This window comes from Oryzisolibacter sp. LB2S (genome assembly GCF_040732315.1).
GTDB classification, from domain to species: domain Bacteria; phylum Pseudomonadota; class Gammaproteobacteria; order Burkholderiales; family Burkholderiaceae_C; genus Alicycliphilus; species Alicycliphilus soli.
This window is the reverse complement of the sequence record NZ_CP160388.1, coordinates 1440401-1552014: the sequence shown is the minus strand read 5'-3', so window position 1 is coordinate 1552014 and position 111614 is coordinate 1440401. Positions and strand designations below refer to the sequence as shown.

Sequence of the window (111614 nt, the reverse complement as noted above, 5' to 3'; positions counted from 1 at the left end):
GGCCCTTGGCATCGAGGCTTGCGCCGAGGAAGTTCAGCTCTGGCCCGAGCGCGGCATTGAGCTGCAGGTGGTAGGTCATCTCCACCATGCAGGCCGCGCCCAGCAGGGCCGTGAGGCCCGTGCCAGCAAGTGCCAGATAGGACACCCACAGGCGCCCAAACTTGCCGTACTTGGCCAGACGCAGATTCATCATGATCAGGCTGGCCACACCGCCCGGCGCATACATGACCATGAACAGAAACACCAGGCCCAGGTACAGCAGCCAGGCCTTGGAGAGCTCGGACAGCAGCACCGAGGCCAGCACCAGCAGCACGGCGCCGATGATGGGCCCGAAGTAGAACGTCGCCCCGCCCAGAAAGGTGAACAGCAGATAGCCGCCCGAGCGCACCATGCTGACGCTGTCGGCGCCCGTGACGATCTCGAAATTGATGGCTGCCAGCGCCCCACCCACGCCCGCAAAAAAGCCTGCGATGCAAAACGCCCGGTAGCGCACCTGCTGCGTGTCGTAGCCCATGAACTCCACGCGCTCGGGGTTGTCGCGCACGGCGTTGAGGATGCGCCCGAGCGGCGTGCCCGTGAAGGCGAACATGGCGGCCGTGCAGACAAAGCAATAGACCGCGATCAGGTAGTAGACCTCGATGGCCGGCCCGAAGGTGATGCCGAGAAACGGTCGGCCATAGACACGATCCGTGGTCACGCCACCCTCGCCACCGAAGAACTCGGGAAACATCAGCGCCATGGCGGCGATCAGCTCGCCTATGCCCAGCGTGATCATGGCGAAGGTGGTGCCGGACTTCTTGGTCGTCACATAGCCCAGCAGCACGGCAAAGAACAGGCCGGCGAGCCCGCCCACCAGGGGCATGAGCACCAGCGGCACGGGCAGCTCGCCGCGCCCGGCCATGTTGATGGCGTGGATGGTGATGAACGAACCGAGCCCGGTGTAAACCGCATGGCCGAAGCTGAGCATGCCGCCCTGCCCCAGCAGCATGTTGTAGGACAGGCAGATGATGATGAGGTAGCCCATCTGCGAGAGCATGGTCAGCGCCAGGCTGCTGGCAAACACATGCGGGGCGGCAATGAGCAGCAGCGCGAACAGCGTCCAGACGATGAAGCGCCCGACGTTCCAGGGCTTGAAGCGGTAATGCGTGGCGGGCATGAATCAATCCTCGCGCGTGCCCAGCAGCCCCTTGGGCCGGAAGATGAGTATCAACACCAACAGCAGGTAGGGCAGCATGGGCGCCACCTGCGAAATGGTGAGCTTCAGAACCGGCCAGCCCACGCTGCCCTCGCCCACCTGAACGCCGAAATGCGCGAGCAGCCCCGCGAGCGAGTAATCCAGCGCCACCGCAAAGGTCTGCACGATGCCAATCAGCAGCGAGGCGAGGAAGGCCCCGGCCAGCGACCCCATGCCGCCGACCACCACGACCACGAAGATGATGGAGCCCACGGATGCGGCCATGGCGGGCTCGGTGATGTAGGTGTTGCCGCCAATCACACCCGCGAGGCCCGCGAGCGCGCAGCCGCCGCCAAACACCAGCATGAACACGCGCGGCACGTTGTGGCCCAGGGCCTCGACCATCTGCGGGTATTTCAGCGCCGCCTGTATCACCAGGCCGATGCGCGTGCGCTGAAGCACCAGCCACACGGCCAGCAGCATCAAGAGGGCCACGAGCATGATGAAGGAGCGCGAGCGCGGAAACTGCGTGCCGTAGAGCGTGAACAACGGCCCCTGCAACAGCGGCGGCAGGCCATAGGGCACGGTGGAGCGGCCCCACACGAGCTGCACGACCTCCAGCACCAGGTAGGACAGGCCGAAGGTGACGAGCAACTCGGGCACATGGCCGAACCTGTGCACGCGGCGCAGGCAGTAGCGCTCGAAGAGCGCGCCCAGTACGCCGACGAGCGGCGGCGCAAGCAGCAGCGCGGGCCAGAAGCCGATGCTGCCCGACAGGCTGTAGGCGAAGTAGGCGCCCAGCATGTAGAAGCTGGTGTGGGCGAAGTTGAGCACGCCCATCATGCTGAAGATCAGCGTCAGCCCCGAGCTCAGCATGAACAGCAGCAGCCCGTAGCTGATGCCGTTGAGCAGCGATATCACGAAAAACTCAGGATTCATTCGGCGACGGATGATGAACCAGGAAAATTGCGGTCCAGACGGCTAGCCGCCGTCGTTCCCGCGCAAGCGGGAATCCAGGCTCGCGCCATGGCAAACGCGGGTAATGGATGCCCGCCTGCGCGGGCATGACGGCAGATGTTTCTGTGCGGTGATCAGGTCAGGGCAGCCCCGACCGATTGCGCATCACGAGGGCCGCTTCATCTGGCAGGACGTGGGCGTGCTGGCGACATAGGGCTCGAAGTATTTCACGGGCACGAAGGTGTGGCCGGTGTTCTCCGAGTCCAGCGGGTACTTGTCGCTCGCCTTCTCCCAGCGCGTGATGTACAGGCCCTGCTGCAGCTGGTGGTCGGCCTTGCGCATCTCCACCTCGCCGTTGAAGCTCTTGAACTTCATGCCCTCCATGACGGCCGCCACCTTTACCGGGTCGGTGCTCTTGGCGCGCTGGAAGGCCTCGGTCAGCATGGCCAGGCCGTGATAGACCGAGCCCGTGTACATGTCGTCGTTGAACCTGGCCTTGAAGCCGCGCACGATGGCGTTGATGGGCCCCTCGTGGTTGGGGTGGCCATAGCCCACCATGTAGACCTTGCCCGCGGCCGGCGCGCCCAGCGCCGTGGGTGCACCCGTGGCGACGGCGTAATAGGTGTAGAACTTAACGTTGGACAGACCCGCATCATTGGCGGCCTTGATGAGCAGGGCCAAGTCCGAGCCCCAGTTGCCCGTGATCACGCTGTCTGCGCCCGACTGCTTGATCTTTGCGACATAGGGCGCAAAGTCGCGCACCTGTGCCAGCGGCGCCAGGTCGTCGCCGACGATCTCCACGTCGGCGCGCTTTCTCTTGAGCATTTCCTTGGCGTACTTGCTGACCTGCTGGCCATGCGAGTAGTTCTGGTTGATGAGGTAGACCTTCTTGACCTCGGGCAGATCCTTCATGTAGGTGGTCAGCGCCTCCATCTTCATGGAGGTGTCGGCGTCGAGGCGGAAATGCCAGTAGCTGCACTTGCTGTTGGTGAGGTCCGGATCGACGGCCGCGTAGTTCAGGTACACGACCTCCTTGCCCTTGTTGCGCGCGTTGTGCTTGTCCAGCGCATCCATGATGGCTAGCGCGGGGCCCGAGCCATTGCCCTGCACCACGTAGCGCACGCCCTGGTCCATGGCCGAGCGCAGCGCGGCCGTGGTCTCCTGCGGGCTGAGCTTGTTGTCTATGGGGACGATTTCAAACTTCACGCCGGCCGCGTTGTTCTTGCTGAACTCCTCGGCCAGGTACTGCCAGCTCTTCATCTGGTTGGTACCCAGCGCGGCCATGAGGCCCGACAGCGGGTCGAGCCAGGCGATCCTGACGATCTCGCCCTTTTGGGCAAAAGCGCTTGTTGCCGCCGCCAGCATTGCGCCAACAGCTACCGTTTTAATAGTACGTCGCATGCCATGTCTCCTCGGTCAGAATGAACAGGCAGCAGCCTAAGCGCTGGCAACAAAAGGATTCTTCAGGGATAGCCCGTAGCAGCTATCGCGCAGGTGACCGGTGCGCGACCGCACCGGTCCCTGGCGATCACAGACCCGGCAGCTTGTAGCCCGCCAGCTGCTCGCGCAGGCGCGTCTTGAGCATCTTGCCCGTAGCACCCAGCGGAATGGCATCGACGAACACCACGTCGTCCGGAATCTGCCACTTGGCCGTCTTGCCCTCATAGAAGGCGAGCAGTTCCTCGCGCGTGAGCTCGGCGCCGGGACGCCTGGCGACGACCACGATGGGACGCTCGTCCCACTTCGGGTGCGGCATGCCGATGCAGGCCGCCATGGCCACGGCCGGATGCGCCATGGCGATGTTCTCAATGTCGATGGAGCTGATCCACTCGCCGCCGGACTTGATCACGTCCTTGCTGCGGTCGGTGATGTGCATGTAGCCATCGGCATCGATGGTGGCCACGTCGCCCGTGGGGAACCAGCCCACGCCATGCTCGTCCTTGACGAGCGGGCACTCGCCCTTGTAGTAGCTGTCGATGATCCACGGGCCGCGCACCAACAGGTCGCCATAGGTCTTGCCGTCCCAGGGCTGTTCCTTGCCGTCGCCGCCGACGATCTTCATCTCCACGCCATACACGGCACGGCCCTGCTTCTCCAGGATATGCATCTGCTCCTCCTTGCCGAGCGCCAGATGCTTGTTCTTGAGCGTGCACACCGTGCCCAGCGGGCTCATCTCCGTCATGCCCCAGGCGTGCAGCACCGAGACGCCGTAGCCCTCCTGGAAGGCCGAGATCATTGCCGGCGGGCAGGCAGAGCCGCCGATGACCGTGCGCTTGAGGCTGCTGAACCTGAGGCCTGCCGACTTCACGTGCGTCAGCAGCATCTGCCAGACCGTCGGCACGCCGGCCGCAAAGGTCACCCCCTCGGACTCGATCAGCTCGTACACCGACTTGCCGTCGAGCGCGGGGCCTGGGAAGACCACCTTGCACCCCGTGAGCGCCGCCGAATACGGTATGCCCCAGGCGTTGACGTGGAACATGGGCACCACCGGCAGCACGCTGTCGCGCGCCGACACATCCATCACATCGGGCAGGGCCGCCGCATAGGCGTGCAGCGTGGTGGAGCGGTGGCTGTACAGCGCCGCCTTGGGATTGCCCGTGGTGCCGCTCGTGTAGCACATGCTGGATGCCGTGTTCTCGTCGAACGTGGGCCACTGGTAGTCGCTGGAGGCGGCGCCGATCCAGGCCTCGTAGCTCACCAGGCCCGGGATGCCCGAGTCCGCAGGCAGCCTGTCCGCGTCGCACAGCGCCACCCATTGCCTGACCGTCGGGCATTTGGCATGGACGGCCTGCACGATGGGCAGGAAGCTCATGTCGAAGCACAGCACCTGGTCCTCGGCGTGGTTCACGATCCAGGCGATCTGCTCCGGGTGCAGGCGCGGGTTGATGGTGTGCAGCACGCGACCCGAGCCCGAGACGCCGAAGTACATCTCCATGTGGCGGTAGCCGTTCCAGGCGAGCGAGGCCACGCGGTCGCTGAACTGCAGGCCCAGGCCATCGAGCGCATTGGCCAGCTGGCGCGCGCGCCGGGCCAGGTCGCGGTAGGTGTAGCGGTGGATGTCGCCCTCCACCCGGCGCGAGACGATCTCACCGTCGCCATGGTTGCGTTCGGCAAACGTGATCAGCGAGGAAATCAACAGGGGTTGGCTCTGCATCAGGCCCAGCATGGAAGCTCCTTGTGAGTTACGGGTGAACGGGGGAACGGGGGGAACCGCAGCATCCTAGCGACGAACCAGGCGCCGGCGCCACGCATTGCATCAGGAAAAACCCAGCACCCGCGCGGCCAGCCCATGGCCTTTGTCCACTGCGGGACATCGGCCTGCACGCACAATCGCGCGCATGCCTGCATCCACGGTCTGCCCCCCGCCCGCGCCCACATCCAGCGTCCCCCTGCTGCAAGGCTGGCGCAACGGCTTTGCCGCGCTGGGCCCGGCGTTCTTTACCGAACTCGCTCCCACGCCCCTGCCCGCCCCCCACTGGGTGGGCCCAAGTGCCGAAGTGGCCGCGCTGCTGGGCCTGCCCGCCGACTGGCAGAAGCGCGGCGATGCGCTCGAGGTCTTTGCCGGCAACGCCCTGCCCGCCGGCAGCCGGCCGCTGGCCAGCGTCTACAGCGGCCACCAGTTCGGCGTCTGGGCCGGCCAGCTCGGAGATGGGCGCGCCATCCTGCTCGGGGAGACCGCCTCGGGCCAGGAGGTGCAGCTCAAGGGCTGCGGGCGCACGCCCTACTCGCGCATGGGCGACGGGCGCGCCGTGCTGCGCTCCTCCATCCGCGAGTTTTTGTGCAGCGAGGCCATGGCGGCGCTCGGCATCCCCACCACGCGCGCGCTGTGCATCACCGGCTCGCCCCAGCCGGTGCAGCGCGAGGAGCTGGAGACCGCCGCCGTGGTCACGCGCGTGGCGCCGAGCTTCATCCGCTTCGGCCATTTCGAGCATTTCGCGGCGCGCGGCCAGCATGCCGAGCTGCGCCAGCTGGCCGACTACGTGATCGCGCGCTACTACCCCGACTGCCGCGGCCAGGCCAGCGCCTATGCCGCCCTGCTGCGCGCCGTGAGCGAGCGCACCGCCCACCTCATGGCCCAGTGGCAGGCCGTGGGTTTTTGCCACGGCGTGATGAACACCGACAACATGAGCATCCTGGGGCTGACCATCGACTACGGGCCGTTCCAGTTCCTCGACGCCTTCGACCCCGGCCACATCTGCAACCACAGCGACACGCAGGGCCGCTACGCCTACGACCGCCAGCCCGGCGTGGCCTACTGGAACCTGCTGTGCCTGGCGCGCGCGCTGCTGCCGCTGATAGAGGATGTGGAGCAGGCCCAGGCGGCCCTCGACAGCTTCGAGCCCGTGTTCGTGGACGCCTTCATGCAACGCCTGCGCGCCAAGCTGGGCCTGCGTGAAGCGCGCCCGGGCGACGAGGCGCTGGTCGACGGCCTGCAGCGCCTGCTCTCCGCGGGCCGGGTGGACTACCCCATCTTCTGGCGCCGGCTCTCGCACGCCGTGGCGGCCAATGCCTTCGAGCCCGTGCGCGACCTGTTTGCCGACCGCGCGGGACTGGACGCCTGGTTGCTACAATATAAAGAGCTGCTCGCACTTGATTACAGGGCGCAATCGGCCGATTTGATGCTGAAAACCAACCCCTGCTACGTGCTGCGCAACCACCTCGCAGAGGAAGCCATCGGCGCCGCGAAACTTGGCGACTTCTCCAAGATCCAAACGCTGCAGGGCCTGCTGGCGAGCCCCTTTGAGGAACGCGCCGGCCACGAGGCCTATGCCGACTTCCCGCCCGACTGGGCGTCCCACATCACCATCAGCTGCTCCTCATGACCTATCCCGTCCAGAAAACCGACGCCCAGTGGCAAGAGCTGCTGGCCGCCAAGGGCGCCGAACCCGCGGCCTTCGAGGTCACGCGCCATGCCGCCACCGAGCGGCCATTCACCGGCAAATACGAGGGCCATTGGGCCGACGGCAGCTACCACTGCATCTGCTGCGGCGCGAAGCTGTTCGACTCCGGCACCAAGTTCGACGCCGGCTGCGGCTGGCCCAGCTTCTGGCGCGCCGTGCCCGGCGCCATTGCCGAAAAGGTGGACCGCAGCCATGGCATGCTGCGCACCGAGACCGTGTGTGCACAATGCGGGGCGCATCTGGGCCATGTCTTTCCCGACGGCCCGGCCCCCACGGGCCTGCGCTACTGCATGAACTCCGCCTCGCTCGCCTTTGAACCCCCGGTGCCATGAAACTGCTGCTCGACTTCTTTCCCATCATTCTGTTCTTCGTCGCGTTCAAGACCTGGGGCATCTACGTGGCCACGGCGGTGGCCATAGCCGCCACCATCGTGCAGATCGCCTACCTGCATTTCAGGCATGGCAAGGTCGAGCCCATGCAATGGCTCAGCCTGGGCGTGATCGTGCTCTTCGGCGGCGCCACGCTGCTCGCGCAGAGCGAAACCTTCATCAAGTGGAAGCCCACGGTGCTGTACTGGCTCATGGGCGGGGCGCTGCTCGTCGGCCAGCTGGTGTTTCGCAAGAACTTCATCCAGTCGCTCATGGGCGCACAGGTCGATCTGCCCGCGCCCGTGTGGCGCAACCTCAACTGGGCCTGGACGGCCTTTTTTGCCGCCATGGGCGTGCTCAACCTCTGGGTGGCCTACCGCTTCGATACCGACACCTGGGTCAACTTCAAGCTGTTCGGCGGCATCGGCCTGATGCTGGCCTTCGTCGTCGCCCAGGCGCTGTACCTGAGTCGCCACATCAAGGATGGCGACCCCACCCCCAAGGACGCACAACCATGACCACCGCCCCCATTGCCGTCACCGCCGAAGCCATGGCCGAGCGCCTGCGCGAGCGCCTGCAGCCCACCGAGCTCGAGGTGCTGGACGAAAGCTGGAAGCATGAAGGCCACGCCGGTGCCAACGGCACGGGCTTTGGCACGCACTTTCGCGTGCGCATTGCCTCCCCGCTGTTTGCCGGCCAGCGCAAGGTGGCACAGCACAGGCTTGTGTATGATGCGCTGCAGATTTTTATTGACCATGGCGCCCATGCCATCGCCATTGAAACTCTCTGACAGCGACCCCATCTAAGGGGCAGCGGGCCAGTCGTCCGCGCACTCGTATCTATCCGTGGATTCCCAATGAAGAAACAGCTCTTGTCCGGCCTCGTGGCCGCAGCCGTGCTGGGCACGATGGCCTTGCCCGTGGCCGCGCAAAACCTCGCCATCGTCAATGGCAAGGCCGTTCCCAAGGAACGCGCCGAAACCCTGAAGCAGCAAGTGGAGCGCTCGGGCCGCCCCGTCTCGCCCGAGATGGAAGGCCAGATCAAGGAAGAAGTCATCGCCCGTGAGATCTTCATGCAGGAGGCGCAAAAGCGCGGCCTGGAAGCCACGGCTGACTACCAGGCCCAGATGGAACTGGCGCGCCAGACGATTCTGATCCGCGAACTGTTCGTGGACTTCCAGAAGAACAACCCCGTCACCGACGCCGAGATTCAAGCCGAATACGACAAGTTCGTGGCCGCCAACGCCGGCAAGGAATACAAGGCCCGCCACATCCTGGTGGCCAAGGAAGACGAAGCCAAGGCCATCATCGCCTCCATCAAGAAGGGCGGCAAGTTCGAGGAAATCGCCAAGAAGCAGTCCAAGGATCCCGGATCGGGTGCCCGCGGTGGCGACCTGGACTGGGCCAACCCGAGCAGCTACGTGCCCGAGTTCACCGAAGCCCTGGTCAAGCTCGAAAAGGGCAAGATGACCCAGACCCCGGTGAAGAGCCAGTTCGGCTGGCACATCATTCGCCTCGACGACGTGCGCGAGGCGCAACTGCCCAAGCTCGACGAGGTCAAGCCCCAGATCGCCCAGCAGCTGCAGCAGCAAAAGCTCGCGAAGTTCCAGGAAGATCTGCGCGCCAAGGCCAAGGTGGAGTAATCCACTCGCTGATGCGCCACCAACGCGGCTTCGGCCGCGTTTTTCATGCGCGCACGAGCCGGCCCCACAGCATCAGCATCCCCAGCATCACGGGCTGGTGCAACATGTAAAAGCTCAGGCTGTAGCGGCCCAGAACCACCAGTGGTGCCGCAACGTCCGCCAATGGCCGGGCCAGCCACTGCGCATGACGGGCCATCAGCCGCTGCCCACCGGCCACGCCCCACCACATCACGCCCAACCATGGCAGGATCGGCACATAGTCTTCGGTGAAGGGCTTGCGCGTGACCCAGCCCAGCCAGTTCAGCGCCCTGCTGTTGAAGAGCGGCGCCAAATCGGCAAACGGCCCCTGCAACAGCCATGCGGCCAGCCACGGCGAGAGCAGCGCCAGCGCCCCCGCAGGCCACAGCCATGCGCCCCAGCCGGCCGTCAAGCGTGCGATCAGCAGCATCAGCGCCATGCCATGCAGCACACCAAAGTAGATGAAGCTGCGCGGAAACATGAAATAGGAGCCCACCGTCACCAGCAGCGCGCAGGCGGCAACCTGCGCCCATCGGTGCCAGAACCGTGACCAAGCGATCGCCCTCTGCCAGGCCACGGCCTGCCCCATGCCCGCGCACAGCAGAAACAGGCTGACGATCAGGGTACGCTGGGTCGTCCAGAACGGATCGCCCAGAAAATCCTGAGGCCAGTAGCCGAAGTGGCTCAGGTCAAAGCAGAAGTGAAACGCGGCCATCCATACCATGGCCAGACCGCGCAATGCGTCGACACGGTCGTAGCGCCGCACAGGTTCGCACATGCGAGCGTCGGCGGTGGTCAGGTGGCGAGACTTGCTCACAAGGAATCCGGACAAAACAAAAGGGCCTGCATCACGGTGATGCAGGCCCTTGATTTCATTGGTCGGAGCGGCGGGATTCGAACTCGCGACCCTCTGCTCCCAAAGCAGATGCGCTACCAGGCTGCGCTACGCTCCGACAACGCGCATTCTACCCTGCCAGATTGCACCTCTCCCTCAGGACAGGCGCAATATTTGCCGGGTTCAGCGGCTGCCCGTCGTGCCGCCCGGGCCGGGGCCACGGCCAGCCAGATGGCGGAAGGTGATGCGACCCTTGGTCAGGTCGTAGGGCGACATCTCCAGCGACACCTTGTCGCCGGCCAGAATGCGGATATGGTGCTTGCGCATCTTGCCGCCGGTGTAGGCAATGAGCTGGTGCCCATTGTCCAGAGTCACGCGAAAGCGCGAATCCGGCAGGACTTCGGTGACGCTGCCCTGCATCTCAATCAGTTCTTCTTTGGCCATGTGTGGTCAGTAATGCGATAACGGATATCTATGACGCCGTCTGCGCTGTGTGAAGCCAGTGCGTCCGCCACCGCATCCTCTTCGCCCCTTGATGGGGCCGAACCAGAGAGCAGGTGCAGGCACGGGACCCTTCCGGCCAGGGACCCTGGGGGCTGGCGGATAGGCGTGGCGCTGCGTATAGAGCCTGAGATTGTACTGCGACGCGCGCTTTCCCAGCTATGGCCGCGCGACGGCCGCGGCCAGCGCCTTGACCAGATCGGTCTGCGTGATGATGCCCACGAGCCGCTGCGCGTCGTCGACCACCGGAATGTGGTGATGGCCGACCTCGGAGAACAGCGGCACCAGATCCATCACATGCCGGTCTGCGGCCACCTGCTGCACGGGCGCTGTCATGAGTTGCTGCACCTGCTCCGGACGCTTGGGACCTCCCATGATGAGCGAGCGCAACCTGCGCCCTATGCCCTCGTGCATTTCAAGATTGGCCAGACGCATGAAATCCGCGACGGTGATGATGCCGACCACCACCTGCTGCCCATCCACCACCGGCAGCGCCTTGATCGCATGCTTGCGCATCAGCGCCCAGGCCTCCTTGAGCGGCGTGTCGGCCGCGACGGCATGCACGGGGGCGGACATGATTTGCTGGCAGCGCAACTCGCCGAGCGTGCGCTGAAACGCCGCCTTGCCCGCCAGGTGCAGCAGGCCCTCCAGATCATCGCGACTCACGTCGAGCACCTGGTTGTAGTGCGAAAGTGCGGCATCGAGATCGGCCGCGGTAAATGCGCTGGGCGCCTGGGACGCACCCGACGCACTCATCTGGGCATGGGGGTAGACCCGCCCCGTGATGCGGTTGAAGGCCACCCCCACAAGAATCAGCACCAGCACATCGAACATGATGGGCAGAGCCGCCGCGACGGAACTCTCGTGCGGATGCAGCACGGCGTACAGCGCCATGCCCGCTCCCGGAGGGTGCAGGCAGCGCAATGCCAGCATGAGCGCCACGGCCAGTCCGACGGCCAACCCGCTGGCCAGGGGCGGATACGGCACCCCTGCCACACAGGCCACGCCGACCAGATAGGACAGCACACAGCCTGCAAGCACCGCCCAGGGCTGGGCCAGCGGGCTCGACGGCAGGGCGATGATGAGTACCGCACTGGCGCCGAGCGAGGCCACCATCGCAGGCGTGGCAGACATACCCAGAGCATGCGAGCACAGCGCCACCACGGTCACGCACAACAGGATGCCCAGCACCATGCGCAGGCGCTCGCGCTGGTTGATGCGGACTCGGGCGGGCTTGAACAAGCGCAGCCAGACGCGAAGGCGCGAAGGCGCGCCGGCGGTGCTGCTGCTGTCGGATGAAGGCTGGTGCATGGCGGGGCGATGCGCGCGGCAAGGGGACGCGCCGCGGGAGGCCGCGCATTATGCGTGCGCCCCATGGGCCATGGGCGCACAGGGTTATGACGCGCCATGCATGCCATGCCAAGCGCCGGCCGGCGTCTCTATAGAATGGCGCGGCTTTTTTGCCAGGATTGCCCCTCAGTGTCTGACCGCCTTGCCGTACTGCCGCAGTATCTGCTGCCCCAACAACTGTTGACCCGCCTTGCCGGCCGCGTGGCGTCCGCCCAGGCCGGAGGCCTGACCACCGCACTCATCCGCCGCTTCGTGGCGCGCTACGGCGTGGACATGAGCGAGGCCGCCGACCCGGACATTGCGAGCTATGCGAGCTTCAACGAATTCTTCACGCGCGCCCTGCGGCCCGGCCTGCGCCCGCTTGCCAAGGCGGCCGCGACATGCCCTGTCGACGGTGCGGTGAGCCAGCTCGGCGCGATCGAGCACGACCAAATCTTTCAGGCCAAGGGTCACCACTACTCGACCACGGCGCTGCTGGGGGGCGATGCGCAACTGGCGGCGCAGTTTCAGGACGGGCAGTTCGCCACCATCTACCTGAGCCCGCGCGACTACCACCGCATCCACATGCCTTGTGACGGCCGCCTGCTGCGCATGGAGCATGTGCCCGGTGCGCTGTTCTCGGTCAACCCGACGACGGCGCGCGGCGTGCCCGGGCTGTTTGCGCGCAACGAGCGCGTGGTCTGCCTGTTCGATACCCCACTCGGCCCCATGGCCCTGGTGCTCGTGGGTGCGACCATCGTGGGCAGCATGGCCACCGTCTGGCATGGCCAGGTGAACCCGCCGCGCACGGGACAGCCACGGCGCTGGGACTATGCCGAACAGAAGATCGCGCTGCGCCAGGGTGAGGAGATGGGGCGCTTTCTGCTCGGCTCGACCGTGGTGTTGCTGTTTGCCCGGGGCGCCATACGCTTCGAGCCCGGTTGGGCGGCGGCACGCGCCGTGCGCATGGGCGAGGCCATGGCGCAGCAGCCCGGCGTCTGACGAAGCGGATTCGGCCCGACGCCCCGGACGGGGTCAATGCGGCTCGGGTACGCGCCGCGTGGTGAAGATCGTGGGCTCGAGCTCGAGCTCGACCGGGTCCACGGGCTCCGCGACGCCCACCAGATAGACGGACAGGTCGTTGCGGCGCAGCGTAATGTGGCTCACCGTCTCCCAGTTGCCGCCACGCCTGACACGCGTGCCGGGCTTGTAGACGGCCATGCGAAACTCCTTCGACCACCCCCAGGGGGGATCGGCGTCTTCAATTGTCGCGACGGGAAGGTGGCTGCTTTCCATGGTGGCAAATCCGGGTCCTACCGTCACGTTTTCGGCCGCGGCGCCGGCTTCTTTAGAGTGGCGCGGGGCCTACAGCAGCACGATGTCGTACTGCTCCTGCCCCATGGAGGTCTCGGCCTGCAGCGATATCGGCTTGCCGATGAAGTCCGACAGTCCGGCCAGATGCTGGCTCTCCTCATCGAGAAACAGGTCCACCACCTGGGGCGCGGCGATGATGCGGAACTCGCGCGGGTTGAACTGGCGGGCTTCCCGCAGCACCTCGCGCAGGATTTCATAGCACAGAGTGCGCGCCGTCTTGACCTCGCCGACCCCATGGCAGGTGGGGCATGGCTCGCACAGCATGTGGGCCAGCGACTCGCGCGTGCGCTTTCGGGTCATCTCCACCAGGCCGAGCTGCGAGAAGCCGCCGACCATGGTCTTGACCCGGTCGCGCGCGAGCTGCTTCTTGAACTCCGCCAGCACGGCCGCCTGGTGCTCCTCGCGCAGCATGTCGATGAAGTCGGCAATCACGATGCCGCCGAGGTTGCGCAGGCGCAGCTGGCGTGCAATCGCCCCCGCCGCCTCCAGGTTGGTCTTGAAGATGGTGTCGTCGAAGTTGCGCGCACCCACATAGCCACCGGTGTTCACGTCGATGGTGGTGAGCGCCTCGGTCTGATCGACGATGAGATAGCCGCCGGACTTCAGGTCCACGCGCCGGCCGAGCGCGCGCGCGATCTCCTCGTCGATCGCGTAGAGATCGAAGATCGGCCGCTCGCCCTTGTACAGCTGCAGCTTGGCCACCGCGGCCGGCATGAACTCGCGCCCGAACTGCTGCAGCAGGGCGAACTGCTCGCGCGAATCGAGGCGTATGGTCTGCGTCTGCTCGCCCACCAGATCGCGCAGCACGCGCTGCAGCAGGCTCAGGTCCTGGTAGAGCAGCGAGGTCGGGGGCTGGCTCAGCGCCGCCTGGCGTATGCCAGCCCAGGTCTTGCGCAGGTAGGCAATGTCCTCGGCCAGTTCCTCGTCGCTCGCGTCCTCGCCATTGGTGCGCAGGATGAAGCCCCCGCCGCCGCCCGTGGACTTGTCACCCACCAGCGCCTGCAGACGCGAGCGCAGCGCGTCGCGCTCCTCCTGCGGGATCTTCTGCGACACGCCGATATGGTCGTCCTGCGGCAGGAAGACCAGCAGCCGCCCGGCGATGCTGATCTGCGTGGACAGGCGCGCACCCTTGCTGCCTATGGGATCCTTGATGACCTGCACCATGAGCGACTGGCCCTCGAAGACCTGCTTCTCGATGGGCACGGGCGGCTCGTTCTTGCGCGCGAACATGGGCGCCTCGCCGCCCTCCTGGCGCTGCCAGACATCGGCCACGTGCAGGAACGCGGCGCGCTCCAGGCCGATGTCGATGAAGGCCGACTGCATGCCGGGCAGCACGCGCGAGACCTTGCCCAGATAGACGTTGCCGACGAGGCCCCGCTCGAGTGCACGCTCCACGTGCAGTTCCTGCACGGCGCCGTTTTCGACCACCGCGACGCGTGTCTCCTGCGGTGACCAGTTGATGAGAATGTCTTGTTGCATGGGCTTTGTCTGATGAGGCGCCCATGATGCCTGAAACCGGCCCTTCCCCGGGCCGGCCCTGTCACATGACCACGGCCTGCATGCCCCGCATCAACTGCGGCTGCAAGGCCACCACCTCGCCCACCACGATGAGGGCCGGAGGCCGGACGCGGTGCTGCTGCGCCAGCCGCGGCAGCTCCTCGAGCGTGCCGGTGATGCAGCGCTGAGTCGGCAGCGTCGCCTGCTCCACCAGCGCCGCGGGCATGCTGGCTGGCACGCCGTGGCGCATGAGCTGCTCGCAGATCACGGGCAGCGTGCCCATGCCCATGTAGATCACCACGGTCTGGCGCGGGCGCGCCAGCGCCTCCCAGTCCAGCGCCACCTCGTTGTCCCCACGCAGGTGGCCCGTGGCAAAGACCAGCGTCGCCGCATGGTCGCGGTGAGTCAGCGGAATGCCGGCGCAGGCACCCGCTCCCTGGGCCGCCGTGATGCCCGGCACCACGTCGAAGGCGATGCCGGCCTCGACCAGGGCCTGCGCCTCCTCGCCACCGCGGCCGAAGATGAAGCCATCGCCGCCCTTGAGGCGCACCAGGTTGCGCCCGCTGCGCGCCAGGCGCACCATGAGATCGATGATGGCGTCCTGCGGCAACGTGTGGTGCGAGGACTCCTTGCCCACGTAGATCAGATCCGCGTCGTCGGGCACATAGCGCAGCACCTCCTTTCCCACCAGATGGTCATAGAGAACCAGGCGAGCGCCGCGCAAGGCCTTCACGGCGCGCAAGGTCAGCAGTTCCGGGTCGCCGGGGCCGGCGCCGACAAGCGTCACACGCCCCGGCGTGGTCGGCTCCTCACCCTCGCCCGCCCTGGGCATGGTGGTGAACCAGCGTGCGTCTTCAATGAAGCTCATGGCGGCCTTTCAAATATGGCGGATGATGGTGCGGGCTCCATTGTTCAAAGACCATAAGCCGCCCGTCCTTGAGGTAAGTCAAGGACATCAGGGAATACCCGCAGCACGATGCACCCACTCGCACATTGAGGCGGGAAAGGCCGCCGTCACGCAGGTCATCCCGATTCATCGGCTCCACCAATGGCATGGCATCGGGGATGCCGCCATCTGAGGCTCGTCATGGCACGCAACGCATTTCTGTCACTTACCCTGGCGCTCGCCGCCACGGCAACATGGGCACAGGCGCCGGCCGCGCCCTCGCCCGAGCGCGCCACGCAACTGATCCGCATGGTGCGACAGGACTGTGGCTCCTGCCATGGCATGCGCCTGACCGGTGGCCTGGGCCCGGCGCTGACACGTGAGGCCCTGGCGGCCAAGCCCGCCGACTATCTGGCCGCTGTCATCATCCACGGCATTCCAGGCACGCCCATGCCGCCCTGGAGTGCCATGCTGAGCGATGCCGAGGCCCTCTGGATTGCCCAGCAGCTGAGCACAGGCTTCCCCGAAGAACGCAAGAACCCCGCACCATGAAAAGACGATCCCTTCTCTCGCTTGCCGCCGGCACCTCGCTGCTGGCCGGCGGCTGCGCCAGCACGCAGCCGGCCGCATCCGGTGACGCCGCCCCCATCCTGCAGGGCACGGGTGACCTCGGAGTGGTCATCGAGCGCGCGCGCGGCGCGCTGACCCTGGTCAACACCAGCCGCCGCGAGGTCACGGGCCGCATCGAAGGCCTTGGCGATCTGTCGCACGCCTCGGTGGTGTTCTCGCGCGATGCGCGCTTTGCCTATGTCTTCGGGCGCGATGGCGGTCTGACCCGCGTGGACCTGCTGACGCAGCGCATCACGCACCGTGCGATGCAGGCCGGCAACTCCATTGGCGGCGCCATCAGTGCCGACGGCAGCCTGGTGGTGGCGCAGAACTACACACCGGGCGGCATCAAGGTGTTCGACGCCGCCACGCTGGAGCTGCTGGCCGACGTGCCCGCCACCATGGCGGGTGGCCAACGCTCGCGCGTCGTGGGCCTGGCCGACCTGCCGCAGCGACGCTTTGTCTACAGCCTGTTCGACGCCGCGGCCATCTGCATTGCCGATTGCAGCAACCCGCGCCAGCCCCGGGTCACCACCTTCGAGAACATCGGCCAGCAGCCCTACGACGCCCTGCTCTCGCCCAACGGCCGCACCTACATCGCGGGGCTGTTCGGCGAGGACGGCCTGGCCATGCTCGACCTCTGGGACGACAAGCCCCAGGTGCGCCGCATCCTCTCCGGCTACGGACGCGGCGAGAAGCCCCTGCCCGTGTACAAGATGCCGCACCTGCGCGGCTGGGCGATTGCCGGGCGCCATGCCTACCTGCCGGCCATAGGCCGCCATGAGGTGCTGATCGTCGATACCGGCAGCTGGCAGGAAGTGGGCCGCATTCCCGTGGCCGGCCAGCCTGTCTTCGTCATGGCGCGGCCCGATGGGCGCCAGGTGTGGGTCAACTTCTCCGTGCCCGACTACAACCGCGTGCAGGTCATAGACACGCCGAGCCAGCGCGTGGTGCAGACCCTGGAGCCGGGCAAGGCCGTGCTGCACATGGAATTCACGCCGCGCGGCGAGTCCGTATGGATCAGCTGCCGCGACGACAACCGCGTGCAGGTCTACGACACGCACACGCGCGAGCTGCAGGGCACGCTCCATGTCGATGCGCCGAGCGGCATCTTCTTCACGGCACGCGCACAACGCATGGGGTTCTGAGCCATGGCGCTTTCGCCCCCCGACCTGAGCCTGCTCAACGCCTGGCAGCGCGACTTTCCTCTCGTGCGCACGCCCTTCGCGCAGATCGGCACCAGCCTGAGCCTCACCGCGGCCGAGGTGCTCGAGCGCTACCACTCTCTGCACGCGGCGGGCATGCTGAGCCGCATTGGCGCCGTGTTTGCGCCGGGCGCGGGCGGCGCGTCGCTGCTGGCCGCCATGGCCGTGCCACCCGCGCGGCTCGAGGCCGTGGCCGCCTGCGTCTCCGCCCACCCGGGCGTGAACCACAACTACGAGCGCGAGCATGAGGTCAACCTCTGGTTCGTCGCCACCGGCCGGGATGCTGCGTCCGTGGAGCGGCTGCTGCGCGCCATAGAGACCGACACCGGCCTGCCCGTGCTGCGCCTGCCCATGCTCAGGCCCTATCGCATCGACACCGGCTTCGACCTGCGCGGTGCGCAGTCGCAGGGCAGCGGCGCCACCCATTGGGCACACAGCAGCCTGCAGGCGCAGGACGAACCCCTGGCGGCGCTCGCCGAGCGCGGCCTGCCGTTGGTCGAGCAACCATTCGATGCCTGGGCCGCCGAGCTCGCCATGCCTGCCGAAGCCGTGCTGGGCCGGCTGGCGCAATGGCTTGCGACCGGAACGCTGAGCCGCTTTGGCGTCGTCGTGCGCCACCACGAGCTTGGCTTTTGCGCCAACGCCATGACCGTGTTCGACGTGCCCGATGGCAGCGTCGATGCCTGTGGCGAGGCACTGGCGCAGATACCGGGCATCACCCTGGCCTACCAGCGCGCACGCGCGCCGGGCTGGCCCTACAACCTGTACTGCATGGTCCATGGCAGGGACCGCGACAGCGTGCGCGCCACGGTCGATGCGGCCATCGCCCGGGCAGGCCTGCACGACAGGCCGCGCGCCACCCTGTTCTCGCTGCGCCGCTTCAAGCAGACCGGCGCGCGCCGTTTCGGCCACCACGGCCCGACCCACATGGGAGCAGCCCATGCTCACGCCTGACGACGCGCGCCTGATCGATCACCTGCATGGCGGGTTTCCGCTCGTCGACCGCCCGTTTGCGGCCGTGGCCGAGCAACTGGGCTGGAGCGAGGAGCGCGTCATCGCGCGCCTGCAGGCCCTGCTCGACCAGGGCGTGCTCACGCGCTTTGGCCCGCTGTTCCAGATCGAGCGCGCGGGCGGCCAGTTCGTGCTCGCGGCCATTGCCGTGCCCGAGGAACGCTTCGACGCCGTGAACCTCATCGTCAACAGCTTCCCCGAGGTGGCGCACAACTACCGGCGCACGCACACGCTCAACATGTGGTTTGTGGTCGCGGCCGAATCCCCGGCGCAGGCCACGGACGCCATTGCGCGCATCGAGGAGGCCGTGGGCCTGCCGGTGCTGGCCTTCCCCAAGGAAGAGGAATATTTCGTCGAGCTGCGCCTGCCGGCCCTGACGCACAGCGGAGACGGCCATGGCGCTTGACGCATTCGACCGCGCCCTGATCGCAGCCACCCAGGGCGGCCTGCCCCTGGTGGCGCGCCCCTACGAGGCCGTGGGCGCCATGCTGGGCGTGAGCGGCGAGCGGGTGCGCGAGCGCCTGGGGCAGATGCTGGACCAGGGCCTGGTCCGCCGCATAGGCGCCGTGCCCAACCATTACCGCCTGGGCTACACCGCCAACGGCATGAGCGTGTGGGACGTGGACGATGCACGCATCGCCGAGCTGGGCCCGCGCGTGGCCGAGCTCGCCGGCGTGAGCCACTGCTACCGCCGCCCGCGTCACCTGCCCGGCTGGCCCTACAACCTGTTTGCCATGCTGCATGGCACGAGCCGCGAGGCCGTCGAGCGGCAGGCCCAGGACATCGTGGCCCTGCTGGGCGAGGCCTGCCGCGGCCACGACATCCTGTACTCCACGGCCATCCTGAAAAAGACCGGCCTGCGTTTGAAGGACTGAAACCATGTTTCGCATCAGCCAGTACATGCGCGAGCTCGCGCAGGCACAAGCCAGCGGCACCTACCCTACGGTGAAGGACCGCAAGGCCCGCGGCCCGGTCGTGATCTGGAACCTGATCCGCCGCTGCAACCTCACCTGCAAGCATTGCTACGCACTCTCTGCCGACCACGACTACGTGGGAGAGCTGTCGCTGCCCGAGGTCTTCACGGTCATGGACGACCTCAAGGCCTTTGGCGTGCCCGCGCTCATCCTCTCGGGCGGCGAGCCGCTCATGCGGGCCGACATCTTCGAGATCTCGGCGCGCGCGCGCGAGATGGGCTTCTACACCGGGCTCTCGACCAATGGCACGCTGATCGACGCGCCCATGGCCCGGCGCATTGCCGACGCGGGCTTCGACTACGTGGGCATCAGCCTCGACGGCCTCAAGCCCACGCACGACAAGTTCCGCCGCCTCGAAGGCGCGTTCGACCGCAGCCTGGCCGCCATAGGCCACCTCGACAAGGTGGGGGTCAAGGTGGGCCTGCGCTACACCATGACGGCGATGAACGCGCACGACCTGCCGGCGCTGCTGGACCTGATGCAGGAGGTCGGGGCGCACAAGTTCTACTTCTCGCACCTGAACTACGCCGGACGCGGCAACATCCACCGCGACAAGGACGCACACCACCAGGCCACGCGCGCGGCCATGGACATGCTGTTTGCGCGCGCCTGGGCCGCGGCCCAGGCCGGCCGCATGGACGACTACGTGAGCGGCAACAACGACGCCGACGGGCCCTACCTGCTGCAATGGGTGCAGCAGCACCTGCCGCAATGGCACGACGCGCTGCGCGCGCGCCTGGTCGCCTGGGGCGGCAACGCCAGCGGGCAGATGATTGCCAACATCGACAACCTGGGCCATGTGCACCCCGACACCATGTGGTGGCACCACGACCTGGGCTGCGTGAGGGACCGGCCCTTCTCCGAGATCTGGAACGACGTGAGCGACCCGCTGATGGCCGGCCTCAAGCAGCGCCCGCGCCCGGTCGAGGGCCGCTGCGGCGGCTGCCGGCACCTGGCCATCTGCAACGGCAACACGCGCGTGCGCGCCCAGCAGCTCACGGGCAACTTCTGGTTCGAGGACCCCGGCTGCTACCTCACGGACGCCGAAGTCGGCGCGGCCAGCACCCCGTTTGTGCCCACCCCTGCCAAGAAACGCCGCATCGAGATCGCCCATGCCTGAACTTCGCCCCGCCCTGCTCGCCCTGGCCCTGGCCTTTGCCGCCCCGCTGCAGGCCCAGACCAGCCCGTCCACCCCGGTCATCAACGCGCCGGCCCTCTACCAGCAGCATTGCGCAAGCTGCCACGGCGAGCAGCGCACCGGCCTCATGGGCCCGGCCCTGCTGCCCGAGAGCCTGGAGCGCACGCGCCCGGCCGAGGTGCTGCGCGTGATACGCCATGGCCGCGAGGCGACCCAGATGCCCGGTTTTGCAGAGCAGCTCTCCGGCCCCGAGATCCAGGCCCTGGCCGACTGGGTGCGTACCCCGGTCGTGCCCGCGCCGCGCTGGAGCGAGGCCGACATTCGCGCCTCGCGCATCGCCACGCCCTTGCCGCAGGACGAGCCCGTCAAGCCCAAGTGGGACGCCGACCCGATGAACCTCTTCGTCGTGGTCGAGGGCGGGGACCACCATGTCTCGCTGCTCGACGGCGACCGCTTCGAGGTCATCGCCCGCTTTGCGAGCCGCTACGCGCTGCACGGCGGGCCGAAGTTCACGCCCGACGGGCGCTACGTGTTCTTCGGCTCGCGCGACGGCTGGATCACCAAGTACGACCTGTGGCGCCTGGCCGTGGTCGCCGAGGTGCGCGCCGGCCTGAACATGCGCAACGTGGCCGTGAGCGGCGACGGCCGCTGGGTCATGGCCGCCAACTACCTGCCGCACAGCCTGGCGCTGTTCGACGCCGACCTCAACCTCGTCAAGACCTACGAGGCCAAAACGCTAGACGGCAAGGCCAGCTCGCGCGTCTCGGCCGTGTACGACGCCACGCCCCGGAACAGCTTCGTCGTCGCACTCAAGGACATTCCCGAGCTCTGGGAAATCTCCTACGACAAGAAGGCCGAGCCCATCCACGACGGCCTGGTGCACGACTACAAGATGGCCGAGGCCATCGCCAAGCCCGGCTACCTGGGCGTGCGCCGCACGCCGCTGTCCGAGCCGCTCGATGACTTCTTCTTCGACCAGAGCTACCAGCACGCCCTGGGCGCCACACGCCCGCGCAAGGGCACGGACGACAAGCCGAGCGCGCAGGTGGTGAACCTCAACGCCCGCGTCAAGGTGGCGGACCTGCCGATTGCCGGCATGCCGCACCTGGGCTCGGGCATCACCTTCGCCTGGAACGGCACGACGGTGCTCGCCAGCCCCAACCTGGGCGGCGGCGTGGTGGACGTGATCGACATGAAGACCTGGAAGACCGTGCGCACGATCAAGACGCCGGGGCCGGGCTTCTTCATGCGCAGCCACGAGAACACGCCCTACGCCTGGACCGACTCCATGATGAGCAAGGAGGGCAAGGACCGCCTGACCATCATCGACAAGCGCACGCTGGAGCCCGTGGCCGAGGTGCGCGAGCCCGGCAAGACGCTGGCGCACATCGAGTTCACGCGCGACGGCCGCTTCGCGCTGGCCAGCGTGTGGGAGATGGACGGCGCCCTCGTGGTCTACGACGCCGCCACCTTCAAGGAGGTCAAGCGCCTGCCCATGAAGAAGCCCGTGGGCAAGTACAACGTCTGGAACAAGATCACGCGCAGCGAGGGCACGTCGCACTGAGCGCCCGCACCGGCGCCGCTGGATATCAGTCGCGCAGCACGCCCGCCGCGCGCAGCAGCTGCGCCGTCTCGAACAGCGGCAGGCCCATGATGCCGGTGTAGCTGCCGTTGATGTTCTGCACATACTGCGCCACCGGCCCCTGTATGGCGTAGGCGCCTGCCTTGCCCATGGGCTCGCCGCTGGTCACATAGGCGGCAATCTGCGTGGGCGTCATGGCGGCAAAGCGCACCTCGGAGACCGACAGCGCGGCCAGGCGCCGTTCACCTGCCTGCAGCGCCACGGCGGTGAGCACCTGGTGCGTGTGACCCGAAAGTTCGCCCAGCATGCGCGCGGCGTCCTGGGCGTCGGCCGGCTTGCCATAAATGGTCATGCCCAGCGCCACCGTGGTGTCCGAGCACAGAATGGGCGCGGGGGCCAGGCCACGGCGTGCATGGCGCGCGACGGCGGCGTCGAGCTTGCGCGCCGTGACGCGCTGCACATAGGCCGCAGGCGCCTCGCCCGGCAGCACGGCTTCGAGCGCCTCGGCATCCTCGTCGGCGTCGGGCAGCAGCAGCTCGTGGCGCACGCCCAGCTGCTCGAGCAGCTGGCGCCGGCGCGGGCTCTGCGAGGCAAGGTAGATGAAGTCAGACATTCTGATAAAAATAGGGCTCCAGCGCCCGCCCATCAAGCGCTGGCAGCTATCAAAAACATATCATTCGCGGTGATACGGGTGGCCCGCATTTACCGACCAGGCACGGTACAACTGCTCGATGAGCAGCACGCGCACCATGGCGTGCGGCAGCGTCAGGTCCGACAGGCGTATGCGCTCGTGTGCGCCCTGCCTGAATGCCGGGTCCAGCCCGTCGGGCCCGCCTATGACCAGGGCCACGTCGTCACCGCCGAGCTGCCAGTCCTTCAGGCGCTGGGCCAGCGCACGGGTGGTGAGGCTGGTGCCGCGCTCGTCGAGCGCCACCACGCGCGTGCCGCGCGGGATGGCGGCCTCTATGCGTTCGCGCTCGGCGGCGTACAGGGTCTCGAGCGTCTTGGAGCCGCGCGGCTCGGTCTTGACGGCCTTGAGCTCGACCTTGAGCTCGGGCGGAAAGCGCTTGGCGTAGTCGTCATAGGCCGTCTGCGCCCAATCGGGCACGCGCTGGCCCACGGCGACGATGAGCAGCTTCATGCGTCAGAGCGGGATCAGGCCTTCTTGCGCGCGGGGGCCTTCCTGGCCGCCGGCTTGGCTGCCGCCTTGGCCACCGTCTTGCGCGCCGCGGGCTTGGATGCTGCCTTGGCCGGCGCCTTCTTGGCGGCGGGCTTGTTCACCACCACGGTCTTGGTTGGCGCCTTGGCGGCAGGCTTCTTGGCGGCCACAGACTTGGCTGCGGGCTTTGCGGCCGACTTGGGCGACGACTTGGGTGACGACTTGGACAGCGCCTTGCCCGTGGTCTTGGCCGCGGGTTTGGCGGCCGCCGACTTGGCAGCCGTCTTGGCAGGGGCCTTGGCCGCAGCCTTCTTCACCGCGGGCTTGGCCGCCGCCTTCTTCGCGGCCGGCTGGCGCAGGGGCGCGCCGCTCGCGTCCTCGGAGGCCGTGATTCTGCGCGGCTTGTCGGCGCCGAGCTTCATGCGCACGGGCTTCTCGCCCCAGATTTCCTCGAGGCGGTAGTACTGGCGGATGGCGGGCTGCATCACATGGACCACGGCCTGGCCGCAGTCCACGATGATCCATTCGCCGTTCTCCTCGCCCTCGGTGCGCGGCTTTGCAAAGCCGGCCTCGCGCACGGCATCGCGCACGCTCGCGGCCAGGGCCTTGGTCTGGCGGTTGGAGCTGCCGGTGGCGACGATGACGCGCTCGAACAGCGGCGACAAGTGCTCGGTGTTGAAGACCTGGATGTCTTGCGCCTTGACGTCCTCCAGTCCATCGACGATGGCGCGCTGGAGCTTGGTGACGTCTTTCTTGGCGGCGGTTTCCGATCGGGGGGAAGTGGTCATCAGGGTGGTCTTCAAGGAAAAGAGGGGGGTCAATATAGGCCGTCGGGGCTCAGAGCCAGTCACGGCGTTGCAGAAAGTGGGTGATGAGTTCGGCCTCGGGCGTGCCCGGTGCGTCCTCGCGCTGGTAAACCCAAGCTGCCAGCGGCGGCATGGACAGCAGGATGGACTCGGTGCGCCCGCCCGACTGCAGGCCGAAATGCGTGCCCCGGTCCCAGACCAGGTTGAACTCCACATAGCGCCCGCGGCGGTAGAGCTGGAATGCGCGCTCGCGCTCGCCATACGCCATGTCCATGCGCCGCTGCACGATGGGCAGGTAGGCGTTCAGGAAGGCGTCGCCCACGCTTTGCGTCATGGCCAGGCTTTGCTCGAAGCCGAGCTCGGAGAAGTCGTCGAAGAAGATGCCGCCCACGCCGCGCTGCTCGCCCCGGTGCTTGAGGCAGAAATAGTCGTCGCACCAGGTCTTGAAGCGCGGGTACAGGTCCGCACCAAACGGCGCCAGCGCATCGCGGCAGCTGCGGTGAAAGTGCACCGCGTCTTCCTCGAAGCCGTAGTAGGGCGTCAGGTCCATGCCACCGCCGAACCAGCAGACGGGCTCCTGCCCCGGCTGGCCCGCGGCGATCATGCGCACGTTCATGTGTACCGTGGGCACATAGGGGCTCCGCGGGTGAAAGACGAGCGACACGCCCATGGCCTCGAACGGCGCGCCGGCAAGCTCGGGCCGGTGCTGCGTGGCCGATGGCGGCAGCTGCGGCCCGCGCACATGCGAGAAACCGCAGCCGGCGCGCTCGAACACGCGCCCGCCCTCGAGGATGCGCGTGATGCCATCGCCCTGCAGCGGCGAGCCGCTCTCGCGCCGCCAGGCGTCGGAGCGAAAGCGCGCCCCGCCCTGCTCCGTGGGGCCTTCCACATCCTCCAGCGCCGCGGTGATGCGCGACTGCAGGCCTTCGAGGTAGTTTCGAAAATCACCCATGCTTCAATTGTCAGTGATCAGTGGCGCTGCGCAAAAAACGGGCGCAACCGGGGCGAGGGCAGCCGCGCAAGGGCCGCCCCGCCGCGCTGGCTGCGTCCCCCTTCCCACGCGCAGCGTGAGAGAAGGGGGAAGCCGCGAAGCGGCTCAGGGGGTTGTCGCCTCATTTGACCGCGCGGTGGCCGATGTCGCGGCGATACTGCGCGCCGTCGAAGTAGATGCCGCGCGCCACGTCGTAGGCGCGCTGCTGCGCCTGCTTGACGTTGTCGGCCAGGGCCGTCACGCACAGCACGCGCCCGCCGCTGGTGCGCAGCACGCCGTCGGCGTCAAGCGCGGTGCCCGCATGGAACACCATGGCGTCGTCCACATCGTCGGCCTCCGGCGGCAGGCCTGTGATGGCGTCGCCCTTGCGCGGTGCCTCGGGGTAGCCATGCGCGGCCATCACCACGCCCAGCGCCGTGCGCCTGTCCCATTGCAGCTCGACCTGGTCGAGCCTGCCGTCGACGGCCGCGCCCAGCACCTCCACCAGATCGCTCTTGAGGCGCATCAGAATGGGCTGGGTCTCGGGGTCGCCCATGCGGCAGTTGAACTCCAGCGTCTTGGGGTGACCCTTGGCATCGATCATCAGGCCGGCGTACAGAAAGCCCGTGTAGGGGATGCCGTCCTTCTCCATGCCGCGGATGGTGGGCAGGATGACCTCGCGCATGGCGCGGGCGTGCACATCGGCCGTGACTATCGGAGCAGGCGAGTACGCGCCCATGCCGCCGGTGTTCGGCCCTTGGTCGCCGTCCTTCAGGCGCTTGTGGTCCTGGCTCGTGGCCAGGGCGGCGACGTTCTTGCCGTCGCACAGCACGATGAAGCTGGCCTCCTCGCCCTCGAGGAATTCCTCGATCACCACGCGCGCGCCGCCTTCGTTGTGCGCCACGCCGTATTTGTTGTCCACCAGCATGAAGTCCACGGCGTCGTGGGCCTCCTGCACCGTGGTGGCCACGACCACGCCCTTGCCCGCGGCCAGGCCGTCGGCCTTGATGACGATGGGTGCGCCCAGGCGGTCGATGTAGGCGTGCGCGGCCTGCGGGTCGGTGAACGTGTCGTACTCGGCCGTGGGGATGCCGTGGCGCTTCATGAAGGCCTTGGAGAAGGCCTTGGAGCTCTCGAGCTGCGCGGCCGCGCGGGTGGGCCCGAAGATGCGCAGGCCGTGCGCGCGGAACTCATCGACCACGCCGGCGGCCAGCGGCGCCTCGGGGCCGACGACGGTGAGCGCGATCTTCTGCGCCTGCGCCCATTCGCGCAGCGCCACCGGGTCGGTGATGGGCAGGTTCTCGTAGCGGGGCGACAGGGCCGTGCCGCCGTTGCCCGGCGCCACGTAGACCTTGGTCGTCCTGGGGGACTGGCTCAGCTTCCAGGCCAGTGCGTGTTCCCGGCCGCCGCCGCCAATGACTAGGATTTTCATAGTGGGTGTGGTCAGAGCTCCTAGAGCTCTGCGTTGTGGTAGACCTCTTGCACATCGTCGAGGTCTTCGATCATGTCCAGCAGCTTTTGCATGCGCGCGGCGTCGTCGCCCTCGAGGGCGATGGTGTTCTCGGGGCGCATGGTGACCTCGGCCACCTCGGGCGTGAGGCCCGCGGCCTCGAGCGCGTCGCGCACGGCCTCGAAGTCGCCGGGGGCCGTCAGCACCTCGATGGCACCCTCGTCGTCGGTGATCACGTCCTCGGCGCCGGCCTCCAGCGCCACTTCCATGACCTTGTCCTCGCTCGTGCCGGGGGCAAAGATCAGCTGACCCACATGCTTGAACTGGAAGGCCACCGAGCCCTCGGTGCCCATGTTGCCGCCGTACTTGGAGAAGGCGTGGCGCACCTCGGCCACGGTGCGCACGCGGTTGTCGGTCATGGTGTCGACGATGATGGCCGCGCCGCCGATGCCATAGCCCTCGTAGCGGATTTCCTCGTAGCTCACGCCCTCGAGGTTGCCCGTGGCCTTGTCGATGTTGCGCTTGATGTTGTCGGCCGGCATGTTGGCCGCCTTGGCCTTATCCACGGCCAGGCGCAGGCGCGGGTTGGCCGAAAGGTCACCGCCGCCCTGGCGTGCTGCCACCATGATTTCACGAATGATGCGGGTCCAGATCTTGCCGCGCTTCTCATCCTGGCGCCCCTTGCGGTGCTGGATGTTGGCCCATTTACTGTGTCCTGCCACTGCAGAGTCCTTTGATTGATTTAATCTTGCGGCCGGGATTTTACTTTTGACTCTCACTCTCTCCAGACCGCCATGGCCGAACCCCTATTGATTGCACAGCGCGACTCCACCCAATGCCACCTGCTGCCGGGCCTGGCCAACCGCCATGGCCTGATCACGGGCGCCACGGGCACGGGCAAGACGGTGACGCTGCAGCAGCTTGCCGAACAGTTCTCGCGCATCGGCGTGCCCGTGTTCATGGCCGACGTCAAGGGCGACCTCACGGGCATCAGCCAGAAGGGCAGCGTGGGCGACAAGCTGGCCAAGGTGCTGACCGAGCGCGGCCTGCCCCTGCCCGAACCCATTGCCTGCCCCACGACGCTGTGGGACGTGTTCGGAAGCCAGGGCCACCCGGTGCGCGCCACCATCTCGGACATGGGGCCGCTCTTGCTCGGGCGCATGCTCAATCTGAACGAGACGCAGCTCGGCGTGCTCAACCTGGTGTTCAAGATCGCCGACGACAACGGCCTGCTGCTGCTCGATCTCAAGGACCTGCGCGCCATGCTCACCTACGTGGGCGACAACGCCAAGGAGTTCACCACCGAGTACGGCAACATCAGCAGCGCCAGCGTGGGCGCCATACAGCGCGGCCTGCTGGCCATCGAGTCCCAGGGCGGCGACCAGTTCTTCGGCGAGCCCATGCTCAACATCGAGGACTTCATGCAGACCGTGGACGGCCGTGGCGTGATCAACATCCTCGCGGCCGACAGACTCATGAATTCGCCGCGCCTGTATGCCACCTTTCTGCTGTGGATGCTGTCCGAGCTGTTCGAGCAGCTGCCCGAGATCGGCGACCCCGAGCAGCCCAAGCTCGTGTTCTTCTTCGACGAGGCCCACCTCTTGTTCAACGAGGCGCCCAAGGTGCTCGTCGAGCGCATCGAGCTCGTCGTGCGCCTGGTGCGCTCCAAGGGCGTGGGCGTGTACTTCGTGACGCAGAACCCGCTCGACATCCCCGACAGCGTGCTGGCCCAGCTGGGCAACCGCGTGCAGCACGCGCTGCGCGCCTTCACCCCGCGCGACCAGAAGGCCGTGAAGGCCACGGCCACCACCATGCGCCCGAAGGCGGGCCTGGACATCGAGGCCGCCATCACCGAGCTGGCCGTGGGCGAGGCGCTCGTGAGCTTTCTCGACGCCAAGGGGCGCCCGAGCGAGACCGAGCGCGTCTACGTGCTGCCCCCGGGCAGCCAGATCGGCCCGATCACGGATGGCGAGCGGCGCGCCCTGCTCGCGGGCTCGCTCGTCGCCGGCACCTACGACCAGCCCGTGGACCGCGAGTCTGCCTACGAGAAGCTGCGCGGCCGCGCCGACGAGGCGGCCGGCAACGCCGCGGCCCGCCAGGGCCAGGCCCAGCCCGAGGGCGGCGGGCTGATGGACGGCCTGAACGACGTACTGTTCGGCAGCACCGGCCCGCGCGGCGGCAAGAAGGACGGCCTGGTGCAGACCATGGCCAAGTCCGCCGTGCGCACCATGGGCACCAGCCTGGGCAGGGAGATTCTGCGCGGCGTGCTCGGCGGCATCTTCGGCGGCAAGAGGCGCTGAGCAATTTCAAGCAAAAAGTGGCCCCAGCGCCCGTCCCGCAAGCGCTGGCAGCTATGGTTTTTGTGAGTTTCTCATGATCGACCTGTACTACTGGACCACGCCCAACGGCCACAAGATCACGCTGTTCCTGGAGGAGTCGGGCCTGCCCTACCGCATCCACCCGGTGAACATCGGACGGGGCGAGCAGTTCGCACCCGACTTCCTGCGCATCGCACCGAACAACCGCATCCCGGCCATCGTCGACCAGGCGCCGGCCGATGGCGGCTCACCACTGTCGGTGTTCGAATCGGGCGCCATCCTGCTGTACCTGGCCGACAAGACCGGCCGCTTCATCCCGCAGGACCTGCGCGGGCGCAACGAGGCGCTGCAATGGCTGTTCTGGCAGATGGGAGGCCTGGGCCCCATGGCCGGGCAGAACCACCATTTCGTGCAGTACGCGCCCGAGCCCATCGCCTACGCCATCGAGCGCTATGTGAAGGAAACCGCGCGCCTGTACGGCGTGCTCGACCGGCATCTGGCCGACGGGCGCGCCTTCATTGCGGGCGACTATTCCATCGCCGACATGGCCTGCTACCCCTGGATCGTGCCGCACGAGCGCCAGCGCCAGAGCCTGGCGGACTTCCCGCATCTGGCCGCCTGGTTCGAGCGCATCCGCAGCCGCCCCGCGACCGAACGCGCCTATGCCCTGGCCCAGTCCATCCACAGCGCCCCGACCGTGGACAAAGCCGCCAGGAAACACCTGTTCGGCCAGGATGCGAGCACGGTACGGCCGCGCACCTGACAACCCACCACCCCATCACCCGCCACCGCACAGAAAAGAGGCCCCCGCCCATGAGCAACGTCCACGTCATCACCCACCCGCTGGTGCAGCACAAGCTGACGCTGATGCGCAAGAAGGACGCCAGCACCAACAGCTTTCGCCGCCTGCTCGGCGAGCTGTCCACCCTCATGGCCTACGAGGTCACGCGCGACATGCCGCTGCAGGACGTGCAGATCGAAACCCCGCTCGAGACCATGACCGCCAAGGTCATCGACGGCAAGAAGCTGGTGCTGGTCTCCATACTGCGCGCGGGCAACGGCTTTCTCGACGGCATGCTCAACGTCGTGCCCGGCGCGCGCATAGGCCATATCGGCCTGTACCGCGACCCGGCGACGCTGCAGCCCGTGGAGTACTACTTCAAGATGCCGTCCGAGATGAGCGAGCGCGACGTGATCGTGGTCGACCCCATGCTCGCCACCGGCAACTCGGCCGCTGCCGCCGTCGAGCGCATCAAGCAGCTCAAGCCGCGCTCGGTCAAGTTCGTCTGCCTGCTGGCCGCGCCCGAGGGCGTGGCCACCATGCAGCAGGCCCACCCCGACGTGCCCATCTACACCGCCGCCATCGACCGCGAGCTCAACGACCACGGCTACATACTGCCGGGCCTGGGTGACGCGGGCGACCGCATCTTCGGCACCAAGTGAGCCACCGCACGCGCGGCCCCTGCGCCCGGCTGCGCGGGGTCGGCGCCGCGCGCCGGCATCAGAAATCCACCACCAGCGACACCCGCGCATTGCGCCCGGGCTGGGTGTAGGCGTCGAGCACGGGGTCGGTGACGGCCTTGCCGTACACGTCCGGCCACATCCAGTACTTGCGGTCGGTCAGGTTGTTCAGCGCCACATTCAGGCGCACGCCGCGCGTGATGCGCCACTGCGCGCCCAGGTCCAGCGTGGTGACTGCGGAGGGCGCGAACTGCACGATCTTCTTGCCGTTGTCGTAGTTGCCTATGGAGTCGCGGTCGATGTCGCCCTCGCGCTTGGCCGCGTAGTGGCGCAGGTCGGCATACAGGCTCCAGGGCGCGGTGTCGTAGCGCAGGCCCAGGGACAGCTGCGCCGGCGTGACCGAGTTCAGCGGCCGCCCGCTCGTCCTGTCGGTGCCGCGCGTCAGGCCATAGGCCAGCGTGGTGCGCAGGCGCCCCTCGCCCACGCTGCCCCAGTCGTAGCCGCCCTTGAACTCCAGGCCGTAGATGCGCGCCCGCGCAATGTTCACGGTCTGGAACGTGTTCTGCGTGAGCAGCGCTCCGGTGTAGGTCTGCCCGATCAGGCGCGCATCCTCGATCAGGTTGGAGTAGCGCGTATCGAACGCCACCAGATCCAGGTTCAGCCGCTCCATGCGGCCGCGCAGGCCCAGCTCCAGCCCTCGGCTGCGCTCGGGCCTGAGGTCGGGGTTGGGGATGACCACGTTGTTCAGCGGCCCCACCTTGAGCTGGAAGCGGTCGTTGAGCTGGCCCGGCTCGGGCGCGCGGTAGCCCGTGGCGTACTGGCCGAACACGCTCCACACCGGCGTGGCGCGGTAGAGCACGCCCAGCTTGGGCAGCACGGCCTGGCCCGACAGCGAGCGCGCCGGCTGCGGAAACAGCGGCGTCTGGCCCGTCGCGTCGATGGAGAAATGGTCGATGCGCAGGCCCGGCGTGATGGTCCAGTCGCCGACCACGGTCTCGTCCTGCAGGTACAGGCCCGCCATGGTCTCGCGCGTGTCCGGAAAGCGCTTGAGCGGGAAGGTCTCGGCCGGGTCCACCACGCCCTGGCCGTCATACAGGTTGGTGATGCGGCTGCGCACATAGTCCAGGCCATAGACCAGGCGATGCGCCCAGTCGCCCGAGCGCAGCACCTTGTCCGCCTGCAGGCCGAGCTGCCAGGTTCTTTCGTCGTAGCGGTTGTCACGGACGCGGTGCACGACCGGGCCTGGCGTTGGCGTGACCCTCTGCACATGGCTGTTGCCCAGGCGGTGCGACGAGGCCTTCTGCGCCGACACCACGGTGCGCAGGTGATCGGCCCAGTCCGAGGTGACGCCGAAGCGCGCGTCCCAGGCCACGCGCGTGCGCTGCACCGTGAGGTCGGTGTCCTCGCCCAGGATGGTGTTGCCCGTGCGGCCATCGAGGCCACGGCTCGAGAGCATCTGCACCTCGCTGTCCTTCTGCGTGTGCTCCAGGGTGAACACATGGCGCTGGCGCGCCTCGGGCTTCCAGACGATCTTGCCCAGCACGGCCGCGTCGCGGTTGTCGGTCGGGTCGGGGCGCGTGCGCCGGTTGTCGTCGGCCGCGTTGCTGCCCATGTTGTCGAGGGCATGGGACTGGCGCGCCGTGGCCGTCAGCATCCATTGCAGGCGGTCGCTGGCCCGGCCGGCGACGCTGCCGGTTTCAACAAAGCCACGGTCGTCCTGGCTCCAGCCCAGGGCCACGCGCCCGCCCACGGCCCTGGGCGCGGCGCCCTCCTCGGCCTTGAGGAAGTCCTGCGGGTCATGGGTGATGAAGTTCACCACGCCGGCCATGCCATCGCCGCCATACTGCGCGGCGGCCGGGCCGCGGATCAGCTCCACGCGCTTGAACAGCTCGAGCGACAGGTATTCGCGGTCGAACATCGCGGAGCGCGACACATAGCTGCGCGGCATGCGGATGCCATCCACCGTCATCAGCACGCGGTTGCCGCCCAGTCCGCGGATGTTGATGCCCATGTTGCCGTCGCGCGCAAAGGCATTGCCCGCCGCGCCCACGCCCACGCGCGCCGGCGTGCTGCGCACCGCCACGTTGGGCAGGTCCTGCAGGGCCTGGCGCAGCGTGTGCGTCTGCTGCTCGCCCAGCTTGTCGCCCTCGATCACATCGGCCGTCAGCGGCAGGTCCTCGGCCAGCAGATTGTTCTGCCCGGAGCTGACAACCACGGTCGGCAGGCTCGCGTGCGCACGGCCGGCCGTCTGCGCATGGATGCCGAAATGGGCACAAGCGAGAGCCATGCCAAGAATGCACAAGGGCCCCGGTGCAGGCACGCGCTTGTTGCCCTGGGTCAAAAAATACATGGGTAGAACCGCCTATGGATATACATTGATCACTGACGGGAATTGTCAGATGTTGCGCTAAGAAGAACGCGCCATACATATTTGCTGCAGATCAAACAATGCCCACAATCACCCTATGTATAGTATGGAAAACCCGCTGAGCCATGCGTCGCAGCCCGCAGCGGGGTAAGCCTGAGACCCAGGCGGCAGAACGACCCGGGCGGCGACATGTAAGGAGTCTTCCCATGAGAACCCGCAAGCTGGCGAGCCTGGTGGCCTTGGCCGTTTCCTCCATGGCGCTTTCGGCCATCGCACAAGAACCGGCCAAGCCGGGCGGTCCCACGACCGATGTCAAGAGCCCACAGGCGCAGTACGAATCCGCCCCCTATGCCACCACTGGCGCGGAAATGCACAAGAGCAGCATTGCCAAGGCGCCCCCGATGACCGAGGCCGAATTCCAGAAGGCGCGCCAGATCTACTTCGAGCGCTGCGCCGGCTGCCACGGCGTGCTGCGCAAGGGCGCCACCGGCAAGCCCCTGACGCCCGACATCACGAACGAGCGCGGCATCGACTATGTGAAGACCTTCATCGCCTACGGCTCGCCGGCCGGCATGCCCAACTGGCTGACCTCGGGCGACTTCGACGAGGCCACGGTGGACCTGATGGCGCGCTACGTCATGCACGAGCCGCCCACGCCGCCCGAGTTCTCTCTGGCGGACATGGAGGCCACGCGCAAGGAATACATCCCGGTGAGCCAGCGCCCCACCAAGAAGATGAACAAGTACAACATCGAGAACATCTTCTCGGTGACCCTGCGTGACGACGGCACGATCGCCCTGATCGACGGCGACACCAAGGAAATCATCAACATCGTCAAGACCGGCTACGCGGTGCACATCTCGCGCCTGTCGGCATCGGGCCGCTACCTCTATGTGATCGGCCGTGACGCGCGCGTCAACCTGATCGACCTGTGGATGGAAAAGCCCGACAACGTGGCCGAGATCAAGGTAGGCCTGGAGGCGCGTTCGGTGGAAACCTCCAAGTTCAAGGGCTGGGAGGACAAGATCGCCATCGCCGGCACCTACTGGCCGCCCCAGTTCGTGCTGATGGACGGTGACACGCTCAAGCCGCGCAAGATCGTCGGCACGCGTGGCATGGACATCAACAACGAGTACCACCCCGAGCCGCGCGTGGCCGCCATCGTCTCCAGCCACAAGAAGCCCGAGTTCCTGGTCAACGCCAAGGAAACCGGCAAGATCTGGATGGTGGACTACACCGATCTGACCAACCTCAAGACCAAGCAGATCGACACCGCCAAGTTCCTGCACGACGGTGGCTTCGACGCCTCGGGCCGCTACTTCCTGACCGCTGCCAACGCCTCGAACAAGATCGTCGTGGTCGACACCCAGGAGAGCAAGCTCGAAGCCATCGTGGACGTGGGCAAGACACCCCACCCCGGCCGTGGCGCGAACTTCAAGCATCCCAAGTTCGGTCCCGTGTGGGCCACCTCGGGCCTGGGTGACGAGAGCATCTCGCTCATCGGCACCGATCCCAAGGGCCACAAGGCCAACGCCTGGAAGGTCGTGCAGACGCTCGAAGGCCAGGGCGGCGGCTCGCTGTTCATCAAGACCCACCCCAAGTCCAACAACCTGTGGGTGGACACGACGCTGAACCCCGACCCCAAGCTGAGCCAGAGCGTGGCCGTGTTCGACATCCGTGATCTGAGCAAGAAGCCCGAGATCATCGACATCGCCGCCTGCGCCAACATCCAGGACGACGGCGCCAAGCGCGTGGTGCAGCCCGAGTACAACAAGGCCGGCACCGAGGTCTGGTTCTCCGTCTGGAGCGCCAAGAACAAGAAGTCCGCCATCGTGGTGGTGGACGACAAGACCCGCAAGTGCAAGACGGTGATCGACGATCCGCGCCTGATCACCCCCACCGGCAAGTTCAACGTCTACAACACCCAGCACGACGTGTACTGATAGACGCCGCCCCGGCACCCGCGTCATGCGGGTGCATGGATGACCAACCGCCGCACGGCTGCGCCTGCGGCGGTTTTTTCATGAGGCCGCAGGTCACGACCCCTGAAGCGCCTGCGTCACGGCCTGCAGGGCCGCGCCCACATCCAGCTCCACCTTCAGGGCCAACAGATCGTCGGCGCGCGTGCGCCCCTGGTTCACGGCCGCCACGGGCAGGCCCCGCCGCACCGCCTCGAGCACGAAGCGGTAGCCCGAAAACACCATGAGCGATGAGCCGGCCACGAGCATGGCATCGGAGCGCGCCAGCGCCGCATGGGCGGCGTCCACGCGCGCGCGGGGCACGCTTTCGCCGAAGAACACCACGTCCGGCTTGAGCGGACCGCGCCCGCATTGCGCGCAGGCCGGCACGTCGAAGCCGGAGAAATCGCGCCCCTCGAGGTCCGCGTCCCCATCGGGGGCCGCGCCCGCCCGCAGCCCGGCCCAGCCGGGATTGCGCCGCAGCAGCTCGGCCTGCAGCTGCGCGCGCGGGCTGCGTGCCTCGCAGTGCATGCAGCGCACGGTGTCTATGCAGCCGTGCAGGTCCAGCGTCTGCCGGTTGCCGGCGGCGCGGTGCAGCCCGTCCACGTTCTGCGTGAGCAGCAGCGCAATGCGGCCCGCCTGCTCGAGCCGCGCAAGTGCGTGATGCGCGGCGCCGGGCCTTGCCCGCGCCATCACCGGCCAGCCCAGCATGCTGCGCGCCCAGTAGCGCCGGCGCGTGGCCTCGTCGCCCATGAAGGCCTGGTAGGTCACGGGCTGCGGACGCTTCCAGTGGCCGTTCTGGTCACGGTAGTCGGGTATGCCCGCCGCCGTGCTGCAGCCCGCGCCGGTGAGGACGAACAGGCGCGCATGCGTGCGCACAAAGGCCGAAAGTGCCTCCTGCGCCTCCTGCGCGTCCTGCGTCGCCTGCGCGCCCGCGCGGTCACTCCATGCCGGGGGCGATGCTTTCTGCATAGTCGTACACGGCGCCAAGAATCTCCTGGCTGCGCTCGTCCTCGGCCTCGGCGCCCAGGGTGTCGAGCTGCTCGAACAGTGCGTCGAAGCTCAGGCCCCCGCCCTGCCCCTCGACCAGCATGGCCGTGCGGTGCGCCTCCCAGCGCTCCTGCTCCTCGGGCGACAGGGTCTGTGGGAAGTTGCGCGCGCGGTAGCGCCAGACCAGCTCGGCCAGGCGCGGGTCGTCAAAGCCCGGACGCTCGTGGGCCAGCTCCTCCCCCGACAGGGCGCGCAGGCGGTTCAGGCGCCGGCGGTCCTCGTTGCCCAGAAAGCCGCCATAGAGGTCCTGATCCACGTCCAGCGGCTCTTCCTGCGGCCGCTGGAACACCTTGGCCCAGATCGCGCTCATGTCGGGCAGGGCGCGCGCGGCCTCGGCATGGCGCGCGGCCTGCGCCAGGTCCAGGCCCCAGCGCTGGGCCAGGGCGGGCGTGAGCGTGTTCACATTGCCCACCACCATGGGCGACTTGTTCAGGTGCACGGTCTTGAGCGGCAGGCGCGTCACGCCCTCGGGCAGATCGGCCGCGCGCGTGAACAGGCGCTGGCGGATCTCGTCGGCCGACAGCGCTGTGAGCTCGGCCGGGTCATGCGCCAGGTCCCAGGCCAGCAGTTCGTTCTTGTTCCGGGGGTGGCTGGCCAGCGGCCACATCACGGCAAGACAGCCGCGCTCGGCCGCAAACATGCCCGAGACATGCAGGAACGGCCGCGCCGTCTGCGCCGTGGCCGGCAGGCGCAGCTCGGCGGCCACGCGCTCCTTCCTGTGCAGGGACAGGGCAAAGTCGAACAGCCTGGGCTGGCGGCTGCGTATCAGACGCGCGAGCGCAATCGTGGCGCGCACGTCGGACAGCGCGTCGTGCGCGGCCTCGTGCGCCAGGCCGTTGGCGCGCGTCAGATGCTCAAGGCGAAAGCTCGGCTTGCCATCCACCACGGGCCACTCGATGCCGTCGGGGCGCAGTGCGTGGCACATGCGCGCCACGTCGAGCAGATCCCAGCGGCCGCATTCGTTCTGCCATTCGCGCGCATAGGGGTCGATGAGGTTGCGCCAGAACATGAAGCGCGTGATCTCGTCGTCGAAGCGTATGGTGTTGTAGCCCACGCCAATCGTGCCGGGCAGCGCCAGCTCGGCCTCTATGCGCGCGGCGAAGGCATGCTCGGGCAGGCCCTGCTCCAGGCACAGCTGGGGCGTGATGCCGGTGATCAGACAGGACTCGGGGTTGGGCAGATAGTCGTTGGCCGGCCGGCAATACATCATCAGCGGCGTGCCGATCTCGTTGAGCTCGGCATCGGTGCGTATGGCGGCAAACTGCGCCGGGCGATCGCGGCGCGTGTCGGCGCCAAAGGTTTCGTAGTCGTGCCAGAGAAAGGTGTGCATGGGCGGGTCGGTTGCAGCCGGAAACAGGGCCAGACGCGAGTATGCATGCACGCTGCCGGCACAATTGCGGTCATGCGTTTCCCGATTCCTGCCGCGGCCCTGGTGCTCGCAACCCTGGGCGGCTGCGCCGCCACCAACACCCCGACCAACACCCCGACCGCTACCCCAACTTCCGCCCCAACCGCCACCACGGCGGCCCGCACACCGCCCCCCGCCGCGGCCCCCGCCACATCCCTGCCCGCGCAAGCACCCGAGCCCCAGCCTGCCGGCGCGAGCGAGCTGGCGCGCACCATCGCGGGCTTTCACGCCTGGCTGCGGGGCTTTGCGAGGGAGGCCGTGGCCGCCGGCATTCGTCAGCAGACCGTGGACAGCCTGCTGGAGCGGGCACAGTGGCAGCCGCGCGTGCTGGAGGCCGACCGCGCCCAGCCGGAGTTCACGCGCACCCCCTGGGCCTATCTGGACAGCGCCGTATCGCCCCAACGCGTGGCCCAGGGCAGCGAGCAGCTGCGCCTGCACGCGGCGGCCCTGGAGGCGGCCGAGCGGCGCTACGGCGTACCGGCCAGCATCATCACGGCCATCTGGGGCATGGAGAGCAACTACGGCCAGAACTTCGGCAGCTTCGGCACCATCGATGCGCTGGCCACGCTGGCCTATGACGGGCGCCGCCGGGACTGGGCGCGCGGCGAGCTGCTGGCGGCGCTGCGCATCGTCGACAGCGGGGAGATCGCCGCCGACGCGCTCGTGGGCTCCTGGGCCGGTGCCATGGGGCACACGCAGTTTCTGCCCTCCGTCTACCTGGCCCATGCCGTCGATGCGGACGGCGACGGCCGGCGCGACATCTGGGGCAGCGTGCCCGACGTGATCGCGTCCACGGCCAACTTCCTCGCGCATTCGGGCTGGCATGGCGGCGAGCCCTGGGGCGTGGAGGTGCGGCTGCCTGCGGGCTTCGACTACGCCCAGGCCGAGCTTGCCGCGCGCAAGGACGCGGCGGCCTGGGCCGCAGAGGGCGTGCGCGCCATCCATGGCGATGCGCTGCCGCCGCTGCAGGGCGCCTCCATCCTCACGCCCGCCGGCGCGCGTGGCCCGGCCATTCTGGTGGGGCGCAACTTCCGCGCCCTGCTGCGCTACAACAACTCGGTCAACTACGCGCTGGCCGTGGGCGTGCTGGCGCGCCAGATCGACGGCGGCCAGGGCCTGGTGACGCCCTGGCCGCGCACGCTCCAGGCCCTGTCGCGCACGGAGACGCTGGCCCTGCAGCAACGGCTCAACGCCCTGGGCTTCGACAGCGGCAGCGCCGACGGCGTGGCCGGCCCGGCCACGCGCGCGGCGCTGCGCCGCTACCAGCAAAGCCTGGGCCTGCCGGCCGACGGCTACGCCACGCGCGAGCTGCTCGAGCGGCTGCTGCAAGGCCGGCCCGACTGACCCATTGACTTCATTTTGATAGCTGCCGACGCCCTGTGGATGGGCGCTGGAGGCCAATTTGGCTCAAACTTCTTGAGCCTCCACATCCCACAAAAAAAGACACCCCGGCATGGCCGGGGTGACGGAGAGGAGTGGCGCCAGATGCCGCGCCGGGCTCACGGCCCTCAATCGGCCGTGGCCTCCTCGGGCTCGGCGGGTTCGGACTTCGGCCCGCGGTCCTTCTTGGGCAGGGGCTGAATGTCGAGCAGCACCTCCGAGGTCTCGGCGCCCTGCTCGTCCTTCCTGTGCTCGATGTCCACGCTGAGGCGCCCGCCCTCGGTGAGGCGGCCGAACAGCAGCTCGTCGGCCAGCGCCTTGCGGATCGTGTCCTGGATCAGGCGCTGCATGGGGCGTGCGCCCATGAGCGGGTCGAAGCCCTTCTTCGCCAGATGCTTGCGCAGCGCATCGGTGAAGGTGACCTCGACCTTCTTCTCGGCGAGCTGGGTTTCGAGCTGCAGCAGGAACTTGTCCACCACGCGCAGGATGATCTGCTCGTCAAGCGGCTTGAAGCTCACGATGGCGTCCAGGCGGTTGCGGAACTCCGGCGTGAACAGGCGCTTGATGTCGCCCATCTCGTCGCCCGCCTGACGCTGCGTGGTAAAGCCGATGGTGGCCTTGTTCATGGTCTCGGCGCCCGCGTTCGTCGTCATGATGATGATGACGTTGCGGAAGTCGGCCTTGCGCCCGTTGTTGTCCGTCAGCGTGCCATGGTCCATGACCTGCAGCAGCACGTTGAAGATGTCCGGGTGCGCCTTCTCGATCTCGTCGAGCAGCAGCACGGCATGGGGCTTCTTGGTGATGGCCTCGGTGAGCAGCCCTCCCTGGTCGAAGCCCACGTAGCCCGGAGGCGCGCCGATCAGGCGGCTCACGGCGTGGCGCTCCATGTACTCGGACATGTCGAAGCGGATCAGGTCCACGCCCATGATGTAGGCGAGCTGCTTGGCGGCCTCGGTCTTGCCCACGCCCGTGGGGCCGCTGAACAGGAAGGAGCCGATGGGCTTGTCGCCCTTGCCCAGGCCCGAGCGGGCCATCTTCACGCTCGACGCGAGCACCTCCAGCGCGTTGTCCTGGCCGAAGACCACGCTCTTGAGGTCACGCTCGAGCGTCTGCAGCTTGCTGCGGTCGTCGTTGCTGACGTTGGCGGGCGGAATGCGGGCAATCTTGGCGACGATCTCCTCGATCTCCGTCTTGCCCACGGTCTTCTTGCGCTTGGAGGGCGCGAGGATGCGCTGTGCGGCGCCGGCCTCGTCGATGACGTCGATGGCCTTGTCGGGCAGGTGCCGGTCGTTGATGTACTTGGCCGACAGCTCGGCGGCCGCCTGCAGCGCGGCGGTGGCGTACTTCACGCCGTGGTGCTCCTCGAAGCGGCTCTTGAGCCCCTTGAGGATCTCGATCGTCTCGGGCACGGTGGGCTCGACCACGTCCACCTTCTGGAAGCGCCGCGACAGCGCAGCGTCCTTCTCGAAGATGCCTCGGTACTCGGTGAAGGTGGTCGCACCGATGCACTTGAGCGCGCCCGAGCTCAAGGCGGGCTTGAGCAGGTTGGAGGCGTCGAGCGTGCCACCCGAGGCCGCACCGGCACCGATGAGGGTGTGGATCTCGTCGATGAACAGGATGGCGTTGGGCTTGTCCTTGAGGCTCTTGAGCACGCCCTTGAGGCGCTGCTCGAAGTCGCCCCGGTACTTGGTGCCGGCCAAGAGCGCGCCCATGTCCAGCGCGTAGACCGTGGCCTCGGCCAGGATCTCGGGCACCTCGCCCTGGGTGACGCGCCAGGCCAGGCCCTCGGCGATGGCGGTCTTGCCCACGCCGGCCTCGCCCACCAGCAGCGGGTTGTTCTTGCGCCGGCGGCACAGGATCTGGATGGTGCGCTCGACCTCGTAGTCGCGCCCGATGAGCGGGTCGATCTTGCCGTCCTTGGCGGCCTGGTTGAGGTTCTGCGTGTACTGCTCGAGCGGCGAGGCCTTTTCGTTGCGCTCGCCCTGCGCACCCTCCTCGGCCTCGGGCTGGCCCTCTGGCTTGGGCTGCTCCGGCGGCTCGCCCTTCTTGATGCCATGGGCGATGTAGTTGACAACGTCCAGGCGCGTCACGCCCTGCTGGTGCAGGTAGTAGACGGCATGCGAATCCTTTTCGCCGAAGATGGCCACGAGCACGTTGGCACCCGTGACTTCCTTCTTGCCGTTGCCGGTGGACTGCACATGCATGATGGCGCGCTGGATGACGCGCTGAAAGCCCAGCGTGGGCTGCGTGTCCACCTCGTCGGTTCCCGCCACCTGGGGCGTGTTGTCCTTGATGAAATTGGTCAGCGACGCGCGCAGATCGTCGATGTTGGCGGCGCAGGCGCGCAACACCTCGGCGGCGCTCGGGTTGTCCAGCAATGCCAGCAGCAGATGCTCCACGGTGATGAACTCGTGGCGCTGCTGGCGGGCCTCGACAAAGGCCATGTGCAAGCTGACTTCCAGTTCCTGGGCGATCATGTGAGAACTCCTATGTGCTTGCGTGTAAAGGATGACTGTAGTTCGGGGGCAAAGGCCATTAATTCAACAGGCTATTGCACCGGCTCACTGACGCATTGCAGCGGATGGCCGGCCTTGTGCGCTGCGTCGAGCACCTGCTCGACCTTGGTGGCGGCCACATCCCGCGTGTACACGCCACAGACGCCTCTGCCGTCCAGATGGATCTTGAGCATGATCTGCGTGGCGGTCTCCCGGTCCTTGTTGAAGAATTCCTGCAGCACCACGACCACGAACTCCATGGGCGTGTAGTCGTCATTGAGCATGACCACCTGATACATCTGCGGCGGCTTGGTTCTCTGTGTCCGCCGCTCGAGCACGACCGCGCCGCCCTCGTCCCGGGAGGGAGTGCCAGGCGCCGAAGTCGGCTTGGGAGGTTTGGTTGCCATATGTTTCATTCTAGTGCGCTCAAACCGCAGCTGCAGTGGCTGTAGCTGGCATCCGATCCGCCTTTTTCAAGCCGTTTCATAGACCACCTTCACCTGGTCGCTGCCGACCTCCACGCCCCATGCGGCTAGCGCCGCATCGCTGGGGAAGAAGCGGCTGGCCTCGCCCAGCTGCAGCTCCACGACGGCCGACCCGGCATCGGCCTGGCAGCGCAGCCCCATGCGCACGCGCAGCCCCTGGGACAGCACCTCGCCATCGCCCGCCTCCTGCCTGCGCGGCGGAAACTCCTGCACGATGCCCGCGACGTCGGGGCGCGCCTGTCCCTTGGGCCCCACCAGCAGATAGCGGCCAAAGCGTGCGCGGGCGGCGGGCAGGTCCAGGATCTGCTGGGCCTTCACGCGCAGCCCGCCGCTGAAGTGGTCGAGCTGCAGGCGCCCGCTCACCACCACGAACTCGTCGTCCTTGAGGGCGCCGGCCGCGGCCGCCATCACCTCCTCATCGGCCGATGCCTCGATGACGGCCGACTTGTCGTCGAGCTTGAACAGGGTGAGCCTGCCCCGCTGGCCGTTGATCACGCGCGCCTCGCTCACGATGCCGGCCAGCACCTGGGTGTCGCGGCTGTCGGCCAGCTCGGCGATGGGCGTGCGCACAAAGCGGCGCACCTCCTGCTCCACCTCGTCGAACAGATGGCCCGACAGGTAGAAGCCCACGGCGGTCTTCTCCTGCATCAGGCGCTCCCTGATGCCCCAGGGCGCGACCTGGGCCAGCTCGGGCTCCTGCGTGCTCGAGCCGATGGCGTCCTCGCCCATCATGTCGAACAGCCCGCCCTGGTTGGCATTGGCGAGCTGCGCCGCGGCAAAGTCGAAGGCCCGGTCGAGGGAGGCCACGAGCGCCGCGCGGTCCAGGTGCAGGGCATCGAAGGCGCCGGCCTTGATGAGGGCCTCCACCGTGCGCTTGTTGATGCGCGTGCGGTCCACGCGCACGCAGAAGTCGAACAGGCTCTTGAACGGGCCTCGGTCGCCGCCGCGCGGCCCCTCGCCACGGCCCTCGCGCGCGGCGATGATGGCCTCGATGGCCTGCTGGCCCGTACCCTTGACGGCGCCCAGGCCGTAGCGGATGACCTTGTCGGTCACGGGCTCGAAGCGGTAGTTGCCGCGGTTGATGTCCGGCGGCTCGAAGCTCATGCCGAAATGCTTGGTCGCGTCCTCGTACAGCACCTTGAGCTTGTCGGTGTCGTCCATTTCCACCGTCATGTTGGCGCAGTAGAACTCGGCCGTGTAGTGCACCTTGAGCCAGCCCGTGTGGTAGGCCAGGAGCGAGTAGGCGGCGGCGTGCGACTTGTTGAAACCGTAGCCGGCGAACTTCTCCATCAGGTCGAAGACCTCGTCGGCCTTGTCCTGGTCGATGCCCTTCTCTGCCGCACCCTTGCGAAAGATGTCGCGGTGCTTGGCCATCTCCTCGGCCTTTTTCTTGCCCATGGCGCGGCGCAGCATGTCGGCGCCGCCCAGCGAGTAGCCGCCCAGCACCTGCGCGGTCTGCATCACCTGCTCCTGGTAGACCATGATGCCGTAGGTCTCGGCCAGCACGGGTTCGACCAGCGGGTGCGGGTATTCCACCACCTCCTTGCCATGCTTGCGGTTCACGAAGCTCGGGATCAGGTCCATGGGGCCCGGGCGGTACAGGGCGTTGAGGGCGATCAGGTCTTCGAGGCGGCTCGGGCGGGCCTCCTTGAGCATGCCCTGCATGCCGCGGCTTTCAAACTGGAACACGGCCTCGGTCCTGCCGTCCGAGAACAGCCTGTAGGTGGCAGCATCGTCGAGCGGAATGTTCTCGAAGGCGAAGTTCTCCTGCCCCTTGTGGCGCTTCATGATGAATTCGCGCGCGATCTCCAGGATGGTCAGCGTGGCCAGGCCCAGAAAGTCGAACTTCACGAGGCCAATGGCCTCCACGTCATCCTTGTCGTACTGGCTCACGGCCGATTCGCTGCCGGGCTGCTGGTACAGCGGGCAGAAGTCGGTGAGCTTGCCCGGCGCGATCAGGACGCCGCCGGCGTGCATGCCGATGTTGCGCGTCATGCCCTCGAGCTGCTGCGCCATCTCGATGATGGTGCGCACGTCCTCCTCGTTCCTCACACGCTCGTAGAGCTGGGGCTCGAGCTCGAGGGCGTAGTTGTTCTTGTCGCCCTCCTTCTTCGGCTCGGGCGGATAGGCCAGGGTGTAGGTCTGGCCCGGCTTGGCCGGCACCAGCTTGGAGATGCCGTCGCAGAACGTGTAGCTCATGTCCATGACGCGGCCCACGTCGCGGATCGCCGCCTTGGCCGCCATGGTGCCGAAGGTGGCGATCTGGCTCACGGCATCCTTGCCGTATTTTTCCTTCACGTAGTCGATCACGCGGTCGCGGTTGGACTGGCAGAAGTCGATGTCGAAGTCGGGCATGGACACCCGCTCGGGGTTCAGGAAGCGCTCGAACAGCAGGTTGTACTGCAGCGGATCGAGGTCCGTGATCTTGAGCGCGTAGGCCACGAGCGAGCCCGCACCCGACCCCCGGCCCGGCCCCACCGGGCAGCCGTTGTTCTTGGCCCACTGGATGAAGTCACCCACGATGAGGAAGTAGCCCGGAAAGCCCATCTTCAGGATGGTGCCGAGCTCGAACTCGAGCCGCTCCTCGTAGCGCGGGCGCTGCTTCTCGCGCTCGGCCTCGTTCGGGAACAGGTGCGCGAGGCGCATTGCCAGGCCCTCGTAGGAGGCATAGCGGAAGTACTCCTCGATGGGCATGCCGTTGGGCGTTGGGAAGTCCGGCAGCCGCGGCTTGCCCAGCACCAGCGTCAGATTGCAGCGCTTGGCGATCTCCAGCGTGTTGGTAATCGCCGTGGGCACATCGGCGAACAGCGCCTGCATGTCGGCGCTGCTTCGGAAATGCTGCTCGCGCGTGAAGCGGCGCACGCGCCGCGGATTCGCGAGGATCTCCCCCTCGGCGATGCACACGCGCGCCTCGTGCGCCTCGTAGCCGTCGGGCGTGGCGAACTGCACTGGGTGCGTGGCCACCACGGGCAGCTGCAGCCGCGCGGCCAGCTGCACCGCCGCCGTGACATGGGCCTCGTCGTCGGCCCGGCCGGCACGCTGTATCTCCATGTAAAAGCGATGGGGAAACACTCCCGCGAGCCGCAGGGCCAAATCTGCCGCGCCGCTCTCATCGCCCCTCATGAGGGCCTGGCCGACGGGGCCGGCCTGCGCACCGGCGAGCGCGATCAGCCCCTCGTTGAGCTCCTGCAGCCATTCCCAGGTGCACAGTGGCAGGTTCTTGACCACGTTGCGCGTCCAGGCGCGCGCGAGCAGCTCGCACAGGTTCAGATAGCCCTGGCGGTTCTGCACCAGTAGCAGCATGCGCGCGGGAGCTGCGCCGGCACCGCCCTCGAGGCAGATCTCCGCGCCCACGATGGGCTTGACGCCCTTGCCCCGCCCTTCCTTGTAGAACTTGACGGCGCCAAAGAGGTTGTTCAGGTCGGTGATGGCGAGGGCCGGCTGGCCGTCGCGGGCCGCTGCCTTGATGGCCTCGTCGATGCGGGTGGTTCCGTCGATGACGGAAAATTCGGTGTGCAGGCGCAGGTGGACAAACATCGCGGCATTGTAGGAACGCCGGCTTGGCCCCACCGGACAGTCGGTCTGCCCGCTCGCTTAACTACAATGGCGCGTTGCGCCGATGGCCAGCCCCGGCTGCACGCGCCATCCGCCGCCCGCTTTCATCCAGACCAAGACCCCTTGCCATGCCGCGTATTCCTTTGTCTCTGATTCCCGCCTTGCTGGCTGCCGGCCTGCTGGCCGCCTGCGCCAGTTCCAATGTCGACCAGACCGCCGGCTGGAGCACCGACAGGCTCTACTCCGAGGCGCGCGACGAACTCAATGGCGGCGCCTATGACAAGGCCGTGCCGCTGCTGGAAAAGCTCGAAGGCCGCGCGGCCGGCACACCGCTGGCCCAGCAGGCGCAGCTGGAGAAGGCCTACGCCCAGTACAAGGCCGGCGACAAGGCCCAGGCCGTCGCCACGCTGGACCGTTTCATGAAGCTGCACCCGGCCAGCCCGGCGTTCGACTACGCGCTCTACCTCAAGGGGCTGGTCAACTTCAATGACAACCTGGGTCTGTTCTCCTGGATTTCGCGCCAGGACCTGTCCGAGCGTGACCAGAAGGCCGCCAAGGACTCCTTCGAGTCCTTCCGCGAGCTGGTGACGCGCTTTCCCGATTCGCGCTACACGCCCGACGCGCGCCTGCGCATGACCTACATCGTGAACTCGCTGGCGCAATACGAGGTCCATGTGGCACGCTACTACTACGAGCGCGGCGCCTATGTGGCGGCCGTGGCCCGCGCGCAGAGCGCCATCGCCGACTACAAGGACGTGCCCGCCACCGAGGAGGCGCTGTACATCCTGGTGCGCTCCTATGACGCGCTGGGCATGACGCAGCTGCGCGACGATGCGCAGCGCGTGCTGCTGGCCTCCTACCCCAACAGCACCCTGCTCAAGACCGGTCTCAAGACCCAGGAAAATCCCTGGTGGAAGTTCTGGTGAGCGCGTCGAGCGCCGCCTCGAACTCCTGCTGCGTGGCCAGCTGACGCATGGGCGGCAGCGCCCGCAGCAGCCGCTTGCCATAGCCCATGCGCAGCAGGCGCTGATCGGCCACGACCAGCACACCCCTATCCGTCTCGCTGCGTATCAGACGTCCGACGCCCTGCCTGAGCGCCACCGCCGCGGCGGGCAGGGCCAGGTCACGAAAGGCGCTGCGCCCCTGCTGCTGCAGCCGCCTGCCCCGGGCCTCGACCAGCGGATCACCCGGCGACGGGAATGGCAGCCTGTCGATGACGAGCAGCTGCAGCGCATCGCCCGGCACGTCAAAGCCCTCCCAGAAGCTGGCCGAACCCACGAGCACATGGCCAGTGGCCGCCGCGGGCGCACGAAACCGCTCCATGATGTGGCGCCGGGGCGCCTGGCCCTGTACCAGCACCTCGATGCCGCCCGTGGCCGCAAGGCGGCGCTGCAAGACCTGACCAATGATCTGCAATGCGCGCAGACTGGTCGTCAGCACCAGGGTGCGCCCGCCCAGGCGCTCGGCAGCATCCGCCACCCAATGAGCCAGCTGCTCGCTGTGCCCCGCATCGCCGACGGCAGGCAGGTGCTGGGGCACATGGAGCGCCGCCTGGCGCGCATGGTCGAACGGGCTGTCCAGGCACAGGGTGCGCGCATCCTCGAGCGCACAGGCGTCGGTGAACCAGCCCAGCGCGCTGTCCGCGCCCAGCGTGGCCGAGGTGAACACCCAGCCGCGCCCGGACAAGGCTGGCGACCGTTCCGGTGATTCGCCCTCCTCGTCCCAGGCCTCCGCATCGGGGTCGGGCCTGCCCCACAGGGGGCGCAGCGCCGGCGCCAGGTCGAGCGGCGATTCGTGCATGCGCGGCATGCCACCCCGCTCCAGCCAGCGCACGCAATCGGCCGACCCCGCCTCGGAGAAATGCTGAAGGCGCTGCAGAAGCGCCACGGTGCGTGCATGCAGGTGGGCCAGCTCGGGCGCCTGGCAGGTCAGGCCATCGAGGGCGGCCAGGGCGCGGCGCAGCGCATCGACGACGGTCTGCTGTGCGGCCTGCCAGCGCGCGACATCCACACCGTCTGGCGCCTCGCCGGCCCAGGCCAGCTGCACGGTCTCATCATCCTGCGCCTGTGTATCTGCCGGCCCGGCGGCCCGCCGCAGCGCGCGGGCCGCGCCGCGCAGGGCTTCGCGCAGCGCCTGCCAGTCGGCCAGCCCGCGCGCATGACGCAGGCCGGCGGCAAACAGGTCCTGGCCCAGCTCCAGCAACTCGCTCCCGCTCCAGTGCACGCCCAGGAACTGCGCCGCCGTGTCCATGAGCCGGTGCGCCTCGTCGAAGACCACGAGGCCCGCGTCGGGCAGCCATGGCCCCATGCCCGAGCGGCGCAACGCCAGATCGGCAAAGAACAGGTGGTGGTTGATGACCACCACATCGGCCGACATGGCCGCGCGCCGGGCCTGGTACACATGGCATTGCGCAAAGCGCGGACAGGCATGGCCCAGGCAGTTGTCGCTGGTGGAAGTCACCCGCGCAATGGTGGGCGAGCGTTCGTCGAGCCCGGAGAGCTCGGCCAGGTCACCGGTCTGCGTGGCTTGGGCCCAGCGCTCCACGTGCTCTAGGAGGCTGTCAGACTTGGAAATCGCCGGCTGCAAATCGACCGCAGCGGCCCATTTTTCACCGGCTTTTTGCCCAATAGCTCGGCTATTGGGCTGCAAATCCGGCAAAAACTGGTCTCGCTGGGGCCGATTTTCGCTTTCGGCGCTCCAAGCCCGACAGCCTCCTAGCTCTGCAGCCAGAGCGTCCGAGGGTGAAGCCTGGGGCCCCAGGCGCGCCAGATCCAGGCGATGCAGGCACAGGTAGCTGCCTCGCCCCTTGAGCATGGTCGTGCGCAGCGGCAATGCCAGCGCCCGCAGCAGCAGGGGAAGGTCGCGCCCATGCAGCTGGTCCTGCAGGGCACGGGTGGCGGTGGAGATGAGCACGCGCTCGCCGCTGAGCAATGCCGGCACCAAATAGGCGAAGGTCTTGCCCACACCCGTGCCCGCCTCCACCACCAGCGGAGTGCGCGTGCGGATGGCGTCGGCCACGGCCTGTGCCATGGCCTGCTGCTGGGGCCGTGGTCGGTAACGCGACTGCACGCGGGCCAGGGCCCCGCCGGGCGCAAACACCCCGGCAACGAGATCGTTCAAGGTCATGGAAGCGATGAAATCACCGGGCATGGCGCTTGTTCACGGCTCGGCCCGACGGCGGGCTGCCGACGGCGGCAGCGGTTGACGATAATACGTGCCACACGACTGCAGCAGCCCGCCAGGGCCGCGTCCGCACCCGGCATCTTCCATGACCCAAGCGTTTCGCCTCATCGCCTCGACCGGCATCCACAAGGGTGACCGAGACTACCAGCAGGATCAGGTCATCCTGCTGCCCCACCCGCGCGTCAACGGCTGCGTGCTCGGCGTGGTGGCCGATGGCATGGGCGGTCGCAGCGGCGGTCGCAAGGCCTCGGACCAGGTGATGATGACCTCGCGCCAGCTGTTCGACAGTTACGCACCCGACACCGACGACGGCGCGACGCTGCTGCGGCACATCGTGCAGGAATCCCATATCGTGATCCGCCTGACGGCCATCTCGGCCGAGCAGGAGCCGCACAGCACCATTGCCGCCTTTCTCATCAACCCGCGGGGCGACTGCCACTGGGTCCATGCCGGGGATTCGCGCATCTACCACTTTCAGGACGGCCGGCTGCTGCACCGCACGGCGGACCATTCCTATGTCCAGGCCCTGGTCGATCGCGGCGAACTGACCGAGGCCGAGGCCAACGACCACCCCCATGCCAACATCCTGATCGGCTGCCTGGGCGCGGAGAGCGACCCGCCGGTCGCCGCCCACCATATCCCGCAGCTGCGGCCCGGCGATGTGCTGCTGGCCTGCAGCGACGGGGTGTGGCACTACTTCACACCGGCGGAGCTGGCGTCGGTGCTCGATTCGCTCAGCCCGCGCGAGGCCACCGAGTTCCTCATCGACAAGGCGCGCACGCGCGCTCGCGGCGGCGGGGACAACCTGTCGCTGGTAGTCGTGAAAATCGAGGCGCCGAAAGAGGAAAAGCGCCCGCCCATGTTTGCACAGCAGCCGCAGTTCTCGCTCTCGAACTGATCAGGGCGCGGGCTCGGGCAGCGGCGCGGCCGGTTTGCGGCCCGAGGCCGCCTCCTGCTCCTTTTCGCGCTCGCGCTGCGCCCGGCGCTCGCGCGCCTTCTGCTGCTTGGCGTCGTAGCGCTGACGCGCCTCGGGCACCTGCTGCCGCAGCTGTTGCTCGCGTTGTTGCAGGTCGGCCGCATGGCCGGCGTTGTGGCGCTGCTGCTGCTGGGCACGCTCACGCGCCTGCTGCGCACGGGTCTGCGCATCGCCGCGCTCGGTGGCCTGCATGGGCGGCGGTCTGCTGCCCGATTGCAGATCCTGCTGCTGCTCGCGCTCGCGCTGCTCGATCGCGCGCAGGCGCTCGGCGGCCTTTTCACGGCGCTCGTCCTCATCGAGCCGCAGTTCCTCGCGGCGCAGCTGGTTCTCGGCCGTGCGCGCCTTGGTGCGCGCCGCGCGCAGGCAGTCGTGCACGGCGAACTGCTGGTAGCAGGCCTGCTCGTCCCTGCCCAGCTGCGTCTGCAGCGTCTGGCGCTCGGCCGCGATCTGCGCGCGGCGCGCCTGGCGTTGCTGCTGCGCCTCCTGCGAGACAGGGTCGGGCGTGGGCGCGGGTGTCTGCGCCCAGGCCTGCTGCCACAGTCCGCAGGCCAGGCCCAGGGCCAAGGCCCAGCAACGAAATCGTTGGCGAGAATGCGCTGACATCAGGTCAACCCCGTATCCACGACACGCCGCTCGAGCTGCAGGTATTCCTTGGATTGCATCTCCTGCAGGCGCGAGACAGTGCGTGGGAATTCATGGGCCAGAGGCCCTTCGGTGTAGAGCTCCTCGGGCGGCACGGCCGCCGAGACGATGAGCTTGACGCGCCGGTCGTAGAGCACGTCCACGAGCCAGGTGAAGCGCCGCGCGGGCGATGCCATGTTGACCGGCATATAGGGTACGCCCGAGAGCAGCACGGTGTGGAACTGCGTGGCGATCTCGAGATAGTCGTTCTGCGAGCGCGGGCCCATGCAGAGCTCGCGAAAGTCGAACCACACCACGCCGCCTGCGCGCCGCAGGGCGCGGATCTCGCGGTTCTCGATGTGCAGCACCGGGTCTTCGTCATGCACCTCGGCGAGCTGATCGAAGGTCTGCGCCAGGGCGGCGTCGGCCTCGGGGCCCAGCGGGCAGTGGTAGAGCTTGGCGTTTTCCAGCGTGCGGCGACGGTAGTCGGTGCCGTTGTCCACGTTGACCACCTCCATGCGCTCGTTCAGCAGCGCAATGGCGGGCAGGATGCGGTCGCGGTGCAGGCCGTCGGGGTAGAGCTCGTCGGGCCTGAAGTTGCTGGTGGTGACGAAGCCCACGCCGTTGTCGAACAGCGCCACGAGCAGGCGGTGCAGGATCATGGCGTCGGTCACGTCCGCCACGTGGAACTCGTCGAAGCAGATCAGCTTGTAGCGCTTGGCGATGTTGGCGCCCAGGGCGTCGAGCGGGTTCTGCGTGCCCTGCAGGCCGGCGAGCTCGCGGTGCACCTCGCGCATGAATTCGTGAAAGTGCAGTCGCACCTTGCGCTTCAGGGGCACGGCGTTGAAGAAGCAGTCCATGAGAAAGCTCTTGCCCCGCCCCACCCCGCCGTACATGTAGACGCCGCGGGGGATCTCGGGATGGTTGATGAGCTTCTTGAGCGCGTTGGAGCGTCGGCTCTTGTAGTGGCTCCACTCCTGGGCGCAGCGCTCCAGCGCATCGACCGCGCGCAGCTGCGCCGGGTCGCTCTTGAAACCCTTGGCGGCGAGCTCCGCCTCGTAGGCCTGCCTGACGTTCACCGGATATCCTTGATATAAAAACAATAGCTACCAGCGCTTGACACACAAGCGCTGGCAGCCATTTTTACCTCAATTCATCAGAAGTTGAGGGTGCGCTTGTCCACGGCCAGTGCCGCTTCCTTGGTCGCCTCAGACAGAGACGGATGGGCGTGGCAGATGCGCGCGATGTCTTCGGCGCTGGCCTTGAACTCCATGGCCACAACGGCCTCGGAGATCAACTCGCTGGCCATGGGGCCGACGATGTGCACGCCGAGGATCTCGTCGGTCGCGGCATCGGCCAGGAACTTGACGAAGCCCGTGGTGTCGCCGAGCGCGCGTGCGCGGCCGTTGGCCATGAAGGGGAAGCTGCCGGCCTTGTACTTGACACCGTCGGCCTTGAGCTGCTGCTCGGTCTTGCCGACCCAGGCGATCTCGGGGCTGGTGTAGATGACCCAGGGGATGGTGTTGAAGTTCACATGACCATGCTGGCCCGCGATGCGCTCGGCCACGGCCACGCCCTCTTCCTCGGCCTTGTGCGCCAGCATGGGGCCGCGCACCACGTCGCCCACGGCCCAGACACCGGGCAGGTTGGTCTTGCAGTCACCATCGACCACGATGGCGCCGCGCTCGTCGAGCTTGAGGCCGACGGCCTCAGGATTCAGGCCAATGGTGTTGGGCACGCGGCCGATGGAGACGATGAGCTTGTCCACGTCGAGCTTCTGCGCCTCGCCCTTGGCGTTGGTGTAGGCCACCGAGACGCCCTTCTTGCCGCTCTTGACCTCGTCGATCTTCACGCCGAGTTCGATCTTCAGGCCCTGCTTGTCAAAGGCCTTCTTGGCCTCCTTGGCCACCTGCTCGTCCACGGCGCCGAGGAAGGTCGGCAGGCCCTCGAGCACCGTCACGTCGGCGCCCAGACGGCGCCAGACGCTGCCCATCTCCAGGCCGATCACGCCCGAGCCGATCACGCCCAGTTTCTTGGGCACGGCACCGATCTGCAGCGCGCCGTCGTTGGACAGCACGTTGACCTCGTCGAAGTCCACGCCCGGCAGCGCACGGGCGTTGGAGCCCGTGGCGACGATGATCTGCTTGCCCACCAGGGTCTCGTCCTTGGCGCCCTTGACGGCGATCTCGTAGCCGCCTTCCACGGCTTTCACGAACGAGCCGCGGCCATGGAAGAAGCTGACCTTGTTCTTCTTGAACAGGTACAGGATGCCGTCGTTGTTCTGCTTCACCACGGTGTCCTTGCGGCCGATCATGGTGGCCACGTCCATGCTGACCTTGCCGGTGCTGATGCCATGCTCGGCGAAGTGCTTGGTGGCGTGCTCGAAATGCTCGGACGACTGCAAGAGTGCCTTGGAGGGAATGCAGCCCACGTTGGTGCAGGTGCCGCCGGGCGCGGCGCCGCCCTTGTCGTTGGTCCAGGCGTCGATGCAGGCCACGTTCATGCCCAGCTGGGCGGCACGGATGGCAGCGATGTAGCCGCCGGGGCCGGCACCGATCACGACGACGTCAAATTGTTGGCTCATGGTGTAAATGCTTGTGTTGGGTTGAAAAAACCCACCGCAGGGCCATGCCGAGGGTGGGTCTTGAAGGATTGGTAAACCCGGTCGGGATTACAGGTCGAACAGCAGGCGCGAGGGATCCTCCAGCGCGTCCTTCATGGCCACCAGACCCAGCACGGCCTCGCGGCCGTCGATGATGCGGTGGTCGTAGCTCATGGCCAGGTAGTTCATGGGGCGCACCACGACCTGGCCGTTCTCGACCACGGCACGGTCCTTGGTGGCGTGCACGCCCAGAATGGCCGACTGCGGCGGGTTGATGATGGGGGTGGACATCATCGAACCGAAGGTGCCGCCGTTGGAGATCGAGAAGGTGCCGCCGGTCATCTCCTCGATGCCCAGCTTGCCTTCCGCGGCCTTCTTGCCGAACTCGGCGATCTTCTTCTCGATGTCGGCAAAGCTCATCTGATCGGCATTGCGCAGAATCGGCACGACCAGACCGCGCGGCGAGCCCACGGCGATGCCGATGTCGAAGTAGCCGTGGTAGACGATGTCGTTGCCGTCGACCGAGGCGTTGAGCACCGGATACTTCTTGAGGGCGTGCACGGCGGCCTTCACGAAGAAGGACATGAAGCCGAGCTTGACGCCATGCTCCTTGGTGAAGGCGTCCTGGAACTTCTTGCGCAGGTCCATCACAGGCGCCATGTTGACCTCGTTGAAGGTGGTCAGGATGGCGTTGGTGGACTGCGACTGCAGCAGGCGCTCGGCAATACGCGCACGCAGGCGGCTCATGGGCACGCGCTGCTCGGGGCGATCGCCCAGGTCCAGCGCCGCCGGTACGGCCACCTGCGGCAGCGCCTTGGTCGGCACGCCCGTGGGGATGACGGCGGCGGTGGACTTCACGCCACCGGCCACGGCAGCCAGGGCGTCGCCCTTGGTCACGCGGCCATCCTTGCCGGTGCCGGCCACGGCGCCGGCGGACAGGTTGTTCTCGGCCAGGATCTTGGCGGCCGCGGGCATGGCCACGCCAGCCTTGTTGCCACCGGCCGCGGGCGCTGCGGCGGCCACGGGGGCTGCGGCAGCGGCTGCGGGCGCGGGGGCCGCCGCCGGGGCGGCCGCGCCGGCCACGGCCTCGGTGTCGATCTTGGCGATGAGCTGCTCGGCGACCACGGTGCCACCGTCGCCCACCACGATCTCGGCGAGCACGCCGCCCGCGGGGGCGGGCACCTCGAGCACGACCTTGTCGGTCTCGATCTCGATCAGGATTTCATCGGCGGCGACGGCCTCGCCGGCCTTCTTCTTCCAGCTCAGCAGCGTGGCCTCGGCCACGGACTCGGACAGCTGCGGAACCTTGACTTCTACGATTGCCATTTTGTGATCTTTCCAAAAAGTGTTCTGTTCTGAATGAGCGCGTGGGTGGCCTTACTTGGTCAGGACAAAACCCTTGAGCTTGGCGAAGGCGGCCTCGATCAAGGCCTTCTGCTGGTCCTGGTGCAGGTGGGCGTAGCCGACGGCGGGCGATGCCGATGCGGCGCGGCCCGCGTAGCCCAGCTTCTGGCCATCGAGCATGTTCTCGTGGATGTTGTGCTGGATGAAGAACCAGGCGCCCTGGTTCTGCGGCTCGTCCTGGCACCACACGATGTCGGTGGCATTCGGGTACTTCTTGAGCTCGGCCGCAAAGGCCTTGTGCGGGAACGGGTAGAGCTGCTCGACGCGGACGATGGCCACGTCGCTGCGCTCGGCCTCGGTGCGCTTCTTCACGAGGTCGTAGTACACCTTGCCCGAGCAGGCGATGACGCGCTTGACCTTGGCGGCGTTCTTGACAATCGCCTCGTCGCGCTCGCCCAGCACGGTCTGGAAGCCCCCCTTGGTGAACTCGGACAGTGGCGAGGTCGCGTCCTTGTTGCGCAGCAGGCTCTTGGGCGTGAAGATGACCAGGGGCTTGCGCAGGTTGCGCACCATCTGACGACGCAGCACGTGGAAGATCTGGCTCGCCGTGGTCGGCTGCACGATCTGCATGTTGGCGTCGGCCGCCAGCTGCATGAAGCGCTCCAGGCGCGCCGAGCTGTGCTCGGGGCCCTGGCCCTCGTAGCCGTGCGGCAGCATCAGCGTGATGCCGTTCACACGGCCCCACTTGACCTCGCCCGAGGCGATGAACTGGTCGATCACCACCTGCGCGCCGTTGGCGAAGTCACCGAACTGCGCCTCCCAGATCACGAGGGTGTTGGGGTCGTTGGAGGCGTAGCCATATTCGTAGGCCAGCACGGCCTCCTCGGACAGGATGGAGTCGATGACGGTGAACGGAGCCTGGTTCTCGGCCACATTCGACAGCGGCACGTAGGTGCCCTCGTCCCACTTCTCGCGCTTCTGGTCGTGGATCACGGCATGGCGGTGCGTGAACGTGCCGCGACCGCTGTCCTCGCCCGACAGGCGCACGGGGTAGCCGCTGGCCACCAGCGATGCAAAGGCCATGTGCTCGCCCATGCCCCAGTCCACGTTGTGCTCACCGCGGCCCATGGCGGCGCGGTCGTCGAGCACCTTCTTGACCAGCATGTGCGGCGTGACGCTCTCGGGAATGGTGGTGATGCGCTCGGCCAGGCGCTTCCACTCGGTCAGCGGGATGGCGGTGTCGCCCGCATCGGTCCAGGTCTTGCCCAGGAACGGGCTCCAGTCCACGGCGTACTTGCTCTTGAAATTGGTCAGCACCGGGTCGATGGTGTGCTTGCCCTCGTCCATGGCCGCGCGATAGGCCTTGGCCATGTCGTCGCCCAGCGTCGCGCCCAGACCTTGCGCTGCCAACTTGTCGGCGTAGAGCTTGCGCGTGCCGGGGTGGGCCGCGATTTTCTTGTACATCAGCGGCTGGGTGAGCATGGGGGTGTCCTGCTCGTTGTGGCCCAGCTTGCGATAGCAGATGATGTCCACCACCACGTCGTTGGAGAACTCCATGCGGTACTCCAGCGCCAGCTGCATGCACAGCGCGACGGCCTCGGGGTCGTCGCCGTTCACGTGCAGCACGGGCGCCTCGATCATCTTCACGATGTCGGTGCAGTACAGCGTGGAGCGCAGGTCGCGCGGGTCGCTGGTGGTAAAGCCGATCTGGTTGTTGATGATGATGTGCACCGTGCCGCCCGTGGTGTAGCCACGGGTCTGCGACAGCGCCAGCGTTTCCTGGTTCACGCCCTGGCCGCCGAAGGCCGAGTCGCCGTGCACCAGCACCGGCAGCACCTGCTTGCCCTTGGGGTCGGCGCGGCGGTCCATGCGCGAGCGTACCGAGCCCTCGACCACGGGGTTGACGATCTCCAGGTGCGAGGGGTTGAAGGCCAGCGACAGGTGCACCGGGCCGCCGGGGGTGGAGACATCCGACGAGAAGCCCTGGTGGTACTTCACGTCACCCGCGGGCAGATCCTCGGGGGCCGTGTGGTCGAACTCGGCAAACAGCTCCTTGGGCATCTTGCCCAGGGTGTTGACCAGCACGTTCAGGCGACCGCGGTGGGCCATGCCGATGACGATTTCCTGCACGCCCTTGCCGCCCGCGGCCTGGATCAGCTCGTCCATGGCGGCGATGAAGGACTCGCCCCCTTCGAGCGAGAAGCGCTTCTGGCCCACGTACTTGGTGTGCAGATAGCGCTCCAGCCCCTCGGCGGCCGTGAGACGGTCAAGGATGCGCTTCTTCTTCTCGGCATCGAACTGCGGCTTGGTGCGGATGCTTTCGAGCTTTTGCTGCCACCAGCGCTTCTTCACCTGGTCGGTGGCGTACATGTATTCGGCGCCGACGGTGCCGCAATAGGTCTCGCGCAGGGCATTGAGCAGCTCGCGCAGCGGCATCTTGTCCTTGCCGAAGAAGGTGTTGCTGGTGTCGAACACCGTCTCCTGATCGGCATCGGCAAAGCCGTAGAAGGACGGCTCGAGCTCGGGAATCTGGGGACGCTCGGCGCGCTTCAAGGGGTCGAGATCGGCCCAGCGTGCGCCGACGTTGCGGTAGGCGGCGATGAGCTGCTGCACGGCCGTGCGCTTGCGGCCCATTTCAGCGTCGGTGCTGGCGACGACGACCTTGGTGCCGCCGGCCTTGGCGCGCTCGGCAAAGGCATTGATGACGGGCATGTGCGGCACGTCGCGCGCGTCGCTACCGTCGACGGCGGGCACATGTTGAAGTGCGTCAAAGTACTCGCGCCAGGAATCGGGCACGCTACCGGGGTTGGCCAGGTAGTTCTCGTACATCTCCTCGACATAGGGCGCATTGCCGCCGAAGAGGTAAGTGTTGCCTTGGTAGGCTTGGTAAACGGACGATGTCTCGCTCATGCTTCGCTGACCTCTGCTTCCCTGAGGGAAGCTTTAGTTGGTTGACAAACCTTCCGCGACACGGCTGAACCGTTTTGCGGATGCGACTGTGGCTGGGAAGGGGCCTGGGTGCGGGCGGTATTGTGCCACTGAACGCACAGGAAGTATCGGCCGCGGGCCGGTAACGTCGCTTACAGTCGGGGGCCCTGCCCGCCCTGGCCCCGACATGCATCCGCTACCGCTCCAAAACCGCACCCTGCTGCTGCTGCTCGCAGCCGTGACCCTGGCCTTTGGGGCCATCCTGTGGCCGCTGCATGGCGCCGTGTTCTGGGGGGTGGTGCTGGCCATACTGTTCATGCCGCTGCATCGCCGGCTGCTGCTGCGCATGCCGCGCCGGCGCAACCTCGCGGCGTTCATCACACTGTGCATCTGCCTGGTGATCGTCATCCTGCCCATGGCGCTCATCGGCATCTCGCTGGTGCAGGAGGCCAGCGTGGCCTACGAGCGCGTGCGCTCGGGTCAGCTGAACTTCGGCGCCTACCTGCAGCAGGTGCTGGCCGCCCTGCCCGACTGGGTGCTGGATCTGCTCGACCGCTTTCACCTGACCTCCATGGCCGAGCTGCAGGAGCGCCTGACGGCCGTGGGCGCCCAGGCCAGCCAGTTCCTGGCCACCAAGGCGCTCGATGTCGGGCAGAACACGCTGCAGTTCATCGTGAGCTTCGGCGTGATGCTGTATCTGCTGTTCTTCCTGCTGCGCGACGGACGCCAGCTGGCCGCGCGCATCCGCCAGGCGATACCGCTGGACGCCGAGCACAAGAACCAGCTCGCGCGCAAGTTCACCACCGTGATCCGCGCCACCGTCAAGGGCAACATCGTCGTCGCGGCGTCGCAGGGCGCTTTGGGCGGACTCATCTTCTGGATCCTGGACATCCAGGGGCCGGTGATGTGGGGCGTGCTCATGGCCTTTCTGTCGCTGCTGCCGGCCGTGGGCGCGAGCCTGATCTGGGGCCCCGTGGCCATTTACTTCTTGGCCACCGGCGCCATCGGCCAGGCCACCATCCTGACGGCCTACGGCGTCGGCGTCATCGGCCTGGTGGACAACCTGCTGCGCCCGCTGCTGGTGGGCAAGGACACGAAGATGCCCGACTACGTGGTGCTGATCTCCACGCTCGGCGGCATGGCGCTGTTCGGCCTTACGGGCTTCGTCATCGGCCCAGCCATCGCGGCGCTGTTCATGGCCACCTGGGACCTGTTCGCGCCCGCTGGCGAGACGCACGACTCCTGAAATCAGAGCTGCTCACGCTTGTCCAGCGGGCGCTGGAGGCCGATTTGACTCAAACTCCAGAGCCGACGCTCATTCAGGTTCAATGCCCGCGGCCTTGATGACCTTGCCCCATTTCTGGGTCTCGGCGGCCTGGAACCTGGCGAGCTCTTCGGGCGTGCTGGTCCAGGCCTCGGAGCCCGCGTTGTCGAAGAACGACTTGGCCGCGGCGCTCTTGGTGGCATGGGCCAGCAGCTCGTTCAGGCGCGCCACCACGGGGGCCGGCGTGCCGGCGGGCACGTAGGCTGCGAACCAGTAGCCCATGTCATAGCCCTTGACGCCGGCCTCGGCGATGGTGGGCACGTCCGGCAGCTGGGCGCCGCGCTTTTGCGTGGAGTAGCCGAGCGCACGCAGCTTGCCGGCCTTGATCTGCGGCACGCCCGTGGAGGTGTCGGTGATCATCATGTCGATCTGCCCGCCGAGCAGATCGGTGATGGCCAGCGGATTGCTCTTGTAGGGCACATGCAGGATGTCCACATGGGCGAGCTGCTTGAGCATCTCGCCGGCCATGCGGCTCGACGAGCTGCCGCTGCCGAAGCTGAGCTTGCCGGGCTCCTTCTTCGCGGCGGCCAGCAGCTCGCCCAGGTTCTTGTAGGGCGCGCTGGCATTGACGACCAGCACCTGCCCGCCCTTGCCCAGGCCGGTGACGGGGGCAAAGTCCTTCACCGGGTCGTAGGACAGCTTCTTGTACAGATGGACGTTGGCCGCATGCGTGGTGTTGGTGGTGATGAGCACGGTGTAGCCATCGGGCGCGGCCTTGGCCGCGGCCTGCGCGGCGATCATGCCGCTGGCGCCGGCCTTGTTGTCCACCACCACGGGCTGCTTGGTGTCGGTGGTGACGGACTGGCCCAGGGCGCGCGCGAGCTGGTCGGTGGCGCTGCCCGCGGCAAACGGCACGATGAAGGTGATGGCCTTGGCCGGATAGGCGGGCGCCTGGGCGCTGGCCGTGCCGGCCAGGGCCAGGGCGAGCGTGGCGGCGGCGCCAGCCAGGGCACGGCGGCGATCGATGGATGCGGTCATGTTGTCTCCTTGGTTGGATGTGGTGAATGAAACAGGGGAATTGCGCGCCCCGCGTCAGCCGGGGCCGGCCAGGTGCTGCGCGAGCGCCGCGGGCACCTGCACGGTCAGGTCCAGCAGCAGAAAGGACAGGGCCTTGCCGTGGCTGTCGAGGTTGAGCGCGTCGTTCACGCCCCCGTCGAGCACGCCGTCGAGCACGAAGTTCATGGCCTGGAGTTCGGGCAGCAGATAGCGCGTGACGCGGCTGGGCCGGCGCAGCGCGAACTGCTGGGCCACGGCCTCCTCGGTGACCTGATCCACAAGCAGATCCCAGAGCGCGGGATGCCAGGCGATCACGCTGATGTTGGAGCGGTTGCCCTTGTCGCCCGTGCGGCCATGGGCCAGGCGGTACAGGGGGACGGTCAGAACGGTATCGGTCATGGTGGCTATGCCTTTCAATCGAGCAGCGTGAAGCCCGTGGAAACCGCCGCGCGCGGCACCAGGCAGGAGACGGTGCCCAGGCGCGGCCGCATGGCGGTGCGCACGCCGCCGCCGCCGGCCGGGCCGGCGCAGTACAGCGCCGTCACCTCGCGCACCAGGCGCTGGGCGCTGGCATGGTCCTGGTGCTGCAGGGCCACGCGCAGGCGCACGTCGCGCGCGTCGCCGGGGGCATGGGCCTCGCGCCAGCGCCCGGCATCGTCGGCAAACACGCTGGAGACGCCGATCAGGTCGATGCGCAGCGGCGCCACGCCCGCCAGGCGCTCGCGCAGCACCTCGCCGGCCAGGCGGGCACGCGCCTCGGCGCGGGCGCCCGCATACGATATTTCGCCCTCGGCGAACCAGCCCGATTCGAAGCACACGTTGACCTTGAGCGACGGCGGCCGCTCGTGGCCGCGCACGCCGTCGAGGCGCACGCGATCGGCGCCGGCCTGGGCGACACGTGCCTGCGTGATGTCGGCCACCACGTCGGGGGTGAGGTAGGCGGCCGGGTCATGCAGCTCGTACAACAGCTGCTCCTTGACGGTGCGCTCGTCCACGCGCCCCCCCGTGCCCGCGGGCTTGGTGATGGTGCAGTGGCCGTCCGCATCGATCTCGGCGATGGGGTAGCCCAGGCGCGCCAGGCTAGGCACGTCCTTGTAGCCGGGGTCGGCAAAGTAGCCGCCCGTGACCTGCGAGCCGCATTCGAGCAGGTGGCCGGCCATGGTGGCGCGCGCCAGCCGGTCCCAGTCGTCCATGCTCCAGCCGAAATGCGCCAGCGCCGGGCCCAGCACCAGCGAGGGATCGGCCACGCGGCCGCAGACCACCACGTCGGCGCCCGCGCGCAGAGCCTGGGCGATGGGCTCTGCGCCGATGTAGGCGTTGGCGCTGGCGATGGGCTGGGTGGGCATGTCCTGGCCCAGGGCCTGGGCCAGCAGCGCGCGGTGCTCCGGGCTGCTCAGGTCGTCGCCATGCACCACGGCCACGCGCGGGCGGCGCGCGCCCAGCTCCTGCGCCAGGCGCTGGATGTGCTGCGCCGCCCCGCGCGGGTTGGCCGCACCGAAGTTGCTCACGATGCGCACGCCATGCCGCAGGCATTGGGCGAGCACCGGGCGCAGCAGGTCGTCGAGCAGCGGCTCGTAGCCCGCGTCCGGGTTGGCGCGGCGCGCGAGCTGGGCCAGCGCCAGCGTGCGCTCGGCCAGGGTCTCGAAGATCAGCACCGCGGGGCGGCCACTGTCGACCAGGGCCTGCACGACGGGCGCGGCGGCATCGACTCGGTCGCCGGAGAAGCCGGCCGCGCAGCCTATGAGCAAGGGAGAAGGGTTGGCCATGGCGTGTCCTTGGTGTGTCTCTTGAGGCGCACTGTAGGCGCGTCGGGTTATTCTGTGAAATAGATTGTCAGGATCAATTCATCGAATATTCAAATGAATATCTCCTCGCGCCAGATCGACGCCTTTCTCGCCCTGGCCGCGCAGCGCAGCTTCACGCGCGCCGCGGCGCAATGCCATCTGTCGCAGCCGGCGTTCAGCGCTCTGATCCGCGCGCTGGAGGACGACCTGGGCCTGCGCCTGTTCGACCGCAGCACACGCCACGTGGGCCTGACGGCCGAGGGCGAGAACTTCCACGCCTCGGCGCTGCGCATCCGCGCCGAGGTGGACGCGGCCCTGGCCGCCATGCGCGACGCGGCCCAGCTGCGCCGCGGGCGCGTGGCCATCGCGCTGCTGCCCTCACTCGCCGCGGGCTGGCTGCCGGGCGTGCTCGCGGGCTTTCACGCCAGGCACCCGGGCGTGGAGCTGGACATCTCCGACGTGCTGTCCGAGCCCTGCATCGACCTCGTGTCCACCGGTCGTGCCGACTTCGCGCTGGCCGCGATACGCGCCGACACGCCCGAGCTGCAGGCCGAGCCCTTTTGCCAGGACGGCTTTCACCTCGTATGCAGGGCCGACCACCCGCTGGCCACCCAGCCCCTGCCCGGCGGCGCCGCGCAGCTGCGCATGCTGGCGCAATGGCCGTTCATCCACCTGGCGCGGCACAGCAGCGTGCGCCAGTATCTGGAGGCGAGCTTTCACCCCCATGTGATGCGCACGCTGATGGAGGTCGAGCAGCTGGCCACCGTCACGGGCATGGTGCGCGCGGGGCTGGGCATCAGCGTGGTGCCCACGTTCACGCTGTTTCACTTCCAGTACCCCGACCTCGTGACGCGGCCGCTGACATTGCCCGGCCTCACGCGCCACATCTACCTGGTGCGCCGGCGCGACCGCGGGCTGTCGGTGGCGGCGCAGGCGCTGTACGAGGCGATGCGGGAACAACACCCTCGCCAGAATCAGCAAAAACAGTAGCTGCCAGCGCTTTCCCAGCAAGGTCTGGAGCAACTTTTTGCCAAGATCCAGTGGAACCATGGTGATCCCTGACTGGCAGGCACGCCGCGACGATGCCACACTCAAACCATGACCCAGCGTGAAGGAGCGACTCCATGAGCCACCATGACACCGTGTACGCCTGCCTCGACGGTCTGGCGACCACTCATGCCGTGGTGGACGGCGCCTTCTGGGCCGCGCAGCGCGTGCAGGCGCCCATGGCTCTGCTGCACGCGCTCGAGCGGCCCGAACCCATGCCGCCCGTGGGCGACTACAGCGGCGTGATCGGCATGGGTGCGCAGGACGTGCTGCTGCAGCGCCTGAACACCCTGGACGAGGAGCGCGTGCAGGTCGCGCAGGAGGCCGCGCGCCGCATGCTCGATGAGGCCCGGACGCGCGTGGACACCAGCAGCATCCCCTCGCTGCAGGTGCTGCTGCGCCATGGCGATCTGACCGATGTGCTGCTCGAGCACGAGCCGCAGGCACGGCTGTTCGTCCTCGGGCGCCGTCACCGCGCCAGCGCGGCGCGCAGGCTGCGCCTGGACCACCGCGTGGAGAGCGTGATCCGCAACGTGCGCCAGCCCGTGATGGTGATGACCACGCCCGAGTTCATCCCGCCCCAGGGCTTCGTCGTCGCCTTCGACGCCAGCGCCACCGCGCTGCGCGCCGTGGACGCCGTGGCGCGCAGCCCGCTGCTGCGCGGCATGCCGGGCCTGCTGGCCATGGCGGGCGAGCCCTCGGCCGATGCCCTGCAGCAGATGCAGGCGGCCCAGGCCCAGCTGCAGCAGGCGGGCTTTGCGATCGACACCCAGGTCGTGCCCGGCCTGCCCGAGGAGGCCCTGCCCGCCCTGCTTCAGGCGCGCGGCAACTGGCTGCTGGTGCTGGGCGCCTACGGCCATTCGCGCATACGCCAGCTCATCGTGGGCAGCACCACCACGGCCCTGCTGCGACTGTGCACGGTGCCGGTCGTGGTGCTGCGCTGAAAGCTACAACTTAGATAGTGGGTCGCGCTTTGTACAAGGGCGCTGCGCGGCGATTTCGCCCTTGAAACGGGAAATAACAAGGCGCCCCTGAGGGCGCCCTGGACTGGAGCCTGGGCGGCCGGTAGGGCCGCCCCGTTGCGCGTCGGATCAGTGGAACTGCTCTTCCTCGGTGGAGCCGGTCAGGGCCTTCACGGAAGACGAACCGCCCTGGATCACGGTGGTCACGTCGTCGAAGTAACCCGCGCCCACTTCCTGCTGGTGCGACACGAAGGTGTAGCCCTGCTCGCGAGCGGCGAATTCCGGCTCCTGGATCATCTCCACGTAGTGCTTCATGCCTTCGCCGCGGGCGTAGGCGTGGGCGAACTTGAAGGTGTTGTACCAGTTGCTGTGGATGCCGGCCAGCGTGATGAACTGGTACTTGTAGCCCAGCGCGGACAGCTCGTCCTGGAACTTGGCGATGGTCGCGTCGTCCAGGTTCTTCTTCCAGTTGAAGGAAGGCGAGCAGTTGTAGGACAGCAGCTTGCCGGGGCAGGCGGCGTGCACGGCCTGTGCGAACTCGCGGGCAAAGCCGAGGTCGGGCGTGCCGGTCTCGCACCACACCAGGTCGGCATAGGGCGCGTAGGCCACGCCACGGCTGATGGCCTGCTCGAGGCCGTTGCGCACACGGTAGAAGCCTTCTTGCGTGCGCTCGCCCGTCAGGAAGGGCTTGTCGTTGGCGTCATGGTCGCTGGTGATCAGGTTGGCGGCCTCGGCGTCGGTACGCGCCAGGATCAGCGTGGGCACGCCCATCACGTCGGCGGCAAAGCGCGCGGCGATCAGCTTCTCGATGGCCTCCTGCGTGGGCACGAGCACCTTGCCGCCCATGTGGCCGCACTTCTTCACGGCAGCGAGCTGGTCCTCGAAGTGCACGCCGGCTGCGCCCGCGGCAATCATGTTCTTCATGAGCTCGAAGGCGTTGAGCACGCCGCCGAAGCCGGCCTCTGCGTCGGCCACGATGGGCAGGAAGTAGTCGATGAACTCCTTGTCGCCGGGGTTGATGCCGCGGCCCCACTGGATTTCGTCGGCGCGCTTGAAGGTGTTGTTGATGCGGCGCACCATCGTGGGCACCGAGTCATAGGCGTACAGCGACTGGTCGGGGTACATGGTCTCGGACGTGTTGCCGTCGGCGGCGACCTGCCAGCCCGACAGGTACACGGCCTCCAGGCCCGCCTTGGCCTGCTGCATGGCCTGGCCGGCGGTGATGGCGCCGAAGGCGTTCACATAGCCCTTCTTGGCACCGCCGTTGACCTTCTCCCACAGCTTGGCGGCGCCGCGCTGGGCCAGCGTGTACTCGGGCTGCAGGCTGCCGCGCAGGCGCACCACGTCAGCCGCGGAGTAGCCGCGCTTGACGGACTTCCAACGGGGGTTCTGTGCCCAGTCCTTCTCCAGGGCTGCGACTTGTTGCTCACGGCTCAGTTGTGCGTTCAGCGTGTTCGACATGGTGACTCTCCATGAAAGGTTGAGGGATCGGCGGACACCGTATCCGGCGTCCTTGGGCATTACTTTAAGTCTTCTATAAGACTGCGCCAAGCTCTTATGTCTTATATAAGAGATAAATTTTTTCCTTGCATATCAATGTGTTATGCATCAATTCCTGCATTGCAAAAATTGGCTTCTCATATTGAGAAAAATCACCGCCGCTCTCACGGCCTTCAAGTTCACCATGAGAAATGACACTTTCACAAAGCGAAAAAATTCACCGTCGTGCGCTGCGCATGACCCACAGACCACACAGGCCCTCGTCTGACGGCATGATGTGCGGCTTTGAGCGCCCCTCGTGAACATTCCCAGCCGCCCCATTGCCTATCTGTGCCTGGCCCTCAGCATGTCGCTGGTGGGCAGCTATGTGGCGCTCTCCAAGCCTCTGGCCGCCACTTTCCCGGTGCTGCTGCTGGCCTGGATGCGCTTTGGCATCGGCGGCGTGGCCATGCTGGGCTGGCTCAGAAAGCCCGCCGACGAGCCCGCGCTGGCGCCGCAGACGCGCGCGCTGCTGTTCCTGCAGTCGCTGCTGGGCAACTTTCTGTTCACCGTCTGCATGATCTATGGCGTCAGCCTCACCAGCGCCACCTCGGCCGGGGTGATCATGGCCTGCATTCCCGCCTGCGTGGCCGTGATGAGCTGGCTGTTCCTGCGTGAGCGCGTGAACGCGCGCACCTGGGTGGCCGTGGCCTGCGCGGTGTTGGGCATTGCGCTGTTCGCACTCGCCAAACCTGAGCAGGCCGCGCACGCGGCGGCGTCCTCGGCCTCCGCTCAGGCGAATCTGCAGTGGCTCGGATACCTGCTGCTGCTGTGCGCCTCGGTGTGCGAGGCGGCCTACTCGGTCATCGGCAAGAAGCTCACCGCCAGCCTGGGCCCCAAGCGCATCACCTCGCTCATCAACCTCTGGGGCTTTGCGCTGTCCACGCCGTTCGGCCTGTATCTGATGCGGGACTTCGACTTTGCCACCGTGCCCTGGGGCATGTGGCTGCTGCTGGTGCTGTACGCACTGGCGGCATGCATGTGGACGGTGTGGCTGTGGATGACCGGGCTGCGCGCCGTGCCGGCCGCGCAGGGAGGCGTGTTCACCGTGCTGCTGCCCGTGAGCGCCGCCCTGGTGGGGGTGCTGGCGCTCGGCGAGCGCTTCACGCCGCTGCAGCTGCTGGCGTTTGGCCTGGCGCTGGCCAGCGTGGTGCTGGCCACCCTGCCCTCACGGCTGGCGCTGCGCGTGGGGCGCTGACCGGCGCGCGGCCGTCAGGGCAGCTCGCGCGAGCTGACCACGATGCCGTCGGCATCGGCATAGAGCCAGTCGCCCGGCCGCACCCACACGCCCTGGATCTGCACTGCGACCTCGCTCAGACCCTCGCCGCGCTTCTCGGTGGGCAGAGGCATGAGCGCCAGCGCGCGTATGCCAATCTGCTCGACCGCAAGCTCGGCCACGTCACGCACACAGCCGTTGACGACGATGCCTGCCCAGCCATTGCGTGCGGCGCTGGCCGCGAGGTTGCCGCCCACGAGGGCGCGGCGCAGCGAGGCGCCACCGTCGACCACCAGCACCCGGCCCTGGCCCGGCTGCTCCACGGCGGCCTTGACCAGGGTGTTGTCCTCGAAACACTTGACGGTGCTCACCGGCCCATGAAAGGCCGTGACCGCGCCGTAGCACTGAAACACAGGGGGGAGCACCCAGAAGGTGCCGCTGTCGTCGCCCTTGTGGGCATCGCACAGGTCACAGGTACTGATGGGCGCAGTGTTTGTCATGGGTGAGTCTCGTTGGTAACAGACAGAGGGGAGAGGCTGTCGCGGCCACCGCGGCGCGACGGCGCATTATGTGCGCGCCGACAGCGCATTCCGCAGCCCCGGGGCGGCCGCGCGGCACGACCCAGCACCGAGGATGGCGCAGCAAAAAAGTAACGCCTTCCCTTGGAATGGCGTTTTTTTCACAGTAGCATCGCCCGAACCAGTGAAGCAGCTGATTTCTCGCTGGCATCATCTTTCACTTCCGCAAGGATCAAACAACATGGCAACTGCTAAGACCGCGCCCGCAGCTCCGGCGAAGAAGCGCACCCCCAATGCCGCCTTCATGAAGCCCCTGACCCCCAGCCCCGCCCTGGCTGCCGTGGTGGGCGCCACCCCGCTGCCGCGCACGGAAATCATCAGCAAGCTGTGGGTCTACATCAAGGCCCACAATCTGCAGGACGCGGCCAACAAGCGCATGATCAACGCCGACGCCAAGCTCAAGGAAGTGTTTGGCAAGCCGCAGGTCTCGATGTTCGAGATGGCCGGCCTGATCGGCAAGCATGTCAAGTAAGCACCCCTCGCGGATGCTTCGGGTCACGCCGAGGCAGTGACTCGCAGAAAGAACCGGCACCTGGTGCCGGTTTTTTTTTGGCCGTTGCGGCGGTTTCCTACTCAACAGCAGGGATACAGATCGCAAATGCGATGGATTCTCATTTATACTGTGAGCACTATTTCAACAGCCTGTCCGCCCCGCACCATGATCGTCTGTGTCTGCCGCCGTGTTTCCGACCGCGAGATTGCACGCCATGCGCGCGCGGGAATGAGCTTTGATGAAATCCAGTTCGAGCTTGGCGTGGCAACCCAATGCGGACGCTGTGAGGATTGCGCGCGCGACGTCGTCGCGCAATGCTGCTCCAGCGCGCCGATGGCGGCCCTGCGCAAGGAAGGCACATCTGACGGCGCGGCTGCGTCCATGGCTTCACCCCAAGGTGTGTCATGCTCCTGCTCGCAAGCCTCGCTGCAAGCCTGATCGTCGTTCTGTGTTCGGCCTGGTGGATCCTGCGTAAGTAGAGCCAGGATTTCACTGCTTTTTTGGCCTTTACCCCAGGCTGCACAAGCGCTGGGAGCTATCAATTTATGTCTTTCTCCGATCGCTATGACGCACCGCGCGGCCTGAGCCGCAATTCCGTGATCGTGTTGTCCGTCATAGCGCTGCATGTGGCGGTAGGCTGGGCCCTGCAGTCTGGTCTGGCGCGCAAGGCCGTGGAGGTCATCATCCCGGCACAGGTCCTGAGCGAATTTCTCACGCCCGAGCCACCGGCGCCGCCCGCGCCCCCCGCTCCACCGGCTCCGCCGCCCCCGAAGCCCACTCCGCCCACACCGCGGCCGGCGCCGCCCAAGCCCGCACCCAAGAAGCCCACGCCGGCGCCCTTGCCCGCGGCGATCGCGGATCCCACACCCGCGCCCGCCGCGCCCCTGGGCGCCATCGAGCCGCAGCCGGCTGCCAAGCCCGTGGAAAGCGCACCCGTCATCGCTGCCGCACCCGCGGCGCCACCGGCACCCGCCATCGTCCAGCCCAGCAGCGACGCCAGCCACCTGAACAACCCCAAGCCCGTCTATCCGGCCGTCAGCAAGCGCCTGGGCGAACAGGGCAAGGTCGTGCTGCGCGTGCTCATCGGCACCGACGGGTTGCCGCAAAAGGTCGAGATCAAACAGTCCAGTGGCTTCGAGCGCCTGGATCGTCAGGCGGTCGATACCGTCTCGCGCTGGCGCTTCGTGCCCGGCACGCGCAACGGCGTGCCCGAGGCCATGTGGTACCTGCAACCCATCAATTTCGTTCTCCAACACTAGACTTCGGGAGTTTTCATGGAATCGCACTTCGGCATCGCCAACGTCTGGATACAAGGCGACCTCGTCACACGTGCCGTCGCGGTGCTGCTGCTGGCCATGTCGCTGGCATCGTGGATCGTCATCCTCATCAAGGCACTGGACATCATCAGGTACAAGAAGCACGCACGCCAGGCGCGTGACTTCTGGCACAGCGAGGACTTCGCGGCCGGCCTGACCAAGCTTGGATCAGACCCCTCCAACCCCTTCCGCCATCTTGCGCTCGAAGGCCGCGAGGCGACCGCACACCACCGCAACACCCAGGCCCATCTGCACGACAGCCTGGATGTGAGCGACTGGGTCACGCGCTGCCTGCGCAACTGCATCGATGAATTCACCGCCCGCCTGCAATCGGGTCTTGCCATCCTGGCATCGGTGGGCTCCACGGCCCCGTTCATCGGCCTGTTCGGCACCGTCTGGGGCATCTACCACGCGCTCGTGGCCATCGGCGCCTCCGGCCAGTCCACCATCGACAAGGTGGCCGGCCCGATTGGCGAGGCACTGATCATGACCGCCCTGGGCCTGGCCGTGGCCATCCCCGCCGTGCTGGGCTACAACGCCCTGGTGCGCGGCAACAAGTCCATCCTCAGCAGCCTCAACAGCTTTGCCCATGACCTGCATGCCTACTTCGTGACCGGCGCCCGCGTCACCGTGCACGGCGACGGCGCGGCCAAGGTGCTGCCCATCAAGAAAGGCTGATTGCCATGGCCTTCGGTACCCAGGACGACGCCGATGAGGTGATGAACGAGATCAACATGACGCCCCTGGTGGACGTCATGCTGGTGCTGCTCATCATCTTCATCATCACCGTGCCCGTGATGAAGCATGCCGTACCCGTGGACCTGCCGCGCGCGTCCAACGAGCGCGAGGTCATCAAGCCCGAAACCATACGCCTGTCGGTGACGGCGGACGGCAAGTACCACTGGAACGAGACCAGCATCAGCGACGAGGAGCTGGAGCCGCGTCTGCAGGCCGAGGCGCGCAAGGATCCGCAGCCCGATCTGCATATCCGCGGCGACAAGGACGTGCGCTATGAGCGCGTGGCCCAGGCCATGTCCGCGGCGCAGCGCGCCGGCGTGCGCAAGATCGGCTTTGTGACCGACCCGTCGCAATAGGCGGTCCGCAATCGGCTCCCAGCAGGCAATGCATTCAAAGGCAAAAAAAGTCGAAGAAATCGCTTGACGCACAAATGATAATGATTATCATTAGCGCAAATTCAACGAATTCACCAACACCATGCACACCCAGTTGACCACCACGCCCGCCTCGCGCATGTTCAACACCGCAGCCCATCACAGTGCGGTATCGGCTCAGACGGGTGGCCTGGCACTCGACAGCCGCAACCTGCTGCGCGGCAACAAGACAGTGACCATCGTGCACAACGGCGCCAGCTACCGGCTGCAGGCCACCAAGCTCGGCAAGCTGATCCTGACCAAATAGAGTTTCATCGTGGGGCGACTCCCGGACCTCGGTCCAAAGGGTCGTATTTGCCAGCCAACGGGTCTGCCCGCGTAGCCAGGCTTTTTTTCCCACCCAGTGCAATGCAAAAAAAGCCGGCCATTCATGGCCGGCTTTTTTTTGTTGGCCCAATCAGGCTCCAACGCTTGCCTGTCAAGTGCAGAAAGCTATGCAATCTGCAGCAAGAACAGGCGCGCCGTCATCACAGTCCGATGGCCGCGATGCCTGCTCGGGCGATCTGCGCGTCCTCGTTGGACTTCACGCCGCTCACGCCCACGGCACCCAGGCACTGGCCATCCTTGAGGATGGGCACGCCGCCCTCGAGCATGCCCTGCAGCGCGGGCGCACTCAGGAACGAGGTGCGGCCGCCGTTGATGACATCCTCGTAGCCCTTGCTCTCACGCCGCCCCAGGGCCGCGGTATGGGCCTTGGCGGGCGCGATATGGGCGGAGACGGCCGGCGCGCCATCGAGGCGCTGCAGCCACAGCAGGTGGCCGCCGTCATCGACGATGGCAATGGTCACGGCCCATCGGTTCTTCAGCGCCTCGGCCTCGGCGGCGGCGGCGATCAGCTTCACGTCGGCCAGTTCAAGCTCGGGTTTGGTTTTCATGTGAAAAATCCTGAAATGAGTCAAGGGAACACGCGCACCCCTGCGGCGCGCGCAAGCCCAGGGAGCATAGCCCCGTCGGGCCGCGCGAATGAACCTTTGCAGGGCAAAAGAATCCATCCGTTTTGGTAAGGGATGCGCCCGGACATTGCACGGTGGTCCCGTCACCCGCATCTAGAATGCCCCGTCCCGCCATACCGGCCGAACATTACAGGAGGACCCATCTCATGAACCTGCCACTCACCCAAGCCCGCACCGCGGGCTACGCACTGTCGCAGGAGCAGCGCAACCGCGTGCTGCGCAACACCTACTGGCTGCTGGCATTGAGCCTGCTGCCCACGGTGCTGGGCGCATGGCTGGGCGTGGCCACGGGCATCACCGCATCGCTGCGCGGGGGCCTGGGGCTGATCGTCTTCCTCGGCGGCGCCTTCGGCTTCATGTACGCCATCGAGAAGACCAAGAACTCCGCCGCGGGCGTGGCCGTGCTGCTGGGCTTCACCTTCTTCATGGGGCTGATGCTCTCGCGCCTGATCGGCATGGTGCTGGGCTTCAAGAACGGCAGCGAACTGATCATGACCGCCTTTGCCGGCACGGCGGGCGTGTTCTTCGTCATGGCCAGCCTGGCCACCGTGATCAAGCGCGACCTCTCGGGCATGGGCAAATGGCTGTTCGTGGGCGCGCTGGTGCTCATGGTGGGCGCCATCGTCAACGTGTTCGTCGGCTCGACGGCCGGCATGATGGCCATCTCGGTGGCCGCCATCGGCATCTTCAGCGCCTACATGCTGTATGACCTCAAGCAGATTCTGGACGGCGGCGAGACCAACTACATCAGCGCCACGCTGGCCCTGTATCTGGACCTGTTCAACGTGTTCCAGAGCCTGCTGGCCCTGCTCGGCATCATGGGCGGCGAACGCGACTGAGGGCGCTCTGCATCACCCCCGAAGCCCCGGACCGCCGGGGCTTTTTTGTGCCCGGCGGGCTCAACTTGTGCCCGCGCTGGCCGATAAGAGCTGTACATGATGTCCCTGCACCGTCCCCCTCGCCTTGCCGCCGGCCTGCGTGCGGCCTGTGCCGCGGCCGCCCTGCTGTCGCTGGCCGGCTGCGAGATTCCCGGCCTGGGGCCGGATCCACGCGCCCTGCAGCGCGAGGCCGAGGCCAAGGCCATAGGCGGCGCCTGTCGACACGCAATGCGCGGGCTGGAGGACTGCTACACCTTGAACCCCAAGGCCTCCAAGGCCCAGGTGTTCGCGGGCTGGAAGGAGATGGACCAGTACATGCGCGAGAACAAGATCGAGGGCACGCCCTCGGTGCTCACGCAACTGGAGAAAAAGCCTGCCGTCCCCGCTCGGAGCGCCGACGATGAGGCAGAGGAATCACCCCGCAGCGCCCGCAATCGCGGTTGAGAGCATATTTTGATAGCTGCTCGCGCTTGCCAGTCAAGCGCTGCAGCCACAAAACAGCCTCAATCCGCCCTCAATCCGCCCGCTCGAACACCGCCATGCTCTCCACATGCGCCGTGTGCGGGAACATGTTGACCACGCCCGCCGCGCTGCAACGGTAGCCCGCCTGGTGCACCAGCAGGCCGGCGTCGCGCGCCAGGGTGGCGGGGTTGCAGCTCACGTAGACGATGCGCCTGGGCGGCTGCCAGGCCTCATGGCCGGCGGGCAGCGGCGGCGCCTCGGGTGCGCCCAGGCGCGCCTGGTGGATGTCGGCCAGGGCCTTGGACAGGGCGAACGCGCCCTCGCGCGGCGGGTCGACCAGCCATTTGTCGGCCATGCCGTCGGCAATCAGCGTCTCGGGCGTCATCTCGAACAGGTTGCGTGCAACAAAATTGGTAGCAGCCAGCGCTTGCCCTTCCTGCCTTTGAGCCTGATTTTTTACATAGTTTTCGCGTGAGCGGGCGACCAGCGCCTCGCTGCCCTCCACGCCCAGCACCTCGCGCGCCTGGGTGGCGATGGGCAGGGTGAAGTTGCCCAGGCCGCAGAACCAGTCGATCACGCGCTCGCTCTTGCGCGCATCGAGCAGGCGCAGCGCGCGCGTGACCAGCACGCGGTTGATGTGCGGGTTCACCTGGGTGAAGTCCGTGGGCTTGAAGGGCATGGTGATGCCAAAGTCCGGCAGCCCGTAGGCGAGCTGCGCGCCGCCCTCGTCGAGCAGGTGCACCGTGTCCGGCCCCTTGGGCTGCAGCCACCATTGCACGCCATGTTGGGCGGCGAAGTCGCGCAGCCTTTGCTTGTCGCCGTCGGACAGCGGCTCCAGGTGGCGCAGCACCAGGGCCGTGACCTCGTCGCCGCAGGCCAGCTCGATCTGCGGGCAGATGTCGCGCGCCTGCATGTCCTGGATGAGCGCGCGCAACGGCATGAGCATGGCGTCCACATGCGGCGGCAGGATCTTGCAGGTCTGCATGTCGGCGATGTAGCGGCTCTTGCGCTCGTGAAAGCCGACGAGCACCGTGCCCTTCTTGGGCACGTAGCGCACCGACAGGCGCGCGCGATAGCGGTAGCCCCAGGCGGGGCCGGCGATGGGGCGCAGAATGGTCTCGGCCCTGACCTTGGCCAGATGCCAGAGGTTGTCCTCGAGCACGCGCTGCTTCATGGCCACCTGGGCGCCGGCATCGAGATGCTGCATCTTGCAGCCGCCGCAGGCGCCCGCGTGCAGGCCGAAATGCGGGCAGCCGGGCCGCACGCGCTGGCTCGATTCGCGGTGGATGGCGGTCAGGCTCGCCTGCTCCCAGTTGTTCTTCTTGCGGTGGGTGTTGGCGCTGACCAGCTCGGTGGGCAGTGCGCCGTCGATGAACACGACCTTGCCGTCGCTCCTGCGGGCGACGCCCTGGGCGTCCATGTCCATGGAGGTGACTTCAAGCCAGCCGGGCGGCAGGTCGTGCGTGGGTTCGGGGGGCAGTGGGGTTGCTGTTGTGGGGTCGCTCATGGCCCCGATTGTCTCAGGGCCGGGGGCGGTCGTTCAGCGTCGCTCGCCCGCCTGGGCGGGCTTGGCAGCGGGCACGGCCGCGGCGCGGGCGCCGCCGCTGCGCGGCAGCTGGTGGATCTCGAGCTCGCAGCCCTGGCTGTCGAGCGAGAACACCAGCGTGCCGCCCGGCGCGATCTGCGCCACCGTTTCATGCAACGGGCGCGACAGATCGACGGGCGGCGTCTGCGCGCGGTAGACGATCTGCTTGTTGGCGTCATAGACCACATAGCAGGCGGCGCTGGCGCCATGGGCGAACAGGCCGGCGGACAGCGCGGCGGCGCACGCCGCGACAAGACGGGTGGCTCTCATGGTTTCCCTCCTTCTGGTGATGTGTACGAACGCGATTATTGCGAAGCGGCCGCCAGGGGCCATTCGCCGAGCAGCTCATAGGGCCCGGGCGAGCCGCGCCGGTTGTGCAGCAGCGCGAAGCTGCGCACCGTCCAGCACAGCGGCGTGACGGCCTGCTCCGGTACGGCCTGGCGGCTGTAGCACAGCGTCATGTGCGGCGTGACATGAGGCACCGCGCCCTGCGGCCACAGGGCCGCGTGCAGCGCGGCATGAAGGGCGAAAAAGCCCGCATGCACGGCATCAGACCCGCAGAGCACGCAGGGGCGCCGCAGCCCCGGCGCGCGCGCAAAGCTCCGCGCCCGGTCCAGCCGCAGCCCCGGCGCGCGCGCAAAGCTCCGCGCCCGGTCCAGCCGCAGCCCAAAGGGCTGCGCCCGCACGCTCGCCGCGGCCGCGCGTGCCCAGGCCAGCCGCTGGTCCGACAGGGCGGGCTCCCAACCGAGCGACATCAGCGTGACATGCAGGCGCTCGCCGCGCACCCGGGCCTGCAGCGCGTGGCGCGCAATCAGCGACTCGCCCAGGGCCGTCGCCTGGCGCACGCAATCGGCATCCGGCAGCAGGGCAAAGAACAGATGGTGCACGAGCGCGCCCTCCTGGCCCTGCATCGGGCCCGCCGGCGGCCGTGGAATATCGCGAGGAATATGCATGGAGCCAATGTAGCGTGCCCATGCAGGCCTGCCCAGGGCGCCCCGACCAAACAACCCGCATTGCAGTGCGCGCGACCGCATTCTTCTGCAAACAGCCCGCAGAAAAATATCCCGCGATTATCTTGCCAACCAAGAAACTCCAACAACGGCAGCCCCCTGCGAGCTGCAGCCATTATCCGACCGCCCTAACGGAGATTGCTTAATGATTCATTAATAAACCAATGAGAAAATGAAAGTTTTATTAAAAATATCCATCATCACATAATGGGCGGCGACTTGATATTTCTCAATCTTTGATTTTCTCCGCGACCGGGATAATGCCAAAGCACAACAAATATTCCAATATTCCTATGGCAAATACTCCTCAACCCAATCCCCGGGCGTCGTCACCACAGGCCGACAAGCGCGGCTTTCTCAAGGAACTCATCGGCATGGCCACGGCCTTTGGTCTGGCCACCACCGCCACCCCGGCCGCCGCCCTGCCCGGCGACCAGCCCGCACGCCGGCCCGGCATGACCGGCAAGCGCTGGGGCATGCTGGTGGACATTCGCAAATGCATCGGCTGCCAGGCCTGCACCGTGAGCTGCTCGGTCGAGAACCAGCCGCCCATAGGCCAGTTCCGCACCACGGTGCTGCAGTACGAGGTCGATCGCCCCAACCAGGCCCCGGCCATGGTCAGCCTGCCGCGCCTGTGCAACCACTGCGAGGAGCCGCCCTGCGTGCCCGTCTGCCCGGTGCAGGCGACGTTCCAGCGCGAGGACGGCATCGTGCTGGTGGACAACGAGCGCTGCGTGGGCTGCGGCTACTGCGTGCAGGCCTGCCCGTATGACGCGCGCTTTATCAACCACGAAACGCAGACCGCCGACAAATGCACCTTCTGCGAGCACCGGCTTGAGGCCGGCCTGCTGCCCGCCTGCGTCGAGAGCTGCGTGGGCGGCGCGCGCGTGATCGGCGACCTTCATGATCCGCACAGCGAAATCAACCGTCGCATGGCCGAGCACAACCGGACGCACCCGGGCGAGATCAAGGTGCTCAAGCCCGGCATGAAAACCGCGCCGCGCGTGTTCTACATCGGCCTGCCCGATGAGTTTGTCAACGGCGTCGACGGCCAGGCCAGCGTGCGCCTGGTGTCCGACCACTGAAGGAGTGCCACCATGCAGATCATCGAACTCCTGACCCCCGCCTACGAAGCCGCCTGGCTGCCCTGGGCCGTGCAGTATTTCTTTCTGGCCGGCGTGGCCACGGGCGCCGCGCTGCTGGGCGCGGCCTGCGCGTTTGCGCCGCAGGGCAGCCGCCTGGCGCGGCTCACCCCGGTGGTGATATTTACGCTGGCCATTGCCGCCATTGCCGCGCCCGTGTCGCTGCTGGCCGACCTGCACCAACCGGGGCGTTTCTGGCACTTTTACGCCCACTTCACGCCCTGGTCGTGGATGTCGATCGGCTCTCTGCTGCTGCCCGCCTTCGTCACACTGTCCCTGGCCCTGTGCGCGAGCTGGTGGCTGGGGCGATCGGGCTGGATGCGGCTGATTGCCCCGCTGCTCGTGCTGTCGGCGCTCACCATCGTGGTCTATACCGGGGCCGAGGTCATGGTCGTGCGCGCCCGCCCACTGTGGAACACGGCCTGGCTGCCGATCAACCTGGCGCTCACCGGGTGGCTGGCCGCCGCCGGCGTGATGTTCATCGTCGAGCGCTTTTTGCCCCCTGCCCTGCGCCCGCAGGACGACGCGCTGCAGCTCTTGCGCACCGTCGCGCTCGCCCTGGCCGGGGCATTGGCCTTGGCGACAGTGAGCTGGGCCGCACTGGGGATGGCCACAGGTGCGCCCTCGGTCATGGCCGCGGCACGCCTGTGGGGGGACTTTCCGGTCTGGCGCTGGGGCATGGTGCTCTCCGCCCTGGGCGGTATCGCGGTGCTGGCCGTGCTGCTGGCGGGCAGGACGCGCATCGCCTGCCCCTACTACCGCATCGTGCTTGGCCTCTTGCTGGCGGGCAGCGCCTGGGCCTTCCGCTGGGCGCTGTTCATGAGTGTGCAGGGCGTGCCCAAGTTTGGCGCCGGGCTGTACCTCTACACCATGCCGCTGGGCGGCGACGGGCTGCTGGGCATCGTCGGCGTGGCCGGTCTGTGCGTGGCCCTGGTGGCGCTGGCCAGCTGGGCGCTGGAGCTGTTTCCGGCACGCCAGACCAGGCCCGCCACCGTATGAATTGAAGCAAAAACCGACTCCAAGGCTTAACCAGAAAGCGCGGGCAGCTATCAAAAACAACACATCTGCTGCCGCGCTTGCCATTGAGGATTGACCCATGACAGACAAGAAACACCCCGAACAAACCCCCAACACCCAGCGCCGGCGCCTGCTGCTGCGCGGCGGCGCCGTCGCCGGGGGCCTGACGGCCTTTGCCGCCGGCTATGGCGAGGTGCTGGTCAAAGGCGCCAAGGGCCTGGTCACCGGCAGCGCCGGCCAGGCCCCGGCGCATGGCACGCGCGGCAACTCGCTCACGCCCGAGTTCCGCATCGACCCGGCCACCGGCCAACTCAGCCCCCAGCCGGGCCAGATCGTCAGCCCCAGCAGCTGCTTGGGCTGCTGGACGCAGTGCGGCGTGCGCGTGCGCATCGACACCGAGAACGACGAGATCATCCGCATCGCCGGCAACCCCTACCACCCGCTGGCCACCACCCACCACGCGCCCATGGAGATGCCGGTGCGCGAGGTCTGGGCGCAACTGGGTGGCGACAACGGCCTGGAGGGGCGCGCCACCAGCTGCGCGCGCGGCTCGGCCATGCTGGCGCACCAAAAGGCCGCGCACCGCGTGCTGACGCCATTGAAGCGCGTCGGCCCGCGCGGCTCGGGCGAGTGGCAAAGCATCAGCCTGGAGCAGCTGGTGCAGGAGGTTTGCCAGGGCGGCGACCTGTTTGGCGAGGGCTATGTCGATGGCCTGGCCGCCATCCGCGACACGCAGACGCTGATCGACCCGGACAACCCCGAGTACGGCCCCAAGTCCAACCAGCTGCTGTTCACCGACGCCTCCAACGAGGGGCGCACGCCGCTGATCCGCCGCTTCGTCGGCCCCGCGTTTGGCTCGGTGAACTTTGCCAACCACGGCGCCTACTGCGGCCAGACCTACCGCGTGGGCACGGCGGCGGCCCTGGGCAACATCCCCGGCATGCCCCATGGCAAGCCGGACTGGAAAAACTCGCGCTTTGGCCTGTTCCTGGGCACGGCCCCGGCGCAGGCGGGCAACCCCTTCCAGCGCATGGGCCGCGAACTGGCCGAGGCGCGCTCGCGCGAAGAGAACACCTACCGCTACGTCGTCGTCTCCCCCGTGCTGCCCACGTCGTCCAGCCTCGCGGCCGGCGACAACAACCGCTGGATGCCGATCAAGCCCGCGACCGACCTGGCGCTGGCCATGGCGCTGATCCGCTGGATCATCGACCACGAGCGCTACGACGCCAAGTTCCTCTCCCAGCCCGGGCCTTCGGCCATGGCGGCGGCGGGCGAGGCAGCCTGGAGCAACGCCACCCACCTGCTCATCAACGACGCGAAGCACCCGCGCTACGGCCAGTTTTTGCGCGGCGCGGACATTGGCCTGCCGCTGCCCGCACCCGTCGATGACAAAACCCCCGCCGAAGACGTGTATGTGGTGCAACTGGCCGACGGGAGCCTGGCCGCCCACACCGTGGCCCAGGCGGCCGAGCTGCGCGTGGAGCGCGAGGTCACCCCCGTGGGCAGCGACGCGCCCGTGGCCGTGTGCACCGCCTTCATGAAGCTGCGCGCCGAGGCCCAGCGCCAAACGCTGCAGGAGTATTCCGACCTGTGCGGCGTGCCGCTCAAAGACATCGAAGACCTGGCGCGTGAGTTCACCAGCCACGGCAAGCAGGCCGTGGCCAACTCGCACGGCGGCACCATGAGCGGCGCGGGCTTCTACACCGCGTACGCGATTGCCATGCTCAACAACCTCATCGGCAACCTCAACGTCAAGGGCGGCTGGGTGCTCGACGCCGGGCCCTTCGGCCCCTTTGGCCCGGGGCCGCGCTACAACTTCGCGCAGTTCCCCGGCAGCGTCAAACCCACGGGCGTGTCCCTGTCGCGCACCCGCTTTCCCTACGAAAAGACCAGCGAGTTCAAGCGCAAGAAGGAGGCGGGCCAAAACCCCTACCCCGCCAAGGCACCCTGGTACCCCGCGCCCGGCAACATGAGCAGTGAAATGCTGGCGGCCGGCCTTTTGGGTTACCCCTACCCGGTCAAGGCCTGGATCAACCACATGAGCAACCCGGTGTACGCCATCGCGGGCTTCAACAACGTGCTGGCCGACGCGATCAAGGACCCGAAAAAGCTGCCGCTGTTCATCTCGGTCGATCCCTTCATCAACGAGACCTCGGCCCTGGCCGACTACATCGTGCCCGACACCGTCACCTACGAGAGCTGGGGCATTGGCGCCCCCTGGGCCGACGTGATCGCCAAGAGCAGCACCGTGCGCTGGCCCGTGGTGCAGCCGGCCACCGCCCAGACCGCGGACGGCCAGCCGGTGAATCTGGAGAGCTTTTTGTTTGCCCTGGCCAAGCAGCTCAAGCTGCCCGGCTTTGGCGCGGGCGCCATGAGTACCAAGGACGGCGACCCGCTGGATCTGCACGATGCGCGTGACCTGTATATACGCGCCATCGCCAACATCGCCTACCAGGCGGGCAAGCCAGTGGGCGAGGCCAGCGACGACGATATCGAACTCACGGGCGTGAAGCGCTGGATGGGCGATCTCGCGCAGCGCCTCCAACCCGAGGAAGTGCGCCGCGTGGCCATGGTGATGACGCGCGGCGGGCGCTTCGACAAGATCGAAGACGCCTGGGCGGGCGAACACATCAAGGCCGCGTACAAATTCCCCGTGCAGCTGTGGCACGAGGGCCTGGCCAAGATGCGCCACTCCATGACCGGCGAGCGCTTGAGCGGCTGCCCCACCTGGCAGCCCCCGCGCTTTGCCGATGGCTCGGCCATGCGCGATCACTTCCCGGAGAAAGACTGGCCGCTGACCATGAGCAGCTACAAGTCCAACCTGATGAGCAGCATGTCGATTGCCGCCGACCGCCTGCGCCAGGTGCACCCGCACAACCCCATCTCCCTGCACCGCGACGACGCCCAGGCCCTGGGCATTGCCAACGGCGACCGCATCGAAGTCACCAGCCCCGGCGCCAGCATCCAGGGCGTGGCCCTGGTGCGCCAGGGCATTGCCAAGGGGGCGATTGCCATCGAATACGGCTACGGCCACAAGCAGCTGGGGGCGGTGGCCCATGTGATCGACGGCAAGCCCACGGCACACAACCCGCAGCATGGCAACGGCGTGAACCTCAACCTGCTGGGCTTTGCCGACCCCACGCGGCCCGCGCGTGACAACGTGTGGGTGGAGACGGTCTCGGGCGCCGTGGTGCGCCAGGGGCTGCCGGTGAGGGTGCGCAGGCTGTAGCGTTCATAGAATCACGCGTTGGACACGCACCCATGCACATCCTGATCGTCGAAGACAACGCGCCGGTGGCCACCGGCATACAGACCGCGCTGGAGCTGCACGGCCTGCGCAGCGACTGGGCCGACGGCGCCGATGCCGCGCAGGCCCATGTCGCCGCGCGCAGCTACGACGCCTGCGTGCTCGACCTGGGCCTGCCCGATGGTGACGGCATGCAGCTGCTGCGCCGCTGGCGTGCCGCGGGGCTGATGCTGCCGGTGCTGATCCTGTCCGCGCGCACCACGCTGCAGGACAAGGTCGAGGGCCTGCAAAGCGGCAGCGATGACTACCTCACCAAACCCTTCGACCTGCCCGAGCTCATCGCGCGCCTGCACGCGCTGCTGCGCCGCGCCGGCGGGCGCAGCGGCGACCGCATCCGCGTCGCGGACTGCGAGATCGACATGCTCCAGGGCATGGTCTGGCGCCATGGCCAGCGCGTGGAGCTGGCACGGCGCGAATGGGCCCTCCTGCAGGCGCTGGTGCAGGCCCATGGCCGCGTGCTCAGCCCGGCCCAGCTGCACGACAGCCTGTACGGCCTGGAGCAGGACGTGGAGAGCAACACCGTCAACGTGCATGTGCACCACCTGCGCCGCAAGCTCGGCGCCGAGCTCATAGAAACCGTGCGCGGCCAGGGCTTCCGGCTGGGCTGCAGCGCCGGCGCATCGCCATGAGCAGACGCGCCAAGAGCCTGCGCCTGCGCCTGGTGCTGGGGCTGACGCTGGCCTCCAGCCTGCTGTGGGGCGGCGTCGCGCTGTGGCGCTTCAACAGCCTCGAGCATGAGATCAACGCCATGCTCGACGAACGCCTGGCCGCATCGGCCAAGATGGTGGCGGGCATCGTGCACCAGCTCGAACCGGCCATGCACGGCGGGCCGGACCAGGCCGGCGACAGCGATCTGGCACCCCTGATTGCGCGTGACGGCGTGGCCTGCGAGGTCAGCCTGGTGCGCAGCGAGGTCGGCATCGTGCCCATCGCCCGCACGGCGGGGGGGCCGGAGCAGGCCACCCATGGCGCCACCGGCTTCGGCGTCATCACCAAGGGCGGCAAGGCCTGGCGCTCCTATGTGCTTGAAGAGGATGGCCTGCGCGTGGCCACGGCCGACCGCATGGACTCGCGCGAGCATCTCGTGCAGTCCGCATGGCGCGCCATGGCCGTGCCCTTTGCGCTGGCACTCGCGGGCATCGTGCTGTTGAGCTGGTGGATCACCACGCGCACGCTGCGCCCGCTCGGCCAGCTGCAGCGAGAGCTGCGCGAGCGCCCGCCACAGGACAGCACGCCCGTGCAGGCCGGGCAGGACACGCAGGAGCTCGCGCCCGTGGTCGACAGCCTCAACCACCTGCTCGCGCGCATGGACGCGGCCATCGCCCATGAGCGCCGCTGGACCGCCGACGCCGCCCATGAGCTGCGCACGCCGCTGACGGCCATCAAGACCCATGTGCAGGTGGCCCAGATGGCCCTGGCCTCACCCGCCACCCACATGGCCGACCAGGCGCTGGTGCGCGCCGGCGAGGGCATTGCCCATATGCAGCACACGCTGGAGCAGTTGCTGCGGCTGTCCCGCATCGAGAGCGGCAGCGACGCCGATGCGCCCCTGTGCCAGGGGCCCGCCATTGCGCACGCCGTCGAGCTCGCCATGCAGCAGTCGCGCCGGCGCGCCGAGGCCGAGCAATGGCCCCCGGCACAGATACGCATGACGCAGACGCCCGCCGCCGCTGCGCATTGGCAGCCCCTGGGCATTGCCCTGCCCCCGGCCCTGCTGACCTGCGCCATCACGAATCTGCTGGACAACGCCCTGCGCCACCACCAGGGCAGCGAGCCCGTGGAGCTCGCGCTGCAGCGCCAGACCCTGGCGAACGGATCGCAGCAGGTGACGATTGCCGTGCGCGACCGGGGGCCCGGCCTGAGCCCGCAGGAGTGCGCACAGGCACAGCAGCGCTTCTGGCGCAAGACCTCGAGCCACACGGGCAGCGGGCTGGGCCTGACCATCGTGCGCCGCATCGCCGACAGCGCGGGCGGCAGCCTGACCCTGGAGCCGGCATCGCCGGGCCTGCTGGCGCTGCTGCAGCTGCCCGCACACACCGCCCCCAGCGGGCAGGGCTGACGCCATGGACCGCATGCTGCAACTGGGCCCGCTGGCCCTGCCCTGGACCTTGCTGGTGCTGCTGGTCGCATGGCAGCTGGGCACGGTGGTGCATGAGCGCCTGTCGGCGCGCCATGGCCAGGGCCCGGGCCCACATGGCTGGCGCCTGACGCTTGTGGCCCTGCTGGCCGCACGCCTGGGCTTTGTTGTGCAATACCCGGCGGAGTACGGCGCCACCCCCTGGTCGGTGCTGGACATTCGCGACGGCGGCTGGCAGCCCTGGGCCGGTCTGGCCGCGGCACTGCTCTATGTCGGCCTGCTGTGGCTGCGCCGCAGCCCCTGGCGCCAGTCCGCCAGCGCCGGTCTGGCCACGTTTGCCGCCACATGGCTCGCTGGCCTGGCACTGCTGCAGGCCAGTGCCCCGCCCGGCGGCGCAGAACTTCCCGTCTGGCGCGGCGTGGCGCTCGACGCGCGGACCATCGCCTTGCCCGATCTGCGTGGCCAACCCGTGGTGGTCAACCTCTGGGCCAGCTGGTGCCCGCCCTGCCGGCGTGAAATGCCCGCACTCCTGCAGGCACGCGGCAGGCACCCACAGGTGCGCTTTCTCTGGGTCAACCAGGGTGAGACACCCGAGGTCGTGGCTCGCTTTGCCAGCCAGCAGGGGCTGCCCGCATCAGACGTGCTGCTCGATCCATCGACGCAGCTCGGACCCGCGCTCGGACACAAGGCACTTCCCACCACGCTGTTCTATGACGGCCAGGGACGCCTGCAAGCCGTGAGGACGGGTGAGCTGTCGGCCGGAACGCTCGCCCATCACCTCGCGCGCATTGCCCCATCCACACGCTGACAGCCAAACCCATCACGCGGCCTGATACTCTGATCCCCCACCATGCGCCCGGCGCACCACGGAGGCCGACAGTGACACCGCACAACCCTGAGGATCGGCAAAACGCGTACCGCCCCGACCTGGAGCGCTTCGTACAAGCACAGGCTCCCGTCTATGACGAGGTCCTGGCCGAGTTGCGCGAGGGGCACAAGCAGACGCACTGGATGTGGTTCATATTCCCGCAGTTGCTGGGCCTGGCCCATTCGGCCACCGCAAAAAGGTTTGGCATCACCGACCTGGACGAGGCGCGAGCCTACCTGCACCACCCGGTGCTCGGCCCACGGTTGCGACAATGCTTTGAACTCCTGCTCACACATCCGTCGCAGACCCCGCAGGACATGCTGGGCGGCATAGATGCTGTAAAGCTGCGGTCCAGCGCCACCTTGTTCCTGCTGGCGTCGGAAAACGACCCCTTGTTTGCGGCCGTTCTGACCACCTTCTACGCAGGAGCGCCCGACCCTTTGACCGTCGATCTGCTGAGTCGCTGACCCATCCAGCCTCGGTCACCATGGTGTTGTGAGCTCGCGTCCATGACAACGGGCGGAACTTCATGTCCGCCGCCTTTGAAACCTTCCTCGAGACGATGGGCGTGCACCTGCGCTTTCGTCCTGCCGGTCAACCCCGCCACGGGGCGGTGCTCGAGCGCATGTTCGGGCGTGCCAACACCGAGTACATCCACAACCTAGCCGGTAACACCAAGGCCAGACGGACGACTGGACGCCTCCGGCCCAAGGGGTGCAGCTGGCTCTGGCCTTGTTCAAGGAGGGCGAGCGGCGCCGGTACACACCCCACCACACCGATTGGAATGCGGTCGATGCGCAGCTGCAGAGGTTTTTGCGCGAGCCCCATCCCGTGTCGGTGCGCGAGGTCTCACGGCGTCTGGGCATCGAGGTGCGCCAGCTCTATCTGCACGACAACCAGACCACCCGTCAGCTGGGTCAACGCTGGCTGGACTATCGCAGGCGCCGCAAGGCGGCCCGGCTTGAGGAGGCCATGGCGCAGCTGGAGGCGGCAGGCAAGGAGGTGCTGGAGGACGGCAAGGCACTGAATCTGCGGGAGATGACGCAGCGCCTTCCACAGAGTCTGGTGCACAGCGTGCAGGGGCTGTATGACGTCCTCAAGGATGTCCGTGCGCGCGTGGCCTCAGACACACCTTGGTCTGAACGCCGGTGAACCCGGCCGGGCGCGTGACGCACTTGCTTGCGGGCGATCCCGGCTCTGTGCGGTGACGACGCACCTGTTGCATCGGCGAATCTCGCAAGCGGCCATCGGTATGGCAACGCCAACCGCATGACTGGCCAGTCTCCGCATGTTTCTTGCCCGGCCTGAGCGCCGGGCCATCGACGTCAGCGGTACCCCGGATGGGCACCCTCGCATCACGGTGCCAGGGGTGCAGCCCTTCCCCCCTCACTCCCATGAAAAAGCCCGCAGGTTTTAGCTGCGGGCTCTTGCATTGCCTAGCACAAAATGCCGAAAAAGCAAAATGTGGCCTATCGGAAAATCAAGCATAACGTGGCCAAGTGGCCACTTTATGCTTTACGGCACATGTTCTGTGCCGTTAGCCGTTTCCTGTCCTCAGAGTCAACCATAACCTGTCCGCTGTCCTTCGTGAAGGCTGATGCAGTTTTGTCCGCAGTCAAGCATAAAGTGGCCGAACGGGAAAAAATCAAGCATAAAGTGACCAAACGGTTTTCATGCCTGAATCACCGCCGACATCCCCCTTCTTCCCCCACTCCCCCCGCTGCGCCGCGTCGTTTGTCAAGGGTTGCAACGACACGAATGTAGTATCATACCTACATTCATTGATGCAGGAGGTGTGCTGTGACCATCACAACTCTTTCCAGTCGGGAGCTGAACCAGGACGTGACCCGAGCAAAGAAGGCAACCAAGAACGGTCCAGTGTTCATCACGGATCGTGGCAAGCCTGCGCATGTGCTGCTCAGCTTTGAGGACTATCAGCGGTTGACGCAGCAGCGGCGCAACATTGCCGACGCGCTGGCGATGCCGGGTGTGGCGGACATCGCATTCGAGCCGCCGCGTGTGATCATCGGAGTCCGGCCGGCGGATCTCTCATGATGTACGTGCTCGATACCAACGTGGTGTCCGAGTTGCGCAAGGTGCGGCTTGGCAAGGCTGATGCGCATGTGGCGGCTTGGGCAGAGAGCGTGGATGCAGCCGACCTGTTTGTTTCGGCCATCACCATCATGGAGTTGGAGCTCGGCGTTCTGTCGATTGAGCGCAAGGATGCTGCCCAGGGCGCCATGCTGCGTGCGTGGCTGGAGCAGCATGTACTTCCCGAGTTCTCCGGGCGCACGTTGCCTATCGATACCGCTGTGGCACAGCGCTGCGCTCGGCTGCATGTACCGGACAGGCGCGGTGAGCGCGACGCGCTCATTGCTGCAACGGCCCTAGTGCATGCCATGGCGGTGGTCACGCGCAACGTGGCAGATTTCAAGCCCACGGGGGTGACTATCGTCAATCCATGGGAGCCATTGCCATGATCTCCTGCGGGCTCTGGCTTGCTGCGGAGGGATACGCTATCGGTGCAGAGTTTTGTCAGCGGCATGAACGTCTGATATGGCGTCGTCTGGTGGCCATGCGAGACGACCTACCCCATCGCTGTCAGCAGGTTCAAAACGTTCAGAACGCTGCACAGCGTACGGGTCGCTGATTGTGTGCTGACCGTTTTCCACGCGACCGGCAAAGGGCCAGTAGTATGCCGGATCGCTGCTGCAGGTTACTGAATAGTCATACCACTGGCCGCTTGCATTCGGCTCCCAATGCCTCTCGGCGCTGGCAGCAGCGGCACCGCCAACCGTCCATGGGCCGTCGCTCCGTTAGGCCATGGGTGTGATGGTGAACACCGCAGCCATCGCAGGGCTCAAAACGAACGGCGAGCACACATGCAAGCCGCATCTTTCGCGTTACTGGACGGTCAGCTTCACTGGCTTGGCAAACACGGTGTAGTGATGATCCTGGCTCATGGCATGACGATATCCAGGCAACACGGTGGCAGTCCCCGGTGCCGTAAAAAGGATGGAGCCGTCTGGCTGTAGGTTGTACTGCGCTGTGCCATCCAGCACCACCATCTGATTGCTTGTGGCATTGAGCGTTGCCCCGACTTGTGTCGTCAGCGTCAGCGGCAAAGCAACCGGTGTCTGTATGTTCACCGCAGTCGATCCTTGCGCGGCTACTGCTTGAATCGGGAAACTCTTGGCCCAGTGCGCATCATCCGTGGTCAGACCATGGGTGCCATAGCTATAGAGGCTGTAGAAGTCATTTTGCTTACGTAAAGTCCAGGGCCAGAAGGTCAGCCCCCGGTGCTTAGCAGCCTCCACAAGCTCAGAGCTGATGCCGCCGCTGTAGCTTGGGTTGTAGGTTGATGAGTTGGTCTGCGTCACGCCCAGAATGCTGCGCAGTCCACTTTCAACCTTGCCGGCCTTGACCGCCAGGCTGTTGAGTGCACCCGTACTGACCTCGGGCATAGTTTTTGCCATGTTTGCGAGCTGATTGAAATCGAAGGAGATGACAACCAGTTGGTCATGGACTTTCTTTTTGTCAACCAAGTCTTTGAGCAGGCTCACGATCTCAGGCTTGCTGCTCTTGATTTCGACAAAATGCACCTGCTTCTTGTTCTTGAAGGCATCGAAGTACTCTTCCAGCGTCGGCACTGCATAGCCCGAATCCGTTTTGAGCTGCTTGACCTGGGCCAGCGTCATCTCTTCGATGGGACCTGTGCCGTCCGTGGTGCGGTCCACTGTTCCGTCATGCATGATCACAAGATGCTTGTCACGTGTCATATAGATGTCGTTTTCGATGACATCAGCACCTACCGCAGCAGCCTCCAGAGCACTCTCCAGAGTATTTTCATCCTTCAAAGAGGGCGTGCCTCGGTGTCCAATAATCAGCGGCTTGCGCAACAAGGTATTCGCTGGCAGCTTTTGAAGCACCTTGGCATAGGCCTGTGAATGGCTGGTCACAACGCCATTGACGCCGGTCAGCAGCACTTCAGCCACTTGCTCAGGCGTTGCCGCAGTGGGAGCCACTGCAGCCCAAGGGGTGATCAGCAGACGCTGCATATGAGCCACCGCACTTTGAGTGCTCATGGCAGCAGGCAGTACCGCAATCTTGGCTTTCGCACGATTGGTCTGCGCCACAACCTTCAAGACATCGGCCGCACTATCAGTCAGATTGGATCCCGAGAAGTCCACCGCCGCACGCACCAGCGGCATGGCTTTGCGCGCCTGCGCCAGCAACTCCACATTGCTAGACAGCAGTGTGATATCTGTATAGCCGTACTTTTCTACGAAACGCGACAGCGCTGTAACAGTAGCTTCGTTTTCAATACGCAGCACGGGGATTGCCAGCACCTTGGCCTGGCTCACATAGTCCAGCAAGCTCCCGATACTTTCACCGCCAGCGCCCCTGAGCATCAGTGAACTATCCAGCCCGAACAAGGCGTTGCTGGCTCCAGACTTCTCCAGTGTCGTTTGCGAGCTCATGACTTGAACCAAAGTAGGAGCCACTGCAGCCTTGGTGCCTGTATCCTGGGGATCAAACAGCTTCACCACAGGCAAGGCATCGCGCTGCTCGGTGACCTTGATGCTCTCAACCCGCATCAGAGCACCGGCTGCTTGCAGGCCAACACCCCCAGAGGCATAGCGCTCATCCATCTCCACATCGTGCAGCAGCTCGCCATTCAGGTACTGGCGGACACGATTGCCGTGCACGATGACCGTAGCACGGTACGTCTTGGCAGGGTCGATTTTTTCCGTGAATGGCTTGGTGCTGATCACATTCCAGGCGCCAGCATTACGGAAGGCAAATTCAGTGCCGTTGGCCGAAGTGGCCTCTTGACGCATGGCCATCTGATAGTAGGGCTCCATCGTAGGAGTCCCTGAAGTGCGATACATCACGCTGGCCCAGCGCTTTGGATCCGTTGCCGCCTCAATCGTGAAATCGACATCGATACGGTAGTTGGAGAGCTTTTGCAAAGACTCAGGCAGTGACACCGCTGTCATCTGCGTGGCATGAGCACGGCCATCAATAAACAGGCTGCCGTCGCGCACTTCCACGGTGCCTTTGTTCGCAACCGGTTTTGTCCAGCCTTGGGGGAGTTCAGACAAGCCGGCAAATGTCTGATCCAGATATGTCACCAGAGGCTGGCTATCCGGCTCCGAAGGCTTATCCGGATTGTCTGGATTGGCGGGACCCACAGGCGTCGCGGGCTCCAAGGGCGCGGCAGGAATCGATGGAGTGCCAGCCTCAGGCTGAGAAGAGGAGTCTCCACCACCGCAAGCTGCAAGTTGAAGAGCGATCAAGGCAGCCAGTGCGGCCTGAGTTTTCGAGAACATCACAAGTCGTCCGAGAGGTGGTAAAGCCCAGCACTCTAGCGAGACGATGTGTCAACAAAACTTCATTTCAATGACTAATCCATGAAGGCACTCATTGGCTGCACCTGGCGTACTTTGAACCGCCCCGGGTTTCGCGGAGGCTGGTTGGTTTAAGTGCTCATGCCAGCTCGGCCGACTGCTCGGATAGCTGACGGTAGTAGTTTGCCTCAGCCTCTGCCGGCGGGATGTAGCCCAGAGGCCCCATGAGCCGATGGTGGTTGAACCAGGAGACCCACGTCAGCGTGGCGAGCTCGACGGCCTCGCGAGTCTTCCACGTGCGTCGGTGGATCACCTCGGCCTTGTACAGACCGTTGATCGTCTCGGCCAGAGCGTTGTCATAGCTGTCGCCCTTGCTGCCCACGGACGGCTCGACACCGGCTTCTGCCAGACGTTCGGAGTACCGAATCGACACGTATTGGGAGCCACGATCCGAATGGTGGATCAGGCTGCTATCTCGCTCGGGTTGCCGCTCGTACAGCGCCTGCTCCAGCGCATCGAGGACAAAGTCCGTGCTCATCGACGTGCTCACCCGCCAGCCCACGATGCGCCGTGCGAAGACGTCGACAATAAAGGCCACATAGAGCCAACCCTGCCAGGTCGAGACATAGGTGAAGTCCGACACCCATAGCTGGTTGGGCCGCTGGGCATGGAACTGCCGGTTGACCTTATCCAGCGGGCACGGCGCCTTGGGGTCGCTGACCGTGGCGCGAACCACCTTGCCGCGCCGCACGCCCTGCAGGCCCAGTCGTTTCATCAGGCGCTCAACGGTGCACCGGGCAACGACTGTGCCCTCGCGGTTCATCTGCATCCACACCTTATCGGCGCCATAGACCTGCAGGTTGTCATTCCACACCCGCTCGATGTCTGGCATCAACACTGCATCGCGCTGTGCCCTGCGACTGAGCAGTCGGGCATCACGCAGCCGGGCTGCGTGTCTGCGGTAGGCCGACGGGGCGATCTGCAGCACCTTGCACATCGGCTCGCCCCCGTGAACTTGGCGGTGCTCATCGACCAGCCGGTACATCACTTCAATCGGCGGTCGAGCTCCGCCTGGGCGAAAAACGCACTGGCCAACTTCAGGATTTCGTTGGCACGGCGAAGCTCCTTGACCTCGCGCTCGAGCTCCTTGATGCGCCGGGCTTCAGCCGTGGACACGCCTTCACGCGTGCCCGCGTCAACCTCGGCTTGCTTGACCCATTCGTGCAAGGTCTGCGGCACACAGCCAATCTTGGGCGCGATCGATTCGATGGCCGCCCACAGCGACGGGTACTCTCCACGGTGCTCCTGCACCATCCTCACCGCACGCTCGCGTACCTCGGGCGAGAACTTGTTTGACTTCTTCATGGCTCAATCCTCTCAGAGTGTTGAGCCTCCGCGAAACCCGGGGCGGTTCAGGCATCGGGTCCGCTTAAGCCGGCACTGCCCTTGTTGCGGGAAGGACAATGTGCGCCATGCCGCCGCGTTCGTGGTGCCGGGCTGGTGCACCAGGTGCGGTGCCTCTCTGGCCCAGGCGCCCGCTGAGCGGAGCGCCGATACCTGCGCCGACGCAGTGCCAGTGCAGCCGGTGGAGCTCTGGCGCGCCCGCCAGGTCCACGATCTGGTGCTGGCGCATCAGTCCCTGGCCGCAGAGCCTGGCCGGCAGGCCTGGGTGGACGCCATCGGGCACCTCATTGCCTCCATGGATGGCGGCCAGTCGGCACGCTTTGCCAAGCGCGTTGGCCTGGCCAAGAGCACGGTGCATTACTGGCTGCAGGCGGACAAGGCTCCGACGCTCGATGCGAGTCTGGCCGTGGCGTCCCAGTCGGGCATCGGTCTTGACCGACTGCTCTTGGGCCAGACGGACGACTGGACGCCTCCGGCCCAAGGGGTGCAGCTGGCTCTGGCCTTGTTCAAGGAGGGCGAGCGGCGCCGGTACACACCCCACCACACCGATTGGAATGCGGTCGATGCGCAGCTGCAGAGGTTTTTGCGCGAGCCCCATCCCGTGTCGGTGCGCGAGGTCTCACGGCGTCTGGGCATCGAGGTGCGCCAGCTCTATCTGCACGACAACCAGACCACCCGTCAGCTGGGTCAACGCTGGCTGGACTATCGCTGGCGCCGCAAGGCGGCCCGGCTTGAGGAGGCCATGGCGCAGCTGGAGGCGGCAGGCAAGGAGGTGCTGGAGGACGGCAAGGCACTGAATCTGCGGGAGATGACGCAGCGCCTTCCACAGAGTCTGGTGCACAGCGTGCAGGGGCTGTATGACGTCCTCAAGGATGTCCGTGCGCGCGTGGCCTCAGACACACCTTGGTCTGAACGCTAGTGAACCCGGCCGGGGGCGTGACGCACTTGCGTGCGGGCGATCCCGGCTCTGTGCGGTGACGACGCACCTGTTGCATCGGCGAATCTCGCGAGCGGCCATCGGTATGGCAACGCCAACCGCATGACTGGCCAGTCTCCGCATGTTTCTTGCCCGGCCTGAGCGCCGGGCCACCCGAGTTCGACACCAAACGCGGCAAGTTGTTGATTTGCTTGAATCAGCTTTTTGAAATTTGCACTACAACAGGCTCATCTGTGCATCGTTCGTTGGCCGTTTGACGTTGAGAGCGGCCAAGACATCGGCCTGGCGCGGATGGATGGTAGAGACCCCGCTCATGGGTTCACCGTGGTCTATGCGCACGGTGTGCCGCTGGATGCGGCGCAATTGGGCCAAGGCGGATTCGGGCGACAGATCGCTGCCCGCGCGCTTGAGGCGCACACGCATGACGCGGTACAGAATCAGCGCCATGAAGCAAATGCTGGCATGCGCCCTGATGCGCTCGGGCAGGCGGTGGTAGACCGGCGCGATCTCGATCTCGCTCTTGAGCACCCGAAACCCCCGCTCAATGTCGGCCAGCGACTTGTAGCGGCGCACGATCTCATCGGCGCGCATGTCTTTGACGTTGGTCACCAGCATCAACTTGCCGTCCATCAGCTGGGCCCGGGCCAATGCCGTCTGGTCAATCTCGTAGGTGAACAGATCGGACTTGAGGTCTACCTTGACGATGCGCGCCAGATGGGCGTCGCTGACCTCATGAAAGAAGCGTGCCTTGGCCCCCGAGTCCGAGAGCTTGCGCCCGCGCTTGGCCTGACCTGCATCCTGCGCGTCGAGCTTGCCAGCGAGCTGCGCGGCGCGCAGCTCCAGCTCCTGAATGCGAGAGAGGCGCTCCTGTGTCTGCTCCATCGCCCGCTGCCGGTTGTGCGCCACCACCAGGCGATGGCCTTGCCATTGGCATTCAATGATGATGTCCTCATCGTCCTCATCGTCCTCATCGCTTGGCACGCAGTCCTGATTTGCCTGAGCATCCATGGACGGCAGAAGATCGGCGAACTGGCCATAGCGCCTGCCGGGAACGGCCAGGATGAACTCCAGAGGCCGCTTGTGCTCATCCTGGCCTGCCACCTGCAGCCCGGTCAGCGCCTCGATGTTGTCCAGCGACAGCAAGCCCCGGTCGGCCACCACCACCAGGCGGCGGATGTGGGGGTAGCGTGCCAGCACCTTCTTGAGGGTGGGCTCGAGCGTCGCTGCCTCGGCCGCATTGCCGTCAAACACCTCGTGGTAGATCGGCATCCCATCGGCGGTCTGCACCACCCCCAGCATGAACTGGCGCGCAATGGTTCCCTGCTTGGACATGCCAAAGCAACGCACATCACCCGCTTGCTGGCTCAGGCCCTCGGCGCCAATGGTGGTCAGGTCATAGAACACCACCGACAGATCCTGATCGATGAGCGGGCGCAGCAAAGATGCGATGCACTCGTCCACCTGCGCCTGGTGATCCATGAGCGCATCCATGCTGCGCAGCAGCTGCTGGTGCGTGAGCCTGTTGCCATCGATGCCGGGCATGCAGACCGTCTGCAGCCAGCGCAGCACCCCCAGTTTGGAGTCGGCATCGCACAGCCGGTTGAAGACCATCACGCGGATGGCATGTTCAACAGGGGTGGTAAAGCGTGCACGGCGAAAGACGGCGCCAAGCTCATCGAAACCCAGCTCGTACCACAGGGCATCGAGCGCCTGTATTGACCCAGCTGCGCATTCCACTGATCGCGGACAGTGATTCCATGCCCATCGCGGACAGCGTTCCATGCGATGGCGGACACTGTGCGCAGGTGTCCTGAGTGACGCCCCAATCGTAGCCGAAGTGTCCGCCATCAGCGTGGAACGGCGGTCGGCGTCGCCGGTTTAAGCAGCTTTGGCCAGCTTCCTCATCGACTCGCCCTTGAGGGCTATCTTGTGCGAGCCGTGCACGATGCGATCCAGGATGGCGTCGGCCAGCGTGGGTTCATCCAGCCACGCGTGCCAGGCGGTCACCGGCAACTGGCTAGTGATGAGCGTCGAGCGCGTCCCCACCCGGTCGTCGAGCAACTCCAGCAAGTCGTTGCGCTCGTGCACGGCAATCGGTGCAATACCAAAGTCGTCCAGAATTAGCAGATCCAGCCGGGCGAGCTGCGCCAGCCGCTTGCCCAGGCTGCCATCGCCATGGGCCACGTGCAGCTCCTGCAGCAGGCGAGGCGCGCGGGTGTAGAGCACCGACAAGCCCAGACGCGCCGCCTGCTGGCCCAGTGCACAGGCCAGCCACGTCTTGCCGCACCCGGTGGCGCCGGTGAGCAGCACGTTGTGACCATGGCGCAGCCAGTCGCCGCCGGCCAGGCTGGCGATGACCTCCCGGCTCAGGCCCCGACTGGCACGCCAATCGATGTCCTCCAGGCAGGCGCTGGAGACTTTGAGGCGCGCGGCCTTCAAGAGGCGCTGCAGACGCTTGCCATCGCGCCAGTCCACCTCGCGCTGCACCAGCAGCGCCAGGCGCTCTTCAAAGGGCAGCTCGCTCGCTGAGATGTGGGTGGCGGCATCATTGAGGGCGGCCACCATGCCGTCCAGGCGCAAGGTGCGCAATTGGCTGAGGGTGTGTTCGTTGAGCATGTTCATTCTTTCGGTGTATGGCTGTGTTCAGGTGTGCTGTGGTCATGAGCGGTGATCGATGCTCATCAGTGGTAGTACCCCGGCCCGCGCACGTTCTCGTGCAGCGGCAGACTGGCCTGTGCGGCAATCGGCGCATCCAGTGGGCGTTGGTCCAGACCGCTGCCGAGGATGGAGGCGACGCTCCTGTAGGACGGTGAGCGGATGGCCTGCGCCCGCGCGCAGGCGGCCTCCAGGCGCTCGGCCCCGTACTCACGGCCCAGGCGCATCAAGCCCAGACAGGAGCGGTAGCCCTGCTCGGGATGCTGGCGGTGCTCCATCTGCCAGCGCACCACGGCGGCGGTGGCCACTCCCATGCGTTCGCCCCAGGCGATGAGCTTGCCCGGCGTCCACTCGCGGTGCGCCCGGTGTGAGGCCGGCATGTGCTCGGCTGCGGTGGTGTGCGCTCCCCGGCGAGGGTTCAGGGCGTGGGCCGCCACCCGCTTGCTACCGTGCAGGACTTCCACCGTGGTGCAGGTGATGCGCATCTCTACCGCCTGGCCCACCAGCGCATGGGGCACGGAATAGTAGTGGCCATCGAGCTCGACGTGGTAGTCGATGTTCACGCGGGCGGGTTTGAAGCGTGCGATGGCCATGCGCGCTGGCGGCAGCGGGCGTAGTGCCGGCCGGTCGAGTTCGGCAAAGGCGCTGGCACGATTGCCGGGCAGCTTCTTGAAGGCTCGCTGGTTCAAGTCCACCAGCAAGGCGGCAATTGAGCGGTTGAGCTCGGCCAGGCTGAAGAAGCGCTGTTGGCGCAGCCTGGCCAGAATCCAGCGCTCGACCACCTGCACGGCCACTTCCACCTTGGGCTTGTCGCGTGGCTTGGCCGGGCGAGCCGGCATGACCGCCAGGCTGTAGTGCGCCGAGAGTTCTTCGAGCAGGCGGTGCGCGGTGGGCTCGTAGCGGTCGGGGCGGGCCATGAGGGCGCGCGGCTGGTCGGGCACCAGCAGGCGGGGCACACCCCCGATGAACTCCAGCGCGCCGATGATGCTGGCCACCCAGTCGGTAGCCTTCTGACTGGTGGTGGCGCAGGCGTAGGTGTAGTTGGACGCGCCCAGCACGGCCACGAAGACCTGGGCCTGGCGTATCTCACCGGTGCCGGCATCGACGACAGGTACCGTCTGGCCGGCGTAGTCCACAAACAGCTTGTCACCGGCCTCGTGGGTTTGACGCATGGAGCGCTTGAGACTGCGTGCCCAGGCCTTGTACTTCTGGCAGAAGGCGCTGTACTTGTAGGCTTGGCCGCCGCGCTGTTGCTGGTATTCCTCCCACAGCAGTTGCAGGGTGACGCCGGGGCGGCGCAGCTCGCGGTGGATGTGGGCGTGGTCGGGCTCGAGGTGTCGTGACTCTCGCGCCACCGGTGGCCGGTACAGCCGGGCCTGCAGTTCCTCGTCGCTCAGACTCTGGGCCAAGGCCCAGTCCACGCCGGCTGCGCGCGCGTAGCTGGCGATGTCATTGACGGTGGACTTGGAGATGCCGAGGGCTGCGCCAATCTGGCGGGTGCTCAAAGTCCCGCCGTGCAGCAGTTGCAATGTGTGTCGTAGTTTGTTCATGGTGACCCTGGGTGTGGGCATCGCTGGTTCCGGCAAAAAACCGGGCAGCGTATGCCGCGTTCGGGTCACTCAGAACACCGCATCAGGTGTCCGCCATCCGTTTGGAATGCTGTCCGCCTTCAGCGTGGAACGGTGTCCGGCATCACGCTGGAACACTGTCCGCCTTCAGCGTGGAATCGTGTCCGCCATGGCGTGGAATACGCACCCAGCGGTTTTTGCACAGGTCAGGCTGCTAAAGCATAAGCCTCAGCGGGGGTCTTCATGCCCAGCGCCTGGTGCGGGCGCTGGTGGTTGTAAAAGCCGATCCAATCCGCGATCACGCGGCTGGCATGCTGCAGGGTCTCGAACCTGTGGCGGTGAACACATTGGTCCTTGAGTGTTCGGATCACACGTTCGACCATGCCGTTTTGCTCCGGGCTGTACGGGGTGATGAACTCCTGCTGCAGGCCATAGCTTTTGACCAGGGCCGTGTAGCTGCGGCTGGTGAACACCAGCCCGTTGTCTGAGCGCAGCAAGAATGGACGCTTGACCTTGCCCAGGCAGCCATACCTGGCGATCAACGCCTGCTCCAGGGCCGCTTCTGCGGTCTTGGATCGTCCACTGCGGCTGAGGTGCCACCCCAGCAGCTCACGGCTGTAGCAGTCGATCACCAGGGCCAGCGAAGCCCAGCCGTCTCGCCCGGTCCACACGCGGCACAGGTCCGTGGCCCAGCGCTCGTCTGGCGCCTTGGCCACCGAGGGCAATGCCTGGATGCGCGGCCTGAAGCCCACCGGGCGTTTGCGTACCTGCCAGCCCTTGAGCTGGAAGATGCGCTGCACGGTGTTCTTGTTCAAGCCAAGCAGGTGCGCCACGGTGCGGTAGCCGAACGACGGGTTCTCTTCGATCATCGCCTTGATGGGCTTGACCAAGTGCTCTTGCACCTTCGGCGGCGCCTTGGTGCTGCGGTAGTACACCGTGCGCCGGGGCACCTCGAACCACTGGCACAGCTTGACCAGGCTGACCTGGATGCCGTCTTCAGCCAATCCCTGCTGAAGGCTGAGGATCATTTCTCGTCCTCGTTGCCCAGCAGGGAGGCCAGCTTTTTTCTGGCACGCAGCTCCAACATGGCTTCGCCGTAGGCCTCCTGCAGTTCACGCAGTTGCTTCTCGTACTGCTCTTTGACTTCCAACGGCTTGGTGCGCAGGGCGTTTTCCATGCCGCGCTTGCCGTCATCGACCCACTGCTCGACTTCGGAGGGGCTGAGATCGAAGGCCCGGCTGGCCTCTGAGATCGTGGTCTTGCCCTGGATGATGTCCAGAACCAGGGCGGTTTTGCGCTTGGCCGTCCAACGCTTGATGTCGTCTTCCATCAGGGTGCTCATCGTTGTTTCCTTCAACGTTAACACCTGTGCAGGAATTCACTGGGTCAATACACGCCCAGACATCGCCCAGCGCCAGGGCTGATTCAAAGCACAGTTCAGGAGCACCCCCCTCGCTGAGCGGGCGCCCCTTGGCGCGCAGCAAGCCAGCGAGCAGCGCGTCGAGTTGACCGCCACGCTCGTCGATACGCCCGAGGGTGGCGACGGTGCGCTGGCGTGGCTGGCCATCGGCATTGCGAAAGGACTGAACCAACCGCGCGTAGCGGTGACCGCCGCTGGTGGTGACCTTGATGAACATGCGCCGGAGTATATCGCCCGCAGGAAGTGGCTAAAACTACATTACTCTCAAACATTGGCACTACAAAGAAATCGCAAAACCGGATCTTCCGCGTGTGCAAGTGGTTGATTCTTATGGCCTCGCCAAGACGCATGGGGCGGAAATGGTGCTCCAAGTGTCGAACTCGGGGGGCCATCGACGTCAGCTGCACCCCGGATGGGCACCCTCGCATCACGGTGCCAGGGTGCAGCCCTTCCCCCCCCCACTCCCATGAAAAAGCCCGCAGGTTTTAGCTGCGGGCTCTTGCATTGCCTAGCACAAAATGCCGAAAAAGCAAAATGCGGCATATCGGAAAATCAAGCATAACGTGGCCAAGTGGCCACTTTATGCTTTACGGCACAGGCCTGGAGACTATCCAGACCCTTGTGATTGGTGGCGGATGGTTGACCAAGTGCCGACTGGCCTCCCGAGCTTATGAGCACTGGCGCGGGTTGCTGCGGGCTTGCGGGCAGTTATTCGAGATTTTCGAACTACTGCCCGGATCGCGCGTCAGATATCGAGCTCCGCACCACGAATCCTGAGCCATTCTTTTCGCTCGCGGTAATCCGGCAGCACCTTGTCCACCTCGTTCCAGAACGCGTCCGAATGGTCTCGGTGATGCAAATGGCAGAGCTCGTGGACGATGATGTAGTCGATGATGGTCAACGGGGCCATGAGGCATTTCCAGTGGAAATGCAGATCGCCACGCTTGGTGCACGACGCCCACCGGTAGCCAAGATCCTTGATCTGGATGTCGCCTGCTGTCACGCCAACCTTGGCCGCGAAGTACGTCACGCGCTTCTGAATCCGGGGCAGGCCTTTCGCTTTGTAGAAAGCCTCAAACACTTGATGCGCGGCATCCTGGCCACCACGCTCGACAACTTCACGCAGCAAGTAGAACCGGCCATCCTTCAACTTCAGCAGTTCGTCTTGCTCGGCCACCAGTTGCAGCCGGTAGCAGCTGCCCAAGTAGAGAAACGTCTCGCCGCTGACCCATTCGCGTGTGACGCGAGTAGCGTTGAGATCACGCCATTCCGCCAGATTGCGGTAGATCCACATCCGCTTGGCCAAAACGGTTTCGTCCACCTGTTCAGGTGTCATCCGCTTTGGCGGACGAACGGTGATGATCCCGTCGCGCTCGATCACGATGTCCGTGGTCTGGCGGTCTGATCCCTGCAGCAGCTGGTATTCGATATCACGTACTTGACGCAGTTGCATCATGCGCCCCCTGACCGTGCCATATTTACTAGTTCGTTGTGGCGATTCTTGGCCAGCTTCATGACTTCCACGGCCACACGCTCACGATTGAGTTTCAGCTCTTCGATACCCGTCTTGGCGATCTCGGTCTTGATCAAACCGCGCACACGCTTCTGCTTATCGGGGTTCTGCCAGAAATCGATGCTGGCAATGGTTTCTTGCAATATCTCCACGATTGTCTCCATCAATGCCTTGAATGCGGGCTTATCTGCATCATTGAGAGAACCACTTGCAAAGCCAAGCTGGACGATGTGCTCGTAGAAAGTTGTCGCCTCCTTGCTCATACCATCCTCACCCTGCTGACGGCCCGCGATGGCTTCCTTGCGCAGCTCTGCCAGTTTTTCGGCCAGCAGATTCCATTCGTCGTGGTGCTTCTCAATCAGCGCATCGACCTTCTCCGACAGGCTCTTGTAGAAGGCCGGATCTTCATCGTGGTGCACCGTGCAGTGTTTGCGGATGGCGTGCTCCATCTCGCTGGCCTTGGCCTCGATGTTTTGACCCGCGTGCGCGGTTAGCTTGTCGAGGAAGTCTTCTGCCAGCAACTCGACCGGTGGCACCTTGGGGTTGATGCCCAAACTGATCAGGTGCTCGTTGATCAGCGCCTTTACCTTTTCGCCAGCGCTGCCGAGGTCAAGGCTGCTGTCCTTGTAGCGCTCCTTGGTTACCTGCAGGATGTAGCCGAAGCGCTTCGCGGGCACGCGGTAAGGCTGTGCTGACGCGTTGGGCAGGATGATGTCGAGGCTCATCAGGAACTTCTTAAAGTACACCTCAAAGTCCGCGCGTTTCTTTTCATCCTTGAGCGCCTTCACGGCTTCATGCACCACGGTGGCCTCGGCGTCCAGATTGGGCAGTTCGCCGTTCACAAAGGCCTGAATCTGTTTGATGCCTAGCGCCGAGAAGTGCTGCAGCAGCCGCTGATAACGCTCTTCCAGCACTGGTAATTCTGACGCAATATTCTTCATCCCGTCGTGCAGCTCTTGCAACTCGTCGCTGGCCGCATACAAGGTCAGAGCATCGGTCAGGTGGTTCGCCAGGCCGATGTAATCGACGATGTAACCGCGCTGTTTGCCCTGCTTAACCCGGTTGGTCCGGGCGATGGCTTGCAGCAGGGTGTGCTCGCGCAGCTTCTTGTCGATGTACATCACCTGCTCGATGGGCGCGTCAAAGCCCGTGAGCAGCATGTCGCACACGATCAGAAAGGCAATGCCGGTGTATTCCTTGTCTGGGTCTTCAAAATCAAAACTGCGGCAGAAGTTCTCTATCGCGTTCATGCGCTGTGCCTGCTTCCGGGCTTGGGTGATGTAAGCAGCTTCGTTAGTGCCGTCCGACGACACCACCACTGCTGTTTTCAGGAAGCGCAAGCGCCCGATCAGATCTGCATCGGGCGCAGCCTTGGCTTCTTCCTTGGCGATGCGCTCTGCTAACGCTGCCTGAATGCCGTTCTGATAACGAATGCACGCCAGTTTGGAGTGGCACACCACCTGTGCCTTGAAGCCGTTGGGCAGGATGTTGTCGACGTAGTGCGCCACCATGTCACGCGCAATGGCGTTGATGCGGTTCTCTGCTTCCAGGATGTCGCCCGTTGCGCCGTACTTCTTCTTGATGGCCAGCAGCTCTTCTTCGCTGCGGTCGCGGAAAAGGTCTTCAAAGGCTTCATCGAACGCGTGCTTTTCGTTCAGCGCGCTGTCGGCGGTTTTACCTTCGTAGAGAATTTGTAGTGTGGCTCCATCGTTTACCGCATCCATCAGTCGGTAGGTGTCGATGTACTCACCAAAGCGCTTGTGGGTTTTCTTCTCGCCGTGGCGCTCCGTGATCAGCGGAGTGCCGGTAAAAGCAATACGCGTGGCATTGGGGAAGGCCTCGAACAGGTTGTCGCCCAGGTCTGAGCTTTGCGTGCGGTGGGCCTCGTCGATCATCAGAATGATGCGATCGGAAGTATTCACCACACCGAAGGTCTTGCCCGCAGGCATGGCCAAGTAAGTACCCAGCGCGTCCGCCACCGTGTTGGTCAGCGTTTGCTTGCGTTCCTGGAACTTGTGGATCATCACCATGCTGATGTCCGAGCTGGCGGTCGACAGGTGCTGGCGCAAACCTACCCGGGTTTCGATCACATTCACCCGCCCGCCAATCAGCGTGGCGGTGTCGCCCAGTTGCTCTTCCAGGTCTTGCCGGTCATTGACCAGCACGATTTTGTAGTCGGACAGGTCGCGACTGGCGCGCAGCATTCGGGCCAGAAACACCATGGTCAATGATTTGCCCGAGCCTTGGGTATGCCACACCACGCCACTGCGTTCCGATGCGGTTTCGCCGGTGCGCAGGCGTTCGACGATTTTGTTGGCGGCACGGAACTGCTGGTACCGGCACACCACCTTCACCCGAGGGCCGCCGTCAGTGTCCATGAACACGGCGCTGGTGCGCAGGATCTGCAGCAGGTTGGTCTTGTTCAGCATCCCGGCAATCAACTGCTGCTGGGCATTCAGCCCTGCCAAAGCGGCATCGTCGGCAGGGTAAAGCGTTTTCCAGGCATAGAAATGCTCTTCGCCTGAGGTGATGGTGCCGTAGTCGGCTTCCAGCCCGCAGCTGCGCACCAACATCAGACTGCTGTAGAACAGCCGAGGCTCGCCTTCTTTCAGGCCAGAAGCTTCTGTTTCTTTGCGGCGGCGCATGTAGCGCTGCAGTTGCACAAAGGCCTCCTGCATCGGGTTGGCGCAGGTTTCCGAACCCTTCTTGCACTCCACCACCACCAGCGGGATGCCGTTCACGAACAGCACAATGTCCGGAATCATGAACGCCTTCACGCAGCCCGGCGTGTCGATGCGGAACTGGTTGATGGCGTGATATTGGTTGTTTGCCGGGTTGTGGAAGTCAATCAGGCGCACCACCGGGTCGGCTTCGCCCGTCAGCTCGTTCACATCGGCTTGCGCCTTGAACAGCATCGCCTGCACGGCTTCGTTGGCTTCGAGCAACGTGCGGTTGGGATGACGCAGCAATTGGCTGCGCAGGTCTTCCAACTGGCGGTGTGTCAGCCATTCGCGCCCATCGTCTGTGCGATTGATGGCACGCACGGCACTGTCGAAAACCTCAGGCAAAAACCACTGGCGGAAGTTACCCCGCAGGCTGAGGGCGGCATCCTGCGGCACACCCGTGCCCTGGTCGATGACCGTCCAGCCCAGTTCAGCCAGTTGTTGCAAGAAGGGGCGTTCGACCTCCGTGTATTCACTCACTCGGGGTACCTCAGGGTTGAGCCCACTGCGGCATCTGGGTTAGCAGATATCGCGGGCGACCGTTACCAACTTGTGTTCGGGTGACCTCAATTTGCACAGCTTGATGCAAGTGGTCATTGATGTCATCCACGTTCTGCAACCTTGGGGAAACCTTGCCACGGATGATCTGCTGATCGCCGGCGAGCTTGAATTCAAAGCTGCGGCTGTTGGGAAGCACGCCGACAAACTCACCGCGCAACTGCTCTTCGCTTTCGTGCAAGTTGTCTGCAGCAAGACGAGCAAGGCTGCGGCTGACCTGACCAACATCGGTAAATCGCACGCCGCGGCCACCGTATTGCAATGCACAGACGGCGTTGTTGTCGGCCAGCACCTTCAGAAACGTGCGCACCTTGTCCAGCGCACGAGGGTCGGTTTCCGAAGCGATGTCAGCCAGCGCTTCGTCGTCACCAAGGGTGCTTTGCAACAAGACCTGAGTGCGCTCCAATGCAGTGGCGACCGGGCTAGCCTCCTCCAGCGCGAGCTGCTCGGCGCGATATTCTTCCAATTCGAAGCCAAACGAACCGACCGCCGTGCTCGTAATCAGCAACTGGTTCTGGTCACGGTTGGGAATGGGGCCCATTGCAGCCAGAGGCGCGGACAGCGATGCAGCGACCGATGCGACCGCTTCGGTAAAACTGCTGACGGCCTTCATGCCGAAGTCGGCAAAGATGCCGTGACTGCGAATCACCGGCACGCCGTCAAAGGTTAAGCGCGCACGGGCCGGGGCGCGTTCATCGACAGGTAGTGCAGCGAGTTCAGCATCCACTTTGCGCAACCGTGCCTCGATGCTCATTCGGGTCAAGCGAGCAGCTTCCGGTGTCTCCGAAAGATCGCGACGCAGAAAAGTCTGTTCCGCCAGCAGGTGCAACCGATCTTCATTGTTCATGGCTGAGCCTCCTGTATCTCTTGTTGATCCAACCAATCCAGAGCCTGCTGATCAAACGTGGGTTCTAGATCAACCTCAAGGTAACCTTTCCACGCCTGATTACGGCGATGCGACCACATGCTGTACCAGTAGGCTGCTTTGCGAATCAGATTGGGGCGCTCCAGCTGATCCATTTCCACCAGATAGCTATCGACAAGGAAAGTTTGTTTAACGTGGTCATGATCCAGCGCAGCGAGTTGTTCTGGCGTGGGATTAAAGGCGGCAGGAATACGCACAAAACTGACAACGTCGATGTCACGAGGGGCGCGCCGCTCCAGCACCTCAACTTGTTCCATAAAGCTGCCATCCAGCCATTGAAAACCTTCGATGATCCCCATTCCATGTAAGGCCGCGCGGAAATTGAGCCAGCCACGCAAAATCTGCCGCCGCTCAGACGAAGTGGAGAAGCGCGCCACCACGTCGGAAAGTGCGACGCGATAGGGCGAGCGTTCCTGGCTGGCAGGTGCCGCAGGGTCAATAGGCGGCAGCAGGCCCAGCGTATTCCATTCAGGAATGGCGACAGTCGTCATGCCACAACCTCCGTTGTTGTTTGGTTTTCAATAGTAACGGGCACTTTGCCGGTGAGCAGATCGTGCATTAAGCCGGATTTCTGGTCTGTTAATGCACACAAATTTCTCCACTCGGACTGAATCCGTCTTTCGCAACCTTGAGCACGAGCCAAAATCAGTTTCTGCTCATGTAGGCCAATAGATGGAACAGGCAATTCTTGACACATTGCCAACGTTAGATTCAGCTGACCAGATGTTTGCTTGGCCCTTTGTAGAAACCAACGCTTAACCGTTTCAGTTGTTAGCCAATACAACAAAAAACCTGAGTCCAAGCCATCTCTCGGCCGGAAAAGCGCGATTGCTTGATTAATATTAACTTCGCCGGTTTCCTCAGAAATGAGACTAACTTTTCCAAGAGGCGGGCCAACGATGTTGGTTAGCACGTCATCAGGCAAACACCTTGACCGAGCAAGATCACTCAAATGAGTTTTCAGAGCAATTCTGAAACTACTGGAGTCAAACGACAGCTGGCCGTCAAAAGTCAGATTGTCCACTCGGAGAAAGCGAATGCCATCACCCTCTTGCCACATTTCATCAGAAGCGGGCGTAGTTCCTTTTGTTATCAATGAGCACAAGGTATTGGCACACTCAAGACTCCACTCCCTCGGAATCCACCCAATCGCTGTTTCCTGATACAGCTCCGGGGCCTGTTCGCGCGGTGGGCGCAGTTGGCCGTTGGGCTGCACGCCACGCGTGAACAGGTCGTGCATCAGTCCGGCCTTGATCTGCTGGTATTTGGCGATCAGGGCTTCGGTTTTTTCGATGGCGGTGTCGATGCTGGTGAGGATGGTGGCAATTTTTTCCTGCTTATCAGGCATGAAGACGGGTATAGGTACCGTTTTCACATCATCAGTTGAGACAGCAGCAAACGTAGAGCCTTGACTACGTCGATGAAGGTAAGCCGCGTTCAGTTCAACTGCATGCTTTAGAAAGATCGTGTTTGATACGCCAAACTTGGCCTTGAATGCACCCAAACCGCGACCGATGCAATAATCCCGGTCGGCATAGTTCATCGTGCCGACAGGTGCACGCACGCTGATCAGCACAGATCCCGTTTTGGCAACCCGCAACGGAGGAGCGCAGTAAACCTCAGAGTGAGGATGGCGAGGGCCGAATTCCGCACAGCCTTGGAGAAATGGCAAGCCACGTTCTTCGGTATTACAGAGGTCAGCACCGGGCGATTGCCCCATAACGACATCAGCAAAGCGGGCTAAGGGAGCGAAAGCGAGTTCACTCATACCCCAACTCCACCAAAAACGCCTGCAACACCTTGGCTGCCTCATCCCGTTCAGCCTCAATCTGCTTGGCCGTGATGGCGTACTTGCTCCACAGATTTTCGACCGCCGCCACGCAGGCGCGTTGATCGGCCCGCAGGTAGTGCCGGTAGCTGTCGAACAGCAGCTTGCCCAAGCGTTCAACGATGACCTGCCGCGCCTCGTCCTTGCTGATCTTCAGGCGTGCCTGCTCCACCAGCTCGTCCTTTTTGGCCTCGGTGGACTTGATGGCAGCCTTCAGGGTTTTGGCTTCATCTTCCAGCGCTTTGTGCGTGGCCAGCTTGGCTTCGATGCGTTCGGCGACGGCCTTGGCCTGCTGGCCTGCGGCCATGGCGGTTTGGATCACCGAGGTAAAGGTGGAGGCGTGCCCCACCGCGGTGGCCAGATCCAGCACGCGCTGGCCGTTGCCGAACTGCGCCTCCTTGGCGGTGAATCCATCGCTGCAGTGGTGGGCTTTGTCCGTGCCCTTGGGCAAGCGCCCGGCTACTTTGATTTCGGTGAACAGATCAGCCACGGCGCCCTTGAGCGTCTTGAGCTGGGCTTTCCACTCGGCGTTGGCTTCCTTGAGGTCGTCCTTGAGAGTTTTCACCTCATCGGCAGGCAGTACGCCGGTGTCGTCGGTATCTTCAAAATCCTCTTCGCTGGCAGCGGCGAACAGGGCTTGAAGTTCGGTAAGGCGGGCGTGTTGTTGCTCCAGCTCGGCCAGCACCTCGGGGAACTGGCTTTGCAGGATGTCTTCGTCCGGAATCAGCTCCGGCCCCCAGCCGCTGGCGGCGATGGATTTGAAATCGGACACCAGAGCCTTGTAGTAGTTGGCGAAAGCGCCGCGCACCTGATAGCGGTTGAGCAGATGTTGGCGGGCAAAGGTGCGTTCGATGCTGTCGAGCAGCGTGGCGCGCACGGCGTAAACGTTGCGGCTGGTGGCGTGCTGGTTGTCCGCATCCGGGGCCAGCGCCTCAATGACCGGCAAGTGCTGCTGCCACCAGGCAGCCAGGTCCGCCATGAACTGAGCATGGCGCTGGGTGACGCTGGCGTGGCTGTTGATGTGTGGGGCAATGCCGCGCTTGTCAGCAAGGGTGGCTGCGAAATCGGCATACCAGATGCCATGGGTTGCCGTGTTTTCTTCTGGGGCGCGCGGCACGAAAATGCTTTCACGCAGACCTGCGTAGTTCTGCCAGAAGTGACCGAGCGCATCGACTTCGCTCACCGGAACGCCACCGTGCAGATGGGCGCGCACATCGTGCGGCTCGGGCGGCGGGGCGTTGTCCACGTAGCGACGAATGTTGCAGTTGTAGCCTTCGGCCTTGATGTCGGCCACCGGCACGCGCTTGGCGTAGCCGTCGATGTTTTGCCCGGCCCGATACGCATGCACGATTTTGTCGATGTCTTCCGGGCGCAGGTGGTTTTGCGCCTTGCCTTCGCGGTATTCGCGGTCGGCATTGATGAACAGCACATGGTCGCGCTTTAGGGTTCCATCGTCATTTCTCGCGCCTTCCTTGTTCAGCACGAGGATGCAGGCGGGAATGCCGGTGCCGTAGAACAGGTTGCTGGGCAGGCCGATGACGGCTTCGAGATAACCCCGGTCAATGAAGTACTGACGTGCCTCGCGCTCTTCACCACCGCGGAACAGCACGCCGTGCGGCATCACAGTGGCCATGCGGCCATTGCTCTTGAGCACGGCCAGCATGTGCTGCACGAACATCAGGTCGGCCTTTTTACCCTTCTCAGGCATCCAGACGTGAAAGCGACCTGGGTAGGCGATGGGCTCCTTCTTTTTCGCACCGCTGCCGTCGTCCTTGGATTTGGTCTTGGCGTAGTTCTGGCTGAACGGCGGATTGGCGAGCACGCGGTCAAAGCGGCGCAGCTCGTTGTTTTCGTCTTTGTGCTGCGGGTCTGCCAAAGTGTCGGCGTTGCGGATATCGGCGTGCGAGATGCCGTGCAGCAGCATGTTCATCTTGCAGATGGACCAGGTGGTGCCCATCTTTTCCTGCCCGTTGAGTGACAACTCCGCCGCATCGGCCCCGCATTCACGCAGATAGTCACGCGCCTGGATCAACATGCCACCCGACCCGACAGTCGGGTCGTACACGCTCATGCCTTCTTTGGGGTCGCAGATCTCGACGCAGATGCGCACCACCTCGGCCGGGGTGTAGAACTCACCCGCCTTCTTGCCCGCAGAATCAGCAAAGTGCTTGATCAGCCATTCGTAGGCGGCACCGAGCAGATCGGGGAATTCGAAATCATCGTCCCGCAGCGGGATTTTTTCGAAGTTCTGGATGAAGTCGACCAGAGTGTCGTCATCCAGCGTGTTCTGACCGATCTTGCGGTTGAAGTTGATAGTGCCCTTGAGCACGTCCTGCAGGGCATCGGCGTTATCTTCTTCCAGGGCTTCCAGTGCCTTGTTGAGCGTAGAGCCGACATTTTCCTTGACGTGCTTGAGTGCAGGCTGCTGGTTGCCAGCGTCATCCACCCACGGATCGTTCCAACGAGCGCGCGGCGGCACGTAGAAATATTTGCCAGAGTACTGGTCGGGGTCTTCAAGGTTGAGAGCAATGTCGGCCTCTGACAGACCGGCTGCCTGACCTTCTTTCTTGATTTCCTCTCGGCGTTGATCGAACAGGTCGCTGGCGCGCTTGAGGAACAGCATGCCAAAGATGTATTCCTTATACTCGCTGGCATCCATGTTGCCGCGCAGGTCGTCGCATGCCGTGAGCAGCAGGCTTTCCAGGCGGGCGAGTGTGAGTTTGGCGGAAGGCATCGTTCAGTCTGTTCCTCGGTTCGTATTACCTCTGCAGCTCAATCCAGCACCACCAAAAACTCGGTAGCCAGCGCGGTGGGGCGGGTCTGCCGGGCATTTTTTGTCAGCGCAACCAGTCCGTAACCCTCCATCATCCGCAGCGTGCGCGACAAGTTGGGCACCTGCCGGCCCGACAACGCGGCCAGCTCGGTCATCGTCTTGGGTTTGGTCTTCCGGATCAGCCGCAGCAGCGCGCGGTTGTCTTCCGACAAGACCGCCGCCAGTGTGGCCATCGACGGGAACCAGACCGTAGGCACCTGCTTGCCTGAAGCCGTGGCATCAGGCGCATCAGCAGGACGAATTCCGACTACGCAACGCTTCATAACGAGTGGCTTTGGATCAACGAAAAATTGCCATTCATTGTATCAGTCTGACACAACTATGACGAGGGGCTGGAGAGCCAGATTTCTGATTATCTTCGCTTGGCTTCCTGATCGTTCAGCGCGTGAATGGTGGCGTCATCCATCAACCAAGGAGCCCCGCGATGAACACCCAGCCCACCGCCCTCGACGCCTATCTCGCCCGCGCTGCCGCCATCCACATCAAGCTGGCCCGACTGCAGCAACTCGCCGCCGACCACTTCGGCCACGACCCGGACGCCATCCACTGGGGCCACGTTGGCGACCTCGGGCGGGTGGACCAAGCGCTGGATGACCTGCTGGCGATCTTCGACGGCCAAGCCAAGTGAGGGGGCGACGATGGACGCCCTGCTCAAACTTTCCCCGGCCCAAAGCCTGCTGCTGCGCGGGGCCGCCCGTCGCGCCGATGGGCGCGTGATCCCGCCCGGCACCCTGCGCGGTGGCGCACGGCTCAAGGTGCTGACGGCACTGCTGCAACGTGGCTGGATCGAGCCTGTCGACGACGGCCACGTGCTGACTGACACGGGCTACGCGGCCATCGGACAGCAGCGCCCCGTGCCGCCGGATGACGTACAGCCGGTGGACGCCACCGACGACCTCCAACTTCTGGAGGGCATACCGGTGCGCCCCGGCACCAAGCTCGCCGCGCTGGTGGTGGCGCTGCGCCGCCCGCAGGGCGCAACCTGCCTGCAACTGATGCTGGCCACCGGCTGGCAGCCGCACACTGTGCGCGGAGCGATTTCCGGGATGCTGCGCAAGAAGCTGGGTCTGAACGTGGTGCTGGCACACAACGACACCGGCGAGCGGGTATATCGCGTGGTCTGATCGATCAAGGGTGTCCAGTATCTGGATACCCTTTCGGCGCTGGCTCAGGAACGTGAACGCAGCGCACACCCTTGGGATCGCGCGGCCAGCGACTGAGCCGGCTTTCCCCGTGCGACTGGCATCAAAGCGCCCCCTTCGCCAGCAAGCTCCCACCCTCACCGATTGAACGCCATCGGGCGTGGAAACGGCCGCCATCCCGCACCGTTGCTGCGTTTGCACCCACCACCGTTTTGCCGGTCGCGTGACGGTTGCCCCCAGGGCCAGCCGGTAAGTGGTAACCGGTAACTTCGAGTGGTAACCCGGTTTCGCGGCCTGTCGGTGGCGAGATGCCGCGCTCGCGCCCCCCGTATTGCTTTATGGCCAGGAAGGACCCGTTTTGCCTGTGGGCAGACGATGGGGTCACGGATCGTTAGGGCATCGCTGTGCTGCTCAGACAAACGACGGTGGGCAACCATCACCACCGTCACCACCATCACGGTCGATGTTGCGCCAGCTGCCGAACTTCGCTAATCGTTCCCGGCTTCCCGGTTCCCGGCTGGGAACGATTACCGGGGTGGGAACGATAAAACCCTGTGTTGGCGCGGACATCAATCGTTCCCGGTCTGAATCGTTCCCAGGAGCCAGCCGGGAACGATTTATTTTAAAAATTCCTTTTCAAATCAACGATCTTTTAATCGTTCCCGGTTTCCCGGTGATTGCTCTCTATAGAGAGGGGTGAGCATCGGGAATGCTCACCTCCCTCGACGGCAGCGCCAGCCATTGCAGTGGGCGATGGCCTGCATGCACGGGCGATCGTTCGTGGCGGTGTGGTGTCGCAAAACGCGACCCCATCATCGGCGGCCCGCGCCGGAGCGGCTCAAATGGCCGATCACGAACTGCGCCTGGCCGCGCGCCACCGGCCCATCGGGCACGTCCAGCCACTTGACCAGCTTGGAGCCTTCTGCCATCGCCATCACCAGTTCCTCGCGGTCGAGCAGCGTGGAAACCCACTCGCTCAGCCGATGCTTGCCGATGCGCTGGAAGTCTTCCGGCAGTTCGTGGCGGCGCTCGTAGATACCGTTGCCGCCGGTCTTGGTGTAGGGCTGACCTGCGGCAGCCGCGCGGGCGATGGCGGCCTTCAATGCAGGGAGCAGTTCGATGTCCGGCTGCGCCGTGCGCCGAAGGTCCTGGCTGCGATCGACCAGCAGCCCGCGTGCATCGCGCACGAAGGTCGTGACGTGCAGGTTGGCCTGCCCGTTGGCCTTGACCACGCCGCCCAGCACCACGCGCCCGCGCTCGAAGGGCTCGCCCAAGGTCTTGCACAGCGTGCGTGCCTGTTCCTCCTTGGGATGCCACAGCGCGTACACCGACCGCACGCCGTCCACCAGTCCGCCCGTGCCGCGAATCGCCTCGCGCGCCTGCTCCGGCGTGGTTGCCTCACGTTTGGCAAAGTGGTGCGACACGATCACCGATGCACCCGTGCGGGCCGCCAGCGCCGCCAGGCGAGAGCAGACGAACTGCGCGTTTTCTGGCACGTTGAGATCGAGTGCGCACAGCGGTTGCAGGGGATCGAGCACCACCAGCCGCAGCCCGGCCATCGCTTGCAGTTGCCTCTCCAGTGCCAGCCAGGCTGCTGTGGTGGCCGGGCCGCGTGTGGCCGGATCGGGTGCAAACAGCGGCTGCGCGCCACCGGCATCGGGCAGCGGCAATACGTAGAGCCGGTCAGGAATCGGGCCCAGGGCGTTTAGGGCGTGTTAACACTAATTGTTTTTGCGCCCGCCATGGCACAGACTGGCAGCCATGGAGATAACGCCAGAACAATTCGCCAAGATCGAGCACTGCCTTCCCACGCAGCGAGGAAACGTCAGCCTGAGCAACTTGCAGGTCGTCAACGCCATCCTCTACGTAGCCGAGCATGGCTGCAAGTGGCGTGGACTGCCCAAGCGCTTCGGTAACTGGCACACGATCTACACGCGCATGAACCGCTGGACCAAGGCTGGGGTCCTCGACAGAATGTTCGAGGAACTGCAGAAGGCTCAGGTTGTGCGCATCAAGATCGAGGCGGTGTCACTGGACTCCACAAGCATCAAGGTGCACCCAGACGGCACGGGCGCGCTAAAAAAAACGGCCCCCAATCCATCGGCAAGTCTCGAGGTGGATGGACAACCAAGATTCATATGGTTGCCGCGGATGCTCGAACGGCCATAACGTTCTCACTGTCGCCGGGCCAGGCCGGCGATGCCCCACAAGGGCGCGAACTGCTCGCCAGCCTGGGCGCCCCGAACCGGCCGCTGCACCTGCTCATGGACAAGGCCTACGAGGGCAACGAGACGCGCCAGTTGGCGCTCGATTTGGGCTACATCCCCGTCGTGCCACCGCTGCGTACCCGCGTCGAGCCTTGGGAGTACGACCGCGAGATGTACAAGCGCCGCAACGAGGTTGAGCGTCTATTCCGCCGCCTCAAGGGCTTCCGGCGCATCTTCACGCGGTTCGAGAAACTCGACATCATGTTCCTCGGCTTCATCAGCTTTGTACTCGTCGCTGATGGGCTTCGGATGTGTTAACAGGCCCTAGGCGGTTGTGCACCTCGATGGCGTCGTCCTCGGCGGTGATGTAAATCGCTACGCCGTGGCCTGCCAATGTACTGCCGAACACGATCGGGGTATTGTCTTTGGCGCTGGCCGCGACCTCGCGCGCCAAGGCCAGCAGCAGGAAGGATTTGCCGACACCGCCCGCTGCGGCCACCAGCGCGGCCTGCGCCTGCGCAAACACGCCTTCGACCAGCCAGCGCCTGGCCTGCGGCTGGCCGGTGAAGCGATCCAGCGCGCGCCACTGCGAGATCTGGATGGCCTCCAGAGGCTGGAGGTCATCGGCGACCGGCGCGGACGAGCGCAGCAGAGCGGGCACGTCCAGGCCTTGCGCCACTGCGTCGGCGGCGTCCCACTTCTTGGGCTTGTCCTGCGGCACGCTCACGCGGCGCACCTTCGCACCGATCTGCCGCAACCTCGCAATCACGGCATCGGCGTAGCGCGATCCGGCCTCGTCGTGGTCAGGCCAGACGACGACCGTCTTGCCAGCCAGTGGCATCCAGTCGGTCTTGTCGATGGCGGTGGCTGCACCGCCCATTGCTGTGGTGGCCGTGATGCCCAGGTGCATCAAGGCATCGGCGCATTTTTCACCCTCGACCAGCACGACATCGTCGCTGGCGGCGATGGCTGGCAGGTTGTAGAGCGGACGCGGCTCTGGCATCCGCATCGAGCGTGTTTTCACATCCCAGGGGCGGTACTGCTTGCCGCCCGGTGGGTCGTAGCGGTACACGCAGGCCAGCAGATTACCCTGGGCATCGTGGTAGTTCCACTTGGCGCTGACAGGGCCAAGTTCATCGTGCGGCGCAGGCATTGCGACCGGCACGGCGGGACGCGGCACCACCAACCAGTCACCGATGTCCTCCAGCAGCGCATCAAACTGCTGCGGCAGGATGAAGCCACGCACAAAGGCCCACAGCGCGAGCGCATCACCGGATTCGCCGGTGGCAAAGTCCAGCCACAGGCCGCGCTTTGCGCCATCGAGATCAACGACAAGGCTGTCGCCCGCATCACCTTGTACATTGCCGACGACAAACTGCGCGCCACGCCGCTTGCCGCGCGGCAGCAGGTAGGCCAGCGCCGACTCCAGTTGATCGAGCAAGCGAGCGCGAATGTCCTGCTTGTCCAAGCGCGGCTCGACGGCGACCGCATCGTTGAAGTCAAACCACGGGTACGCAACTGCGGCCGTGCTGCTCGCCAACGCCGTCTGCATCGAGCGCATCAGCAGTGCTGGAACTGGGGCAGTTCTCGGCCCGCCGTGCAGCGGCGCATCCGGCCCTGCTCGTGTTGCGTGATGGAGGACAGCGGATACATCACGCGGCTGCCGAGCTTCAGGTACGTCGGGCCGGTACCGAGCGAGCGCCAGCGTTCAAGGGTCTTCTCACTCATGCCCCAACGGGCTGCCAACTGGCGTGGTGTGAACAGGCTCGGATGTTCGATGGTGTTCATGGCGTTCCTTTCAAGTCGTTGTGCCCTTGGCGCCCCTCACATTCCGTCGGTGAGGGCTGCGCCGCCAGCGTTGCAACAGATTCTTCGTGGTTCGTGTCGCGACGGCAAACACCCGAAATGGCCAAATCGTCGAAAACGAGGACAAACGGCCCAGGCATTCATCGGCATTGCTCTTTACTTCGGATGTATTTGCGCAACAGATGGCCTCAAGCATCGCTGCAAAACCGTCTATCCGCAGCAGGCCCGAGTGCGCTGAAGTGCGCTGTAGGGAGCTCACGCACGCTAAAACACGCTAAAACCCGCTGCGCCCAGATCGCCAGAACGTCTCTGTTTCGCCACCATTTCTCCTGTGCACGTTGCACATCCTCAACCTACAACGGAGAACGCGGTGAGCCATTCCAATCTGTCCCATCTGCATCCGGTCTGGCGCAAGGCGCTGGGCCTTCAAGAACCCGATGCCGTCCAGACGCTGGACGCCACCTCGCCCTGGGCTCGAACGGATTTGGCACAGGCCGTTG

At 65.8% G+C, this 111614-nt stretch carries 102 protein-coding genes, 1 tRNA gene, 3 pseudogenes and 1 other annotated feature (2 of these 107 running past the window's edge); of the genes and pseudogenes, 49 read left to right on the top strand and 57 right to left on the bottom strand.

The features are described 5' to 3' along the window. From ABUE11_RS07335 to ABUE11_RS07320, 4 genes are all read right to left on the bottom strand, one after another. Positions 1–1156: the 5' portion of a branched-chain amino acid ABC transporter permease gene (locus tag ABUE11_RS07335; protein ID WP_367068395.1), read on the bottom strand. Its footprint begins 140 nt before the window's first position; 1156 of the gene's 1296 nt are visible here — the first part of the coding sequence; it begins with the start codon at positions 1154–1156; its stop codon lies off the left edge, out of view. A 3-nt stretch (positions 1157–1159) separates the two neighbouring features. Next, complete coding sequence (locus ABUE11_RS07330; RefSeq protein ID WP_367068394.1) at positions 1160–2113, bottom strand: branched-chain amino acid ABC transporter permease; 954 nt, start codon at positions 2111–2113, stop codon at positions 1160–1162. Positions 2114–2296: 183 nt separating this feature from the next. Next, entirely contained in the window at positions 2297–3532 is a 1236-nt protein-coding gene (locus ABUE11_RS07325) for a branched-chain amino acid ABC transporter substrate-binding protein (protein ID WP_367068393.1), read from the bottom strand. Between the two features lie 127 nt (positions 3533–3659). Next, entirely contained in the window at positions 3660–5297 is a 1638-nt protein-coding gene (locus ABUE11_RS07320) for a 3-(methylthio)propionyl-CoA ligase (RefSeq protein WP_367068392.1), read from the bottom strand. A 172-nt stretch (positions 5298–5469) separates the two neighbouring features. Here ABUE11_RS07320 and ABUE11_RS07315 point away from each other — a divergent pair, with 172 nt between their 5' ends. From ABUE11_RS07315 to ABUE11_RS07295, 5 genes are all read left to right on the top strand, one after another. Next, the gene (locus ABUE11_RS07315; RefSeq protein WP_367068391.1) at positions 5470–6954 is read left to right on the top strand and encodes a protein adenylyltransferase SelO; all 1485 of its coding nucleotides are present in this window, start codon (positions 5470–5472) and stop codon (positions 6952–6954) included. Further along, on the top strand, positions 6951–7364 hold the full coding sequence (msrB, locus tag ABUE11_RS07310; RefSeq protein ID WP_367068390.1) for a peptide-methionine (R)-S-oxide reductase MsrB: 414 nt from the start codon (positions 6951–6953) through the stop codon (positions 7362–7364). The genes ABUE11_RS07315 and msrB overlap by 4 nt, the downstream gene beginning before the upstream one ends. Then, positions 7361–7918 carry a septation protein A gene (locus ABUE11_RS07305; RefSeq protein WP_367068389.1) on the top strand — a complete coding sequence of 186 codons (558 nt, stop codon included), beginning with the start codon at positions 7361–7363 and terminating at the stop codon, positions 7916–7918. The genes msrB and ABUE11_RS07305 overlap by 4 nt, the downstream gene beginning before the upstream one ends. Next, positions 7915–8190, top strand: coding sequence for a BolA family protein (locus tag ABUE11_RS07300; protein WP_367068388.1), 276 nt, complete (start codon positions 7915–7917; stop codon positions 8188–8190). The genes ABUE11_RS07305 and ABUE11_RS07300 overlap by 4 nt, the downstream gene beginning before the upstream one ends. A 66-nt stretch (positions 8191–8256) precedes the next feature. Further along, the gene (locus ABUE11_RS07295; RefSeq protein ID WP_367068387.1) at positions 8257–9042 is read left to right on the top strand and encodes a peptidylprolyl isomerase; all 786 of its coding nucleotides are present in this window, start codon (positions 8257–8259) and stop codon (positions 9040–9042) included. 43 nt (positions 9043–9085) lie between these two features. Here the strand turns inward: ABUE11_RS07295 and ABUE11_RS07290 are convergent, their stop codons facing one another. The 4 genes from ABUE11_RS07290 to ABUE11_RS07275 form a co-directional block, all read right to left on the bottom strand. Beyond that, on the bottom strand, positions 9086–9877 hold the full coding sequence (locus ABUE11_RS07290) for a heparan-alpha-glucosaminide N-acetyltransferase (RefSeq protein WP_367068386.1): 792 nt from the start codon (positions 9875–9877) through the stop codon (positions 9086–9088). Between the two features lie 59 nt (positions 9878–9936). Beyond that, a tRNA-Pro gene (locus tag ABUE11_RS07285) sits at positions 9937–10013 on the bottom strand. 65 nt (positions 10014–10078) lie between these two features. Then, positions 10079–10339 carry a translation initiation factor IF-1 gene (gene infA, locus ABUE11_RS07280; protein WP_367068385.1) on the bottom strand — a complete coding sequence of 87 codons (261 nt, stop codon included), beginning with the start codon at positions 10337–10339 and terminating at the stop codon, positions 10079–10081. Positions 10340–10555: 216 nt separating this feature from the next. Next, positions 10556–11707 (bottom strand): HPP family protein, encoded by a 1152-nt coding sequence (locus ABUE11_RS07275; RefSeq protein WP_367068384.1) that lies wholly within the window; start codon positions 11705–11707, stop codon positions 10556–10558. Between the two features lie 168 nt (positions 11708–11875). On the opposite strand from ABUE11_RS07275, the gene asd reads away from it, so the two are divergent. After that, positions 11876–12727: an archaetidylserine decarboxylase gene (gene asd, locus ABUE11_RS07270; RefSeq protein ID WP_367068383.1), complete on the top strand. Its 852-nt coding sequence runs from the start codon at positions 11876–11878 to the stop codon at positions 12725–12727. Between the two features lie 33 nt (positions 12728–12760). On the opposite strand, the gene ABUE11_RS07265 is transcribed toward asd, so the two are convergent. The 3 genes from ABUE11_RS07265 to cobA all read right to left on the bottom strand — a co-directional run bounded on the left by ABUE11_RS07265 (position 12761) and on the right by cobA (position 15464). Further along, positions 12761–13021 (bottom strand): hypothetical protein, encoded by a 261-nt coding sequence (locus ABUE11_RS07265; protein WP_367068382.1) that lies wholly within the window; start codon positions 13019–13021, stop codon positions 12761–12763. A 69-nt stretch (positions 13022–13090) separates the two neighbouring features. After that, positions 13091–14578, bottom strand: a complete 1488-nt coding sequence (gene rng / locus ABUE11_RS07260; RefSeq protein WP_367068381.1) for a ribonuclease G — start codon at positions 14576–14578, stop codon at positions 13091–13093. Positions 14579–14639: 61 nt separating this feature from the next. Further along, the gene (cobA, locus tag ABUE11_RS07255) at positions 14640–15464 is read right to left on the bottom strand and encodes a uroporphyrinogen-III C-methyltransferase (RefSeq protein WP_367068380.1); all 825 of its coding nucleotides are present in this window, start codon (positions 15462–15464) and stop codon (positions 14640–14642) included. 219 nt (positions 15465–15683) lie between these two features. Between cobA and ABUE11_RS07250 the strand changes: the two genes are divergently transcribed. From ABUE11_RS07250 to ABUE11_RS07220, 7 genes are read left to right on the top strand one after another with little or no spacing between them, the layout of a single operon-like run. Beyond that, complete coding sequence (locus tag ABUE11_RS07250) at positions 15684–16034, top strand: cytochrome c (protein WP_367068379.1); 351 nt, start codon at positions 15684–15686, stop codon at positions 16032–16034. After that, complete coding sequence (locus ABUE11_RS07245; RefSeq protein ID WP_367068378.1) at positions 16031–17239, top strand: cytochrome D1 domain-containing protein; 1209 nt, start codon at positions 16031–16033, stop codon at positions 17237–17239. Before ABUE11_RS07250 ends, ABUE11_RS07245 begins: the two co-directional genes overlap by 4 nt. A 3-nt stretch (positions 17240–17242) precedes the next feature. Beyond that, the gene (locus ABUE11_RS07240; RefSeq protein WP_367068377.1) at positions 17243–18250 is read left to right on the top strand and encodes an Lrp/AsnC family transcriptional regulator; all 1008 of its coding nucleotides are present in this window, start codon (positions 17243–17245) and stop codon (positions 18248–18250) included. Continuing rightward, positions 18237–18713, top strand: coding sequence for an Lrp/AsnC family transcriptional regulator (locus ABUE11_RS07235; protein WP_367068376.1), 477 nt, complete (start codon positions 18237–18239; stop codon positions 18711–18713). Before ABUE11_RS07240 ends, ABUE11_RS07235 begins: the two co-directional genes overlap by 14 nt. Then, on the top strand, positions 18703–19182 hold the full coding sequence (locus ABUE11_RS07230; RefSeq protein WP_367068375.1) for an Lrp/AsnC family transcriptional regulator: 480 nt from the start codon (positions 18703–18705) through the stop codon (positions 19180–19182). The genes ABUE11_RS07235 and ABUE11_RS07230 overlap by 11 nt, the downstream gene beginning before the upstream one ends. Positions 19183–19186: 4 nt before the next feature. Continuing rightward, positions 19187–20401 carry a heme d1 biosynthesis radical SAM protein NirJ gene (nirJ, locus tag ABUE11_RS07225; protein WP_367068374.1) on the top strand — a complete coding sequence of 405 codons (1215 nt, stop codon included), beginning with the start codon at positions 19187–19189 and terminating at the stop codon, positions 20399–20401. Continuing rightward, the gene (locus ABUE11_RS07220) at positions 20394–21983 is read left to right on the top strand and encodes a cytochrome D1 domain-containing protein (protein WP_367068373.1); all 1590 of its coding nucleotides are present in this window, start codon (positions 20394–20396) and stop codon (positions 21981–21983) included. The genes nirJ and ABUE11_RS07220 overlap by 8 nt, the downstream gene beginning before the upstream one ends. A gap of 25 nt (positions 21984–22008) precedes the next feature. On the opposite strand, the gene ABUE11_RS07215 is transcribed toward ABUE11_RS07220, so the two are convergent. The 6 genes from ABUE11_RS07215 to ABUE11_RS07190 form a co-directional block, all read right to left on the bottom strand. After that, positions 22009–22614 carry a Maf family protein gene (locus ABUE11_RS07215; RefSeq protein ID WP_367068372.1) on the bottom strand — a complete coding sequence of 202 codons (606 nt, stop codon included), beginning with the start codon at positions 22612–22614 and terminating at the stop codon, positions 22009–22011. 60 nt (positions 22615–22674) lie between these two features. Then, positions 22675–23142, bottom strand: coding sequence for a 23S rRNA (pseudouridine(1915)-N(3))-methyltransferase RlmH (gene rlmH, locus ABUE11_RS07210; RefSeq protein WP_367068371.1), 468 nt, complete (start codon positions 23140–23142; stop codon positions 22675–22677). 14 nt (positions 23143–23156) lie between these two features. Beyond that, complete coding sequence (gene rsfS, locus ABUE11_RS07205; protein ID WP_367068370.1) at positions 23157–23948, bottom strand: ribosome silencing factor; 792 nt, start codon at positions 23946–23948, stop codon at positions 23157–23159. 49 nt (positions 23949–23997) lie between these two features. Beyond that, entirely contained in the window at positions 23998–24918 is a 921-nt protein-coding gene (hemF, locus tag ABUE11_RS07200) for an oxygen-dependent coproporphyrinogen oxidase (protein ID WP_367068369.1), read from the bottom strand. Between the two features lie 160 nt (positions 24919–25078). Further along, positions 25079–26368: a phosphoribosylamine--glycine ligase gene (purD, locus tag ABUE11_RS07195; protein ID WP_367068368.1), complete on the bottom strand. Its 1290-nt coding sequence runs from the start codon at positions 26366–26368 to the stop codon at positions 25079–25081. Between the two features lie 20 nt (positions 26369–26388). Beyond that, entirely contained in the window at positions 26389–27108 is a 720-nt protein-coding gene (locus ABUE11_RS07190; protein WP_367068367.1) for a YebC/PmpR family DNA-binding transcriptional regulator, read from the bottom strand. 72 nt (positions 27109–27180) lie between these two features. Between ABUE11_RS07190 and ABUE11_RS07185 the strand changes: the two genes are divergently transcribed. The 3 genes from ABUE11_RS07185 to upp all read left to right on the top strand — a co-directional run bounded on the left by ABUE11_RS07185 (position 27181) and on the right by upp (position 30147). Then, the gene (locus ABUE11_RS07185) at positions 27181–28686 is read left to right on the top strand and encodes a helicase HerA-like domain-containing protein (RefSeq protein WP_367068366.1); all 1506 of its coding nucleotides are present in this window, start codon (positions 27181–27183) and stop codon (positions 28684–28686) included. 73 nt (positions 28687–28759) lie between these two features. Continuing rightward, on the top strand, positions 28760–29467 hold the full coding sequence (locus ABUE11_RS07180; protein WP_367068365.1) for a glutathione binding-like protein: 708 nt from the start codon (positions 28760–28762) through the stop codon (positions 29465–29467). 50 nt (positions 29468–29517) lie between these two features. Continuing rightward, complete coding sequence (upp, locus tag ABUE11_RS07175; protein WP_367068364.1) at positions 29518–30147, top strand: uracil phosphoribosyltransferase; 630 nt, start codon at positions 29518–29520, stop codon at positions 30145–30147. A gap of 58 nt (positions 30148–30205) precedes the next feature. Here upp and ABUE11_RS07170 read toward each other — a convergent pair whose 3' ends face one another. Then, positions 30206–32452, bottom strand: a complete 2247-nt coding sequence (locus ABUE11_RS07170; protein WP_367068363.1) for a TonB-dependent hemoglobin/transferrin/lactoferrin family receptor — start codon at positions 32450–32452, stop codon at positions 30206–30208. Between the two features lie 287 nt (positions 32453–32739). On the opposite strand from ABUE11_RS07170, the gene ABUE11_RS07165 reads away from it, so the two are divergent. Next, complete coding sequence (locus ABUE11_RS07165) at positions 32740–34476, top strand: cytochrome D1 domain-containing protein (protein WP_367068362.1); 1737 nt, start codon at positions 32740–32742, stop codon at positions 34474–34476. Positions 34477–34569: 93 nt separating this feature from the next. Here the strand turns inward: ABUE11_RS07165 and ABUE11_RS07160 are convergent, their stop codons facing one another. After that, on the bottom strand, positions 34570–35463 hold the full coding sequence (locus tag ABUE11_RS07160; protein WP_367068361.1) for an NAD-dependent protein deacetylase: 894 nt from the start codon (positions 35461–35463) through the stop codon (positions 34570–34572). Continuing rightward, the gene (gene sbcB / locus ABUE11_RS07155; RefSeq protein ID WP_367068360.1) at positions 35432–36871 is read right to left on the bottom strand and encodes an exodeoxyribonuclease I; all 1440 of its coding nucleotides are present in this window, start codon (positions 36869–36871) and stop codon (positions 35432–35434) included. The genes ABUE11_RS07160 and sbcB overlap by 32 nt, the downstream gene beginning before the upstream one ends. Positions 36872–36943: 72 nt before the next feature. Between sbcB and ABUE11_RS07150 the strand changes: the two genes are divergently transcribed. Further along, the gene (locus tag ABUE11_RS07150) at positions 36944–38293 is read left to right on the top strand and encodes a lytic murein transglycosylase (RefSeq protein ID WP_367068359.1); all 1350 of its coding nucleotides are present in this window, start codon (positions 36944–36946) and stop codon (positions 38291–38293) included. 164 nt (positions 38294–38457) lie between these two features. On the opposite strand, the gene clpA is transcribed toward ABUE11_RS07150, so the two are convergent. From clpA to dnaE, 3 genes are all read right to left on the bottom strand, one after another. Continuing rightward, a complete protein-coding gene (gene clpA / locus ABUE11_RS07145) occupies positions 38458–40806 on the bottom strand; it encodes an ATP-dependent Clp protease ATP-binding subunit ClpA (RefSeq protein WP_367068358.1) in 2349 nt (782 codons plus the stop codon). A 71-nt stretch (positions 40807–40877) separates the two neighbouring features. After that, the gene (gene clpS / locus ABUE11_RS07140) at positions 40878–41231 is read right to left on the bottom strand and encodes an ATP-dependent Clp protease adapter ClpS (RefSeq protein WP_367068357.1); all 354 of its coding nucleotides are present in this window, start codon (positions 41229–41231) and stop codon (positions 40878–40880) included. A gap of 66 nt (positions 41232–41297) precedes the next feature. Continuing rightward, positions 41298–44846: a DNA polymerase III subunit alpha gene (gene dnaE, locus ABUE11_RS07135; protein ID WP_367068356.1), complete on the bottom strand. Its 3549-nt coding sequence runs from the start codon at positions 44844–44846 to the stop codon at positions 41298–41300. Positions 44847–44992: 146 nt separating this feature from the next. Between dnaE and ABUE11_RS07130 the strand changes: the two genes are divergently transcribed. After that, a complete protein-coding gene (locus tag ABUE11_RS07130; RefSeq protein ID WP_367068355.1) occupies positions 44993–45790 on the top strand; it encodes an outer membrane protein assembly factor BamD in 798 nt (265 codons plus the stop codon). Here ABUE11_RS07130 and ABUE11_RS07125 read toward each other — a convergent pair. Continuing rightward, on the bottom strand, positions 45753–47990 hold the full coding sequence (locus ABUE11_RS07125; protein ID WP_367068354.1) for an ATP-dependent DNA helicase: 2238 nt from the start codon (positions 47988–47990) through the stop codon (positions 45753–45755). The two genes, ABUE11_RS07130 and ABUE11_RS07125, sit on opposite strands and share 38 nt — an antisense overlap. Before the next feature lie 142 nt (positions 47991–48132). Between ABUE11_RS07125 and ABUE11_RS07120 the strand changes: the two genes are divergently transcribed. Next, on the top strand, positions 48133–48945 hold the full coding sequence (locus ABUE11_RS07120) for a protein phosphatase 2C domain-containing protein (protein WP_367068353.1): 813 nt from the start codon (positions 48133–48135) through the stop codon (positions 48943–48945). Here ABUE11_RS07120 and ABUE11_RS07115 read toward each other — a convergent pair whose 3' ends face one another. The 5 genes from ABUE11_RS07115 to ABUE11_RS07095 all read right to left on the bottom strand — a co-directional run bounded on the left by ABUE11_RS07115 (position 48946) and on the right by ABUE11_RS07095 (position 56500). Then, on the bottom strand, positions 48946–49587 hold the full coding sequence (locus ABUE11_RS07115; RefSeq protein ID WP_367068352.1) for a hypothetical protein: 642 nt from the start codon (positions 49585–49587) through the stop codon (positions 48946–48948). A 38-nt stretch (positions 49588–49625) separates the two neighbouring features. Beyond that, complete coding sequence (gene zapE, locus ABUE11_RS07110; RefSeq protein ID WP_367068351.1) at positions 49626–50723, bottom strand: cell division protein ZapE; 1098 nt, start codon at positions 50721–50723, stop codon at positions 49626–49628. 77 nt (positions 50724–50800) lie between these two features. Further along, positions 50801–52228: a dihydrolipoyl dehydrogenase gene (gene lpdA, locus ABUE11_RS07105; protein ID WP_367068350.1), complete on the bottom strand. Its 1428-nt coding sequence runs from the start codon at positions 52226–52228 to the stop codon at positions 50801–50803. A gap of 87 nt (positions 52229–52315) precedes the next feature. Then, positions 52316–53572, bottom strand: coding sequence for a 2-oxoglutarate dehydrogenase complex dihydrolipoyllysine-residue succinyltransferase (gene odhB / locus ABUE11_RS07100; RefSeq protein WP_367068349.1), 1257 nt, complete (start codon positions 53570–53572; stop codon positions 52316–52318). A gap of 51 nt (positions 53573–53623) precedes the next feature. Next, a complete protein-coding gene (locus ABUE11_RS07095) occupies positions 53624–56500 on the bottom strand; it encodes a 2-oxoglutarate dehydrogenase E1 component (RefSeq protein WP_367068348.1) in 2877 nt (958 codons plus the stop codon). 205 nt (positions 56501–56705) lie between these two features. Here ABUE11_RS07095 and ABUE11_RS07090 point away from each other — a divergent pair, with 205 nt between their 5' ends. Further along, positions 56706–57764: an AI-2E family transporter gene (locus ABUE11_RS07090; protein WP_367068347.1), complete on the top strand. Its 1059-nt coding sequence runs from the start codon at positions 56706–56708 to the stop codon at positions 57762–57764. Between the two features lie 69 nt (positions 57765–57833). Here ABUE11_RS07090 and ABUE11_RS07085 read toward each other — a convergent pair whose 3' ends face one another. From ABUE11_RS07085 to ABUE11_RS07075, 3 genes are read right to left on the bottom strand one after another with little or no spacing between them, the layout of a single operon-like run. Further along, the gene (locus tag ABUE11_RS07085) at positions 57834–58820 is read right to left on the bottom strand and encodes a tripartite tricarboxylate transporter substrate binding protein (protein ID WP_367068346.1); all 987 of its coding nucleotides are present in this window, start codon (positions 58818–58820) and stop codon (positions 57834–57836) included. 54 nt (positions 58821–58874) lie between these two features. Then, positions 58875–59237 (bottom strand): hypothetical protein, encoded by a 363-nt coding sequence (locus tag ABUE11_RS07080; RefSeq protein ID WP_367068345.1) that lies wholly within the window; start codon positions 59235–59237, stop codon positions 58875–58877. A gap of 14 nt (positions 59238–59251) precedes the next feature. Then, positions 59252–60604 carry an acyclic terpene utilization AtuA family protein gene (locus tag ABUE11_RS07075; protein ID WP_367068344.1) on the bottom strand — a complete coding sequence of 451 codons (1353 nt, stop codon included), beginning with the start codon at positions 60602–60604 and terminating at the stop codon, positions 59252–59254. A gap of 93 nt (positions 60605–60697) precedes the next feature. Between ABUE11_RS07075 and ABUE11_RS07070 the strand changes: the two genes are divergently transcribed. Together ABUE11_RS07070 and ABUE11_RS07065 are read left to right on the top strand one after the other, a co-directional pair. Continuing rightward, positions 60698–61612 (top strand): LysR family transcriptional regulator, encoded by a 915-nt coding sequence (locus ABUE11_RS07070; RefSeq protein WP_367068343.1) that lies wholly within the window; start codon positions 60698–60700, stop codon positions 61610–61612. A gap of 134 nt (positions 61613–61746) precedes the next feature. After that, positions 61747–62613, top strand: a complete 867-nt coding sequence (locus tag ABUE11_RS07065) for a universal stress protein (RefSeq protein WP_367068342.1) — start codon at positions 61747–61749, stop codon at positions 62611–62613. Between the two features lie 147 nt (positions 62614–62760). Here the strand turns inward: ABUE11_RS07065 and aceA are convergent, their stop codons facing one another. Then, a complete protein-coding gene (aceA, locus tag ABUE11_RS07060) occupies positions 62761–64092 on the bottom strand; it encodes an isocitrate lyase (RefSeq protein ID WP_367068341.1) in 1332 nt (443 codons plus the stop codon). 343 nt (positions 64093–64435) lie between these two features. Here aceA and ABUE11_RS07055 point away from each other — a divergent pair, with 343 nt between their 5' ends. Beyond that, positions 64436–65368 (top strand): DMT family transporter, encoded by a 933-nt coding sequence (locus tag ABUE11_RS07055; RefSeq protein WP_367068773.1) that lies wholly within the window; start codon positions 64436–64438, stop codon positions 65366–65368. Between the two features lie 14 nt (positions 65369–65382). On the opposite strand, the gene rraA is transcribed toward ABUE11_RS07055, so the two are convergent. Then, complete coding sequence (rraA, locus tag ABUE11_RS07050; RefSeq protein WP_367068340.1) at positions 65383–65886, bottom strand: ribonuclease E activity regulator RraA; 504 nt, start codon at positions 65884–65886, stop codon at positions 65383–65385. A 259-nt stretch (positions 65887–66145) separates the two neighbouring features. On the opposite strand from rraA, the gene ABUE11_RS07045 reads away from it, so the two are divergent. The 6 genes from ABUE11_RS07045 to ABUE11_RS07020 all read left to right on the top strand — a co-directional run bounded on the left by ABUE11_RS07045 (position 66146) and on the right by ABUE11_RS07020 (position 69192). Continuing rightward, positions 66146–66436: an SWIB/MDM2 domain-containing protein gene (locus ABUE11_RS07045; RefSeq protein WP_317703036.1), complete on the top strand. Its 291-nt coding sequence runs from the start codon at positions 66146–66148 to the stop codon at positions 66434–66436. Positions 66437–66622: 186 nt separating this feature from the next. After that, positions 66623–66895 carry a (2Fe-2S)-binding protein gene (locus ABUE11_RS07040; RefSeq protein ID WP_367068339.1) on the top strand — a complete coding sequence of 91 codons (273 nt, stop codon included), beginning with the start codon at positions 66623–66625 and terminating at the stop codon, positions 66893–66895. Between the two features lie 107 nt (positions 66896–67002). Then, a complete protein-coding gene (locus ABUE11_RS07035) occupies positions 67003–67716 on the top strand; it encodes a TonB family protein (RefSeq protein WP_367068338.1) in 714 nt (237 codons plus the stop codon). 15 nt (positions 67717–67731) lie between these two features. Then, positions 67732–68451 (top strand): MotA/TolQ/ExbB proton channel family protein, encoded by a 720-nt coding sequence (locus tag ABUE11_RS07030; RefSeq protein WP_367068337.1) that lies wholly within the window; start codon positions 67732–67734, stop codon positions 68449–68451. A 5-nt stretch (positions 68452–68456) separates the two neighbouring features. Beyond that, positions 68457–68867 (top strand): biopolymer transporter ExbD, encoded by a 411-nt coding sequence (locus ABUE11_RS07025; protein ID WP_367068336.1) that lies wholly within the window; start codon positions 68457–68459, stop codon positions 68865–68867. 157 nt (positions 68868–69024) lie between these two features. Then, the gene (locus tag ABUE11_RS07020) at positions 69025–69192 is read left to right on the top strand and encodes a hemin uptake protein HemP (protein WP_367068772.1); all 168 of its coding nucleotides are present in this window, start codon (positions 69025–69027) and stop codon (positions 69190–69192) included. A 220-nt stretch (positions 69193–69412) separates the two neighbouring features. Here the strand turns inward: ABUE11_RS07020 and ABUE11_RS07015 are convergent, their stop codons facing one another. Continuing rightward, positions 69413–69820 carry a heme-binding protein gene (locus tag ABUE11_RS07015; RefSeq protein ID WP_367068335.1) on the bottom strand — a complete coding sequence of 136 codons (408 nt, stop codon included), beginning with the start codon at positions 69818–69820 and terminating at the stop codon, positions 69413–69415. Positions 69821–70044: 224 nt separating this feature from the next. On the opposite strand from ABUE11_RS07015, the gene ABUE11_RS07010 reads away from it, so the two are divergent. Beyond that, on the top strand, positions 70045–70737 hold the full coding sequence (locus tag ABUE11_RS07010) for a Bax inhibitor-1/YccA family protein (protein WP_367068334.1): 693 nt from the start codon (positions 70045–70047) through the stop codon (positions 70735–70737). Between the two features lie 96 nt (positions 70738–70833). Then, a complete protein-coding gene (locus ABUE11_RS07005; RefSeq protein WP_367068333.1) occupies positions 70834–71220 on the top strand; it encodes a hypothetical protein in 387 nt (128 codons plus the stop codon). Between the two features lie 70 nt (positions 71221–71290). Here the strand turns inward: ABUE11_RS07005 and rlmD are convergent, their stop codons facing one another. From rlmD to ABUE11_RS06990, 3 genes are read right to left on the bottom strand one after another with little or no spacing between them, the layout of a single operon-like run. Beyond that, positions 71291–72745, bottom strand: coding sequence for a 23S rRNA (uracil(1939)-C(5))-methyltransferase RlmD (gene rlmD / locus ABUE11_RS07000; RefSeq protein ID WP_367068332.1), 1455 nt, complete (start codon positions 72743–72745; stop codon positions 71291–71293). Positions 72746–72778: 33 nt separating this feature from the next. After that, complete coding sequence (locus tag ABUE11_RS06995; protein ID WP_367068331.1) at positions 72779–73093, bottom strand: hypothetical protein; 315 nt, start codon at positions 73091–73093, stop codon at positions 72779–72781. A gap of 35 nt (positions 73094–73128) precedes the next feature. Beyond that, complete coding sequence (locus ABUE11_RS06990; protein WP_367068330.1) at positions 73129–73776, bottom strand: 2'-5' RNA ligase family protein; 648 nt, start codon at positions 73774–73776, stop codon at positions 73129–73131. Positions 73777–74126: 350 nt separating this feature from the next. Here ABUE11_RS06990 and dsrO point away from each other — a divergent pair, with 350 nt between their 5' ends. The 10 genes from dsrO to ABUE11_RS06940 all read left to right on the top strand — a co-directional run bounded on the left by dsrO (position 74127) and on the right by ABUE11_RS06940 (position 84724). Next, positions 74127–74918 (top strand): sulfate reduction electron transfer complex DsrMKJOP subunit DsrO, encoded by a 792-nt coding sequence (gene dsrO, locus ABUE11_RS06985; protein ID WP_367068329.1) that lies wholly within the window; start codon positions 74127–74129, stop codon positions 74916–74918. A gap of 12 nt (positions 74919–74930) precedes the next feature. After that, positions 74931–75974 (top strand): NrfD/PsrC family molybdoenzyme membrane anchor subunit, encoded by a 1044-nt coding sequence (nrfD, locus tag ABUE11_RS06980; protein WP_367068328.1) that lies wholly within the window; start codon positions 74931–74933, stop codon positions 75972–75974. 97 nt (positions 75975–76071) lie between these two features. Continuing rightward, a complete protein-coding gene (locus tag ABUE11_RS06975; RefSeq protein ID WP_367068327.1) occupies positions 76072–79221 on the top strand; it encodes a tetrathionate reductase subunit A in 3150 nt (1049 codons plus the stop codon). A gap of 32 nt (positions 79222–79253) precedes the next feature. Further along, positions 79254–79928, top strand: a complete 675-nt coding sequence (locus tag ABUE11_RS06970; protein WP_367068326.1) for a response regulator transcription factor — start codon at positions 79254–79256, stop codon at positions 79926–79928. Then, on the top strand, positions 79925–81358 hold the full coding sequence (locus ABUE11_RS06965; protein ID WP_367068325.1) for an ATP-binding protein: 1434 nt from the start codon (positions 79925–79927) through the stop codon (positions 81356–81358). Before ABUE11_RS06970 ends, ABUE11_RS06965 begins: the two co-directional genes overlap by 4 nt. A 4-nt stretch (positions 81359–81362) precedes the next feature. Next, entirely contained in the window at positions 81363–82184 is an 822-nt protein-coding gene (locus tag ABUE11_RS06960) for a TlpA disulfide reductase family protein (RefSeq protein ID WP_367068324.1), read from the top strand. 71 nt (positions 82185–82255) lie between these two features. Then, positions 82256–82711, top strand: a complete 456-nt coding sequence (locus ABUE11_RS06955) for a DUF1810 domain-containing protein (protein ID WP_367068323.1) — start codon at positions 82256–82258, stop codon at positions 82709–82711. 247 nt (positions 82712–82958) lie between these two features. Beyond that, complete coding sequence (locus ABUE11_RS06950; RefSeq protein ID WP_367068322.1) at positions 82959–83396, top strand: hypothetical protein; 438 nt, start codon at positions 82959–82961, stop codon at positions 83394–83396. 648 nt (positions 83397–84044) lie between these two features. Beyond that, positions 84045–84299, top strand: a complete 255-nt coding sequence (locus tag ABUE11_RS06945) for a type II toxin-antitoxin system Phd/YefM family antitoxin (protein ID WP_367068321.1) — start codon at positions 84045–84047, stop codon at positions 84297–84299. Then, positions 84296–84724 carry a type II toxin-antitoxin system VapC family toxin gene (locus ABUE11_RS06940; RefSeq protein ID WP_367068320.1) on the top strand — a complete coding sequence of 143 codons (429 nt, stop codon included), beginning with the start codon at positions 84296–84298 and terminating at the stop codon, positions 84722–84724. The genes ABUE11_RS06945 and ABUE11_RS06940 overlap by 4 nt, the downstream gene beginning before the upstream one ends. Positions 84725–84760: 36 nt before the next feature. Here the strand turns inward: ABUE11_RS06940 and ABUE11_RS06935 are convergent. From ABUE11_RS06935 to ABUE11_RS06925, 3 genes and pseudogenes are all read right to left on the bottom strand, one after another. Beyond that, a pseudogene (locus tag ABUE11_RS06935) lies at positions 84761–84994 on the bottom strand (hypothetical protein); the annotation flags it as partial. A gap of 153 nt (positions 84995–85147) precedes the next feature. Continuing rightward, positions 85148–87577 (bottom strand): glycerophosphodiester phosphodiesterase family protein, encoded by a 2430-nt coding sequence (locus ABUE11_RS06930; protein ID WP_367068319.1) that lies wholly within the window; start codon positions 87575–87577, stop codon positions 85148–85150. A 157-nt stretch (positions 87578–87734) separates the two neighbouring features. Further along, positions 87735–88960, bottom strand: a protein-coding gene (locus tag ABUE11_RS06925) for an IS3 family transposase (RefSeq protein ID WP_367067583.1) whose coding sequence is annotated in 2 segments (ribosomal slippage) — positions 87735–88672 and positions 88672–88960 — 1227 coding nt in all. Because the reading frame shifts where the segments join, the coding sequence is not laid out codon by codon here. After that, positions 88566–88682 (bottom strand) — a sequence feature (AL1L pseudoknot). (Overlaps the previous gene by 117 nt.) A 205-nt stretch (positions 88961–89165) precedes the next feature. On the opposite strand from ABUE11_RS06925, the gene ABUE11_RS06920 reads away from it, so the two are divergent. Continuing rightward, positions 89166–89918: a hypothetical protein gene (locus tag ABUE11_RS06920; RefSeq protein ID WP_367068318.1), complete on the top strand. Its 753-nt coding sequence runs from the start codon at positions 89166–89168 to the stop codon at positions 89916–89918. A gap of 234 nt (positions 89919–90152) precedes the next feature. On the opposite strand, the pseudogene ABUE11_RS06915 reads toward ABUE11_RS06920, so the two are convergent. The 6 genes and pseudogenes from ABUE11_RS06915 to ABUE11_RS06890 form a co-directional block, all read right to left on the bottom strand. Then, positions 90153–91664, bottom strand: a pseudogene (locus ABUE11_RS06915) (IS1634 family transposase); the annotation flags it as partial. Between the two features lie 150 nt (positions 91665–91814). Beyond that, positions 91815–92552: an IS21-like element helper ATPase IstB gene (gene istB / locus ABUE11_RS06910; protein WP_367066871.1), complete on the bottom strand. Its 738-nt coding sequence runs from the start codon at positions 92550–92552 to the stop codon at positions 91815–91817. 65 nt (positions 92553–92617) lie between these two features. Further along, positions 92618–94162 (bottom strand): IS21 family transposase, encoded by a 1545-nt coding sequence (istA, locus tag ABUE11_RS06905; protein ID WP_367066870.1) that lies wholly within the window; start codon positions 94160–94162, stop codon positions 92618–92620. 203 nt (positions 94163–94365) lie between these two features. Continuing rightward, entirely contained in the window at positions 94366–95187 is an 822-nt protein-coding gene (locus ABUE11_RS06900; RefSeq protein ID WP_367066873.1) for an IS3 family transposase, read from the bottom strand. Further along, the gene (locus ABUE11_RS06895) at positions 95184–95501 is read right to left on the bottom strand and encodes a DUF1153 domain-containing protein (RefSeq protein WP_367065408.1); all 318 of its coding nucleotides are present in this window, start codon (positions 95499–95501) and stop codon (positions 95184–95186) included. Before ABUE11_RS06895 ends, ABUE11_RS06900 begins: the two co-directional genes overlap by 4 nt. 52 nt (positions 95502–95553) lie before the next feature. Continuing rightward, a pseudogene (locus tag ABUE11_RS06890) lies at positions 95554–95751 on the bottom strand (IS1634 family transposase); the annotation flags it as partial. Between ABUE11_RS06890 and ABUE11_RS06885 the strand changes: the two are divergent. Next, positions 95665–95904, top strand: coding sequence for a hypothetical protein (locus tag ABUE11_RS06885; protein ID WP_367068869.1), 240 nt, complete (start codon positions 95665–95667; stop codon positions 95902–95904). The pseudogene ABUE11_RS06890 and the gene ABUE11_RS06885 overlap by 87 nt on opposite strands. Before the next feature lie 420 nt (positions 95905–96324). Here ABUE11_RS06885 and ABUE11_RS06880 read toward each other — a convergent pair whose 3' ends face one another. From ABUE11_RS06880 to ABUE11_RS06850, 7 genes are read right to left on the bottom strand one after another with little or no spacing between them, the layout of a single operon-like run. Then, positions 96325–97032, bottom strand: coding sequence for a SprT family zinc-dependent metalloprotease (locus ABUE11_RS06880; protein WP_367068317.1), 708 nt, complete (start codon positions 97030–97032; stop codon positions 96325–96327). Further along, positions 97032–100295: an HsdR family type I site-specific deoxyribonuclease gene (locus tag ABUE11_RS06875; RefSeq protein WP_367068316.1), complete on the bottom strand. Its 3264-nt coding sequence runs from the start codon at positions 100293–100295 to the stop codon at positions 97032–97034. Before ABUE11_RS06875 ends, ABUE11_RS06880 begins: the two co-directional genes overlap by 1 nt. A 10-nt stretch (positions 100296–100305) precedes the next feature. After that, positions 100306–101220 (bottom strand): hypothetical protein, encoded by a 915-nt coding sequence (locus tag ABUE11_RS06870; protein ID WP_367068315.1) that lies wholly within the window; start codon positions 101218–101220, stop codon positions 100306–100308. After that, entirely contained in the window at positions 101217–101789 is a 573-nt protein-coding gene (locus tag ABUE11_RS06865) for a hypothetical protein (RefSeq protein WP_367068314.1), read from the bottom strand. The genes ABUE11_RS06870 and ABUE11_RS06865 overlap by 4 nt, the downstream gene beginning before the upstream one ends. After that, complete coding sequence (locus ABUE11_RS06860) at positions 101786–103066, bottom strand: restriction endonuclease subunit S (protein ID WP_367068313.1); 1281 nt, start codon at positions 103064–103066, stop codon at positions 101786–101788. The genes ABUE11_RS06865 and ABUE11_RS06860 overlap by 4 nt, the downstream gene beginning before the upstream one ends. Beyond that, a complete protein-coding gene (locus tag ABUE11_RS06855; RefSeq protein WP_367068312.1) occupies positions 103059–105860 on the bottom strand; it encodes an N-6 DNA methylase in 2802 nt (933 codons plus the stop codon). Before ABUE11_RS06855 ends, ABUE11_RS06860 begins: the two co-directional genes overlap by 8 nt. Positions 105861–105898: 38 nt before the next feature. After that, complete coding sequence (locus tag ABUE11_RS06850; RefSeq protein WP_367068311.1) at positions 105899–106132, bottom strand: MarR family transcriptional regulator; 234 nt, start codon at positions 106130–106132, stop codon at positions 105899–105901. Between the two features lie 251 nt (positions 106133–106383). Here ABUE11_RS06850 and ABUE11_RS06845 point away from each other — a divergent pair, with 251 nt between their 5' ends. From ABUE11_RS06845 to ABUE11_RS06835, 3 genes are all read left to right on the top strand, one after another. Continuing rightward, positions 106384–106587: a hypothetical protein gene (locus tag ABUE11_RS06845; RefSeq protein ID WP_367068310.1), complete on the top strand. Its 204-nt coding sequence runs from the start codon at positions 106384–106386 to the stop codon at positions 106585–106587. A 10-nt stretch (positions 106588–106597) separates the two neighbouring features. Then, positions 106598–107083, top strand: a complete 486-nt coding sequence (locus ABUE11_RS06840; RefSeq protein WP_367068309.1) for a DUF3489 domain-containing protein — start codon at positions 106598–106600, stop codon at positions 107081–107083. Positions 107084–107564: 481 nt separating this feature from the next. After that, positions 107565–107801 carry a hypothetical protein gene (locus tag ABUE11_RS06835; protein ID WP_367068308.1) on the top strand — a complete coding sequence of 79 codons (237 nt, stop codon included), beginning with the start codon at positions 107565–107567 and terminating at the stop codon, positions 107799–107801. Between the two features lie 112 nt (positions 107802–107913). On the opposite strand, the gene ABUE11_RS06830 is transcribed toward ABUE11_RS06835, so the two are convergent. Further along, positions 107914–108792, bottom strand: coding sequence for an AAA family ATPase (locus tag ABUE11_RS06830; RefSeq protein WP_367068771.1), 879 nt, complete (start codon positions 108790–108792; stop codon positions 107914–107916). A gap of 70 nt (positions 108793–108862) precedes the next feature. On the opposite strand from ABUE11_RS06830, the gene ABUE11_RS06825 reads away from it, so the two are divergent. Beyond that, positions 108863–109626, top strand: a protein-coding gene (locus ABUE11_RS06825) for an IS5 family transposase (RefSeq protein WP_367065164.1) whose coding sequence is annotated in 2 segments (ribosomal slippage) — positions 108863–109178 and positions 109178–109626 — 765 coding nt in all. Because the reading frame shifts where the segments join, the coding sequence is not laid out codon by codon here. Here the strand turns inward: ABUE11_RS06825 and ABUE11_RS06820 are convergent. After that, positions 109586–110869 (bottom strand): AAA family ATPase, encoded by a 1284-nt coding sequence (locus tag ABUE11_RS06820; RefSeq protein WP_367068307.1) that lies wholly within the window; start codon positions 110867–110869, stop codon positions 109586–109588. The genes ABUE11_RS06825 and ABUE11_RS06820 overlap by 41 nt on opposite strands. Further along, positions 110869–111096, bottom strand: coding sequence for a helix-turn-helix domain-containing protein (locus ABUE11_RS06815; RefSeq protein WP_367068306.1), 228 nt, complete (start codon positions 111094–111096; stop codon positions 110869–110871). The genes ABUE11_RS06820 and ABUE11_RS06815 overlap by 1 nt, the downstream gene beginning before the upstream one ends. Before the next feature lie 388 nt (positions 111097–111484). Between ABUE11_RS06815 and ABUE11_RS06810 the strand changes: the two genes are divergently transcribed. Then, positions 111485–111614 carry the 5' portion of a hypothetical protein gene (locus ABUE11_RS06810; RefSeq protein ID WP_367068305.1) on the top strand. The gene runs 185 nt beyond the window's last position, so only the first 130 of its 315 coding nucleotides appear in the window; the start codon lies at positions 111485–111487; its stop codon lies beyond the right edge, outside the window.

Excerpts from the sequence above, each read along its gene's own strand:
- ABUE11_RS07330 (WP_367068394.1), bottom strand. The coding sequence starts at position 2,113 with ATGAATCCTGAGTTTTTCGTGATATCGCTGCTCAACGGCATCAGCTAC.
- ABUE11_RS07325 (WP_367068393.1), bottom strand. The coding sequence starts at position 3,532 with ATGCGACGTACTATTAAAACGGTAGCTGTTGGCGCAATGCTGGCGGCG.
- ABUE11_RS07320 (WP_367068392.1), bottom strand. The coding sequence starts at position 5,297 with ATGCTGGGCCTGATGCAGAGCCAACCCCTGTTGATTTCCTCGCTGATC.
- ABUE11_RS07315 (WP_367068391.1), top strand. The coding sequence starts at position 5,470 with ATGCCTGCATCCACGGTCTGCCCCCCGCCCGCGCCCACATCCAGCGTC.
- msrB (WP_367068390.1), top strand. The coding sequence starts at position 6,951 with ATGACCTATCCCGTCCAGAAAACCGACGCCCAGTGGCAAGAGCTGCTG.
- ABUE11_RS07305 (WP_367068389.1), top strand. The coding sequence starts at position 7,361 with ATGAAACTGCTGCTCGACTTCTTTCCCATCATTCTGTTCTTCGTCGCG.
- ABUE11_RS07300 (WP_367068388.1), top strand. The coding sequence starts at position 7,915 with ATGACCACCGCCCCCATTGCCGTCACCGCCGAAGCCATGGCCGAGCGC.
- ABUE11_RS07295 (WP_367068387.1), top strand. The coding sequence starts at position 8,257 with ATGAAGAAACAGCTCTTGTCCGGCCTCGTGGCCGCAGCCGTGCTGGGC.
- infA (WP_367068385.1), bottom strand. The coding sequence starts at position 10,339 with ATGGCCAAAGAAGAACTGATTGAGATGCAGGGCAGCGTCACCGAAGTC.
- ABUE11_RS07275 (WP_367068384.1), bottom strand. The coding sequence starts at position 11,707 with ATGCACCAGCCTTCATCCGACAGCAGCAGCACCGCCGGCGCGCCTTCG.
- ABUE11_RS07265 (WP_367068382.1), bottom strand. The coding sequence starts at position 13,021 with ATGGAAAGCAGCCACCTTCCCGTCGCGACAATTGAAGACGCCGATCCC.
- rng (WP_367068381.1), bottom strand. The coding sequence starts at position 14,578 with ATGCAACAAGACATTCTCATCAACTGGTCACCGCAGGAGACACGCGTC.
- cobA (WP_367068380.1), bottom strand. The coding sequence starts at position 15,464 with ATGAGCTTCATTGAAGACGCACGCTGGTTCACCACCATGCCCAGGGCG.
- ABUE11_RS07250 (WP_367068379.1), top strand. The coding sequence starts at position 15,684 with ATGGCACGCAACGCATTTCTGTCACTTACCCTGGCGCTCGCCGCCACG.
- ABUE11_RS07245 (WP_367068378.1), top strand. The coding sequence starts at position 16,031 with ATGAAAAGACGATCCCTTCTCTCGCTTGCCGCCGGCACCTCGCTGCTG.
- ABUE11_RS07240 (WP_367068377.1), top strand. The coding sequence starts at position 17,243 with ATGGCGCTTTCGCCCCCCGACCTGAGCCTGCTCAACGCCTGGCAGCGC.
- ABUE11_RS07235 (WP_367068376.1), top strand. The coding sequence starts at position 18,237 with ATGCTCACGCCTGACGACGCGCGCCTGATCGATCACCTGCATGGCGGG.
- ABUE11_RS07230 (WP_367068375.1), top strand. The coding sequence starts at position 18,703 with ATGGCGCTTGACGCATTCGACCGCGCCCTGATCGCAGCCACCCAGGGC.
- nirJ (WP_367068374.1), top strand. The coding sequence starts at position 19,187 with ATGTTTCGCATCAGCCAGTACATGCGCGAGCTCGCGCAGGCACAAGCC.
- ABUE11_RS07220 (WP_367068373.1), top strand. The coding sequence starts at position 20,394 with ATGCCTGAACTTCGCCCCGCCCTGCTCGCCCTGGCCCTGGCCTTTGCC.
- ABUE11_RS07215 (WP_367068372.1), bottom strand. The coding sequence starts at position 22,614 with ATGTCTGACTTCATCTACCTTGCCTCGCAGAGCCCGCGCCGGCGCCAG.
- rlmH (WP_367068371.1), bottom strand. The coding sequence starts at position 23,142 with ATGAAGCTGCTCATCGTCGCCGTGGGCCAGCGCGTGCCCGATTGGGCG.
- rsfS (WP_367068370.1), bottom strand. The coding sequence starts at position 23,948 with ATGACCACTTCCCCCCGATCGGAAACCGCCGCCAAGAAAGACGTCACC.
- hemF (WP_367068369.1), bottom strand. The coding sequence starts at position 24,918 with ATGGGTGATTTTCGAAACTACCTCGAAGGCCTGCAGTCGCGCATCACC.
- purD (WP_367068368.1), bottom strand. The coding sequence starts at position 26,368 with ATGAAAATCCTAGTCATTGGCGGCGGCGGCCGGGAACACGCACTGGCC.
- ABUE11_RS07185 (WP_367068366.1), top strand. The coding sequence starts at position 27,181 with ATGGCCGAACCCCTATTGATTGCACAGCGCGACTCCACCCAATGCCAC.
- ABUE11_RS07180 (WP_367068365.1), top strand. The coding sequence starts at position 28,760 with ATGATCGACCTGTACTACTGGACCACGCCCAACGGCCACAAGATCACG.
- upp (WP_367068364.1), top strand. The coding sequence starts at position 29,518 with ATGAGCAACGTCCACGTCATCACCCACCCGCTGGTGCAGCACAAGCTG.
- ABUE11_RS07170 (WP_367068363.1), bottom strand. The coding sequence starts at position 32,452 with ATGGCTCTCGCTTGTGCCCATTTCGGCATCCATGCGCAGACGGCCGGC.
- ABUE11_RS07165 (WP_367068362.1), top strand. The coding sequence starts at position 32,740 with ATGAGAACCCGCAAGCTGGCGAGCCTGGTGGCCTTGGCCGTTTCCTCC.
- ABUE11_RS07160 (WP_367068361.1), bottom strand. The coding sequence starts at position 35,463 with ATGCAGAAAGCATCGCCCCCGGCATGGAGTGACCGCGCGGGCGCGCAG.
- sbcB (WP_367068360.1), bottom strand. The coding sequence starts at position 36,871 with ATGCACACCTTTCTCTGGCACGACTACGAAACCTTTGGCGCCGACACG.
- ABUE11_RS07150 (WP_367068359.1), top strand. The coding sequence starts at position 36,944 with ATGCGTTTCCCGATTCCTGCCGCGGCCCTGGTGCTCGCAACCCTGGGC.
- clpA (WP_367068358.1), bottom strand. The coding sequence starts at position 40,806 with ATGATCGCCCAGGAACTGGAAGTCAGCTTGCACATGGCCTTTGTCGAG.
- clpS (WP_367068357.1), bottom strand. The coding sequence starts at position 41,231 with ATGGCAACCAAACCTCCCAAGCCGACTTCGGCGCCTGGCACTCCCTCC.
- dnaE (WP_367068356.1), bottom strand. The coding sequence starts at position 44,846 with ATGTTTGTCCACCTGCGCCTGCACACCGAATTTTCCGTCATCGACGGA.
- ABUE11_RS07130 (WP_367068355.1), top strand. The coding sequence starts at position 44,993 with ATGCCGCGTATTCCTTTGTCTCTGATTCCCGCCTTGCTGGCTGCCGGC.
- ABUE11_RS07125 (WP_367068354.1), bottom strand. The coding sequence starts at position 47,990 with ATGACCTTGAACGATCTCGTTGCCGGGGTGTTTGCGCCCGGCGGGGCC.
- ABUE11_RS07120 (WP_367068353.1), top strand. The coding sequence starts at position 48,133 with ATGACCCAAGCGTTTCGCCTCATCGCCTCGACCGGCATCCACAAGGGT.
- lpdA (WP_367068350.1), bottom strand. The coding sequence starts at position 52,228 with ATGAGCCAACAATTTGACGTCGTCGTGATCGGTGCCGGCCCCGGCGGC.
- odhB (WP_367068349.1), bottom strand. The coding sequence starts at position 53,572 with ATGGCAATCGTAGAAGTCAAGGTTCCGCAGCTGTCCGAGTCCGTGGCC.
- ABUE11_RS07095 (WP_367068348.1), bottom strand. The coding sequence starts at position 56,500 with ATGAGCGAGACATCGTCCGTTTACCAAGCCTACCAAGGCAACACTTAC.
- ABUE11_RS07090 (WP_367068347.1), top strand. The coding sequence starts at position 56,706 with ATGCATCCGCTACCGCTCCAAAACCGCACCCTGCTGCTGCTGCTCGCA.
- ABUE11_RS07085 (WP_367068346.1), bottom strand. The coding sequence starts at position 58,820 with ATGACCGCATCCATCGATCGCCGCCGTGCCCTGGCTGGCGCCGCCGCC.
- ABUE11_RS07080 (WP_367068345.1), bottom strand. The coding sequence starts at position 59,237 with ATGACCGATACCGTTCTGACCGTCCCCCTGTACCGCCTGGCCCATGGC.
- ABUE11_RS07075 (WP_367068344.1), bottom strand. The coding sequence starts at position 60,604 with ATGGCCAACCCTTCTCCCTTGCTCATAGGCTGCGCGGCCGGCTTCTCC.
- ABUE11_RS07070 (WP_367068343.1), top strand. The coding sequence starts at position 60,698 with ATGAATATCTCCTCGCGCCAGATCGACGCCTTTCTCGCCCTGGCCGCG.
- ABUE11_RS07065 (WP_367068342.1), top strand. The coding sequence starts at position 61,747 with ATGAGCCACCATGACACCGTGTACGCCTGCCTCGACGGTCTGGCGACC.
- aceA (WP_367068341.1), bottom strand. The coding sequence starts at position 64,092 with ATGTCGAACACGCTGAACGCACAACTGAGCCGTGAGCAACAAGTCGCA.
- rraA (WP_367068340.1), bottom strand. The coding sequence starts at position 65,886 with ATGACAAACACTGCGCCCATCAGTACCTGTGACCTGTGCGATGCCCAC.
- ABUE11_RS07045 (WP_317703036.1), top strand. The coding sequence starts at position 66,146 with ATGGCAACTGCTAAGACCGCGCCCGCAGCTCCGGCGAAGAAGCGCACC.
- ABUE11_RS07040 (WP_367068339.1), top strand. The coding sequence starts at position 66,623 with ATGATCGTCTGTGTCTGCCGCCGTGTTTCCGACCGCGAGATTGCACGC.
- ABUE11_RS07035 (WP_367068338.1), top strand. The coding sequence starts at position 67,003 with ATGTCTTTCTCCGATCGCTATGACGCACCGCGCGGCCTGAGCCGCAAT.
- ABUE11_RS07030 (WP_367068337.1), top strand. The coding sequence starts at position 67,732 with ATGGAATCGCACTTCGGCATCGCCAACGTCTGGATACAAGGCGACCTC.
- ABUE11_RS07025 (WP_367068336.1), top strand. The coding sequence starts at position 68,457 with ATGGCCTTCGGTACCCAGGACGACGCCGATGAGGTGATGAACGAGATC.
- ABUE11_RS07020 (WP_367068772.1), top strand. The coding sequence starts at position 69,025 with ATGTTCAACACCGCAGCCCATCACAGTGCGGTATCGGCTCAGACGGGT.
- ABUE11_RS07015 (WP_367068335.1), bottom strand. The coding sequence starts at position 69,820 with ATGAAAACCAAACCCGAGCTTGAACTGGCCGACGTGAAGCTGATCGCC.
- ABUE11_RS07010 (WP_367068334.1), top strand. The coding sequence starts at position 70,045 with ATGAACCTGCCACTCACCCAAGCCCGCACCGCGGGCTACGCACTGTCG.
- ABUE11_RS07005 (WP_367068333.1), top strand. The coding sequence starts at position 70,834 with ATGATGTCCCTGCACCGTCCCCCTCGCCTTGCCGCCGGCCTGCGTGCG.
- rlmD (WP_367068332.1), bottom strand. The coding sequence starts at position 72,745 with ATGAGCGACCCCACAACAGCAACCCCACTGCCCCCCGAACCCACGCAC.
- ABUE11_RS06995 (WP_367068331.1), bottom strand. The coding sequence starts at position 73,093 with ATGAGAGCCACCCGTCTTGTCGCGGCGTGCGCCGCCGCGCTGTCCGCC.
- ABUE11_RS06990 (WP_367068330.1), bottom strand. The coding sequence starts at position 73,776 with ATGCATATTCCTCGCGATATTCCACGGCCGCCGGCGGGCCCGATGCAG.
- dsrO (WP_367068329.1), top strand. The coding sequence starts at position 74,127 with ATGGCAAATACTCCTCAACCCAATCCCCGGGCGTCGTCACCACAGGCC.
- nrfD (WP_367068328.1), top strand. The coding sequence starts at position 74,931 with ATGCAGATCATCGAACTCCTGACCCCCGCCTACGAAGCCGCCTGGCTG.
- ABUE11_RS06975 (WP_367068327.1), top strand. The coding sequence starts at position 76,072 with ATGACAGACAAGAAACACCCCGAACAAACCCCCAACACCCAGCGCCGG.
- ABUE11_RS06970 (WP_367068326.1), top strand. The coding sequence starts at position 79,254 with ATGCACATCCTGATCGTCGAAGACAACGCGCCGGTGGCCACCGGCATA.
- ABUE11_RS06965 (WP_367068325.1), top strand. The coding sequence starts at position 79,925 with ATGAGCAGACGCGCCAAGAGCCTGCGCCTGCGCCTGGTGCTGGGGCTG.
- ABUE11_RS06960 (WP_367068324.1), top strand. The coding sequence starts at position 81,363 with ATGGACCGCATGCTGCAACTGGGCCCGCTGGCCCTGCCCTGGACCTTG.
- ABUE11_RS06940 (WP_367068320.1), top strand. The coding sequence starts at position 84,296 with ATGATGTACGTGCTCGATACCAACGTGGTGTCCGAGTTGCGCAAGGTG.
- ABUE11_RS06930 (WP_367068319.1), bottom strand. The coding sequence starts at position 87,577 with ATGTTCTCGAAAACTCAGGCCGCACTGGCTGCCTTGATCGCTCTTCAA.
- istB (WP_367066871.1), bottom strand. The coding sequence starts at position 92,552 with ATGCTCAACGAACACACCCTCAGCCAATTGCGCACCTTGCGCCTGGAC.
- istA (WP_367066870.1), bottom strand. The coding sequence starts at position 94,162 with ATGCCCACACCCAGGGTCACCATGAACAAACTACGACACACATTGCAA.
- ABUE11_RS06900 (WP_367066873.1), bottom strand. The coding sequence starts at position 95,187 with ATGATCCTCAGCCTTCAGCAGGGATTGGCTGAAGACGGCATCCAGGTC.
- ABUE11_RS06895 (WP_367065408.1), bottom strand. The coding sequence starts at position 95,501 with ATGAGCACCCTGATGGAAGACGACATCAAGCGTTGGACGGCCAAGCGC.
- ABUE11_RS06880 (WP_367068317.1), bottom strand. The coding sequence starts at position 97,032 with ATGCAACTGCGTCAAGTACGTGATATCGAATACCAGCTGCTGCAGGGA.
- ABUE11_RS06870 (WP_367068315.1), bottom strand. The coding sequence starts at position 101,220 with ATGAACAATGAAGATCGGTTGCACCTGCTGGCGGAACAGACTTTTCTG.
- ABUE11_RS06865 (WP_367068314.1), bottom strand. The coding sequence starts at position 101,789 with ATGACGACTGTCGCCATTCCTGAATGGAATACGCTGGGCCTGCTGCCG.
- ABUE11_RS06860 (WP_367068313.1), bottom strand. The coding sequence starts at position 103,066 with ATGAGTGAACTCGCTTTCGCTCCCTTAGCCCGCTTTGCTGATGTCGTT.
- ABUE11_RS06855 (WP_367068312.1), bottom strand. The coding sequence starts at position 105,860 with ATGCCTTCCGCCAAACTCACACTCGCCCGCCTGGAAAGCCTGCTGCTC.
- ABUE11_RS06850 (WP_367068311.1), bottom strand. The coding sequence starts at position 106,132 with ATGGCCACACTGGCGGCGGTCTTGTCGGAAGACAACCGCGCGCTGCTG.
- ABUE11_RS06845 (WP_367068310.1), top strand. The coding sequence starts at position 106,384 with ATGAACACCCAGCCCACCGCCCTCGACGCCTATCTCGCCCGCGCTGCC.
- ABUE11_RS06840 (WP_367068309.1), top strand. The coding sequence starts at position 106,598 with ATGGACGCCCTGCTCAAACTTTCCCCGGCCCAAAGCCTGCTGCTGCGC.
- ABUE11_RS06835 (WP_367068308.1), top strand. The coding sequence starts at position 107,565 with ATGTTGCGCCAGCTGCCGAACTTCGCTAATCGTTCCCGGCTTCCCGGT.
- ABUE11_RS06820 (WP_367068307.1), bottom strand. The coding sequence starts at position 110,869 with ATGCGCTCGATGCAGACGGCGTTGGCGAGCAGCACGGCCGCAGTTGCG.
- ABUE11_RS06815 (WP_367068306.1), bottom strand. The coding sequence starts at position 111,096 with ATGAACACCATCGAACATCCGAGCCTGTTCACACCACGCCAGTTGGCA.